We start from the raw sequence: 111275 nt of genomic DNA, 5'->3' as shown, positions 1-111275 counted from the left end.
AAACATGAGGCGTTAGAAATAATTAGAGCTATTCGGCGGCTCATCTGAGCCGACGAATGCTCTAGTAGAGATCAGACGTACAAAACCCTGGAAGGTTCGCCTTCCGGGGTTTTTTGTTATTGGCTTTGGTTTCACACAATTTTTGGCAAAACCTGCGTAGCATCTGACCGCATCGCCAACAAAAACGCCCTGACCAAACAGGGCAGGGCGTGTGTCAGGCGTATGAAAGAAAAAGCGAAATCAGGCCTCGATCACGCCTTTTTCGGCCAGAAGCGTTTTCAGCTCGCCGTTCTGGAAAAGCTCCCGTACGATGTCGGCGCCGCCGATGAACTCTTCTTTCACATAGAGCTGCGGGATGGTCGGCCAGTCGGAATAAACCTTGATGCCTTCGCGCAGATCGTTGTCCTGCAAGACGTCCACCCCGGCGAACTCAACACCCAGATGGTCCAGGACCTGCACCACCAGCGAAGAGAAGCCGCAGCGCGGCTGATCAGGCGTGCCCTTCATGAACAGGACGACGGGGTTGTTCTTGATGGTGCCATCAATGAACTGATGCACTTCGGTATGGATATCGGCGCTCACGGCGGGCACTCCGGCAAAGGGGATTTATGGGACCGATATAGGCACAGAGTGGCATAAAATCCAGTGGATCAGGCCTGTTTCTTGCGCCTCTTCGCCAGCTCATCGGCCTGAGCCGAAAAGCGGGCCATCTCGATCTGCGCCGGCACCGAGGTCGGCATGGCGCGTTCGACCACGGCGACCAGTGAGTCCAGGTGCTCCGGGTCGTCGGCGTTGACAAAAAGCGTCGAAAGATTGGGCTGGGTCAGGGCGTAGGACAGGCACAGTTCTTCGGCGGTCCAGTCGGGTGTCTGATGCAGGAAGGCGTAGGTGCCGCGTCCAGCCAAAGGGTCGATGGATTGACCACCGAACAGGCCGAGCCAACCCTTTTTCGGCACAACGGCTTCGGGTTTACGGTACTGCGCCGGGAAGAAGTCGTGTCCGAACACGGCCATACCCTGCGCCAGTGCGTAGTCGAGCAGGTGGCGTTTGTTCCACGAGGTGTCGATGTCGAACACGGTCTTGAGAATGTTGAAACGCCCGTCATCCACCGCGACCTTGATCAGGTCATCATTGGCCGTTGCCCCGGTAAATTTCAGCATCCCGGCTTCGCGTAAAGCGTTGATAAAGGTCCAGCTACGCTCGGGTATCCGGTCGAAGCCATTGGCATGAAAGACGAGGAGGTCGATCCATTGCAGACCTGACGATTTGATGACGCCGCGCAGACGCTCACGCAGGGGCTCAAGCCGGTATTCATCGGCGGGATCGCTGCCGCCCTCTTCTTCGGCGCTCAGCGAGATGAACAGAACGCGACGGTCCACAATCGCCAGCGTATCGGCCGCTGTGGCCAGCAGCTCCGGATGGGCCGAGGTCAGGTGAAACGTATTGATGCCGTTTTCCAGCGCCGTATTCAGCAGGCGCGCCACCGCGTGACGGCTGCGGCCCAGCTTTGCCCATGAGACATTAAGGCCCAGGGCGGAAAGGGCCTGACCGGAACGTCCGAAGGGGCGATAGCGCATCGGCGGGCCTGCCTTCAGGGGACGCGGGTTTCGAGGGCCAGCGCGTGCAACGGCCCGCTCATCAGGTCGGACAGCGCCGCATAGACCTTCTGATGTTGACGCACGCGCGGCATCCCGGCGAAACCGGCGTCGGTAATATAGGCTTTGTAGTGATCGCCGTCCCCGGCCAGATCTTCCACGACAATCTCGGCGTCGGGAAAGGCGGTTTTCAGACGGGCTTCGAGATCGGATTGCGCAATGGGCATGGGGAGGGCCTTGTGAACGACTCGATTAACAAACACAATGGGCTTGGAACTATCACAAAATGGGTTAACAAGTGGCAATCGTCCGCCTTTGCGGGCATGGCTTTACCTTATTTACGGACCGCCGCATGACCAATTTGACGGATATCCGCAACCCCAAGCCTAAGCTGTGGGTGCGCTGGGTGCAGGTGCTGGCCTTTGTGGTGCCGCTGGTCATTGCCGGGCTGTGGATGTGGCAGGAGAATGAGCGCTGGCGCGGCGTCAAAATCTACAAGACGGCTTTTGACTACGAGTTGGCCTATGCCGAAATCGGTGTGCTGAAGTCACAGGTCTATGTGGCACAGGCCTATGATAACGGCTTTCAGGTCGAGAAGGACCCGGTCAAGGCTGTGGAATGGTACAAAAAAGCGGCAGCCCAGAGCCATGCCGAGGCGCAGTATCAGTTAGGGCGCCACTATCTCAGCGGCGAGGGGATTGCAAAAGACGAAAAGGAGGCCTTTGTCTGGGTGCAGCGCTCGGCCTTCAAGGACTATCCGCAGGGGCTGCTGCTGACGGGGCAGATGCTGTGCGAGGGGCGGGGTGTCGAGGCGAACTGTACGCGTGGGATCGACCTGATCCGCAAGGCCGCCGAAGCTGGCTTGCCCGAAGCGCAGAGCGAATGGGCGCGGCGGCTGGAGGCAGGCGAGGGCGTGAGCAAAGACCTGACTGAGGCCTATGTTTTCTATGCACTGGCGCACGAAGGACGCACCTGGCAGCAAAACCCGCCACCGGTATCGGCTGATCTGCAACGATTGACGCCGTTGATGACCAAGGCACAGCTTTCCGAGGCGGAAACGCGCTTTACCGAACGCCGACCGGAGCGGGTGCGACCGGGGCAAAATCAGGTGAAGTTTTAATAAGTTCCCTCCCCCGACACCAAGGGAGGGACTTGTTCTTTACCCCATAAATTCCGGCAGCCAGCGCTCATTGGCGGTTTTCAGTTCGCTTAAGGACAGCGACATCGTACCGGTCAGGCTGAGGTCAGAGCCGCCCGCCACGCCGATGGCCAGGGCCGGGACACCCGCTTCCGCGGCCTTGGCCAGCACCAGATGCGCCGAGGCTTCGTCCACCGCGATCAGGTAGCGCGCCTGATCTTCGGCAAAGGCAAAGATGTGGTCTTCGAGATCGGTGGGGTTTTTCAGCTCGATGCCGACGCCTGAGGCTGAGGCCATGTCAAAGGCCGCGGGCAGCAGGCCGCCGTCCGACAGGTCGTGCACAGCCTTGGCGGTTTTGGAGCGGATCAGGTCGCGCACAAAGTCGCCATTGCGCTTTTCGACGCTCAGATCGACCTTCGGCGGCGCCCCGGCTTCGATGCCGTGCACTTCGCGCAGGTAGAGAGACGAGCCCAGTTCACCCACGGTCTCGCCGACGAGGACCAGCACCTGACCGGCCTTCAGGGTATTGAAACCGACTCGCTGATCGTAGTCGGTCAGCAGGCCCACCGCGCCCACGGTTGGGGTCGGCGGGATGGCGACGCCATTGGTTTCGTTATACAGCGACACATTCCCTGACACGACGGGGAAGTTCAGTTCGCGGCAGGCTTCGGCCATGCCGTCGATGGCGCGCACGATCTGCCCCATGATCTTGGGGCGTTCCGGATTGCCGAAGTTCAGATTGTCAGTGATGGCGATAGGGTCGGCCCCTACGGCGGTCAGGTTGCGCCAGGCTTCGGCCACGGCCTGCTTGCCACCCTCATAGGGGTTGGCCTTGACGTAGCGCGGCGTGCAGTCCGAGGTGACGGCCAGCGCCTTTTTGGTGCCGTGGACGCGGACCATGCCGGCGTCCGAACCGGTCGCCGAGTCGGCCAGAGTGTCGGCCATGACGTGGCGGTCGTACTGTTCCCACAGCCAGCGCTTGGAGGCCATGTCCGGCGAGGCCAGAATCGCCAGCAGGGCATCACCGACCGGGGCCGCCGGCACCGAGGCGAGCGGCGCTTCCATATCGGGTTCGACCCACGGGCGATCGTACAGCGGTGCGTCGTCGCTCAGCGGGCCCAGCGGCAGGTCGCAGACGACCTCGCCCTTGTGCTTCAGAACGATATGGCCCGAGGTGTTGGTTTCGCCGATGACGGCGGCATCGAGGCCCCACTTTTCGAAGATACGATAACCGTCGTTTTCGCGGCCCGGCTTGAGGATGGCCAGCATCCGCTCCTGCGACTCCGACAGCATCATCTCATAGGCCGACATGTTCTCTTCGCGCTGCGGCACCTTGTCGAGGTCGAGCGTGATGCCAAGCCCGCCCTTACCGGCCATTTCAACCGACGAGGAGGTCAGGCCCGCAGCCCCCATGTCCTGAATGGCGGCAACGGCACCCGAAGCCATCAGCTCCAGCGTCGCTTCGATCAGCAGCTTTTCGGCGAAGGGGTCGCCCACCTGCACCGTCGGGCGCTTTTCTTCGGAGTCTTCCGAGAACTCTGCCGAGGACATGGTCGCGCCGTGGATGCCGTCGCGGCCCGTCTTGGAGCCGAAATAGACGACCGGCAGGCCGGGTTCCGGCGCGGCGGAATAGAAGATCTTGTCGGCATCGGCCAGGCCCACGCACATGGCGTTGACAAGGCAGTTGCCATTATAGCCTGCGTGGAAGTTGGTTTCGCCGGCTACGGTCGGCACGCCGACGCAGTTGCCGTAACCGCCGATGCCCGCGACCACGCCTTCGACGATGCGTTTGGTTTTGGGGTGAGACGGCTCACCGAAGCGCAGAGCGTTGAGCAGCGCCACCGGGCGCGCGCCCATGGTGAAGACGTCGCGCATGATGCCGCCTACGCCCGTCGCCGCGCCCTGATAGGGTTCGATATAGGAGGGGTGGTTATGGCTTTCCATCTTGAAGATGCAGGCCTGACCGTCGCCAATGTCGATGACCCCGGCGTTTTCGCCCGGTCCGCAGATGACGCGCTCACCCGTCACCGGGAATTTGCGCAGGTGCATGCGCGAGGATTTGTACGAGCAGTGCTCCGACCACATCACCGAAAACACGCCCAGCTCAACATAGTTGGGTTCGCGCCCCAGCCGGTCGAGGATGACCTGATATTCGTCGGGCTTCAGTCCGAACTCCGACGCATAGTCGGCCATGGACTTCTGGGTTTGGGTGGGGGCGGAGGATGTCGTGCTCATGGGCGCGCGTTTAGCGGATTCAGGTGCGCTTGTCACGCGATTGCCGGGCAAAAAAGGAGGTTTCGTTATCCCCGTCGCATGTTAAACAAGAGGGGTATTTCCGGGGGATTAAAATGAAACGTTTAGCTGCTGTTTTAGCTATGATGTTGGCGAGTGGCGGGCTTAACGCATCGCTATCGCTGGCACAGGAGACGACACCTGTAGCGCCGACTGCCGATGTCGCGGCGTTGAGTAAGGTGCTTTTACCGTTTGTTCCGCCCATGATCACCTTGTTGCCGAAGGACGTGACCGTCCAGTTGGGCGACATCAAGGAAGATACTGACTGGATCGAAATTCCGTACACATATACGCGTCCGGTGACCCTGAAATCGCCTATAAAGGGCGAAATGCTGGGCATCGAGGTCATGCCCGCAGGCACTACGGGTTTTGCGGCCGCGTGGGCGGGTGATCGGGTCCGGTTCTCCTGTTATTTTATTCGTCCGAATTTCAACAAGATCGATTACAGTTCACCGCAATGCTTCGGTGCGCATCCGTTTCGACAGGACCGTGTTTCACGCATGAAGTCCATGTCAAACATTCCGCTGACCTTCACCTACTCGACGGCGGACGGTTCCATTTTTCGTCTGCCGGAGCATGAGCCGCTGACGACGCCGTTCGATCACAGCTTCAAACTGAGCCTTCGGATCGGTGGCTGGAATAAAAAAGCGGTACGTATGCAGTGGTTTTCAGACGGTTACATGATCTTTGGAAGCGACCTGCCGCTTGACGCAGAAGGACGGGCGGTTTTACCCGTCAAAGGAGGGCAGATACGCCTGTCACGCCACTCGGACAACGCTAAGCTCACCTCTGTTGAGTTTATCCCTGCTTCCTGAGCCTTTGCACTGGGATAGAACTGGGCATTGGGATAGAAGCGGCCTTTAGGCACCACGTCTATTTTTCGTAAATGAACGGAAATTTGGGGCGGTCGTCTTTCATGCACGAGGTGTTCACAGCGGGATTGGCGGTTTGCAGAAACTGCGCCATCATTTTTTGCGCGCAGGCGCTGCCCTGAATCGTGTGCATCCGGTTGACGAAGGTATAGTTGCGCCCGTGGCTGAGGCGCTTGACGGCCTCATCCGACAACTCCGCCGGACAACCCGCGTCGATATCCGCCGACAGCATCAAAGTCGGAATGTTACTGGTCAGGGGCTGGTTTTCCACCGCCTCGGCGCGGCCTGTGGCAAAGGCCGGGCAGACCTCAAAGAAGCGCCGCGCATCGCGGGCGACGGACAGGGCGATCGGGTCGTTACGGTCGGTGGCCTCAAGCGCCGCCGGGTCTTCAAAGGCAAATTCCTCACGGCACAGGGTGGTGAAGAACTGGCCCTCGGTATAGCCCGCCTGTACCTTTTTGAAGGCGTCCAACGCGGCAAAATCGCCCTTCAGCAGGCGATCCAAGGTCAGCGGCAGGCTTCGCGCGCCGTGATCGCTGTAGAGTTCATCGAGCAGGAAGGCCCCGACTTCATCCGCCGTATAGGTCTGGCCGTTATGGGTGACCGGCGCGTCCAGCCACTGTTTCAGGCGGGCATCGAAGCGCGCCTCCAGATCGGGGAAGCGCTGACGGCAGGTGGCATCGTCGCGGCAATAGGCCAGTACCTGACGCACTTCACGCGACACCAGACCGGGCAGGGGGGCGGTGGCATTGGCCTCCGGGGGCCAGGTCGAGGAAAGGATGACGCTGCGCAGGCCTTCGGGGTCGTGCTGCATGACGGCCATGGCCACGCGCGTGCCGTAGGAGCCACCGAACAGGTTATAGCTGGTGATGTGCAGGGCCTGACGCAGGTCGCGTAGGTCCTGAGCAATAACGGCGGAATGATATTGCGACGTGTTCACGCCCTTGGCGCGCCAGTGCAGGGCGCAGGCTTTCAGCACCTCGACGCCCGCCGCGCTGGTCACACCGGCGTCGGACAGGGGGGCTTCGCCGCAATCGAGCGAGGGGGTCGATTGCCCGGTGCCGCGATGATCGAACAGGATCACATCGCGGTCGAGCGCGGTCTTGTCACCCTTGGCGATATAGGGTGCCGCCGCGACAATATCGCCGCCGGGGCCGCCGTGCAGATAGATCAGCGGATCGTGTTTTTTGTCCGGCGTGGCGGCACGGGCAATGACCACGGGAAAGCGGATGCGGCGGCCATTGCCGCTACCGCGCGCTTCTTCGACGACCATGTCGCCGCATTCGATGGCGCGGGTTGTGACGATGGTCTTGTAGGCGGCGGGGCAGGTTTTCGCGTGATAGCCCAGTGGCAGGTCGCTGGTCGCCGGCGTGTCGGGGAAGGGACTGGCCGCGGCGCACCCTGCCGTCAAAGCCACAATCGCTGAGACCCAAAATCCATTCCGGATACGCATAAAAAACCCCTTACCTGTCCGTGTGCCGGACGGACAGGTAAGGGGTTGCATTTGCAATCGTTTGTGTCAATCGGCCTTTGCGTCAGGCGGCCTGAAGCACGCGCATCAGGCTGTGGAACAGCGGTGCGCCGTCGGCCGAGCCCAGCGCCGGTTCAAAGGCGCGGTCCGGGTGCGGCATCATGCCCAGCACATTACCTTCGGCATTCATGATCCCGGCGATGTTGTTGACCGAGCCATTGGGGTTTTCGACGTAGCGGAACACGACCTGATTATTGTCTTCGATGGCTTTCAGGGTTTCGGCATCGGCGAAGAAGTTGCCGTCGCCATTGCCTTGGGTCATCCACACGCTCGCCTTGTCGCCATAGGCCGAGGTAAAGCGCGTATTGCGATTTTCAATCGTCAGTTCAATGGGTTTGCAGACGTACTTAAGACCGGCATTACGCATCAGCGCGCCCGGCAGCAGACCGGCTTCGCACAGGATCTGGAAGCCGTTGCAGATGCCGACGACCGAAACGCCGCGCTGTGCCGCCTTGACCACCTCAGCCATGACCGGCGACAGCGACGCCATCGCGCCGCAGCGCAGATAGTCGCCATAGGAGAAGCCGCCCGGCACGACGATCAGGTCGAGGCCCGCAGGGAGGCTCGTGTCCTGATGCCACACCATGCTGACTTGGGCCCCGGTCGTCACCTCGACCGCCACCTTGCAGTCGCGGTCGCAATTGGAACCCGGAAAGACGAGGACGGCGGCTTTCATCTTACGCGACCTCGATGCGGTAGGATTCGATGACCGTATTGGCCAGCAGCTTTTCGCACATGGACTTCACCTCGGCTTCGGCGGCGGCCTTGTCCGGGCTGTTCAGGTCGAATTCCAGCACCTTGCCAACGCGGACATTGGCGACATCGCTCCAGCCGGAGGTGCCCGCCAGCCCGTTAAGCGCGCCTTCGACCGCCTTGCCCTGAACGTCGAGAACGCCCGCCTTGAGGAAGATATGAACCGTGGCTTTCATCTTTTCACTTCGTTTAAGAGAGTAAGCAAAAAAGTCCACCGTCACCGATGGACTTAAGGGAGGAGATTACTGCGCACCGCCCTCAATGACGCGGGGCATGTCCTTCATGATCCCAAGGCGCTTGGCGACCTCGGTATAGGACTCGATCACGTCGCCCAGATCGCGGCGGAAGCGGTCCTTGTCCAGCTTTTCGCCCGACTGCGTGTCCCACAGACGGCACGAATCGGGGCTGATCTCGTCGGCAAGGATGACGCGCGAGAACTCGCCCTCGAACAGGCGACCGAACTCGATCTTGAAATCGACCAGGGTGATGCCGACGGCGGCGAACATGCCGCACAGGAAGTCATTGACGCGCAGCGTCATGGCCAGAATATCGTCGATTTCCTGCGTCGTGGCCCAGTTGAAGGCCGTGATGTGCTCTTCCGTAATCATGGGATCGCCCATCTCATCGTTCTTGTAGTAGAACTCGATGATGGACCGCGGCAACTGCTGGCCTTCGGGCAGGTTGAAACGCTTGGCCATCGAACCGGCGACGACATTGCGGCAGACGACTTCCAACGGGATGATCTCGACTTCGCGGATCAGTTGTTCCCGCAGGTTCAGGCGCTTGATGAAGTGGTTTTGCACGCCGATCTGCGTCAGGCGGGTCATCACGAACTCGCTGATGCGGTTGTTGATGACGCCCTTGCCTTCGAGCTGGGCCTTCTTCTCGCCGTTGAAGGCGGTGGCGTCGTCCTTGAAGTATTGGACCAGCGTACCGGGCTCAGGGCCTTCGTACAGGATCTTGGCCTTGCCTTCGTAAATCTTCTTGCGGCGGGTGGTCATGGCGCCATCTCCAGAAAGGGCAGCGCATGTGCAGACGTCGGAATAGTCAAACCGTCCGGGCCAGCCGGTGAGGGGTGTCGGGGAGGGTTTGAAAAGGGCGTCTGACGCACGGCTGTGAAAGAGGCATCCCAAGGATGCGATTGGGTGCAGCCAATAATCAAAAACTTTTGTGATGTAAATGACGGTTTGTGTTGCGCGGGGTCATGGCGCGCATTAAAACCAGAAGGACAAGTGAGGTTTATCCCTATGACGACGTTTGATGACCGATCCAAAGGTTTCGAAGCGCAGTTCGCCCACAACGAAGAATTTGAATTCAAGGCTGTGGCGCGCCGTAACCGCATGATCGGCCTGTGGGCTGGCGAAAAAATGGGCCTGTCCGGCGACAATCTCGAAAACTACGCCAAGGCCGTGGTGCGCGCCGATTTCGAGCAACCGGGCGAGGAAGACGTGATTCGCAAGGTGCTGGGTGACCTGACCGCCTCCAACATCCCGGTGCGCGAGACAGAGGTGCGAACCAAGGTGGTCGAGTTTCTGGCTCAGGCCCGTGAAGCTCTCAAAAACGAGCAGTAGAATACGAACCCGGCTCACAAGGCCGGGTTTTTTAATGCTGGGGGTGGGGATGCTGAAATGGATTGGACGCGGCGTTTTTTATGCGGTCATCCTGATTAACGCAGGGTTGATGTTTTATTCGTTTTCCGTCGCGTCAAAGGTCACGGTGCGCAATATATCCTCCCCTCGCGCTGACTATACTATTCCCTACGAAACGCATGGGGGGACCGTATACATCAATGCGCAGGAGGACAGGATTGTGAATACGCTGTCTAAGGCCGTATTTGCAGTCAGTTTTGTAGTCATAGCTGTTGGGCTTGTGGTCAAAAGGGTGCGAGAGCTTCGTTAGCCTTTAACATCCGTTATTATGCGCTACCTGATGAATCGCCCGGTGACCGCAAACCGTGGCGCGCCGGCATAGGCGGCCAGAGAGGCCACCGAGCGCGGCTGATCCCCGGCATAAAGCGCCAGATCGTTGAGGCGTGGCATGATGCCGCCTTCGATATCGCCTGATGGTGAATGGAACAGGATCTGCCCGCCCCAGTCCGAGCGCCAGTCGTGCGTGAAGTTCCATTCAAAGGTCAGGGCTGCCTGTGCGTCCGTATGCATGGTGAAGAAGTCGCCGGGGCGGTAGCCGGTGGCGATCAGGCTTTGCAGTTTCAGCCCCGACAGCCCGGTCAGGTTTTCGCAGAAGGCCGCAAATTCCGCAGACCACAAAAGTTTAGCCAGTGCAAACAGCGGATGGTCTTCGCCGAGGTTTACCAACGCCTCTTTTGAGGTCAGGTCGTAGCCCAGATGCAGGAAGCTTAAGCCCGTCTGGGCGCGCTCGGCGGCGGCGGCGAGGCGGTCCTGAATCTCCGACGGATTGAGCGTCTCAAGCTCGGTGCGCGACAGGATGTCCGGTTGGCCTTCGCTATCGACCAGATGCAGTTCCCACAGGGTCTGCTGCTCCAGCGCGTGATGAACGGCGTGGGCGTCTTCGTGCGACAGGGCCCCTTCGAGCCGGATGCGGCCCTTGCGCGCAAAACGGTCGCGGTAGCCGGCAAAATCAAAGGCGTCGGTCAGAAGGGAAAGGGACATGGGGAACCTTTGGAATGCCAGTCACAGGTGAGGACCCCCACCACCGCATCTCACTTGCGGTTCGTGCGGTCCCCCTCCCCAGCAAGCTGGGGAGGTATGATTTAACTACGCCCCAAACACGCGGGCGAAGATCGTATCGACGTGCTTGGTGTGGTAGCCGAGGTCAAAGAAGGGCTCAAGCTCTTCGCGGGTGAAGAATTTCGACACGTCCTCGTCGGCGCTGAGGAAGTCGAGGAAGTTGCCTTCGCCACGCCAGACGCGCATGGCGTTGCGCTGAACTGCCGAATAGCTGTCTTCGCGCGACATGCCCTTTTGCGTCAGGGCCAGCAGCACGCGCTGCGAGTGGACGAGGCCGCCCAGTCGGTCGAGGTTCTTCTGCATGTTTTCCGGATAAACCATCAGGTTTTCCATGACGCCCGCCAGACGACGCAGGGCAAAGTCCAGATGCACACAGGCGTCCGGCGCGATGCCGCGCTCGACGGAGCTATGCGAGATATCGCGTTCGTGCCACAGGGCGACGTTTTCCATAGCCGGGACGACGGCCGAGCGCACCAGACGCGCCAGACCGGTCAGGTTTTCGGTCAGAACGGGGTTGCGCTTATGCGGCATGGCCGATGAGCCCTTTTGCCCCTTGGAGAAGAATTCTTCGGCCTCCAGCACTTCGGTGCGTTGCAGGTGGCGGATTTCCACAGCCAGACGCTCGATGGACGAGGCCACGACGCCCAGCGCCGCGAAGAAGGCGGCGTGACGGTCGCGCGGGATGACCTGGGTCGAGACGGGCTCGACGCTCAGGCCCATCTTTTCGGCCACATAGGCTTCGACTTCGGGCGAGACATTGGCGAAGGTGCCGACCGCGCCGGAAATGGCGCAGGTCGAGATTTCCTCACGCGCGACCTCAAGGCGCTTTTTGGCGCGAACGAATTCGGCGTAGTAGCCGGCCAGTTTCAGGCCAAAGGTCACCGGCTCGGCGTGGATGCCGTGCGAACGCCCCACCGTCGGCGTAAATTTATGCTCAAGGGCGCGCTTTTTCAGCGCCGCCAGCACCAGATCAACGCCTTCGATCAGCAGGTCGGCCGAACGCTGAAGCTGAACCGCGAAACAGGTATCAAGCACGTCCGAAGAGGTCATGCCCTGATGCAGGAAGCGCGCTTCGGGGCCGACGATTTCCGAGACGTGGGTCAGGAAGGCGATGACGTCGTGCTTCACCGTCCGTTCGATCTCGTCGATGCGATCCGAATCGAACTGCGCATCCTTACCTTTGGCCCACAGGGTTTCGGCGGCCTCGGTCGGGATGACCCCCAGTTCGGCCATCTTGGTCGCGGCGTGGGCCTCGATTTCGAACCAGATCTTGTACTTGGTCGAAGGGTCCCAGATGGCGGCGGCGTCCTGACGGGAATAACGGGGGATCATGGCAAGGTCCGGTCTGAGAGAGAAAAGCGGGATAAAATGGTCGCGGTTCTGTTGGGCGGATGCGTCCTCTGAGTCAAGATTTAAATGTACTTTTCGCGCCGGGCAGGGTTTGTTAGGACAACGCAGTGACAGCGCTGACATAGGCGCGGAGATTGAGGGAGAAACGGTATGAAACAAGCGCTTTTAGCGGGCGTTGTGATGACCTGCCTGGGGGGCGTGGCGATGGCTCAGCCGAGCTTGCCGCGGCCCTATCAGCACCACTATATGGAATTTCCGACGCTCAATCAGACCGGGTTTCAGCCGGATTCGCCCAAAATCGCCGTCTATGCCGTGCCCGAAGACGCGCCCGCTGGCAAGGCATGGCCCGCCATCGACTGGGTGGTGAAGGACGCGGCCAATACGGTCGTGCTGTCCGGACGCAGCGAACCGTTCGGTCTCAATGCCGGGTCGGGCAAGGTGGTGTACCAGATTGACTTTTCCGCTCTGAAGACACCCGGTAGCGGCTATGTGGTCGGGGTGAAAAACGGCGACACCTATAAGGTCAGCACGCCTTTCGACATTCGCGTGGACGTCTATCAATCATTGAAATATGACGCGCTGGCCTTCTTCTATCACCAGCGGGCCAGCGTACCTATCGAAGCGAAATACGTCGGTGAGCGCTTTGCCCGACCTGTGGCGCATGAAAAAGAGATCGTTACCTGCTGGGGGCCGAAGGATTATCGCGGCAATGACTGGGGCGGTTGCCCCTACACGCTGGATGTGTCCAAAGGCTGGTACGATGCCGGGGATCACGGCAAGTACGTGGTCAATGGCGGTATCGCCGTGTGGACGCTGATGAACGCCTATGAGGGGGTGCAGGCGCGCGGCGACCGCAGCTTTGACGATGGGCGAGTGAAGATTCCCGAAGCGGGTAACGGCAAAAATGACCTGCTGGATGAGGTGCGCTTTGAAATGGACTTCCTGCTGGCCATGCAGGTGCCGGACGGACAGACCCTGACTCTGCCCTTAGGAGATCAGCGCAAGTCTCTGGATAAGCTCACCTTTACCCGTGTCGATGCGTCAGGCATGGCGCATCACAAAATGCACGACGAGCACTGGACCGCCATACCCACGCCGCCGCATCTCGATAAGGAAAAGCGCGGCCTCAGCTATCCCTCGACGGCGGCGACGCTCAATCTGGCGGCGACGGCGGCGCAGTGCGCGCGGGTGTTCAAAGGCGTGGACGACGCCTATGCCGACCGCTGTCTGACGGCGGCCAAAAAGGCCTATGCCGCCGCGAAGCGCGTGCCCGATGCCTATGCCATCGACGTGCTGCGGGGCGGCGGCGGGGGCTATGGCGACGGCCACCTCAGCGACGAGTTCTACTGGGCGGCCGCGGAGCTTTATGCCACCACGGGTGAGGCGGCCTATGCGGAGGATGTGAAGGCCTCGCCGCACCATCTGACGGCTACGGATTTCAGTTGGGGCAAGACGGATACGCTGGGCACCCTGACACTGGCAACGGTGGACACGCCCCTGCGGTCGGCGGCGCGTCAGGCGGTTGTCGCCCGCGCGGCGTTGATGCGGACAGAAACGGGCGGGCAGGGCTATCATATCGCCTTCAACAAGCCCTATGTCTGGGGCTCTACGGCCGATTTTATGAACCGGGCCATGCTGTTCGCCTACGCGGCGGATGTCAGCGGCGACGCGGCCTATCGCGCCGAAGCCGTCAATTTGATGGATTATGTTCTGGGGCGTAACCCACTGAATTTCAGTTATGTTTCGGGGTATGGCGAGCGCGCCATGCAGCATCCGCATCATCGCTTCTGGGCCAATGATGGTACCTTGCCGCCCCCGCCGCCCGGCGTCATAGCGGGCGGACCCAATCAGAACTCGTCGGATACGGATGCCAGGGCCCGCCTGAAAGGCTGCGCCCCGCAGACCTGTTACGTTGACCATATCGGCAGCTATTCCACCAACGAAGTGGCCGTGAACTGGAACGCGCCGCTGTTCTGGGTGGCCGCGTGGCTGGATGGCACGCGCAATTGACAGGTTTTGAACAGGGTTAATTTACTCGAAAGACGCGAGTCAGGTTGGCGGGAGGGTTAATAAGGCGTTAAAGTCGCTCCAACTGATTTGTATGTGAGGGTGCTGAGATGAGGAACTGGACGCTGAACACCGGCGTGTCGCTGATGGCGCTGGCGGTCATGGCGTGTGGTACGGGCGCGTGGGCGGCTAAGCCCGCGGTTAAACCGGCGTCCCCGGTCCTGAAGGACACGCCCTCTGCCTATGGCGCATCGGGCGCGCAAGGCGTCTATATGGGCGAGGCCAAGGCCCCGGTTGTCAGCCCGGCGTCGGCGAAGGCGGACTGCCCCGATGGCGCTGTGGGTGGTGACCATCCGGACCTGCCGCCAGCGGTGGTCAAGGAGGCCCGTCCCAACCAGTGCTATACCCGTCTGATGAAGCCGCCAGTGCTGGAAACCTATGCCGAAAAGGTGCTGGTGGAGCCGGAGCGCGTCGAAACCCGCGCGGTGCCTGAGGAATGGCGCTGGGCGGAGCGTCAGGTGGTCGATCAGCCGCAACGCGTCGAGCGCAAGGTGATCCCCGCCGTGACGCGCAAGGTGATGGAAGAGCGCGTGGTGCAACCCGCCACGTGGCGCGAGGAACCCGTGCCGCCCGTTTTCGAAAAGCGCACGGAAAGCGTCATGGTGCGCCCGGCGCGTCAGGAATGGGTGCGCTCCGAAGGGATTGCTACGGGTGCGGCGCTGGTTACTCCCGGCGATCATCAGCCTGTGCGTTATCGCGCCGATGGTATGCTCACCTGGCCCGGCAAGGAGCCGGTGGCGATTCAGGGCAGCGCCGAAACGACCGAGTACCTGCAAAAGGGCTCGGCCCAGACGATCTGGTGCCTGAAAGAGGTGCCCGCTGAGTATAAGCAGGTCGAACGCATGGTCGAGGTGCAGCCGGCGACGGTGCGCCGTATCAAGGTCCCGGCCAGGGTCGAAAAGGTCGAGCGGGTCATTGTCGAGCGCGAGGAGCAGGTCATCGAAAAGGTGATCCCGGCCACCTATCGCACGGAAAAGTATAAGGAAGTCATCAAACCGGCACGCACCGAATCCTATACGGTCGCCCCCGTTTACAAGACGGTGGACAAGACGCGCGCGGTGAAGGCCCCTGAGCCTGTGTGGCGTGAAGTCCTGTGTGAACGCAATACCACCCCGGCCAAGATCAAGGCCCTTCAGGTGGCCCTGAAACAACGCGGCTACGATCCCGGCCCGGCCGATGGTACGCTGGGCACCAAGACCGTGGCGGCCATGCAGAAGTTTCAGGCCGATCAGGGCCTGCCACAGGGTCAGATTTCGGTCGAGGCCGCCGAAGCCCTGGGCGTGAAGATACATTAGGATGGGGAGGGCCGGTGCAGGGGGCACCGGCCTTTTTTGCATCTGGCGTGTCACCAAATGGCCGGTTTCTGCGTATAGTCATCTGTAATGCCAACGACCGAAGATGCTGATCGCATCCGGTCGTTGAAAGCTCGCGAATATCTCATCTGTATCAGCGACATGAGATATTCGCGAAACGCATACCAAGGGTCATTTTCAATGACCTTGGTATAACTCACGGAGACTGCCCATGTTGATCCGCCACGCCGCCGACCTGACTGAAAACGACGTCACCCCAAAGGATATCTATCTCCGGCGGCGCGAGATCATGGCGGCGGGGATCGGTTTCGGGCTGGGGCTGGCCGGAACGGCCGCGCAAGCCGCGCAGGTGACGGGCAAGCTGAGCGCCAAACGCACCTTCTGGACTAATGAGACGCCGACCGACCTCGAAGCCGTGACGGGCTACAACAACTTCTATGAGTTTGGCACCGACAAGCTGGAGCCGGTCAAATACGCCTCGGCCCTGACCACACGGCCGTGGACGGTGAAGCTCGACGGCGACTGCGCCAAACCCCAGACGATCGACATCGAAACCCTGCTCAAGGGCGCGCTGGAGGAACGGATTTACCGGCTGCGCTGTGTCGAAGGCTGGTCGATGGTCATTCCGTGGATCGGTATTCCGCTGGCCGAGGTCATCAAGCGCGCCGAACCTCTGTCGAAGGCCAAATATGTGGCCTTTGAAACGGCGCTGCGGCCCAAGGAGATGCGCGGTGTGTCCGACCGCATCCTGCAATGGCCCTATGTTGAGGGGTTGCGCATGGATGAGGCGATGAACCCGCTGGCCCTGCTGGCCGTCGGGCTCTATGGCGACCTGTTGCCTAATCAGAACGGGGCGCCGATCCGGTTAGTCGTGCCGTGGAAGTACGGGTTCAAATCCATCAAATCCATCGTGCGGATTTCCTTCACCACGCGCGAGCCGCCGACCTCGTGGAACCGTTATGCGCCGCGGGAATACGGCTTCTATTCCAATGTGAACCCGCAGGTGGATCATCCGCGCTGGTCGCAGGCGACCGAGCGCCGCATTGGCGAATTCAAGCGCCGCCCGACCCTAATGTTCAACGGCTATGCCGACAATGTCGCGCACCTCTATGCCGGCATGGATCTGAAAAAGTATTACTGATGAAGGCCAAGCGCGGGTTTACGCCGGATATCGCCCTGATCTGCGCCCTGTGCCTGTTGCCGGTGTTGTGGCTGCTGTGGCGGTTTTTCCAGAACGATCTGGGTGTTAATCCGGTCGAGACGGTGGTGCGGCAACTGGGGGTGTGGGGGTTGCGGTTGCTGGTGCTGGGCCTGGCCCTGACGCCTCTGGCGCGTTTGTTGCGGCAGGGGCGGCTGATCCGCTGGCGACGGCCCATCGGTCTGTTTGCCTTTGGCTATGTGACGCTGCACCTCATGAGCTATGTGGTCATCGACCAGTATTTCGACTGGGCGCAAATCTGGTCGGATATCCTCAAGCGGCCCTACATCACTTTTGGGATGGTAGCCTTTGTGCTGCTGATCCCGCTGGCGCTGACCTCGTTCAATGCGGCGATCCGGCGGCTGGGCGGGGTGGTGTGGCGGAATCTCCACCGGCTGATCTATGTGATCGTGCCGCTGGGGGCCTTGCACTACTTCCTGCTGGTCAAGGCCGACAAGACGATGCCGCTGGTCTATGCGGCGATTATCGCCATCCTGCTGGGCTGGCGCGTCTGGGAATGGGCGAGGAAGAAGGTTTAGCCACCAAAGAAAAGCACGAACGGCAGAGGCTTAACTGATACCAACGGCCGAAGATGCTGACCGCATCCGGCCGTTGTGAACTCGAGAATTTCTCATATGTATTAGAAACATGAGAAATTCTCGAACGGAATACCAAGAGTCATTTCCAATGACCCTTGGTATGACCCATTGGTGAAATGTGGCTTTACCTGTTTCAAAGCATTTTTCAAAGCGCTTCAATCGGGATGTCTGAAAACGCCTTTTTCGTGCTTTTTCGTGTTTTTCGTGGCCAGACGTTTAAATCGCGCCGACCTGTTTCATGCTCAGCACGCCTTCGCGGCCAACGATCAGGTGGTCATGGATAGCAATTTTCAGCGGTTTCCCGGCGGCGATAATGGCCTTGGTCATGTCGATATCGCCCTGCGACGGCATGGGGTCGCCGGACGGGTGGTTGTGGACCAGAATCACCGATGAGGCCGACAGCTCCAGTGCCCGGCGCATGATTTCGCGCGGATAGGCCGGGGCGTGATCGACCGTGCCGTAGTTCATGATCTCATCGGCGATGAGCTGGTTCTTCTTGTCGAGGAACAGCAGGCGAAACTGCTCGCGCGGTTCGTGCGCCAGCGTCACGCGCAGGTACGACAACAGCGCCTGCCAGCTTGAAATGACCGTTGAGCGTTTCAATGGCTCTGCCATCAGGCGGCGCGTCGCTTCGAACATCAGTTGCAGATCGAGCGCGATGTCCGGCGTCATCTTCAGCGACCGGCCCTTGTTGTCGAGCGCCGACACCTGAAGCATGTCCTCCAGTGGGGCCGACAGCACGGCGGACAGGCTGCCGAACCGGCTCAACAGCGCCTTGGCCAGCGGCTTGACGTCGCGTTGCGGGATGGAGCGAAACAGACACAGCTCCAGCACCTCGTAATCGGGCAGAACCGACGTCCCGCCGCGCCGCGCCCGGTCGCGCAGCCGCTGACGATGGCCCCCATGCTCAGGCAAGGCGGGGTCGGACAGTGTGGTTTCGCTTGTTGGTGGCTCCCCCTCAGCCATGTTCAGTGTCTCAGCTCAGCGGTTGGGGGCGGAACTTGTCCGAGGCCGTGAAGATTTCCAGCCCGTCCCTGGTCACGCCGATACTGTGTTCACACTGCGCCGTCAGCGACTTGTCGCGCGTCACGGCGGTCCAGCCGTCACTGAGCACCTTCACCTCCGGGCGGCCGAGGTTGATCATCGGCTCGACCGTGAAGAACATACCTTCTTCCAGCACCGGGCCAGTACCCGCGCGGCCAAAGTGCAGGACATTGGGGTTGTCGTGGAAGACCTGCCCCAGACCGTGTCCGCAGAAGTCGCGCACCACACTGCACCGCTGGGCTTCGGCGTATTTCTGGATGGCGTGGGCGATGTCGCCGAAGGTGTTGCCGGGCTTGATCTGCGCCAGACCCAGATGCAGCGACTCATAGGTCACATCGACCAGACGCCGGGCCTTGGCATTGACATTGCCGACCTCATACATGCGCGAGGTATCGCCATGCCAGCCGTCGATGATGGCGGTGACGTCAATATTGACGATATCGCCGTCTTTCAGCGTCTTGGCTTCGGACGGGATGCCGTGACAAACGACGTGGTTGGGCGAAATACACACGGTGTGCATATAGCCGCGATAGAAGACGCAGGCCGGCAGCGCGCCGTGGTCGAAGATAAACTCCCGCGCCAGATCATCGAGATAGGAGGTCTTCACGCCGGGCACCACATAGGGGATCAGCATGTCGAGGCAGTCGGCGGCGACCTTGCCGGCGCGGCGCATACCTTCGAAGCCTTCGGGCCCGTGGATTTTGATACGGTCGGTGCGTGTGATGTAATCGCTATCTGTGGTCATAGCGGCAATATAGTCCCTGTGTCCGCAAATGGCTAGGCTCCGTACACCGCTCTGTCCACGTTAAATCGTTAACCGATTATTGACCTTTGGCTGAGGCGTCTCAAATATGAAAGCGCCGGATCGGGTGCTGATTCGGGCTGTGGAGTAGGGTCATGTCGAACGCGCGTATTCTGGTTTTTGGCAACGAAAAGGGCGGGGCGGGGAAGTCCACCGTCGCCATGCACGTGGCGGCAGCCTTGCTGCATCAGGGCAAGCGCGTCGCCATTATTGACCTCGACCTGCGGCAGCGCTCGCTGGCGCACTTTTTCGAGAACCGTAAAAAGTGGGCGGCGGCCAATGAAAAGATCCTGCCGCATGCCGTCGAGCCGTTTCTGCACAAGAACCCGGCTGAGCTGGTCAAGGTGCCGGATGCCGAGGCCAAGGCCGCCTTTGATCGCGCGCTGAGCGAAGCGATCGATGTGGCCGACTATGTGATTATCGACACGCCGGGCGGTGACAGTTTTCTCTCGCGCCGTGCCCACGCGGTGGCGCACGTCATCATCACGCCGATGAACGACAGCTTTATCGACTTTGACCTGCTGGGGCAGGTCGATCCGGTGACGCTCGACGTCAAACGCCCGTCCATCTACGCCGAAACCGTGTGGAATTCGCGCAAGGTACGCGCCACCTGGGACGGCAAGACCATCGACTGGATCGTGCTGCGCAACCGCCTCGCCACCAATCAGGCACGCAATGCCAAACGTATCGACGACCGGCTTCAGGCGCTGGGCAAGCGGATCGGCTTCCGCGTTGCGGCGGGCTTGCGCGACCGCGTGCTGTACCGCGAACTGTTCCCATTTGGGTTAACGGTGCTCGACCTCAGCGAGGACATCAAGCCCGTGGCCGTGTCCATGGCACACGTGTCGGCGCGCGCCGAAATCCGCGCCGTCATGCTGGCGCTCGATCTCGAAAACGCGGCGGCGGTGTCGGAACAGTTGACGGAACTGGGGCCTCAGCTAGAAACGGACGAGGACGATTTCGAAGCGGCGGAGTAATTCCCCCGCCGTCCGGAAAGCGCGCCCGTGTATCTGATTATTGCCACCGCTGCCGCCTTTGCCCTGCTGGTCTGGGTCGGCCGCCAGTCGCGTCTGGGAAAGATCAAACCCGGACCGTGGATCAGGCAAAAGCGCGCCCTGATCGCCGTAGGGGCCGTGGCCGTGGCCATGGCGGGCGTGATTTGCGTGGCGCGAGGGCAATATATTCTGGCCAGCATTCTGGTGTCCATCGCCTTTGCCATGGCGGGCGGGGCGCGGTATCGCTCTGAGCCCAGACCGGCGGGGGCGTGGACACAGGCCGAGATCGAGGCCTATCGCACCTTGGGGCTGGAGGTCGGGGCCGATCGCCGCGCCATAGTGAAGGCTTGGAAACAGCGCATGAAGGCGGCACACCCGGATCAGGGCGGTTCGGACGCGCTGGCGGCGAAGCTCAACGCGGCGCGCGATACCTTATTGAAGCGCAGGTGAAATCATTCAAAGGCTTGGCGGAATAAGCGCATATTCCACACCACCGCATCTCGCCTTCGGCTTGCGTGGCCCGTCGCTCGCGGAAACTATTCTGTCTTTATGTTATACCCAGAAAGCTGGGGGCTATGGTTTTACGAGTTCACGCTATACTGCATTTTGTCAACTTCGGCAGAGACGCGACATAATAGTTCGGCCAGAGACATATCTATGTCTTCTATTTCTTTAGCAGCCTGAACCCCAATAATTATTTCTGATAATCTGCCTCTATCTGTAGTTTTTTTCGTGTCTAATTGGATTAAATATTCCAATTGATTGAATATAGATGTGAGCACCTTGAAGGTCCGGGTTCCTTTCCCTCAGGCTATTTGTTTCTGCCAGCGCAATTTCAAAAAGTGAAAGCCGATTTATGGTAGCCTCCTGTAGCCATTGAGCAGGTTGGCGTCGAAGACACCCAACGCCCTAACCTTACGACTTCACCACCATGCAATCGAGACGCTTGGCCTCGATGGCCTTGCAGGCCTTTTGCGCCTCGGCCTTGGTCATGTCGATAAAGCGCGTGCGATAGCGGCCGGCGTCGTTTTCCGACACGTCGGTTTCAAAACCTTTGAGGGACGGGAAGCGCTTCTTGATGTCCTTGGCCCAGTCGGCGGCCAGCGACTTCTGCTTGAAGGCCCCGACCTGCACCGCCCAGATGGCGTCCGGGTCTTTCTTCTTTTTCTTCGCCGCGGCCTTCTCCTCTGCGGCCTTTTCGGCCTTGCTAAGCGCGGCGACCACGGCCGGGGCCTTGGCGGTGCCGGACAGGCGCTGCACGGTGGTGCCATCCTCGTCGTCCTGCGCGTCAAGGGCGGCCAACAGGGCGTTGGAATCGCCCACCACCTGATATTTGGGGGCCATGGCGCTGCGGAATTCGTTCTGGGCCACGACGATCTGCTCACCCTTTTCACGGCGGGCAAAGACATCAAAGCCGGTATTCATCAGGGTGCTGACGTGTTCGCGGCGCTGTGCCTTGTTCGAGCCGCCCAGCATGACGGCGATCAGGCGGTGATTGCCCTTGCGCTGCGACGCGACAAGGTTGTAGCCGGCGGCATTGATAAAGCCGGTCTTCATGCCATCGACGCCGGGATAGGCCAGCAGCGGATTGTGGTTCGAATAGGTGCGGCCATTGAACTGCACCGACCGCACGTGGAAATATTCGTAATATTGCGGGAAGTCGCGCATGACCGCGCGCGCCAGAACCGCGAAGTCGCGCGCCGAAGACACCTGACGCGAATCGGGCAGGCCCGAGGCATTGACGAAGTTGGAGCGCGTCATGCCCAGCTCCTGCGCCTTGACGGTCATCAGGGCGGCAAAGCGCTGCTCCGAGCCGCCGATATGCTCACCGAGCGCGGCGGCCAGATCGTTGGCGGAGTAGGCGGCGATCAGGCGCATGGCCATATCAACCGTGATGGTGTCGCCGGCTTTCAGACCCGACTTGGTAGGCGGCATGGACGCGGCGTAAGCGGAGAGGGTGATGACGTCATCGGGCTTCAGGCGGCCCTGCGCCATCTCCTCAAATGCCATGTAGAGCGTCATGATCTTGGTCAGTGAGGCGGGGTAGCGCGGCGAATCGGCGCGCATGGCGTAAAAGACTTCACCGGATTGCGCATCGACCACGATGGCCGCATAGCGGTCGCTGTCGGCGGGGTCCTGAGCGCGGGCGGGCGATACGACCAGCACGCCAATCAGCGCCAGAGCCGTAGCGGTCGCCGCCAGCATGGCCCGCAGATTGACCGCTTTCGCCGCGACCCTGACCGGGTTCCGTATCGGGGCCGTGTGAGACATTTTTTGACGCATTCGCATATCCCGCTTTTACGCTGCTACTGACTGAACGGCGACAAAACGCCGCAAGGGGAGGTATTTTGGATGCCCGCGCCACCCGGCTAAAAGACAAGGCCTGCCCTAGTCGGGACGCGAAGGTGACATAAGACCATGGAAAACCAGGCCTGTCAGCCTCAATTCATTCATCCTTAATCAGAACGCCCGATTTCCTTACCAGTGTCTTACAAGAGCGCGCATTTTTGGCCAAAATGCGCCCGGATTCGTCCACAGGGTGAGGAAACCGCATCACAATCGCGTTAGGTTTTTGTGCGCTGCACAATATTTATTGACCTCATACTGCATATGCGTTATACACAGGGTCATTACGGGCAACGCCTCACCCGCGACGCGCATGGCCCGGTTTGCGGAAACCCCGCCTAACCCTGAGTGGAGAGACTGCCATGGTGGATACCGAAACCTACAAGGCGACCGTCGAAAAAGTGACCGCCGCTTCCAACCAAGCCTTCAAGGACGGCGTTGAAAAGACGCTCGGTGCCCTGAACGAAGTCAACACCCTGTCGAAGGCCAATGTTGAGGCCGTCGTCGAAAGCCTGACCGCCGCCACCAAGGGCGCGGAAACGGTCGGCGCGCAGGCCGCGGCCTACACCAAGAAGAGCTGGGAAGAGGCCGTTACGGCTGCCAAGACCCTGTCTTCGGCCAAGTCGGTGCAGGAAGTGATCGAGCTTCAGTCGTCCTACGCCAAGTCGGCGCTCGAAGCCTATGTGTCGGAAATGAACGCCCTGACCGAGACCCTGTCGGCCTCGTTCAAGGACACCTTCAAGCCGCTGAACGCGCGCATGACGGCGACCGTCGAAAAGTTCCAGTCCTACCGTTAAAGCGCTTTCCGAAAAGTGTGACGCACTTTTCGGATAAAAAAGCGCGTTAAACCAAAAAATTAGATCGTATTTCGATTCAATCTGAACGAAATACGATCTAATCGACGGTACGGTCTGAAAAAGATCAATCCCCGCAGGCAACTGCGGGGATTTTTTTGTTTTGGCCACGAGGGTAATTTGGCCACGAAAAACACGAAAAGCTGGAAAAGGCTGCGGGGCCAGATGCGCCGGGTCGGCGCTGTCAGTTTTCCGGCAACAGTATGTCGGGCGTTTCACGCAACGTATCTGTGGTCTGAGGTTCGTGCTTTTGGTGCTTTTAGTGGCTAAACCTCGTTGGCCGCCCAGCCCATGCCTTGCGCCGGGCCGTCGGTCGGGCGCAGAGGCTTGCTCATGAAGATCACGTCCAGCCAGCGGTCGAACTTATAGCCGGCCTTCGGCAGCTTGCCCGTGTGTTCAAAGCCTGCCTGTTCATGCAGGCGGATCGAGCCCGTATTTTCGGCGTCACCGATCACGGCGTACATGGCGTAGAAACCGGCCTCGGTTGAGGCCGCCATCAGGGCGCTGAGCAGGGCCTTGCCCACGCCCTTGCCCTTGTGCGCGGGGTGGACATAGATGCTGTCCTCGACCCCGTAGCGATAGGCGATACGCGCGCGAAACGGCGAGGCATAGGCATAGCCGATGACGCTATCGCCTTCGGTCGCCACCAGATAGGGCAGGTTCATGTCCCGCAATTCCTGCCAGCGCGCCCGCATGGCGTCCTCGCCCGGCGGTACGATATCGAAGGTGCCGGTGCCGTTCAGCACCCCGTCCTCATAGATTTCGGCTATGGCGGGAAAATCAGCGGCCTCGGCCGGGCGAATATCGGTCATGCTTAGGTCTCAAACAATCGCCTCCCCATGCCTGAGGCACAGGGAGGAGGGGAAAGGTTAGGCCGGTTTGGTCCAGCCCTTGTCCAGTGCCCAGATGGCGAAGGCGTAGTTGAGCGCGGTTTCCTTCAGGCGATCAAAACGCCCCGACGCCCCGCCGTGCCCGGCCTCCATATTGATCTTGAGCAGGATGGGCGACCCCGACGTGGTGTATTCGCGCAGCTTGGAGGCCCACTTCATCGGCTCCCAGTAGGTGACGCGCGGATCGGACAGGCCGCCCGTGGCCAGAACCGGCGGATAGGCCTTGGCCGTCACATTGTCATAGGGCGAATAGGAGGCGATATATTCGTAAGCCGCCTTGTCTTCCAGCGGGTTACCCCATTCCGGCCATTCGGGCGGCGTGAGCGGCAGGGAGGTGTCGCTCATGGTGTTGAGCACATCGACGAACGGCACCTGACCGATCACGCCGCCCCACAGGTCCGGACGCAGGTTGGCAATGGCCCCCATCAGCATACCGCCGGCCGAGCCGCCCTGCGCCACGATGCGGCCCTTAGCACCATAGCCATTAGCGATCAGATGCTCCGCCGCGGCAATAAAGTCGGTAAACGTGTTCTTTTTCTTGAACTTTCGACCGTCCAGGAACCAGTTATACCCCTTTTCCGTGCCGCCGCGGATATGCGCTATGGCGTAGATAAAGCCGCGATTGACGAGGCTGAGGGTCGAAACCGAGAAGGTCGGCTCCATCGAAATGCCGTAGGAGCCGTAGCCGTAGAGCAGCAGGGGCGCCGAGCCGTCCAGCTTGGTATCCTTTTTCATTAGCACCGTCACCGGCACCTCGGCCCCGTCCGACGCCTTGGCATAGAGACGCTTGGCGACATAGTCGGCGGGGTTATGGCCCGACGGCACGACCTGCGTCTTGCGCAGCACCCGTTCCTTGGTCGCCATGTCGTAATCATAGGTCTGGGCCGGGGTGGTCGGTGAGGTGTAGGTGTAGCGCATCACCGTCGTGTCGTATTCCATCGACCCGCCCAGACCCAGCGCATAGGCCTCTTCCTTCACCGCGATCTCGTGCTCGCTGAGGTCGGCCTTTTTGGTGATGACGATGCGCGAATTGGCGTTTTCGCGTTCGGTACGCACCATATGGTCCTTGAACAGGCCAAAACCGGTAACGTAGATGCCCGGACGGTGCGCAATCCACGGCTTCCATGTTGAGCGCGCCGGGACGGCAGCGGTTGAGGTCATGATCTGGAAATCGACCGCACCGTCGGCATTGGTCAGGATAACGAAGCGATCATCCCAGTGATCGACGCTGTATTGCACGCCCGTGTGACGCGCCTCAACGATCACGGGGGCAGCGGTCGGCGTTTTGGCCGGGATCAGGCGCGCCTCCGAGGTTTCGTGGTCATTGATGCTGATCAGGATGAATTGCTCATCCGAGGTCAGGCCAACGCCCATGAAGAAGCCGGGATCGGTTTCCTCATAGACCAGCACGTCTTCACCGCCCTTGGCCGGGCGGCGGTAGAGTTTGGATGGGCGACCATTATCGTCGCGGAAGGTCCAGAAGATATATTGCGAATCCGGCGTGAAGACGAAATCGCCCGTGGCGCTTTCGACCGGCTTGCCCAACACTTGCCCCGTGGCGAGGTCCTTGACGTAAATTTTATAGACCTCAGAGCCTTGCGTGTCCTCGGCCCAGGCGTAGAGCGTGTGATCAGGGCTGTGGGTGGTGGTGGCCGTTGAATAATATTCGTGGCCCTTGGCGGCGGCGTCTTCGTCCAGCAGGATTTGCTCATCGGCCGGGATTTTGGCGAAGGGCACGGTTTCGCTGCTGATCTTGTCCTTGCTGCGCGGCTTGCGGGCATTGATCGGGTGCTGACCGCCGATATTGTAGCGGACATAATATTCCCACTGGCCATCGGGCGCAGGCACCGACGAATCGTCTTCCTTGATGCGGCCCTTGATCTCTTCGAAAATGGTCGTCTGAAGCGCCTCGGTCGGCTTCAGCAGGGCGGCCGTATAGGCGTTTTCCTCAATCAGTTGCGCCTTGACGTCGGCCTTGATGGCGGCGGGATCACGCAGCACTGCCTGCCAGTTGTCATCCTTCATCCAGAAATAGTCGTCGGTGCGCTTGAAGCCCAGTTGCTCGATCGTATGCGGCGTCTTCAGGGGCTTGGGGGCGGGGGTTTTGGACATCAGACTCTCTGCGGCGAAGACGGAGGAAGGGGCAGCCAGCGCACCGGCACTCAGGGCCACGGTGGCCCCGGCGCTATAATTCAGGAAATTTCGGCGATTGAGGCCACGAACCGGCGGGTTTTTCATAGGGGCACCTTTGACAAATTGCATTCGGGACGCAAGGATGAATTGGGTGAGAGGTTGATACGATCCACCATCGGACGTCAACTTACGCCTTGTTTATTTGTGATGGTGCTTTGGGCATGGTTTTGGCCCATTTGGGGGGTAAGACATAGGACATGGATGCTGACCTGACCCTCGACCTGATCGAAGCCACCGTTCAGATTGACCAGCCGGTCAATGATCAGAAGCGCATGGTGGGGACAGGCTTCCTTGTGTCTGTTCCGCGCGAAGGGGCCGCCCCCGAAGTGGTTCTGGTCACCGCCGCCCACGTCTTTGAGCGTATGCCGCAGAACGAGGTACGTATCGGCTGGCGCGTCAAGGCCGCCAATGGCACCTGGCAATATAGCCCCACCCGCATCCCCATCCGTAATGAGGCAGGCCCGCTGTGGACGCAAAATCCCCGACAGGACATCGCCGTCATCGCCGTTCAGGTGCCACCCTCCTATAAGGACAAGGCGATCCCTTTGAGCTGGCTGGCCGATGAGCGCTCGTTCGATCAGTGGCACGTCTCGCCCGGCGACGAAATGATGACGCTCGGCTATCCGCACGGCTATTCGGCCAATACGATCGGCTTTCCCATCCTGCGCGCCGGTCGGCTGGCCTCATATCCGGTGGGGCCGGTATCGAGCTTTCCGACCTTTCTGATCGACCTGACGGCCATTCCGGGCAATTCCGGCGGCCCGGTGTTTATGACCGAACATACCGAGCGCGCCCCGGGGGCCGATGCGCCGAAGGCGACTCTGGTGTCCGGTATCCTGACCAAGCAGGTGGAGGTCAATGCCCAGCGCCTTGAACTGGGTCTCGTCACCCATGCCGTCTTTGTGCGCCAGACCATCGAGCAGTTGTTCGTCGCGCGGGGTCAGGCCCCCGGCGTCAAGGTCGGCGTCACCTCATCGGCTGCGCCGCCGCCGGTGGTGGTTGTGCCGAAAAAGCTCTCCCCCAGAGAGGCCGCCGGCGCGGCAGCGGCCGGACAATCCAAGAGCAAGCCCTGAGCCTCAGAGACCCTCGGACAGGGCCTCCAGCGAGGCCGCTCCGGCGGTGATGGCGGTGTGCAGGGCCTGCGCGTGCGACAGGATATGCGCGGCAAAGAGCTTCCACAGTTCGACCTTGGCCTTCAGCCATGCCTGATCGCCGTCATTGGCTTTGAGACGCGCCGTCGCTTCGACCGCGCCGCGCAACAGGACATAGCCGCCGACCACATCGCCGGTCAGTTTCAGATAGGCGGTCGCCCCGGCCTGTACGTCTGCCGGTCGGGCTTTCTTCTGCGCCACCAGCCACAGGCTGGCGGTTTCAAACGCCGTCAGGGCGGTTTCAAGCTGTGCGATCGACGCTTTAAGATCGTCACTTAAATCATTGTTTTGAATATAGGATTGGATATCCGCTTTAAGCTCCAGTGCCGAGGCGGCGTCGTCACCCAGCTTGCGCCCCACAAGGTCGCCGGCCTGAATGCCATTGGTCCCTTCGTAGATGGGGGCAATACGCGCGTCGCGGTAATGCTGGGCCGCGCCGGTCTCTTCGATAAAGCCCATGCCGCCGTGCACCTGCACCCCGGCCGAGGCCACTTCGACACCGATATCGGTCGCCCATGCCTTGGCGACGGGGACCAGAAAATCCTCACGGCGCTTCACGCGGGCGTCGGCGTTCAGGCGATAATCGTCGGCGGCCATGGCCGTCAGCAGGCAGATGCCGCGTGCCGCTTCGATCTTGGCCCTGGACAGGGCCAGCATCAGGCGCACATCCGGGTGGTCGAAGATCGGGGCCTTCTTTTCGCCGGTGAGGACCGAATTGCCCTGACGACGGTCACGCGCATAGGCCAGCGCCTGCTGATAGGCGCGTTCGGCAATGCCCACGCCCTGTACGCCGACGGCCAGACGCGCGGCGTTCATCATGGTGAACATGGCCATCAGCCCCTGATGCGGCTGCCCGACCAGTTCGGCCTTCGCGCCCTCAAACGCCATGACGCAGGTGGGCGAGGCGTGGATGCCCAGCTTGTGTTCCAACCCGACGGCGCGCAGGGCATTGCGTTCACCCAGAGAGCCGTCTTCGTTGACGAGGTATTTCGGGCATAAAAACAGAGAGATACCGCGCGTCCCTTCAGGTGCGCCGGGAAGTCGCGCCAGCACCAGATGCAGGATATTGTCGCGCGTTTCGTGATCGCCCCAGGTGATATAGATCTTCTGCCCGGTCAGGCGGTAGGCATCGCCATCCGGCACGGCCTGACTGGTCAGAAGCGCCAGATCGGAGCCCGCCTGCGGCTCGGTCAGGTTCATGGTGCCCGACCATTCCCCGCTGGTCAGATGCGGCAGATAGAGCGCCTTCTGACGCTCGGTGCCGTGGTGGTGCAAAGCCTCGATGGCCGCCTGAGACAGGGTGGGATAGAGGGCAAAGGCCATATTGGCGGCGTGGAACATCTCATAGGCCACCATTTCCAGCGCCTTGGGCATGGCCTGCCCGCCGTGTTCCACCGGGGCGCCCAGACCGGCCCAGCCACCTTCGGCAAAGGCGGAGACGGCTTCGGCAAAGCCAGGTGCCACGGTGACCTTATCGTTTTCGAGCTTCGCGCCGTGCGTATCGCCCACGCGGTTGAGCGGGGCCAGCACCTCTTCGGACAACTGCCCGGCGGCGTCGAGAATCGCATCCAGCAGATCGCCGTCGAAATCGGGATAGGCGGAACTCTGGTACAGGCGCTCAATGCCCGTTACCGCCGTCAGGCTGAATTTGAGATCCGCGAGCGGGGCACGGTAGGTCATGGGATTTCCTCAGCTTTTATTCTACTGATTTCCTGATGACGCATGACGTGGCGGCAGGGAAATTCACAGTTCCGTGAACTTCCCTTAGGACACAAGAGAAAAGACGCGCAAAACAGGGCAGGGCTTGATATGTAATTTTATTAGTTACATATAGCCGTTGATTTTGCACGCCGCATCGGCATAGTGTTCCGCAACGCACATCTGAGGAGTCGTTCCATGACGCCCGCCACCTATCACCGCGCCTCGCGCTACCTGCACTGGGCCATGGCCGCCCTGATCTTTTACATGGTCTTTCTGGGCTGGACGCTGGAGGACAAGGACGGGGGCCTGTTCTCGCGCTATCAGATGCACAAGTCGGTGGGCTTTCTGATCCTCTTGCTGACCTTTGTGCGCATCGGCCTGCGGGTGGCCTATAAGGCCCCGCCGGAGATTGAGGGGCCCAAATGGCAGATGGCGGCGGCGCGCGCCGTGCATATCGGATTTTATGTGCTGATGATCGGCCTGCCGCTGAGCGGCTGGGCACTGGTGTCAACGGCCAAGGTGCCGGTGCCGACCCTATGGTTCGGCGTCGTGCCGATCCCGCACCTGCCGCTGGGGCATGAGACGCATGAGGTGTTTGAGGCGCTGCATGGCCTGTTTGCCAAGCTGATCTTCTACGTCCTGATCCCGCTGCACGTTGGCGCGGCGCTTATGCACCATTTCATCCACAAGGATGACACGGTGACGCGCATGTTGCCGGGGCTGGAGCCCAAACCGACCCTCCTTCAAAGCGCGCTGAACGTCCGCTGGCTGGTGCCGGCCGTGGTGGTGGTTGGGGCCTTTGTGCTGGCCACCTTCATGATGCGCGGAGCCAGTGTGCCGGAACCGGCCCCCGTCGCCGCACCTGAAGTGGAAACGGTGGCCTCAGCGGAACCCGAAGCCGTAACCAGCGAATCGACATCGTCCACAGAATCGGCCTCATCATCCACAGAGGTGTCCGCAGCCGTGCCCGTATGGACGGTCAGCAAGGCGGCCTCATATATTCATTTCGCCACCACCTTTAACGGTGAGGCCATCAAGGGCGGTTTCGGCGGCTATACGGCGGATATCACCTTCGATCCGCAACGCCTCGATCAATCGAAGGCGACGGTGGTGATTGATCTGTCCTCGGTCAACAGCGGCGATTCCACCCGCGACGACACGCTGAAAAGCGACAGCTTCTTCAACACGGCCGCCACCCCCAAGGCAACCTTTAAGGCGACGACCTTCACCCAGACGGGGCCGGATAAGTATCTCGCTAAGGGCCGCCTGACCCTGCATGGGCAGACCAAACCGTTCGACCTGCCGTTTACGCTGAAAATCAACGGCAAACAGGCCGTGATGACCGCCACCGCCAAACTCAATCGTCTGGACTACGGGGTGGGTTCCGGCGAATGGACGGCCACGGACGCCGTGCCCAATGCCGTGTCGCTTGATCTCAAGGTCACGGCCACGACGAAATAGGGCTTACGCGCGCGCCGTGGTGTGATATGGCGCGCCATCCTTTTCTCCTCCCTGTCGCGTAGCGATGGGGAGGGGGACCCTCAAGCGCAGCGTAGAGGGTGGAGGGGGATAGCCCTTCTGTTTCAAGGGCTTCGGGCCTTCCGGCTCCCGAGTCACCCCCCTCCGTCGGCCTCGCTTCGTTCGCCGCCCCCTCCCCATGCCTGCGGCACAGGAAGGAGAGATAGAGTTATGTCAACTGTTACCGATGCCATTGCCGCGCTGGAACGCGGCGAACTGATCCACCTGCCGACCGAGACGGTCTATGGGCTGGGGGCGCGTGCCGATGATCCGTCAGCGGTGGCAAAAGTTTTTGAAGCCAAGGGGCGGCCGCGCTTCAATCCGCTGATCGTGCACGTGGCGTCGCTGGCGGCGGCCGAAGCCATAGGCGTGTTCGACGATCGCGCGCGGGCTCTGGCGCAGGCCTTCTGGCCCGGCCCCCTGACGCTGGTGGTGCCGGTGCGCGATACGCAAAAGGTCTGTGATCTGGCGCGTGCCGGGCTTGACAGCGTGGCGATCCGCGTGCCGTCGCATCCGTTGGCGCGCGCCCTTCTCGAAGGCTTTGCAGGCGGCGTGGTGGCCCCTTCGGCCAACCGATCAGGTCGCCCCAGTCCGACACGCTTTGCCGATGCGCTCAGCGAAACCGGGGCCTTTGTCGGGGCATCGGTCGATGGCGGTGATTGTCAGGTCGGGCTCGAATCTTCGGTGGTCAGCCTGCTGGGCGACGTGCGTTACCTGCGCCCCGGTGCCGTGACGCGGCGAGAGGTCGAGGCGATCGTCGGGCCTCTGGCCGATGACGCCGCCGAAGGGCACCGCTCACCGGGCCGTCTCAGCCTGCATTACGCGCCCGACGCACCTGTGGATATAGATGTGCAAAACCCGCCCGCCGACTGTGTGTATCTGGCCTTCGGCCCGGTGGATAAGGTTGTGGATTTTGCGGGGACACTCCTCAACCTCAGCCCTACGGGCAAGCTGTCGGAAGCCGCGGCCAACCTGTTCGCCTATCTGCGAGAGGCCGATGCGCATAAGCCCGCCCGTATCTGCGTCGCGCCGATCCCGTCGGAGGGGCTGGGCGAAGCGATCAATGACCGCCTCAAACGCGCTGCGGGGTTTGTGGGTTAAACGTCGGCGTGCTTGCGCGAAAAGGTCCACACCGTCTCTGACGAGTGTTCCGGCACAAAGCGATAGCCTTCGGAATCGAAGGCCTTGGCCGCTTGCGGATCGGTAATGCGGTGGTCGATGACGTAGCGCGCCATCAGGCCGCGCGCCTTCTTGGCAAAGAAGGAAATCATCGAGGTCTTGTCACCCTTGATCTCGAGAAATTTCACCTCAATGACCTTCAGCTTCAACGCCTTGGTCAGGGCGGCGCGGGCATATTCCTGACTGGCCAGATTGAGCACCGTGTCGCTGCCCGTGGCTTTCGCATCCGCCACGATCTCTTTGGCGATGCGGTCGCCCCAGAAGGCGTAGAGGGTACTGCCCTTGCCCGTTTCCAGACCGGTGCCCATTTCCAGCCGATAGGGCCGGATCAGGTCGAGCGGGCGCAGCAGACCATAAAGCCCCGACAATATCCGCACGTGATCCTGCGCGAAGGCCAGCCCCTCGGCATCAAGGTCCCGCGCCTTCAGACCCGTATAGACATCGCCATCGAACATCAGGGCGGCGGGTAGGGCGGCCTGATCGGCAAAGGCTTTGTAGCGCTGATGGTTGAGTTCCCCCAGCTTGGCCGAAATATCCATCAGCCGCTGCAGGTCAGCCGGTTTTTTGCCCTTCATCACCTTGAGCAGGCTCTGGGTCTCACGGGTAAAGCGCGGTTCGCTGGTCGGCAGAGGTGGCGAAACCGGCGTTTCGTCCAGGGATTTGGCAGGGGAAAGCAGCAGGATCATGCGGTTTGTTTAACGGCGAATCCCTGCGCTGCAAAGGGGGTTGCGGGCAGTGGTGTGTTCAATCCTGTGACATCGTATCTGTGGAGCCGGTGCGGAATGCCTGCTCGGGTATTTCTCAAATAAAGATTTGATAAGGATAAAGCAAAAATGCGCGTTTTTGGCGAGTTTTTAAGGGCTTTCATTGGGTAAAATGTTATATTTCTGAATTTTTAAGGAATTTAACTGCAAATTCTGAACCTTGTTCTGTGTTTGATTAGGCGTTGCGTACCTCACTGTGAGCTAAGGGGCAAAGATGAACGCGGAAAGAGGGCCTTCCGCAACTTACGGCAGCGTGCTTGTGCTTGATTCCGACCGGGATCAGGCGCGTGAAATGGCGCGTCAACTGAGCCGTCAGAACTGGACGTCTGTGCTGTGTTTCAATGAGGTCATGGCCACACGCACGCTACAGCATAACCGCTTTCAACTGCTGGTGATGGACGGCTATGTCGATGGCGTGGACATGCTGAAAAAGGTCGGCGGCCTCAAAAGCCTGATGCAGGACACGCCGATTGCCCTGATGTCCTTTGTCTGGAAGGGCGCGGGCGCCACTCAAAAGGTCCGCGAGCAGGCCTTGCAGGCCGGGGCGGATTTCATGCTGCCCAAACCCGTCGATCCGTCTGAACTGAAAATATTGCTGAGCGAGACGCTCAAGTTTCACCGCGCACGGCAGACGGACTTCCATGTGCTGGTCGTTGATCCGGACGTGCAACTGCGCACCTTTATCGGCATGACCCTGCAACAGGTGGGTTACAGGGTTAGTGTCGCCAACACGATGGAAGACGTGCTGTTTGACCACAATCTGGGTCTGGTCGATGCGGTGATAACCGCGGTGCTCATCCCCGGCATGGGCGGGGTCGAGGGTATCATGCAGTTACGCAAGGACTATCCGCACATCCGCACCCTGGCCATGTCCGAAGGCATCAATGACAAGATCGGCGCCATGCACGTGCTGGCGGCGGCCAAGGATGCCGGAGCGGATGAACTTTTGCCCAAACCGTTCGTCATACCCGAACTTATGACGGCTGTGGCGCGCATGGCCAAGCACCGCATTCAGGCGCGCAACGAAGAGGCCAAGGCCGCTCTGGACCCGACCAAGGTCGGCTGAGCCGATCCTGTTTTCGATTTAAAACAGAACGTGCGGGTTCATTATCCGTTTCGGATCGAGCGCCAGACGAATGGCGCGCATGGCTTCGACCGCTGCCGGGTCCTTGTACTGAAGCGCCTCCTGCGTCTTCATGCGCCCGAGACCGTGTTCGGCCGAGATCGAGCCTTCGTACTGATGCACCAGATCGTGCACCACCTTGGCCCCCTGATCGCGCAGGGCGTTAAATTCGGCGGCATCCATGCCTTCGGGGACGATGACATTAAAGTGCACATTGCCGTCACCGACGTGGCCAAAGGTGACCAGACGTGCGCCGGGCAGGAAGGCTTCGACCGCCGCCGCGCCCTTTTCGATATAGTCGGCCATCTGCGACAGGGGTACGGAGACGTCGTGCTTCCACGCCGCGCCCTCGACCTTTTCGGCGGCAGAGTGCTCTTCGCGCAGACGCCAGAAGGCCGCGGCCTGGGTTTCGTTCTGAGCAATGGCCGCATCGACGATCAGCTCTTCTTCAAACGCCGCCGTCAAAAGGCGCTCCATCGAGCCTTCCGCACCGTCCGGGTCGCCAGACGCCACCTCGATCAGGGCGTACCAGGGATACTCCCCTTCGAGCGGCTCGCGCGTGTCGGGGATGTTTTTCAGCACCAGCGACAGGCCATAGCGACCCATCAACTCAAAGGCTTCGACCTGACCGCCGGTTTCCTGCTTGGCGCGACCCAGAAGGTCGATGGCCTTCTGCGCGGTTTCAAAGCCAACAATGGCCACGCAGCGTGAATTCATTACCGGGAACAGTTTGAGCGAAGCGGCGGTGATGATGCCCAGCGTGCCTTCGGCGCCAATGAACATCTGCTTGAGGTCGTAGCCCGTATTGTCCTTGCGCAGGCGCTTCAGGCCATTGAAAACCTCCCCGTTGGGCAGGACGACCTCAAGGCCGGAGACCAGATCGCGCGTCACACCATACCGCAGGACCGCTGTGCCACCGGCATTGGTGCTGATCACGCCGCCGACCGTCGCCGTACCCTCAGCCGCCAGTGACAGGGGGAAGAAGCGATTGGCCTTTTCGGCGATTTCCTGCGCCTCAAGGAGGGTGATCCCGGCCTCCAGCACCATGGTGTCATCGGTGGGGGCCACGTCGCGGATGGCGCGCATACGCTCCAGCGATACAAGGATTTCGCCAAACGGAATCTGACCGCCCACAAGGCCCGTATTGCCACCTTGCGGGGTGATGGCGACGCCATGCGCGTTGCAGATTTTGACGACCTGCGACAGTTCTTCGGTGGTCTTCGGCAGGACCAGCAGCGGCGTGTGGCCTTTCCACTTGCCGCGCCATTCGGTCAGCTTGGCCGTCACGCGCAGTTCGTCATCGGACCAGCCGGCGTCACCGACCACGGCCTTGATCTCGGCGATCACTTCGGGCGCGACGGGGGGGCATTGGGCGAAATCACTGGCGGCGTCGGACATGCTGTATTACCTGCATAAAACGATGTGTGGTTCCGTTAGGTGAGAGGCTCTGGCAATGCAAGCCCCAAAAGTCTGTGTTGGCGTTGTTTGCGTCAGTTTCGATAAGGTGCTGCTGATCCGGCGGGGCCGTGAACCGCGCAAAGGTCATTGGTCCATTCCCGGCGGCAAGGTCGAGTGGGGCGAAAGCCTCAGAACGGCCGCTTTACGAGAATTGAAAGAAGAAACAGGGTGCAAGGCTGAACTTGGGCCCTTGATTGATGTCTATGAAATCATTGAGCCAGATTTTCATTATGCGCTGATTGACTATCTGGCGCATTGGACTGAGGGCGAACCGAAGGCAGCGGACGATGCCGATGAGGCCAGATTCGTTGGTTTCGGGGAGGCGCTGGTCTTGCTCGTCGATGAAGACCTGAGGGATGTCGTGCGTAAGGCACAGTACCTGATCAATAGCAAATAGGCTGAAAGCATGAACGAAAATCGGCGGCCTAACCTCCGGTTTTCGTAGCTATTCCTCCCGGTTGCGCTACACTGTGCACATAACCACTGAGGGGAGTCTCCATGTTCAGTATCTTCGCCGGCGTTCTGATCGTCGTGACCTTTTTCATCCTGTTTTCGGTCATCAAGATCGTCCCGCAGGGCCGGGAATTTACGGTCGAACGCTTTGGCCGCTATACCCGCACGCTCAAGCCCGGCATCTCCTTCCTGACGCCTTTCATCGAAACGGTGGGCAAGAAGGTCAATATGATGGAGCAGGTGTTCGACGTGCCGCAGCAGGACGTGATCACCAAGGACAATGCCATCGTCAAGGTGGACGGGATCGTCTTCACGCAGGTGATGGATGCCGCTGCGGCTGCGTATCGCGTCGATAATCTCAACAATGCCATCACGCAGCTCGCCATGACCAATCTGCGCACCGTGGTCGGTTCGATGGAGCTGGACGAAGTGTTGTCGCAGCGCGATTCGATCAATACGCGGCTCCTGACCGTTATCGACCACGCCACCTCGCCCTGGGGCATCAAGGTGACACGCATCGAGATCAAGGACCTGCGCCCGCCGCACGACATTACCGACGCCATGGCGCGTCAGATGAAGGCCGAGCGTGAGCGTCGCGCCCTGATCATCGAAGCCGACGGTGAGCGTCAGGCCGCTATTGCCCGCGCCGAAGGGGCCAAGCAGGCCGCTGTACTTGAAGCCGAAGGGCGCAAGGAAGCCGCCTTCCGCGACGCCGAAGCGCGCGAACGCGCCGCCGAAGCCGAAGCCAAGGCGACCCAGATGGTGTCGGACGCCATCGCTTCGGGCGACACCAAGGCCATCAACTACTTCGTGGCGCAAAAATATGTCGAAGCCTTTGCCGGTTTCGCCAATTCAGCCAATACCAAGACCCTGATTCTGCCAGCCGATCTGGCGTCTCTGTCGGGGTCCGTTGCCGGTGTGGCGGAGTTGTTGAAGACGGTGACGGATCAGGCTCCGGCCTCGCGGAGCAAGTAACGGAGGAGAGTATGCTGGAGTTTTTGCTGGCTGAGCCGCAGGGGCGGCAGCTTTTCTGGGCGTGGCTGATTATTGGCGGGTCGCTGCTGGCGTTTGAAATTGTCATCGGTACGCAGTGGCTTCTGTGGCCTGCGGCCGCCGCCGTGATCGTGGCGGTTGTTACCCTAACCGGGGCCCCGGCCAACCTGCTGGTGCAGATCGTTATTTTCTGCGTCCTGACGCTGATTATGACGCTTCTGTCGCGGCGTTTCCTCAAGCCCCCCTTGGCGGAAGGGGCCGATATCAATGACCCGCACCATCGACTGATCGGGCAGGAGGCGACGGTGATTGACGCCTTCGATGACCTCGAAGGTCAGCGCGTCAATGGCCGCGTCATCTTCGATGGCGTCGAATGGCCGGCCCAGAGCGAACGCACGGACGCGCCCATTGCCCTGTCCGAAAAGGTCCGCATTCTGGCGGTCAGCGAAGGTAAGCTGATCGTCACAAGGGTTTGATAGGACGTAGATAACTTCGAAAGTCGATGCAATCGGCTTGACTTACGGTACGTCAATCCCCTGTCATCGGCAAAACGATACAGGGAGACGACCTCATGACCTCTGAAACCGCCCCGGTTCATCCGCTGATCAGCCCCGCCGAATGGGCCATCCGTAAGGATCTGGCGGCGCTTTATCGTCTGGTGGCGATGTTTGGCTGGGACGATACCATCTTCACCCATATTTCGGCCCGCGTCCCGGCGAAGGACTCGCTTGTGGCCGGGCCGGATGGGCCGGTGGTGTCGCAGGTCGATCATTTCCTGATCAATCCCTACGGCACTTTTTTCGAGGAGATGACGGCCTCGGCGCTGGTCAAGGTCGATCTGGAGGGCCAGATTGTAGGCGCGGCCGACGCCTTTGTGAATCCGGCGGGCTTCACCATCCATAGCGCCCTGCACGCCGCCTGTCCGGATGCGCATGTGGTCATCCACCTGCATACGGACGCCATGACCGGCGTGTCGGCGCAAAAGGAGGGCCTGCTGCCCCTGACGCAGAACGCCCTGCTGCTGGGGCCGCATCTGGCCTATCACGCCTATGAGGGCGTGGCGCTTGATCACGATGAACGCCAGCGTATCGTCGCCGATCTGGGGCAAAAAAAGATCATGCTGTTGCGCAACCATGGTGCGCTGGCCTATGGTGGCTCGGCGGCCGAAGCCTTTACCCTGATCTATTTTCTGGAGCAGGCCTGTCGGCAGCAGATTGCCGCCCTGTCGGCCGGACGCGGCGGCGTATTGGAAGCGCCACAGGACGTGCAGGACAAGGTGGCGCCACTAGGGGCCGGTGTCGGTTTTGTATCCGGTCTGTTGTGGCCGGGGCTGATGCGGCGGCTGGAGCGTCAGTATCCCGGCTGGGATCGCTAAAAGGGGGTAGGTTTGCGCAAGCGGGGGCGGTGGATTTTGGCAGTGGTGCTGGCCCTGTCGCCAGCGACCGTTTGCGCCTCGGCCTGGGGGCCGGACAGTGGGGCGAGCGAAGTCATCGTCAAGGCCGAGGTGGTCACGGCCAGTAAGGGGTTCGACGCGTCCGGCACGGCCGCGATTGACCTGCCGCACTGGGAAGAAAAGCGCGTGACGGTCTTTGCCGAACGCGGGGTGCACGACCTGCTGAGTGTGTTCGCCAAGGCGAATATTCAGGATATTCAAACCTCTGTGGACAGTTTCTCAGGTTTGGGCTCTGTCGAGATCGGGCTGAAGACGCCGCTCTATCGCTCCGATCGCAGTGCGCTGAGCGCCAGTGTGTCGTTGGATGGCTTTGGCAAGGGGCGGCGTGACGAGTTTTCTGTGCCCGGTGATGAAGACCCGGATATCGAGGTGCGCCTTTATGGCGGCCATAGTTTCGAGGCGCGCAAGGTGCCGATGTTTGTCGATGCGCAGGTCGCTAGGCGGGCCCGCAGCGGGTCAAATGCCGATCAGTGGCGGGTGGATATGACCGTCGGGGCGCGGCCTTCGCCCAAATGGATCGTGATGGCTCAGGTGTTTGCGGGTAAGACGGATCGACTGAACGGTTTTGAGGCCAAATGGACGCACGTGGAAACCAGCGCCGTGCGCTTTTTCGATGCCAAACAGACGCTGGGCGTGCAGTTTGGCCTGCGTCAGACGGTCAGTGGCGAGAATGTGCCGAAGTCGAGTGCGGTGACCATCGGGCTTTGGAAACGGTTTTGAAGGGCGAGGGGCCTTCACCCGTAACTTGGAGCAGAACGCCCAGCCAGAGTTATTGCAGACAGTTATGGGGTTTGGGGCCAACTGGCCCCAAGACCTTAAAGCGCTTCTGCCAACCGCAAAAAGTCCGCCGGGCTGATATTTTCAGCGCGCAGGGTCGGATCAATCCCAACCTTGGCCAGCAGGGTCTCGCCGCCCAGCGCCTTTAACGAGGCCCGCAGCATCTTGCGACGCTGACCAAAGGCCGCGGCGGTGAGGGTTTCCAGATTGCGGATGACGCGCGCCTCGGGGCGTTCGGCCTTGGGGATCAGGCGCACTACGGCGCTATCGACCTTGGGCGGCGGGGTGAAGGCGCGCGCCGGCAGGTCCATCAGCTTTTCACAGTCGCACAGGACCTGAGAGATGACCCCCAGACGGCCGTAATCATCGTCCCCGACCGGCGCGACGACGCGCAGGGCGACCTCAAGCTGAAACATCAGGGTCAGGGATTTGGGCTGCCACGGCCCGGTCAGCCACTTGATCAGCAGGGGTGTCCCGACATTGTAGGGCAGGTTGGAGACCAGATGCGCCTGCGATGGCAGGCTACGTTCGGCCAGCAGGGCGGGCTCATCGACCTTCAGCGCATCGGCTTCGACCACGCTGAAACGGCCGGGATAGGCCGTATCCAGTTCCGTCAGCAAGTCGATAAACCGCGCGTCCTTTTCGACGGCCAGCACATAAGCGGCTTCGCTTTCCAGTGCGGCGCGCGTCAGACCGCCGGGACCGGGGCCGACCTCGATCACCACCTGACTGTCGAAGCTATTGCCGCCCTCCTGCCCCAGACGCACGATCTTGCGCGTCACATTGAGGTCGAGCAGGAAGTGCTGACCGAAGCTCTTTTTGGCCATCAGGCCGTGGGCTTCGAGGCTTTCGCGGAGGGAGGGCAGGGTCATTTACGTGGTTTTTTGGGCTCGGTTCAGGCTGATGTCGTGGGCGGCCCGGATGGCGTTGATCAGGCTGTCGGGGCGGGCTATGCCCTTGCCGGCAATGGCAAAACCGGTGCCGTGATCCGGAGACGTCCGTACAAGGGGCAGGCCGAGGGTTATATTGACCCCGCCCCAGAAGTCCAGCGTCTTAAGCGGAATCAAGCCTTGATCGTGATACAGGCACAGGGCGGCGTCATAGGTGCGACGCGCCTCCGCGTGGAAAAGCGTGTCGGCGGGCAGGGGACCTGAGATGTCCAGCCCTTCGGTGCGCAAGGCCACCACCAGAGGTTGTAACAGATCGACTTCCTCGCGCCCGATGGTGCCGTCTTCACCCGCATGAGGATTGAGTCCGGCCAGCACCAGCCGCGGTCTGGCCACGCCGAAGTCGCGGATCAGGGCTTCGTGGGTGACGTGGGCAAGGCTGCGAAGGGGCTCTGCCGACAGGTGCGCTTTCACCTCGGACAGCGGGATGTGGATGGTGGCCAGCACGACGCGCAGGGCGCTATCATTGGCGGCATCGGGTGCGGTCAGCATCATGACCGGGCCGCGCGTGCCGGGATAGGGGGTATCGGCGGTCAGGTCACCCAGATATTCCGTGTGGCCGGGAAAGGCGAAGCCGGTGGCGTAGAGCACCGACTTGGCGATGGGGGCGGTAACGAGGCCGCGCGCCTCACCGGACAGGCAAAGCGCGACGCCTTCGCGTATCCAGCCGGTAATGTGCGGCGCATGGACCGGATCGGGCTGACCGGGACGGGCGGGGGCGCTTAGCGGGCGGTCGAGAACCGGCAGGCCATCGGGAAAGGCGGCTATGGTTTCGGACAGGTCATGGATAGGCCGAACCGGCCCCAGAGACGCCAGCAGATCGGCATCGCCCAGTACCGCGAAAGCGTAGTCGGTCCGTGATCTGAGAGCCGCCCACGCCTTGTGAACCAGTTCCGGCCCTGTGCCGCAGGGATCACCCAGGCTGAGGATCAGCGGCGCCGTGATGGGCGGGCGCAACGCCCTTACCGGCTTTCGATGGTGGCACCGTCGCGGATGTCACGCAGATAGCGGCGGCCCAGCATGGCGACCTTTTGCTGCGTCAGGCGTTGTTCGACCTGTTCGCGCGAAGGAACATCATCACCGGCGGCGGTCTTGTCGCAGACATAGACCACATTGATATTCATGGCGTTTTTCATCGGCTCGGTGCTTTGGCCGACCTTGAGCGGTTGCAGCGCCGAGGCGTATTCCGGCTTTAAGTCGCTGAGGGTCGTAAAGCCGAGATCGGCGACGCTGACCTGACCATTGCCCTTTTCGTTATTGAGAGCGTCACAGGTCGGATACTTGGCGCGGAAGCTGGCCAGAGCTCGCATGGCCGAATCCCCCCCGGTCAGCGGTACGGCGGCCTGTTTCAGGCGCACCTTGGCGTCGGCCTTACCTTCCTTCTTTTCGCGCAGATAGTAGATATAGACGCCTTCGTCGGTGACGATCGGACGTGTCATCTGCCCCGGATTCATGCCCTTGAGCACGGTTTCAACCTTGGGGTCAATGGTACCAGAGACCAGCCAACCCGCGTCACCGCCATTGGCCGCCGACGGGGCGTTGGAAAACTGCCGTGCCACCGACTGAAACGGCGCGACGCCCTGCGCGATCTGATCGAACAGTTGCTGCGCCCCGGCCTCGGCCTCTTTCTGACCACCGGCGACTTCCGGATCGATCAGGATTTCGGCCACCAGATATTGCGGCTTCTGGCTATCTTCGGTCAGCTTGGTCATGAAGGCATCGACCTGATCCTTGCCGACGCGCGCCTTGGGGCGGAAACGGCCATTGACCAGTTGCCCCCAGGCGATTTCTGCCTTGATCTGATCGCGCAGGGTCTGCGCTTCGATGCCGGCGCGCTTCAGTTCGGCCAGAAGCTGATCCTTCGACAGGCCCGACTGCTGCGCCATATTGCCGATTTCCTCGTCGATTTCCTCATCGGAGACGGTCAGCTTGAAGTGGTCGGCTTCGGCCAGTTGTAAGTGCTCATCGATCAGCGCGCGCAGGGCCTGCTGCTGAAACGCCGCGTAGTTTTGCTGCGTGACCTGCACACCCGAGGTGATGATCAGCAACAGCATACGCTGCTTGAGATCGTAGGACGAGATCAGCTTGTCATTGACCAGCGCCACGACCCCTTCGCCCAGCGGGCGCGCCTGCGCCGCCGGTTGGGCGGTCGTCTGCGCGACGGCCGGAAGGCCCGACAGGGTGAGGCAGGTGCAAAGCAGCAGCGCGGAACGGCGGAAGGCAACGGAGGTCATGTCGTCGTTTTAATCTTTTCAACAAAGCGGCGCTGCGGCCGGGTCGGGCAATCTATAAACCATACGGCTCTTAGCGTACATTGACAAAATCATCGTCCGATGGCGCCAATGTGGCAAGACTTATCCGAACCGAAATAGACTCGCTGGCCTTGCCAGGGATCTCTTGCAGCAGGGCCGTTTCGTCGCGTTGATAGACCAGTTCAAAGCGCGCGCAGTCATCCTTGTAGATGACGGAGGCTTCGGAACGCAGCCAGCGTTCGCGCATCAGGTCACGGCTGACCTGCGCCGACACGCCCCAGTTGGTCGTGAAGAAATGCTGACCGAACAGTTGCAGGTCGTGGTACTTTTCGGTGGTACCGATGCGCCCGTCGTCAAGGAATACGGGGCCGGTCTTGTCGTATTGATGGCGAACCGTCAGTTGCGTGCGGCTGCTCATATAGCTGGCGCCGCTTTCACCGCGACGGATCGTGCCGTCATCGCCAATACGCTGGCGCGTATAAAGGCGCAGGCCCTTGCCCGTATCGACCTCGGCCTGCACAACCCAGTCCGATTTGGTATTGGCCAGACTGGAAGCATCGTATTTGTAGGTCCGGTTGCCGACCTTGTAGGTGCGGTAGAAGTTTTCTTCCGGATTTTGACGCAAGGCTCGCCCCAGAAGCGTGGAGATGCGCAGGCCCGAATCATAGCTGAACTGGGTCTTCAGCCCTACATTCAGGCGTTTGCCGCCCTCGTAAAGGTCGAAACCGGGGGAACGGTTGGCCTTGAACAGGGTGGTCGCATCGACTTCGAACGCATTGGAGTCTTCGTTGGTGAGGAAGGGTTCGACCTGCGAATCGGGCGACAGGGCCAGTTGCGCGATCGGCTCGACGATCACGGTCAGGCCGTTGAACTTGCGCAGCAGCGGGTAGGAGACGTCGAGGCCGACCGTGCCGAGGCTGCGTGACACCCGCCGCGTATCCTCTTCGCCGGGTTGCAGGGCATATCCGGTCTTGTAATAGTCGCGCAGATAGTATTCGTCGTGACGCGCGTCGAGGAAGGGCGCGACCTTGATGCCGCCGGGGGTGACCATGCCGCGCCGCCACGACAGACCGATATTGGCGCGCGCCGTATCAACGGACCCGCGATTATTCGGATCGGCGATGTCGGGGGCCAGAAAAATATCCGTCGAAGGCGTCGTTTTGCGAATGATGGACACGGCATTGGCCGACAGGGTCAGACGCCCGCCCAGTATCTCCTTATCCGGCGACCAGTAGGCGTCGATCATCGGCGCGACGGCAGGTTGTGTCCGGTCGCGTTCCGCCAGATAGAGAACCGGGCTAGACGCCAGATCGGAACTCAGGCGGTGCTGACCGGCAATCGCGAGGCTCTGGAACGAAAACAGCGAGACGCTGAAGAAGGCCGTATCGGTCTGACGCACCAGATTGATCTGACTGATCAGGCGGCGCGAATTGCTCGAAAAATCGCCGGCATAGGGGAAGCCCTCATCGACCTTATAGCGTTCGTAAAAGTTCGATATCGGCTGATTGACCGCGATAGGCTGTGAGGTGGGCGCGGTGTCTGGCCCCGACCACGACAGCAGACCGTTGCTTGTCTTGTCCCACACGCGTTGTGCGGTGAAATTCCAGCGCCAGTCTTCGTTGATATCGAACTTGCCATCGACCAGCATGAAGCCACGGGTGGCGCTGTCGCCCCATTTGCGGCCCTTGTTGTCGAAAAAGCGCTCATTGGTGACGCCAAAGCGGCTATGCAGATCACCGGAATAGAAGCGGCGGTTCAGTTCGAGATACAGAAGCGGATTGAGCTTGCTCGAAAATTCCGGGCTGATGATGATGTCCGTATAGGGCGATACCGCCCACAGGTACGGCAGTTCCAGGGTCGCCCCGCGACGCCCTGAAAAACCGGGCTTGGGCATGAGGAAGCCGGAGCTGCGCTTGGCCGTCACGTCGGCGTGCCACAGGACCGGCATGTAGAAGACCGGCACGCCCTTGGCCTTGATGACGGCGTTGCGGTAGATCACCACGCGGTGCTTCTTGTCCTGCGTGATCGAACTGGCCTGAATGTGCCAGGTCGGCTCCTGCGTCACATTGTCCTTCACGCACAGTTCGCAGGGTGTGAAAATGGCTTCGCTGAGACGGTTGGTCTGTTCGTCCAGACGTTCCACCTTGTTGGCGAACAGCTTCGACTGCTCGGTGTCGATATAGGCGATACGGTCGCCGGTACCGGAGGAATGCTCGTTATCGACCTCCAGCCGGTCGGCGTATTGCACCGAGCCATCGGGATTGATCGTCTGAACATTGCCAGTGGCCACCGTCTTGCCCGTCGTCTGATCGTAGCGGACTTCATCAGCGCGAATCAGGCGGCCTTCCCAGCGCATTTCCACCTTGCCACGGGCGACCATGATGTTCTCTTCGGGCGAAGTGACTTCATCGGCGGTGATAAAGGCCCCGTCTTCACCCAGTCCGTCGTCCGGCAGGGGCGGATCGGCGGGTTTGCTGTCGGCGGGATTGTCCTTGCCATTCAGGCGGTCGCGTTCGGCCTTGAGGAGCTGTTCGTCGCTCAGGCGCGCATTCATGACCATCGGCGAAGGCTGCGGCTGAGCCGGGGTGTCTGTCTGGGCCAGAGTGACGGCAGGCAAGGCCGCGCTTTCGGCGGCAGGCGCGCTGGAACGCCGGGGGCGGGTCACCTTGGGCGCTTCGGAAGGGCTGACTGCGACGGTTTCGGTCGTGCCGTGGGCGACGGAAACCGCCGGAGCCGCGTCTTTGGATGGTTCAGACCGGGGCGCGGGGAGAGGGGAGGACGTCGCTACCACGGGCGCGGGTGTTGCCACCGCTTCCACCGCCGGTGCGGTGAGCTCTGTCTCATCGGCGAAAAAGCGAACGCCTTTGAGGCGTAGGTCACCGTCCGCTTCGGCATCCGGGCGCGCAGCGGCCTGACCGCTGACGACGCCAGCGGCTACGAGGGTCAGGACTCCTACGCTCAGCTTGAGCGACGCTTTTCTCATAATCGGTGTACCTGATGGAAGGGAACGCGGAACAAACGCTTCGGCTGATTTGGCTAACAATAGGTTGTCAGACGGCGGGGGCGGCAACGAATTTTGACGTTTGGTTTCGGGCCTGTCGCCTGCGAGACGCAAACATCGAACACCGTGCCCTAACCGTCCTCAGTATAAACAAGCAATGTCATCGCCGTCAAAAAGGCGGCGAAGGGGGTGGCCCAGCCGGCGAGAAAGGCGGGGATAACCTCGGCCTTTCCCAGTGAGCCACAGAGCTGGTTGAGGAAAAACACCATAAAGCCCAACACGATACCCGACAGGGTCAGACGCGCAAGCCCGCCAATCCGCATCAGGCGCAGGCTGAAGGCGGCCCCCAGCGCGGTCATGGCCGCGAACATCAGTGGGGTGGCCAGCAATTGATTCAGGCGCAAAACGTATCCGGCGGCAGAGAATCCTGACGATTCGATCTGGGCGATGGTACCGGGCAGTTGCCAGAAATTGGTGGATTGCGGCGCCGCGAAGCGGTTGAACGCCCGCTCCGGGCTCAGGTTTGAACCAATGGACAGGGTGTTATAATAAAGGGTTGTCTCACCCGGCTTGCTGACCCGCGCGCTTTTGAGCTGCCAGGTGCCGGGCCGCAGCACCGCTTCCGACGCATCAATGCGTGTCAGAAAACGCGGAATTTCCGTTTCATCAAGCGAGAAGGTCCAGAAGCTGGCGTCGATCAGGCGCCCGTCTTCGCTCTGCTTACGGGCATGGATAACCGTCTGCTGCTTGCCGTCGCCTTGCCGCAGATAGATTTCACCCGACTTCGCACGGGTGTCCGATTGCGACTGCTGAGCGGCAAAGCGGTCATACTGATCCGCCAGCACTGTGGCGACGGGGTTAAGTACGGTAACGGTCAATGCGCCCAAAATCGCCGCCATCCCCGCAGCGGGCAGGACAAAGCGCCAGGCCGACATACCGGCGGCGCGCATGGCGATCAACTCGGAACGGCGGTTCAGCCCCACAAAGGCCGACAGGGTGCCGAACAGGAAGGCAAAGGGCAGCAGGACCAGAATGATATTGGGGGATTTGAGCATCAGCAGACCGACGATCTGAAAACTGCTCAGGTCGCCGCGCTGACCCAGCGACTTCGAAATTTCAACGTAGTCAATCAGGAAGATAATGCTGGAGACCACCACAAGCGCCGTGCCTATGGCCATCAGGCAGCGCGTGATGATGTAGGTCGTCAGGCGCTCACGACGCCACGGATTGACATAGGCCAGCAGGTTCAGAGCGGCGGTGACCGGGTTCATGCCTGACCTCCGATGGGCGTCAGTTCCGTCAGGTCTTGCGTACGCTTCGCCTTGCCGCGCACGCAGGTACGGTCGTTTTTATGGATGATGGACAGACAGACCCAGATCAGGGCCACCGGCACGACATATTGTAGGATGTTGAGTACCGGCGTGTTGGCGCATCCCGCTTCGATAGCGAAGCCGACGATGCGGATACCGGCGGCGATAAACGACACCGTGGCGATGCGTCGCCCATAACCCTGACGGCTGAACGCGCCGCCCAGGACGCCCACAACCGCCAGCAAACAGAAGCCCAGATTATACAGCGGGCCGGAAATGCGCGCGTGGCCTTCGGCCATCAGCTTGGTCCAGTTGCCGTTTTCCCACTCCATGGCGCGGTTGGGGAAGAAGAGTTCGTGCGGGAAGCGGTCGGAATCCTTGAAGTGCAGATAGTCTTCCGAGATCACGTACTGCGATATATCAAAGGAGTATTCGGCAAAGGTCAGGTGGTTCAGCACGCCTTCCGGCGACAATTGCTGGGTCGAGCCGTCGCGCAGGATCAGGACCTGTCCGCCCTTGGCCGGGGTGATGACGCGGCCTTCGCGCGCCGAATAGGTGCGGTCAAGGCCATGCGGGCCGGGTGTGCGGATAAAGATTTGCCGCAGCAGGCCGCTTTGATCAATCCGCTGCACGTAGATCGTCATGCCGGATGGCGTCGTCGAAAAATCGCCTTCGCGCACAGCGGCGGCAATGACGTCGGTCTTGATCTTGAACAGTTCTTCGCGCATGGCGCGTGAGGCGGCGGGCTGGATGAACAGGGTCATCAACAGGCCCATCAGGGTGATATAGACGCCAAAACGCACCACCGGTGAGGCGATGCGCCACAAGGACATGCCGTTGGCATAGCCGGCCACAATTTCATGGTCATTGTGCATACGGTTGAGCGCCACCAGCGTGCCGACAAAGATGGCCACCGGAAAGATCAGGCCGGACAACTGCGGCAGAGCCAGGAAGGTGATTTTCAGGAAGGTGCTCAGGCTCTGGCCGCGTTCAACGATGACGTCAAACTGGGTCAGGGATTGCGACAGGATGGCGATAGCCGTCAGGGCGGCAATCGCCCCCAGAATCGGCGTGCGCATCTGGCGCGAGATGTAACCTTCGATCGTACGCAATGGCCAGCCTGAAAAAGTTTAAAAGAAACAAAGATGGCACTTAGATATCGGCCTTGTCGAAATCATGGCCGCGCACCGCCTATACGATCTGTTTTGACCGCATACACAGGCAATAGCAAGCCATCTACCGCAGTGCAGTAGAAAAATCGGTTGTTTGTTTGCCCTGAGACAACTGTGACCGCCTTGCCACGGCCGGGCAAATGGTGCTTAAACGGGCGCGGATTGCGGGCCCCTGCCCTGAGACACAAAGGGGTGTGTGCGTGGCCCGCCGCATACGCAGATGGAGTTTCCATGCAGATCGAACTGTCCGCCGTCCTTCCCGCCGATACCGCCCTGGCCGTTGTGGTCGGTGAGGGACTGACCCTGAGCGCCGCCGCACAGGCGCTGGAAACCGCCACGGGCGGCTACTTCACCGGGGCGCTGAAAAAGTCAGGATTTACCGGTGCCAAGGGCAAGGTGCAGACCGTATCGGCTACGGCGGATCAGTCCTATACGGCTCTGGTGGCCCTGGGGGCCGGGCCTCTGGGCGACCTGAAGGGGCAGACGCTCGAATCGGTGGCCGGCAGCCTGTGGCACGGCCTGAAGGCGTCGGGCCTGACTTCGGTGGCGCTCGACCTGTCAGGCTTTGCGGCGCAAGAGGTGGCGACGGTGCGTTTCGCCCTGACGCTCGCCGCCTATCGCTTCGACAAATATTTCGGTCAGGCCAAGCTGGACAAGCTCCCGGCGCTGAAGACGATCACGCTGGTGACGGCGGATGTGGCCGCCGCCGAAGCGGCTTATCAACCGTTGAAAGCGGTCGCCGAGGGTATCATTCTGGCGCGCAATCTGGTGTCTGAGCCCCCGAACGTTCTCTATCCCGAATCCTACGCCGAAATCATCAAGGGCTACGAATCGCTGGGCCTTAAGGTCGAGGTGCTGGGCGAAGCCGAAATGAAGGCCTTGGGCATGAACGCGCTTCTGGGCGTGGGGCAGGGCTCGCGCAAGGAATCGAAGCTGGTCGTCATGCAGTGGAACGGCGCGGGCGATGCGCAGCCGGTGGCCTTTGTCGGCAAGGGCGTGACCTTTGACACCGGAGGCATCTCCATCAAGCCCGCTGAGGGCATGGAAGACATGAAATGGGACATGGGCGGTTCAGCCGCTGTAGTCGGGGCCATGGTGGCGCTGGCCGGGCGTAAGGCGAAGGTCAATGCCGTGGGTATCGTTGGCCTTGTCGAAAACATGCCGGATGGCAATGCCCAGCGTCCGGGCGATGTGGTGAAGGCCATGTCGGGTACGACGATCGAGGTCATCAATACCGACGCCGAAGGCCGCCTCGTTCTCGCCGATGCCCTGTGGTATTGCCAGGAACGCTTCAAGCCGCAGTTCATGATTGATCTGGCCACCCTGACCGGAGCCATGATCATTTCGCTGGGCATGGACTATGCCGGCGTCTTTTCCAACAATGACGATCTGGCGGACAAGCTGGTGAGCGCGTCGAAGTCGGTGTCGGAAAACACCTGGCGGATGCCGCTGCCGCCGCAATACGAAAAGCAGATCGACTCCAAAATCGCTGACATCCGCAATATTGGCGGCCGTCCGGCGGGTTCGATCACCGCAGCCCTGTTCCTTCAGCGCTTCGTCAATGACGTGCCGTGGGCGCATATCGACATCGCCCCGACGGCCTGGACCAATGAGCAGCGCCTGACCACAGTGCCAGAAGGCGGCACCGGTTTTGGCGTGCGCACGCTCAATGCGCTGGTTGAGGCCTATTACGAGCAGTAAGGCACGCCCCCTCTGACAAGAAGGGATACCATGACTCAGGTCTGGTTCTATCATCTCGAACGCACGCCGTTGAAGGCCGCTTTGCCGGACCTGCTGGAAAAGACCCTGCAAAAGGGCTGGAAGGCCTATGTGCTGGGGGCGGCGGGCGAGACGCTGGAGGGACTGGATCAGCACCTGTGGGCGTATCGCGATGAGGCCTTTCTGCCGCATGGACTGGAGAGCGAGCCTCAGGCGGCGCGCCAGCCGGTACTGCTGGGCGACAGCGGCGGCAATGCCAACGGTGCTGAGGTGCTGTTCTCGGTGTCCGCCATGAATTTGCCCGAACTGTCGCCGTATCAGAGGTGTCTGATCCTGTTTGAGGGCCACGATGAAACGCATCTGAACTGGGCGCGTGCCCAATGGAAGACGCTGAAGGCCCAAAATCTCGATCTGGCCTACTGGAAACAAAACGACGCCGGTCGTTGGGAGAAGGTCCAATGATGAAAAAACTGGCCGCTGGATCGGCCCTGCTTCTGCTGGCCGCCTGCTCGACGCCGGCCCCGCCGCCTGTTTCACCGCCGCCGCCGCCCGCTGTATCGCGCCCCACACCGCAAAAACCGCCGGAATTCAAGCCGGTCGATACCGACAAGTGCGAGGCCAAGAGCCTGCAATATCTGGTGGGTAAGCCGCGCACCCAGATCCCGGTGCCGCTGGAGCCTTCAAAGCGCCGTGTTCTGTGTTCGACCTGTGCGGCGACCATGGATTACCGCGCCGATCGTCAGACGATCATTTTCGATACGGATACGGGGATTATCAAGTCGGTCACCTGCGGCTAGAGCGCAATCCGATAAAGTGGACACCACTTTTCGGAAAAATTGCGCGACCAAACAAAAGCTTAGGGCCATTCGGCGGCTCAACTTAGCCGACGAATGCTCTAGCAAATCGCGGTCTTTGGGCGCCTAGTTCGTCGCCGTCGCTTGCAGGTACAACCATACCTGCGGCGTTAGGCTCCTGCTATTCGCCGCAAATCTCGCAATTTGCAGACCGCTCTCCTCCCTGCGCGAAGCGTGGGGAGGAGATTAAAGCCCCGCCTCGGTTTTGGCCGTCTCATAGATTTCGGCGGCCTCCATCCAGTCGCCTTCCATCTTCACCAGATCGTCTTCAAGCTTGGACTTTTCCTTGCCGAGCCTGACCGCCTCTGTTGGGGCCTTCACATAGATGTCCGGGTCCGAAAGTTTCAGGTCGATCATCTTGATCTTGTTACCCAAAGTCTCAATCTGACGCTCAAGGTCATCGGCCTTTTTCTTGAGCGGTGCGATGGCGTTGCGGGCAGCGGCGGCGGCCTTGCGCGCCTCCTTGGTATTGACGCTGGCCGGCTTGTCCTTGGCGGCGGCCTGCGCTTCCTCGCGCGTCGCTGTCTTGGCGCGTTCGACTACCAGCTTCGCGTAGTCGTCCATAGTGCCGGTATAGGTCTTCACCGTTCCGTCGTTGACCAGCCACAGCTTGTCCGCCACCAGTTCGACCAGAGAGCGGTCGTGGGTGATGATCAGCACCGCGCCTTCATAATCGTTCAGCGCATCGAGCAGGGCGCGGCGCGAGTCGATATCAAGGTGGTTCGTCGGCTCATCGAGGATCAGCAGGTGCGGGCCGTCCATGGCCACCATGTTGAGCAGCAGGCGCGCGCGCTCACCGCCCGACAGGTCCTTCACCTTGGTCTCGACCTTTTCCACCGTCATGCCAAAGCTGCCCAGACGCCCGCGGCGCTTGGATTCCGTCTCATCCGGACGAGCGCGGCGCATCATCTCCAGAGGCGTGTCTTCCGGGTCCATGGCCTCGATCTGGTGCTGATGGAACCAGGCGACCGTCATACGGCGGTCGCGCCACTGCGTGCCGTGCATTTCGGTCAGGGCTCCGGCCAGCAGCTTCGCAAAGGTCGATTTACCAGCCCCGTTGACCCCCAAAACCCCAATCCGATCATCGGGATCGAGCCGGATATTAATGTTCCGGAGAATAACTGTATCCCCATAGCCAACACTGGCATCGTCCAGACGCAGGATCGGCGGGGCCAGTTCCTTTTCGGGCGATGGCAGGCGGAAGGGCGCAACGCGGTCCTGAATATTGGCGGCAATTGGCGGCAGCTTTTCCAGCTTCTTCATGCGCGACTGCGCCTGTGAGGCCTTGGACGCCTTGGCCCTGAACCGATCGACAAAGGCCTGAAGGTGGGCGCGTTCGGCCTCCTGCTTGGCGGCATTGGCGGCGTTGAGGCGGGCCTTTTCGGCGCGCATCCGCTCGAAAGTGTCGTAATTGCCGCTGTAATAGTCGAGCCTTTGCCCCACCACGTGCACGATGGCATCGACCGACTCGTTGAGCAGGTCGCGGTCGTGCGAAATCATCAGGGCGGCGTTGGGGTAGCGTTTCAGCTTGGCTTCCAGCCACAGGGCCCCTTCGAGGTCGAGATAGTTGGTCGGCTCATCGAGCAGCAGCAGGTCGGGCTCGGCCAAAAGCGCCCCGGCCAGCGCCGCGCGCATCCGCCAGCCACCGGAAAAATCCGAGATGGGCCGCGTCAGGTCGGCATTGGAAAAGCCCAGACCACTGAGGATTTCGGCGGCACGCGACGGCGCACGGTCTGCGCCGATGGCATAGAGGTCGTGGTGGATTTCCGCCTGCTGCATCGGATCGGCGGTTTCGAGCGCCTTCAGAAGAGTGGCGCGGCGCGTGTCGATGGCCAGCACCGCGTCGATCAGATGCTGCGGTGAGGCGGCGATTTCCTGATCGACACTCGCCACGCGCCATCCTTTGGGCGTGGTGATTTCGCCGCCGCCCGGCTGCGACTTGCCCAAAATCAGGCCGAACAGGGTCGATTTGCCGACGCCATTCAGCCCCACCAGACCGGCCTTGGTTCCCGGCGTCAGGGTCAGGCTGGCGCCATCAAAGAAGCGACGGCCATAGGCGTCGTAGGTCAGGTTGGTGATCTGAAGCATGAGACTGTAAAAAACGTCGTAAAAAAGCGGTTGGCGTAAGCCGTCGGCCTCGCTATAAGCCGCCCCAACCTAAACGCAAGACAAAACGGATTTCCCATGTCCCGTACCTTCTCCATCCTGAAGCCCGACGCCACCCGCCGCAACCTCACCGGTGCCGTCAACGCCGTGATCGAGGCCGCCGGCCTGCGCATCGTCGCTCAAAAGCGCGTTCACTTCACCAAGGCTCAGGCCGAGCGCTTCTACGGCGTCCACAAGGAGCGCCCCTTCTTCGGCGAACTGGTTGAGCAAATGACCGCCGCGCCGGTCGTTGTTCAGGTTCTGGAAGGCGAAAACGCCGTCGCCAAGTACCGCGAAGTGCTGGGCGCCACCAACCCGGAACAGGCCGCCGAAGGCACCGTCCGCAAGCTGTTCGCCCTGTCGATCGGTGAAAACACCGCGCACGGTTCGGACTCGGACGAAAACGCCGCGATCGAAATCGCGCAGTTCTTCTCGGAAGCCGAAATCGTCGGCTAATCTGAGGTTTATTGCCGAAACTTAAAACCCCGCCGGTGCGCCCGGCGGGGTTTTTTATTAGAGCGATGTGCGGAAAAGTGTGAGCGGTTTTCCGTAAGAACATCGCGACAAAACAAAAATTTAGAGCGAAGTGGCGTTTCCACCTAAGTCATTTCGCTCTAGCCACGAAAAACACGAAAAGCACAAAAAGGCTGCCCCTTTTTGCCTGAAGGGCCTCCCGTCATTGCGACAGGCCTTCTTGCCCGGCGCTGCGCGCCAAATGTTGACCGCGTTGTTCGTGATTTTCGTGTTTTTCGTGGCTAAATTCTTCGGTCGCGACCCTAATCCAGTTCAACCACCTCGACGCGGGTGCCGTTGAGCACCAGCGCCAGTTCGCCTTTTTTCAGCTTGATGGCGTCGTCGCCGAACACCTTGCGCCGCCAGCCTTCGAGGGCCGGGACATTGGCCTTGTCATCGAGTGCGATCTTTTCCAGATCGGCCACAGAGGCGATCAGTTTCGGGGCCACGCCTTCGTCTTCGCAGCGCACGCGCAGCAGCACCTTCAGCAGTTCCACCACGCTTGCCGGGACCTGCACCGGCGGCGGGGCCTTATCGACCTTGGGCGCGTATTTTTCCGGCTCGGCCAGAGCCGTCTGGATCACCTCGCACAGTTCGATGCCGAATTTGGACGCCCCGAACCCCTTGGGCGTCGAACGCAGGCGGTCAAAGGCCGCCGCATCGGTGGGCAGTTGGGTGGCGATTTCGTCCACGCCCTCGTCCTTGAGGATGCGGCCGCGCGGCTGATCGCGCTCCTGTGCCACGCGCTCGCGCCACGCCGCGACCTCCTTGAACACCGCCATATATTTCAGCGAGGGCTTGCGCGGACGCAGCCGCCGCCAGGCGTCGTCGGGCGAGGTGTTGTAGAGCTTCGGATCGGTCAGGTCGGCCATTTCGGCGGCGACCCATTCGTAGCGGTTCTGGGCTTTCAGCTTTTCGACCAGCTTCGGATAGAGCTTGGCCAGATGCGTCACATCGCCCAGCGCGTATTGCAACTGCTGCTCAGACAGGGGCCGGCGTGACCAGTCGGTGAAGCGCGAGCCCTTGTCGATATCGACCTTGATGACCTGACGGACCAGCGAATCATAGGCCACCTGATCGCCGAAGCCCGCCGCCATGGCCGCGACCTGCGTATCGAAGACCGGGGCGGGCATGGCTCCCAGATTGTTGAAGATTTCCACGTCCTGACGGCAGGCGTGGAACACCTTGAGGATTGCCGGATCGGTCAGCAGGTCCAGAAACGGTTTCAGATCAAGGTCAGGGGACAGGGGGTCGATAATGCCCGCGTGCTCCTCGGACGCCGCCTGTATCAGGCACAGCTTGGGCCAGTAGGTGGTTTCGCGCATAAACTCCGTATCGACGGTGATGAACGGGGCGCTGGCGATTTTGGCGCAGAAATCGGTGAGGGCGGCGGTCGTGGTGATAGTGGGCATAAATACGACTTTGTGCGTGAAGCGCGACGGGGATGCCCGTCTTTTTCCACGGCGATGAAAAGAAAGGACCGCACGGCGGCTGCCCGGCGCACGATTTGACGATTTTGCGAATAGCTATAGCAAGTTTTTGCGGGACGAAAAGCGCCAAGCCCGCTATAGAGCGCGCAAATCACCCTCAAATCGCTTTCCGGCGCGTACACTTAAGGTTAGTTTTATGACCGAGCCCCAATCCAACGGCCTTACCTATGCCCAGTCCGGCGTCGATATCGACGCGGGCGAAGCGCTTGTGGACGCCATCAAACCGCTGGCCAAGGCCACGCGCCGCCCCGGTGCCGAGGCCAGCCTGGGCGGGTTTGGTGCCCTGTTTGACCTTAAGGCGGCGGGCTATGGCGACCCGCTGATCGTCACCACGACGGACGGCGTGGGCACCAAGCTGCGTATCGCCATCGAAACCAACCGTCACGACACGGTGGGCATCGATCTGGTGGCCATGTGCGTCAACGACCTGCTGGCGCAAGGCGCTGAGCCCCTGATGTTCCTCGACTACTACGCGACGTCGAAGCTGGACGTCGATACGGCGCGCCGCGTGGTGGCCGGGATTGCCGAAGGCTGCAAGCGCGCGGGCTGCGCGCTGGTCGGCGGGGAAACCGCCGAAATGCCGGGGATGTACGAGGGCGAAGACTACGATCTGGCCGGGTTCAGCGTCGGCGCGGTCAACCGCGACAAGGTGCTGCCGAAGCTGGAGGCACAGGCGGCGGGCGATCTGATCATCGCTCTGGGGTCGTCGGGGCCGCACTCCAACGGCTATTCGCTGATCCGCAAGGTGGTGGAGCGCTCGGGCCTGAGCTGGGCCGACGACGCACCGTTTGCCACCGAAAAGTCGCTGGCTCAGGCGCTGCTGGAGCCGACGCGCATCTATATTGCGTCGGTTCTGCCGCTGATGAAGGCGGGTCTGGTCACCGGCGGCGCGCACATCACCGGCGGCGGCCTGATCGAAAACCCCGGCCGCGCCATTGCCGAAGGGCTTAAGGCCGAGTTCGATTTCGACGGCTGGACCTTCCCACCGGTCTTCCAGTGGCTGATGCAGACGGGCAATATCGACAAACACGAGATGCTGCGCACCTTTAACTGCGGCGTTGGCTTCGTGCTCTATGTGAAGCCGCACAATGCCGACGCCGTGCTGGCGGCGCTGCTCATTGCGGGCGAAGACGCCTTTATCTGCGGCCAACTGGTCGCGGCGTAATCATCAACCCCCTCTCCCTGAGGGAGAGGGTTGGGGTGAGGGGGCTTTTGACGCCCCGGTTCCCCCTCATTCGGCGCTGGCGCGCCACCTTCTCCCTCAAGGGAGAAGGGAGGGTTTGAGACTATGAAAACCAAAACCGCCATCTTCATTTCCGGGCGGGGGTCCAATATGATGGCCCTTGTCGAAGCCGCCAAAGCCCCGGACTTTCCGGCCGAGTGCGTCGTGGTGGTGTCCAACGATCCTGCCGCCGCGGGGCTTGAGTGGGCTGCGTCGCAAGGCATCGAGGCGCTGGCCGTTGATCACAAGCCTTTCGGCAAGGATCGCGAAGCACATGAGCGCGCCATTGACGCTGAGTTGCGGGCGCGTGGCGTCGAATTCATCTGTCTGGCCGGCTATATGCGTATCCTGACGCCATGGCTGGTGACGCAGTGGGAAGGGCGGATGATCAATATTCACCCGTCCCTTCTGCCGAAATACAAGGGCCTGCACACCCACCAACGCGCAATTGAAGCGGGCGATGCTGAGGCCGGGTGCAGCATCCACTGGGTGTCCGCCGGGGTGGATGAGGGGGCTTTGATCGCTCAGGCCCGCGTGCCGATCCTTGAGGGCGATACGCCCGATACGCTGGCGGCGCGCGTGCTGACAGAGGAGCACCAGCTTTATCCGGCCGCCGTGCGCGACATTCTAACAAAAATGTAATCTGGCCGCCGTTAAGGTTTCTTGCGCAACAAAGGCGCTCATGTAAAGTCCGCAGCCTGTTATAAATTTACACAGGATGCGCTCGCATGTCGCTGAAATCCGTCCTCACCTATGGTGCCGCCTTTGCGCTGGCCGCCGTCATGGCTCCCGCCGCGCCGGGTACGGCTCTGGCCGACGAAGGCATGTGGACCTTCGACAACTTCCCCGCCGCCAAGGTCAAGGAGACCTACGGCGTTACGCTTGACAAGGCATGGATGGACAAGGTGCAGGCCGCAGCGGTGCGCCTGTCGGGCTGCTCGGCCTCGGTCGTGTCGCCGGACGGTCTGGTGCTGACCAATGCCCACTGCGTGATTGCCTGTGCGCAGGACCTGTCCACGCCGCAGACCGATTACGTCAATGACGGCTTCCTGACCAAGGCCCGAACCGAGGAAAAGACCTGCCCCGGTCAGACGGCGGAAATCCTGTTGTCGATCACCGACGTGACCAAGGACATCAATGCGGCGACCAAGGGCCTGACCGGCGCTGACTTCGTCAAGGCGCAGAACGTCAAGTCGGCCGAGCTGGAAAAGGCCGGGTGCGGCGACGATAAGACGATCCGCTGCCAGGTGATCAGCTTCTATCAGGGCGGTGAGTACAAGCTCTATAAGTATCGCCGCTATACCGATGTGCGTCTGGTCTTCTATCCGGAATATAAGGCGGGCTTCTTCGGCGGCGACCCCGACAATTTCAACTTCCCGCGCTACAATCTCGATTCTGGCTTCCTGCGCCTGTACGAGAACGGTCAGCCGGTGAAGACGCCGCAGCATCTCAAATTCGCCACGACGGCGCCGAAGGAGAACGAACTGGTTCTGGTGGCCGGCAACCCCGGCTCGACCAGCCGCCTGTTGACCGTCTCTCAGCTTGAAACCCTGCGCGATGTGACCATTCCGACCCAGCAACTGATGCGCTCGGAACTGCGCGGCCGCCTGATCCAGTTTGGGGCTGAATCCGAAGCTAACAAGAAGATCACCGTCGATACCCTGACCAGCCTCGAAAACGGCTTCAAGGTCTTCTATGGTCAGCAACTGGCACTTCAGGACCCGAAGGTCATGGAGGCCAAACGCGCCGAAGAAGTGGCCCTGAAGGCCGGTATGAGCGCAGAGGACAAGGCGCTCTATGGGGATCCGTGGGCCGATCTGGCGGCGGTTCAGGTGACGGCCAAGGACCTCTATCTGCCCTACTATTTCCTCGACTCGTCGCTCAATTCGTCGAGCCTCTTCTCCTATGCCCGCACCCTGGTGCGTGCCGCCAAGGAGCGCGCCAAGCCGTCGGCCGAGCGTTTGCCGGAATTTGCCGATACGCGCCTGCCGCTGGTCGAAAAGCGCCTGCTGGACAAGGCGAACATCATCCCGGCGCATGAGCGCATCTTCCTCGAATTCCGCCTTCTCAAGGCGCGTGAGTACCTGACCACGGACAACGCCATCACCAAGCTGATGCTGGGTAAGGAATCGCCCGAAGGTCTGTCGAAGCGCCTGATCGAAGGCACGAAGCTCGGTGATCCAGCGGTGCGTAAGGCCCTGTGGGAGGGCGGTCTGGCGGCCATTCAGGCCTCTGATGACCCGATGATCCAGTATGCGCTGAAAATCGACGATCAGGCGCTGGCGCTACGCAAGGACTACGAGGCCAAGGTTTCGGGCCCGACGCGCATCGCCGCCGAAAAGGTCGCCAAGATCCGCTTCAAGGCCTATGGCAACTCGACCTATCCGGACGCGACCTTCTCGCTGCGCCTGTCCTACGGTAAGGTGACGGGCTGGACCTATCGCGGTCAGGCCGTGCCGGCCTTTACGCAGTTTGCGGGCCTGTATGACCGTGCCACGGGCAACGACCCCTATGAGCTGTCGCCGAAGTTTGCCGCTGCCAAGGGCAAGATCGACCCGAAGATCGTCTATAACTTCTCCTCGACCAATGACATCATCGGCGGCAATTCCGGCTCGCCGGTGATCAATGCCAAGGCGGAGGTCGTGGGCGCGGCCTTTGACGGCAATATCCATAGCCTGGGCGGGGCCTATTACTACGACGGTACGATCAACCGCACCGTCACTGTGGCCTCGACCGCCATCCTTGAAGCGCTGGACAAGGTCTATGACCAGAAGGCGCTGGTGAAGGAACTGACCGGTAAGTAAGTCAAAATCTCCGCCCTGTGCTGAAGGCACAGGGCGGAGAAAGGGAGGTCTAGTAACTTCCCATTTTCAGGTTGAGTTTCAGCGCATTGGCCAGTGCCTTGGCGCGTTTGCGAGTCTGTTCGCCAAGGAGCAGGTCTTCCCAGCCGCTCTTGGCCTCCAGCACCAGATCGCGGCCCTGCTGCGTCAGGTGGGCGTGGCGGAGCAGGGCGCCCGACTTGGCCGACAGGTCGCAGCCCAGCCGCAGGGCCAGACCCAACCGCGTGGCGCGCTCAAGCCCGTCATCGCCCAGAATACGGCTGATCAGCACCGGCTCCTTGGTATAGGCGTCGCCGGAATAGCGGGTGAACAGGGTCGAGGCCAGGAAGACGCGCTCGGCATGGTTCTGTCCTGGAATAGGGGCGCGCAGCACCTGATCGCAGACGAGGTCGGCGCGGTGATCGGGGTGCAGGAGCGCGCCCATGTCGGCCAGCTTGGATGCCGCGCGGATCAGCCGCACATCGGGTATGTCGATGCCGGAGGTGGTGTCATAGAAATCACAGACCCACTGGGCCAGAGCCGGCCCCATATCGTTGCTGATGCCCTGACGCGCCCCCAGAGCGGCGCAACCTTCGATCAGCGGGTCGCGCTTTTGCACGTCCTTAGGCAGTTGTTCAAACAGAACGCCTTCGCGCAGGCCGTTGGCCGAAAAGTTGATGGTGTCGAAGCCGAAGGTTTCGATCAGGGCCTGAAGCACCAGAGCCGCATAGGCCAGATGCTCCATGCGCCGCTTGGTGACGCCGCGGATGCGCTCCAAAGAGGCGGGCGACTGGGTGGCGATCAGGCGGCAAATATTGAGGGCTTCGCGCGCGGGCAGCTCAAATTGCTGAACGATCTGAAGCGGATAGTTGGCCTTCTGCATCCAGATGATGGCGAGGTTGCGCCACGCACCGCCGACGGCATGAAAGGTTGCAAACTGAAAGCGATCCTTGTGCGGCGTCAGAACCTCACGGATGCGCGTCAGGGTCTTGTCGATATCGACCGCCGCCGGAGCCCCCAGCGCGAAGGGCCCCAGGGGCAGGGTGATGCCTTTGAAGGCATTTTCGCCTTGCAGATCAATCAGCTCAAGGCTCGATCCGCCAAGGTCGCCCACCACGCCGACCGCATCGTCATGTCCGCACAGCACGCCCAGCGCCGAGTAATAGGCCTCTTCGGCCCCGCTGAGGACGCGCACCTTGAAGCCCGTTTCGCTCTCAATACTATGCACCATGTCTGGGCCGTCCTCGGCCTCACGGATGGCGGCGGTCGCCACGGTGTGCACCTGCGACAGGGGGTAGGAATCGACGATGAAACGAAAGCGTTTCAGCGCGATCAGCGTGTCGCGGCAGCCCGAGGGGCTCAGACGGCCGCTGCTCATCAGTTCGCGCCCTAACCCCGCCAGCACCTTTTCGTTATGCACCGGCCAAATCGAGCGCCCTTCGACGCGATAGATGACCAGACGCACCGAGTTGGACCCGATGTCGATGACGGCCGTGTAGTAGGCGGCGGGCAGGGCCGTCGCGGCGGGAAGGGGGGCAAAGCTACTTTCGGGCACCGACATGATCAAACGCTTGGGGGAGATCCTTGACGCCGCGACCTCTACCGGACAGCGACGGGTTTGTCATGAAGTATTCGTGGGCCGAGAAGGGCGCATCGAGGCCGGTCGTATCAAAGCGCGTATAGGTGCCGTCTGACGACAGGTTCCACGACTGCGCCTCGTCATTGAGGTTGGCGACCATGATCTGATCCAGAACCTGACGGTGGACGGTGGGATTGTCCACCGGGATCAGGGTTTCGACGCGGCGGTCCAGATTGCGGCTCATCCAGTCGGCGGACGAGATGAAGACGCGCGCCTGGTCCGACGGCAGGGCGTGGCCGTTGGCGAAGCAGACAATGCGCGTGTGCTCCAGGAAGCGCCCGACGATCGACTTGACGCGGATATTGTCCGAATAGCCCGCCACGCCGGGACGCAGGCAGCAGATGCCGCGAATGACAAGGTCGATCTGCACCCCGGCCTGTGAGGCCTGATAGAGCTTGCGGATGATCACCGGATCGACCAGCGAATTCATCTTGGCCCAGATTTGCGCGGGCTTGCCGGCGCGGGCATTGGCGATTTCCTGCTCGATCAGATAGATCAGACCCTGTTTCAGCGTCACCGGCGAGAAGTAGAGCTTTTCCATCACGTCCGGGCGGGCATAGCCGGTGATGAAGTTGAAGACGCGCATGGCGTCGCGCCCCAGCGCCGGGTCGGCGGTAAACAGGCTTAGGTCCGTATAGACCTTGGCCGTTACCGGGTGATAATTGCCGGTGCCGAAGTGGCAATAGGTGCGCAAGGCCTCACCCTCGCGGCGCGCCACGACGCTCAGCTTGGCGTGGGTCTTGTACTCCACAAAGCCATAGACGACGTGCACGCCCGCGCGTTCCATGGCGCGGGCCCAGCGCAGATTGGCCTCTTCGTCAAAGCGCGCCTTGATTTCGACCAGAGCCGTGACGTTCTTGCCCTGCTCGGCGGCTTCAATGAGGGCCGCGACGATGGGCGAGTCCTTCGAGGTGCGGTAAAGCGTCTGTTTGATGGCGATGACGTTGGGGTCGCGCGCCGCCTGACGCAGGAACTGCACCACGGCGTCGAAGCTTTCGAACGGGTGGTGGACCAGAATGTCCTTTTCGCGGATGGCCGAGAAGATGTCTCCGGCATTGTCGCGGATGCGTTCCGGAAAGCGCGGCGTATAGGGCTTGAATTTCAGGTCGTTGCGATCGGGCGGGATAAGCTGCGACAACTCGGACATGCCCAGAATGCCATCGACAATGGTCACGTCCTGCGGCTGGGCGCGCAGTTGTTCGATGATGAATTCGCGCAGGTCTTCGGGCATGGAGGCGCCGAATTTGACGCGCACCACCGAGCCGAGGCGGCGCTGCTTCAGCAGGGCTTCGAACTCACGCACCAGGTCTTCGGCTTCTTCCTCGATTTCGATGTCCGAGTCGCGGATGATGCGGAAGACGCCCTTGCCCAGAATATCGAAGCCGGGGAAGATCTGCTGGGCGAACATGACCACCATGCCCTCCAGCGTGACGAATTTGCGCCGCGTGTTCTGACCGCGCGAATTGCCACCGATCTCCCAGAAGCGGCGCACGCCCGTGGGGATGGGCACAAGGGCGTACAGCGTCTTGGCATCGGCGCGGCGTTGCAGTTTCAGCGCGATGCAGAAGCCCAGATTGGGGATAAAGGGGAAGGGGTGCGCCGGGTCGATAGCGAGCGGCGTCAGCACGGGGAAAAGCTGCTCATGGAAGCGCTTTTCCAGCCACGCCGTGTCGGTCTTGGTGACTTCCTTGTGATCGAGCAGGATCAGGCCATTGGCCGACAGTTCGGCCTTCAGCTTGGACCAGATGGTCTGCTGCTTGTTCATCAGGGCCTGAGCGACCTTGTTGACGGCCTCAAGCTGCTCGGCCGGGGTGTGGCCGTCTTCGGACAGGATACGCACGCCTTCGCGCACCTGACCCTGAAGCCCGGCGACGCGCACCATGTAGAATTCATCGAGATTGTTGGCCGAAATCGACAGGAAGCGCAGCCGCTCCAGCAACGGATGGCGCGGATTTTCGGCCTCTTCGATCACCCGCTTGTTGAAGGCCAGCCACGACAGTTCGCGGTTGATATATAGCGCATCGCCCAGCGCCTCGTCCGAGGTCAGATCAATTTGAGCCTCTGGCTGAGGCTCAGCCGCCACCGACTCGGTCGTGCGGATAATGTCATTGACGGTTTCGGAGGCGGGCATAGCGGTTCAGAATCCTTATTTTCTTATGTTTTACTGACTAAATCTCATCCCAATCGTCGAACCAAGTCATATTTTCACTGGTCTCGATAAATTGACGCGCCAAAGACCGGGTAAAGGCGCGGCCATTGGCATATGCCTCAAGACCTGTGACAATTTTTTGGGCGTGCGCCACCGAGCGTTCCATGCGGCGGCTGAGATATTCCAGCACGTCGTCGGATGGTGTGATGACGCGCGCTTCAAACAGCTTTTTCAGCACGCTTTTCAGCAGGCTATCGTCCGGTTCCGGCATATCGACGACGCGCATGGCCTTCAGCCGCGACTCGAAATCGGGCACACGGATGGTCCATTGTGCCGGGTGCTGGCGTGACAGCAGCAGCAGGCGGCCATCCGACGCCGTGCGGTTATAGAGGTGGAACAGGACCTCCTGATCGAAGGTCTCAGCCTCATCGACCACGAACAGGGTGGCGGTGTCCGGCACGGGCGCGCCGGGGCTCAGCCAGTGCGCCCCGTGCGTTTCAGCAAAGACGTGGCCGGCGTGGGTCTTGCCGGAGCCGGCTGGTCCGGTCAGCACCAGATGCGGGTTCAGCCAGTCGGCGGGCAACCTCAGAAGGTCGAACAGGGCGCGGTTGGCGTCGGAGACGACAAAGTTCGCCGCCGCATAGGGGGCAGGCAGGGACAGGTCGAGCGGGTACTGATGCGCCATGCGCTTAACTTAGGAAGATGGGGCGCAGAAGGCAATCCGTGGACGCCCCATCCGATGGGGTTAGTTCGGTGGGCCGTTCTGGGGAAAAGAAACCCCGGATAGACACGGAGGGTCCGAGAAGGCTGAGGCGTGTGGGTCTGACTATCCGTGTGATCGCCGCAGGCGATCATCCGTGTGCTGGTTAACTTCCTGATGGTTGGCACAAGGCCATCGCTTTTGTTTCCCGCTTTTAAAGGCTAGGGTTGTTCCATGGAATTTGAATATCTGCACATTACGCCCGCAAAAGCGCTACCTGAGTTGGGTAACACGCCTTTCCGGGCTGTTATCATCGCCGACATGACGGTTGACAAGGTGTGGCGGGAGAAGGTGGCTATATGGCTTGTGAGCAGTGGGTGTCTTTACGCGCTGGCATGGGGCGCCGCGTGTGAAGCATGGCACGATGCCGTCGATTGGGCCAATATCTCGGTATTCGGTATCGCCCCAATTCCGGATGATCACCATGTCTTGACCACATGGCATCCCGATGAATCATTAGCAGAAGTCCTGTGGTTTGCTGGACATTGCGCCAGCCACCCTACCGTTGAATTGAAGGAAACCCGCCTGATACACGTCGCCGAGTCCGCGCGGCGGACGGAGATACTGAAAGCGTATCGCCTAAGCCAAGGTGCCGGGAGAGATTGATTGCGCTTTGCAAATTAACCATGCTGCGGATGATATCGGCAAGAAGAATGAACCACGGATAGACACGGATGCCCGCCCGCAAAGCGGGCAGGTCCACGGATGGTCCGAGAAGGTTGAGGCATATTGGTCTGAATATCCGTGAGATCGCCGCAGGCGATCATCCGTGTGCATCCGTGGTTAAACCCCAAGAGACAGCTCGCTTGCAAAATAAAATGAAATTCGGAGGCGGCTTTTTGCCGGGAGTCCGGACACAAGTCTTGACATTCCGCCCCTGTCATGTGCCCTAGCCCCCAACCGTTTTTTGAGCCGGATTCAGAGACTCACAATGCATAGTTACCGTACCCATACCTGCGGCGCGCTGCGCGCCACCGACGCCGGCGCCGAGGTGCGCGTGTCGGGCTGGATTCACCGCAAGCGCGATCACGGCGGCCTGTTGTTCATCGACCTGCGCGACCATTACGGCCTGACGCAACTGGTGTTCAATCCGGACAGCGCGGGCTTTGCCAAGGTCGAACGCTTGCGTGCTGAAAGCGTTATCCGCGTCGATGGCAAGGTGGTGGCGCGGGATGAGGCGACCGTCAATCCCAACCTGCCGACCGGGGCTATCGAAGTCGTGGTGTCGGATATCGAAGTGCTGTCCGAAGCTGCCGAACTGCCGCTGCCGGTGTTCGGTGAGCCCGAATATCCCGAAGACATCCGTCTGAAAAACCGCTTCCTCGACCTGCGTCGCGAAACCCTGCACAAGAACATCGTGCTGCGCTCGCGCGTCATTCAGTCGATCCGTAACCGTATGGTCGCGCAGGGTTTTCTGGAATACCAGACCCCCATCCTGACCGCCTCGTCGCCCGAAGGGGCGCGCGACTTCCTGGTGCCGTCGCGTCTGCACGCGGGCAAGTTCTATGCCCTGCCGCAAGCGCCGCAGCAGTTCAAGCAGTTGCTGATGGTGTCGGGTTTCGATCGCTATTTCCAGATCGCCCCGTGCTTCCGTGACGAAGACCTGCGCGCCGACCGTAGCTTGGAATTCTATCAGCTCGATATCGAGATGAGCTTTGTGACGCAGGAAGATGTGTTCGCGGCCATCGAGCCGGTGATGCACGGCCTGTTTACCGAGTTCGGCGAAGGCAAGCGCGTGTCTAGCTATCCGTTCCAGCGCATCCCCTACAAAGAGTCCATCGCCAAGTACGGCTCGGACAAGCCGGACCTGCGCAACCCGATCGAAATGCAGGACGTGTCTGAGCATTTCCGCGGCGGCGGCTTTGGCCTGTTTGCGCGTATTCTCGAAAACAGCGCTAACGCTGTGTGGGCCATTCCGGCCCCGAAGGGCGGCTCGCGCGCCTTCTGCGACCGTATGAATTCGTGGGCGCAGGGCGAAGGTCAGCCGGGCCTCGGCTACATCTTCTGGTCCGAGGATCAGGGCGCGTGGGGCGGCCCCATCGCCAAGAACCTCGGCAACGACGCCACTACGGCGCTGATGACCGCTCTGGGTCTGGCGCAGGGCGACGCGGCCTTCTTCGTCGCTGGCGATCCCAAGGTCTTCTACAAGTTTGCCGGTCTGGCGCGCACCAAGGTCGGCACCGATCTCAACCTGGTGGACGAGGATCAGTTCCGCTTCTGTTGGATCGTCGATTTCCCGATGTTCGAGTACAATGAGGACGAGAAGAAGGTCGATTTCTCGCACAACCCGTTCTCCATGCCGCAGGGCGAGATGGAGGCGCTCCTCACCAAGGACCCGCTCGACATTCTGGCCTATCAGTACGACATCGTCTGCAACGGCTATGAGCTGTGCTCTGGCGCGATCCGGAACCACAAGCAGGAGATCATGCTCAAGGCCTTTGAGATCGCGGGCTATGGGGCCGATGTGGTTGAAAGCCAGTTCGGCGGGATGCTCAACGCCTTCAAATACGGCGCGCCGCCGCACGGCGGTCTGGCCCCTGGTATCGACCGCATTGTGATGCTGCTGGCTGGTCAGACGGCGATCCGCGAAGTCATCGCTTTCCCGCTGAATCAGCAGGGGCAGGACGTGATGATGAGTGCCCCGTCGGAGGTGACGGAGAAGCAGTTGAAGGAACTGCATATCCGGACGCAACTGCCGATCAAGGTGAGCTGATATGCATGGGGTGTGGGGTCCGTGACCCCACAAACCTTTTTACTTTCAAAAGAAAAGCCTGCCGAAAACCGGCAGGCTTTTCTTTTGAATATATGAAGACTTGGGGCCGCAGGCCCCAAACCCCATAACGTATCAGCACACCGGAACGCGGATACCCTTCGGAGCCACGGTCGTCTTATCGCCGCAGGCCTGATCCATCATGCGCTGGGTGATGCCGCGCGCCGACGCCATCTCGGCCCCGGAAAAGTTGACGCCGCTCAGATTGGCGCCCGCAAAATTGGCCCCTTCGAGATAGGCCCCGACGAAATTGGCGTTGGTCAGATTGGTGCGCGAGAAATTGGCATGGCCGAACAAGGAGCCAAACCCGTTAAGGTCACGCAGGTCTCCGCCCGCAAAGCTCGTGCCGTTGAAAACGCCGCTCGACAGGTCCGCCTGACGCAGGCGCGCCCCGGCGAAGTTCTTGCCTTTCAGCGTCTTACCGGAAAAATCGGCCTGAAACAGGTTGCAGCCGGGGCAGGACGCGCCCGAACCGGCGCGGCTGATCTGGACAGGGTTTTGCGCCGAAGCGGGAAGGGCAAACAGCGAAAGCGCGGCTACGGCCAGAGCGATGCGTTTCATGATGGGACACCTCTTGTGGTTTAGCTTTTCTTAAGCAAGATCGGGGCCTGCGCGCTCCCCTCCGTAAACCGGAGAGGTATAAGAGCGGTTTACAAAACCCCTCATTCCCGGTAAAGGCGCTTTCATGTTCCAGACGACCACCACCAAAGCCACTACCAAGCCGACCCGCTTCGCGGGGCCGGTCCGGTCGTGCTGACGGTGTAAGCCAAGGCATCTGGACGAAGCCCCGCGGAACGCGCGGGGCCGGTTTCACAGAAAACCCAACACCTCGCGCCTCCCGCCAAACCTTTTTGACGCAGGAGACGTAACCTATGAACGATCAATCCCATTCCTCGCAGTTCCCCAATGTCGGCATAGTGGGTGCCACCGGCCTGGTGGGTGGCATGATGCTGTCCATACTGGCCGAACGCCGCTTCCCTCTGAACAAGCTGCGCCTGTTTGCCTCGGCCCGTTCGGCCGGCAGCCGTGTACGCTTTGGGGAGCGTGAAATCGTGGTGGAGGACGCCTCCGCCGCCGACTATAGCGGCCTTGATATCGTCTTCTTCTCGGCGGGCGGTTCGACCTCAAAGGCGCTGGCCGAAAAGGTGGCCGCCGCCGGGGCCATCGTCATCGACAATTCCTCGGCCTGGCGCAGCGATCCTGAGGTGCCGCTGGTGGTGGCTGAGGTCAATCCGCACGCGCTGCGCAACGTCCCCAAGGGCATTATCGCCAATCCGAACTGCACGACCATGGCCGCCATGCCGGTCCTGAAGCCGCTGCACGCGGCGGCGGGGCTGAAGCGCCTGATCGCCAGCACCTATCAGGCCGTGTCCGGCGGTGGCATGGAAGGCGTTGAAATCCTGCGCGATCAGATCGTGGCAGGGGCGGACGCCTGTGCCGCCTTGGCGCAGGACGGGGCAGCGGTGGATTTGGGAACGGTGCGCAAATGGGCCGTGCCGATCGCCTATAATGTCGTGCCGCTCAACTACGTGCTGGGTGAGGACGGCTATACGGAAGAAGAGCTTAAGCTGCGCGACGAAAGCCGTAAAATCCTTGAAATACCTGAGTTGCAGGTCGCGGCGACCTGCGTGCGCGTGCCGGTCTTTACGGGCCACTCCCTGTCGATCAATGCCGAATTCGAGCGCCCGATAACCCCTGAGGCGGCGCTGGCCCTGCTGGCCGATGCCCCCGGCGTCGAAGTGACCGACGTGCCCAATCCACTGGCCGTCACCGGACGCGACCCGGTGCAGGTGGGCCGTATCCGCCGCGATCCGACCGTGGCGCACGGCCTGACTTTGTTCGTCAGCGGCGACAACCTGCGCAAGGGTGCCGCGCTCAATGCCGTGCAGATCGCGGAAGAATGGCTGAAGCAAAAGGCGTGGGCCTGATCTCCTCCCCCGTTCGCGCCGCTCACAGGGGAGGAGGCTGGACTATTCCCCCTGCGCTTCGGGGGGCAGGGACTGATCGTCGGATTTCGAAGGTTTGCGTCCAAAGGGCACGACGACCAGATTGTCCGGCTGTCCGCGCATAAACCCCTTCGAAATCAGGTGCGAGGCGGCGATGCCTTCATTGCCGTCATCGGCCAGTTTCGACAGGCCATGCCCCTGACCCAGGCCGTCGGCGTTCAGTTCATCCGGGTCGGCGTTCGACAGGTCTTCGCGGTTGAGATAGGAAATCGCCAGTTCCCGGAAGATATAGTCGAGGATGGAGGTCGCCGAGCGGATCGAATCGTTACCACTGACCGGACCGGCCGGTTCAAAGCGCGTAAAGACGAAGGCATCGACAAATTCGTCCAGCGGCACGCCGTATTGCAGGCCGATCGACACGGCGATGGCGAAATTATTCATCAGTGAACGGAAGGCCGCGCCTTCCTTGTGCATATCGATGAAGATTTCGCCCACGGAACCGTCTTCGTATTCGCCCGTGTGCAGATAGACCTTATGGCCGCCGACGCTGGCCTTCTGGATATAGCCCTTGCGGCGGTCGGGCAGTTTCTGGCGTTCGCGGTCGCGTTCGATGATCTTTTCGATGACCGTCTGGGCCGGAGTTTCGCGCACGGGTTCCGGAGCCGGGCGGCGGGCCTCCTCAAATTCCGGAATATCGAGCGTCAGGGACGGCGGGGCCGGCTGACGGCGCAGGCCGATGGCGCGCAGACCGCTATCGGCCGCTTGGGCCAGGGCCTTGAGCGCGTCGGGCACCCCCTGATCCCATTCAAGCACCAGAGCCGAGGCCGCCGGCGCCGAGGCAAAGCTTTCGAGTTTTTGCCGCAGGGCCAGTCGCGCCTTCAAGCCGGGGGGGCTCAGGCGCTGACGCAGGGCGTCAGGCAGCCCCTCCGTGGTGTCATGGCCGAAGATAAAGGCCTGCGCCTCAGCGATTTCGTCCGCCGTAAAGCCCATCAAACGCGGCAGACTAAAGCCCGGCGCGTGCAGGTCTTCGTCGCTGATGCCCCAGATATCCTTGATAAAATCGGCACCCAGCACCGCCGAGGACACCACCTCATCAAGGCTGTGGGCTGTGATCAGGGATTCTTCGAGGGCCGCGATCTCAAAATCGCTCAGTCCCTTGGCTTTCAGTGTCTGGGCGTGGATATGCGGCGCGCCGTCCAGCGTGCGATGCCCCAGCAGATGCGTGCGCACGGCGTCGCGTTCATCTCCCTTCAGACCTTGCCAGACGGCGGGGTGCAGGCCGCGCACAAAGACACCGTCGGCGCCTTCCATAGCGACGGTCAGGGCGGTCAGTGGCGCATCCCCCAGCGTCACGCCCAGCCGCAGCGACAATTCCGGATCGTCAAACAGGGTGGTCGTCTGGACGTGGCGCAGACCCGTGGGCTTGGCCAGTTTCAGCGCCGTTTGCAGGCGCGTCAGGGCGTGCGCCTTAAGGTCAGCATTTTTGAGGCCCGACAGGCGATAGAGTTTCTGGCTCAGCGCCGATACCCGGTCATCGCGTTCGGCGGCGAACCCGGCATAGGGCGTCAGGTGACGCGACAGCACGGCGGAGGCGTGCACGCTTTCGGCATCCAGCACGGCCATCAAGGCGGCGGCAAAATCCTGCCCCGCTTCGGTTTGCGCGCTCAGGCCCAGCGCCATAAGGGTTTCACTGAGGCCGGCCACAGTGAGGGCGAGGGGACGATGCTGGGCCAGACGCTGTGCCGCTTCGGGTGTGGCGGCAAAGGTCAGGTGGCTTTCGATATCGAGCGCCACGGTCCACAGGGCGGCGCAGGCGGCAAAGCCTTCGACATCGAAGCCGGTTTGTTTAAGGAAACCATAGGCGTTGAGCGCGGCGCGCGGTGCGATCAGGGCGTCGTCCAGCGCTTCGGCGGCGTCCGGATCGAAGGCGATCCACAGACGACCGCTTTCCAGCGCCGCCTGCGCCGCCAGACGCGCCGACGGATCACCGGCGGCGATCAGGTCGCGGCGCGCCGTCACGATAACCGCCGGGGCGGGTCGGTCGGCCTCGACATTTTGCAAAGACCAGTCGGGCAGGGCGCTGTCACCGGTCAAACCGTCCGTGGACTGAATAACCGACTGGATGAGGGCGTCCGAGGCCCCCAGACGCCGGGCCTTGAGCGCCGCGCGGGCCAGAGCCGGATTGTGTTGTAAGCTGGCGCGCTGTTCGCCCTCGGCGCGGGCAATGGCGGCGGTAATGCCGGACAGGGCGGCGTGCAACTGATCGCGGGTGGCGCGGGCGACCGCTTCGGAGCGCGCCCCGACCAGAAGGTCGCGCAGCTCACGCACACAGGCATGGTCTTCGATATCGGCGTAGCGGGCCTCGGTCTGGCCGAGTTTGCGGCCGTCCAGCAAGGGCACGCGGTGCCCGGTCCGCAGGCCCGTTGCGGGGGCGGCCAGCCCCAGCCGCAGGGTGGCGGCCAGTTCGGCCGCAAAGGCCTGCGCCTCATCTTCGCGCACTATGCCGTACACTCGGCCCCACGCCGCCAGACGATGGGCATAGAGGTCGAACGCCCCATCCAGCCCTTCGGCCACGGGTGGAAACGCCCCTTCGGGCAGGTCGCGCGGCAGGGCTTCGACCCAGTCGTGCCAGGCTTCGCTTTGCGCCGTCGTCCAGTCGCGCGGACACAGGACGCTGAAACTGTCGGGGCCGCGTTCGATTTCGCGCCATTCCAGCACCGGGCGGGCCTGTTCGGCGCGGGCCGCAAAGGACAGATAGGGCAGGACAGAATCGCCGGACATTATCTTTGCCATTGGCTTCCCCGGATTGGCGAACACAGTTGGGGATAAAGCCTAGACCGATTTTAACCTTTCAGCAATAAATGTGGGGCCAGAGGGCTGATCCATCCACAATATGTTGCGTAGCTCCCGCTTGGGGGATAATTCGCCGGTTGTGGCCTTTGAAGCGCTTTACGCAGATGCAGCGGCGCTTTATAAGTCAGGGGACGCATAACCGGCGGAGTCTCCCTCTTCGCCATTTAGTGAAATAGGGTAAGACCTTGCTGGATAAAGCCTTCTTGTGGTGGAGCGGTGCGACGCTCGGTACGCTGTTCACCATCGGCCGCACGTCGAAGCTCGTCGGGACCGACGAATTCGGCAACAAATATTATCAGGCCCGCAACACCAAGGAAAGCTACGGCGACAAGCCGCGCCGCTACGTGATCTATAACGGCTATGCCGATGCCTCGAAGATCCCGCCCGACTGGCACGGTTGGATGCACTATATGTACGATGAGCCGCCGACGGTGGCGCCGCTGCCGCGCAAGGCATGGGAAAAGCCGCACCTGCCCAACCTGTCGGGGACGCCGTTCGCGCAGTTCCCCAAGGGGTCGCTGAACGCCGAAGGCGAGCGTCAGGCGTCGAAGTCGGGCGATTACGAGGCGTGGAAGCCCTGATGAGAAAGACCGGCGCGATGGTTCGGGCGGTGCTGCTGATGGCCGGCGTGGCCGCCATCGCCTTGCCGCTCTATGCCCAGAACATCCCGCCCGACGAAGAAGCGCCGCGACGCGGAGACCGCCGCGATGCGCGCGACAATGCCGACTATGACCCGGAACCCTACTATATCGACGGCGTAGAGTATAAGCCCTACGACCCGACCGGGAATAAACGCAATACCCCTCAGCGCGCCGCCAATACGCAAACCGTGAACCGCCCTACCGCACCGGTGGCCAGCCAGCCGCAGGCCGTGGGGACGGGTACGCCCGCCGCCGTTCCGCCAACCGCTGCCGCTCCGTCGTCGGCGGGCACGCCCTATGTCGATTCCGCCGGTCAGGTGGTGGGCAATGCGCCGGTGGCCAGCAGCAGCGCGTCTCAGTCATCGGCCCCTGTGGTCGTGGTGCCGCCCGAAAAGCGCCTGCGCTACAGTGCGGCCATCCTGACCGTGCTCGACAAGGTGACGGGCGAAGCCATCCGCTTTGAGGCGCCGGTGGGCAAGCCCAAGCGTTATCGCGGCATGGTCTATACGGTAAAGGCCTGCGAAACCTCGGCGCAGGACGAGGCGATGAGCGACACCATGACCTATCTGGAGGTGCGTACCTCGCCGCAACCGGCGGCCAATGGCACGGTGCCGAAGCCCAAGGACGTGTTCAAGGGCTGGACCTACGCCTCGACGCCGGGCGTCAACGGCATGGAACACCCGGTCTATGACGTCTGGGTGGTCAGTTGCAGGACGCCCTTGCCGGTCACGGCGGTCGCCAGCCGGTAGAAGTCGCCTTCGACCGAGAGTGCGTCTTTCAGGCGCGCCTTGTAGTCCTCACGCGGAATTTCGATGACGCCGAACTGTCGCAGATGGTCGGTGAGGAACTGACAATCGAGCAGGCGATAGCCACCGGCACGCAGCCGCGCCACCAGATGCACCAGCGCGATCTTTGAGGCATCCGTGGCGCGCGACACCATGCTTTCGCCGAAAAAGGCCCCGTTGATGGCCACGCCATAAAGTCCGCCGACCAGCCGAGTCCCGTCCCACACCTCGACGCTGTGGGCCAGGCCACGCGCGAACAGGGCTTCGTAAAGCGATTGAATGGAATGGGAAATCCACGTGCTTTCGCGGTCGGCGGCGCTTTCGGCGCACAGTTCGATGACCTGCCGGAAGGCCGTGTCGATCTTCACGGTGAAGGGGGTGTTGCGCACGGTGCGCGCCAGCCGCGACGGCACATGGACTCCCTCCAGCGGCAATATGCCCCGCAGCGGCGGATCGACCAGAAACAGGGTCTCATCGTCACGCGCATCCGACATCGGAAAAATGCCGGTGCGGTAGCATTGGACCAGATCGTCGAGGGTGAATTCCTGCAAGATGTTCAGCTCTCGGTCACGTCATTAGCTACCGTCGAGGCATAAGCCCTTTACAGCCGCATCATGATCGCTACGCAGAAATTGAAATGGACCGAAGCCAGAATAGTCCCGACTTGAGCGATGCGGCTGACGAAACTCCGACCATACAACCCAATCATCTTTTTGAGATAAGGTTGCTTTTAGAGGCCAACAGCCCGTTTCACCGCACTCGCACGCCAGAAGATTTATCGTCTGCCGAGAGAAATCTAAATCGGTACATCTGATCGGACCATATCCACCTGCGGGGTCGGTGTAGCCGTTTTCCCGCTCGTAGGCTTCGATCAGCTCGGTAAGTGGCAGGTCATCGATAACAGGCAACACCCACGAATTGTATTCGTCAGCGGTAACCAGAAATGACAACCTGCTCACCATAGCTCGATCAGCTTGCTACCTTCGCCTCTTCCTGCGCCTTGATCCACTTTTCCAGCCAGTGGATATTGTAATCCCCTTTCTGGATATCGGCTTCGTTCAGCAGGTCGAGGAACAGCGGAATCGTGGTATCGATACCGGCCACCACGGTTTCCTGAAGGGCGCGCTTGAGGCGGGCTAGGGCTTCGGGACGGTCGCGCCCATAGACGATTAGCTTGCCGATCATCGAGTCGTAATAGGGCGGGATGGTGTAGCCGTTATAGACCGCCGAATCCATGCGTACGCCCAGACCACCGGGGGTGTGGAAATCGGTGACCGTACCGGGCGACGGCACGAAGGTGCGGGCGTTTTCAGCATTGATCCGCACTTCGATAGAGTGGCCTTTCAGGTCAATATCGGCCTGGGTGAAGGACAGGGGCAGGCCCGCCGCAATGCGGATCTGTTCGCGGACCAGATCGACGCCCGTGACAAATTCGGTGACCGGGTGTTCGACCTGAAGGCGGGTGTTCATCTCGATGAAGAAGAACTCGCCATCCTCGTACAGGAACTCGATGGTGCCGACGCCCAGATAACCGATCTTGCGGATGGCCTCGACGACGATCATGCCGATCTTGTCGCGCGCCGCCGCGTCGATGACGGGCGAGGGGGCTTCTTCCAGCACCTTCTGGTGGCGGCGTTGCAGCGAGCAGTCACGTTCGCCGAGGTGCACGACATTGCCGTGGCTGTCGGCGATGACCTGAATCTCGATGTGGCGTGGCTTCTGGAGGTAACGCTCCATATAGACCGTGCCATCGCCAAAGGCCGCGGCGGCCTCGGTCTGGGCGCTCATCACCTGTTCGGCCAGCACGTCGGCATTGGCCGCGACCTTCATGCCGCGACCGCCGCCGCCGGCAGCGGCCTTGATGATCAGCGGGAAGCCGATGGATTTCGACGCTTCGATGGCGTCTTCGACCGTGGCCACGCCACCGTCAGAGCCCGGAACGACGGGGATGCCGGAGTCCTTGGCGGCCTGCTTGGCGGTGATCTTGTCGCCCATCAGCCGGATATGGTCCGGCTGCGGCCCGATAAAGGTCATGCCGTGCGCGCCGACGATTTCGGCGAAGCGGGCGTTTTCCGACAGGAAGCCATAGCCGGGGTGGATCGCCTGAGCGCCGGTGATTTCGGCGGCGGCGATGATCGACGGAATGTTGAGATACGACTTGGCGGCAGCGGGCGGCCCGATGCAGACGCTTTCGTCCGCCAGGTGCACGTGCATGGCGTTGGCGTCGGCGGTCGAATGCACCGCAACGGTGGCAATCCCCATCTCCTTACAGGCGCGGATGACGCGCAGGGCGATTTCGCCACGGTTGGCGATGAGGATCTTGTCGAACAGTTTGGGGGTGTCGGACATGGCGTTAGTCGATTACCACGAGGCCTTCGCCGAATTCGACGGGCTGGGCGTCGGAAACGAGGATTTCCGACACCGTGCCGTCCTTGGGCGCCGGGATCGGGTTCATGGTCTTCATGGCTTCGATGATCAGCAGGGTCTGACCGGCCTTCACCTTGTCGCCGACCTTCACGAAGGTGGCAGCGCCCGGCTGCGGCGACAGATAGACGGTGCCGACCATGGGCGATTTCAGCGCGTCCTTGGCGGCTTTCGGCGCTTCGGCGGCGGCAGGGGCCGCAACGGGAGCCGCCGCTGCGGGCGCGGCCACAGGGGCGGGGGCGGCGACCTGAGCGGCGTAGGTCGTCAGGGGGGCTGCGACCGGCGCGGCGGTGAGGGTGCGCGCGACGCGGATCTTCAGTTCACCCTGCTCGACCTCGATTTCGGTCAGCTCGGTTTCCTTCAGGATGTCCGCCAGCTTGCGAATGAGGCGGGGGTCGATCGGGTCAACCGGTTTTTGCGATGACATGCGCTTACCTTGGTTAGGGGGTGGGGCCGTGCGTAGGAACGGGCCGGTGGGCTATTGTTCGATGAGGCGTAGGGCCGCCTCGATAGCCAGTTCATAGCCAATCGCCCCCATACCGGCAATAACCGCCTTGGCCGCCAGAGACACATAGGAGTGATGGCGGAACGGTTCGCGGGCGTGAGGGTTCGACAGGTGGCATTCGATGATCGGCTGGTTGAGGGCCTTCAGCGCGTCGAGCAACGCGACCGAGGTGTGGCCATAGCCTGCCGGGTTGAGAATCAGGACCGAAGCGTGTTCGCGCGCCTCCTGCACCCAGTCGATCAGTTCGCCTTCGTGATTCGTCTGGCGAAAGACGACGGGCACATGACGGGCCGCAGCCAGCTCGGTGCACCGGGCCTCGATGTCCGAAAGGCGTGTATATCCATAAATTTCCGGCTCACGCACCCCCAGAAGGTTGAGGTTTGGGCCGTTAAGGACATATATGGGTTTCGACATGCAAAGCCTGATCCTGTGGGATGCGGTCTTGTATCCCCTGTTGCGCTTGCTCACAAGAAAAAGCGGGCTTTTTCGCCCGAAAACGATCCGAAAATGACGAAAATTCTGTTGAATGGCGAAGAAACTGAGGTTTTGGCCGCCAATGTGATGGCGCTGATCGAACAGATCGGCATTGATCCGCGCAAGGTGGCGGTAGAGCGCAATCTCGAAATCGTGCCTAAATCGGCCTATGTCGCCACACCGATCGAGGACGGTGATCGCTTTGAGATCGTCCACTTTGTTGGCGGCGGCGATTGAGATGAAAGCGCTGGCGACCGGATTGATTTTGTCCGCTTTGCTGGCCTTGCCAGTTAAGGCGCAGGATGAGGTTTACGACACCGGTGTGCGCCCGATCGGCGATGAGTGCCTCAAACCCGGCGCTTCTGAGGCGGTGGAGCTGGCCCAACTTCTGAAAGACCCGACAGCTCACAAAGGACGCTGCGTCATCGTCGAAGGGTATGTTCATGCGTGGGCGCTTTTCCTTTCTAAGGGCGACACGAAGATTAAATACGCGGCTTCTGCCAAGGTGTTAGATGGTCGGCGCTTGGGGCTCTATGGCCGCGATGACCTCATGGAAGGGCTGCATGGCTTGCCCAAGGGCCGTTACGTCCGTCTGACAGGTAAGGTCTGGGATTGCCAGTCCATGAGAACAAGCACCACTCTTTTTTTCATGGGTTACTGCCACTACACAAGTGGCCCTACCCTCAGTGTTGTGGCTTACGAAACGGCCCAGCCGCCGCGTTAGTTAAGGACTACCACGGATAGACACGGATGCCGCCTACGGCGGCGACACGGATAGATGAGGCCATCTCTGAATATCCGTGTTTAGGCCTTAATCGCGTCGCTTCATCCGAACACAACTTATTTCATGGCGCGATTGCCGCGCGTGAAGGGGTGGTTTTGCCAGCAGAAAGTCTTATAGAGACGCAAAGCGTTTCATACGGGACCGATACTCATGACCGAACCGACCGCCGCCCTTTCACCGGATACCTGGACCGTAGCTGGGCGCACCTTTTCCTCGCGCCTGATCGTCGGCACCGGCAAGTATAAGGACTACGCCCAGAACGCTGCGGCGGCGCGGGCGTCGGGCGCTGAGATCGTCACCGTAGCCGTGCGGCGCGTCAATCTGACCGATCCGAACCAGCCCATGCTGATGGACTATGTCAAACAGGACGAATTCACCTACCTGCCCAATACGGCGGGCTGTTTCACCGGCGAAGACGCGGTGCGGACGCTTCGTCTGGCGCGTGAGGCCGGCGGCTGGAACCTCGTCAAGCTGGAGGTCCTGTCTGACCCCAAGACCCTCTATCCCGACATGGAAGAGACGCTGCGGTCGCTGAAGCTGCTGGTCAAGGACGGCTTCGACGTCATGGTCTATTGTTCGGACGATCCGGTCTATGCCAAAAAGCTGGAAGAGGCTGGGGCGTGCGCCATTATGCCTTTGGGCGCGCCTATTGGTTCGGGTCTCGGTATCCAGAATCGCGTGACGCTGCGCATCATTATCGAGAACGCGAAGGTGCCGGTGCTGGTCGATGCGGGCGTCGGCACGGCGTCGGATGCGGCGGTGGGTATGGAGCTGGGCTGCGACGCTATCCTGATGAACACGGCCATTGCCGAAGCCAAGGACCCGATCCGTATGGCTGTCGCCATGAAGCACGCGGTGATCGCCGGACGCGAAGCCTATCTGGCCGGGCGGATGGCGAAGAAGCTCTATGCCGATCCGTCCTCGCCTCTGGCCGGTTTGATTTAAGCCCGACAGTTTTGTCTAGATCTAGTCTCGACAGGGCGGTTATCCGGTTCATCCCCGCGTGGGCGGGGAGCAGGACATCGCCGCGGCCGTCGGTCAGCCACGCGCGCTCCGGCTCGTGTCCGAGACGCGCGGCCAGTTCCGGCACCTTGCACTGAAAGTTTTCGGCAAACTTTCCGATGTCGTGTAGCTCCGCCACCATTATGAGTTGCTGACGTGTCTCATCTCTTTCCAGTCCGCAATGCCGCGATACGGCTTCAAGCAGTGCAGGTCGCCGTTCAAGCAAGGCCAGCATAGCCGCAGCGACATCCAGACTATGATAGGCCAGCGGGTGCCAATCCGTTTGCGAACCTTCCACGGGGCGCGCCTTGCCCCAATAGTTTTTGATGTAATCCATGCGCGCTCAATCCACGGCTGAAGTTGGAGAATGGCTTGAATGGTTGGGTCAGTCCAGTCCTGTGTCGCGATCAGGCGATGAATTCCAAATGACTGCATTGATTTCATTGATTGCGCCGTGCTATTTTAACGCAATAGGAGACAGGTCATGGCAAGCATCACCATCCGCAACATTGATGACGCGCTGAAGGAACGCCTGCGTATCAGGGCGGCGACGCATGGGCATTCGATGGAGGAAGAGGCGCGTTTGATCCTGAAACAGGCGGTGGGCGGGATTTCCGGCCCGGGCCTTCTGGCCTTGTCAAAAGAGCTGTTTGGCGGCGACAAGGGCGTTGAACTGGACCTCCCGTCGCGAGATTCCGACCGGGACGTGCCCGATTTCAGGGCATAGGTGGGTTGAGAGCCATGGTCATTCTCGACACCAATGTCGTATCCGAGTTGATGAAAGCACAGCCCCATCCCTCTGTGGTGGACTGGCTGAACCGCATAGGTGATATAAGGATCGCGACGACCGCCATCACTGTTGCCGAGATCACCTACGGGTTGGAGCGTCTGCCGGACGGTGCGCGCAAAGCGGAGTTGAAAAGGGCCTTTCTGACCTTGCTTGAGGTTCTTGGGGCTGTCCCGCTTGATGAAAGTGCAGCATACAAAGCGGGTCAGTTTCGGGCTTTGCGAGACGCCACTGGGCGCCCCTCAACGGCGTCTGATATGATGATAGCGGGGATCGCGGCTGTAGCTGGCGCGCAACTTGCGACGCGCAACACCAAAGACTTTGACCGTTTGCCTCTAACTATTACCGACCCCTGGGCCGCTAACTGAATATGACGGGGAGGGCGACCGCAGGACGGCTTGCCCGATGCGTAGATGCTTCTTCAAACGCATGTCCGTGCCTTTCCCCCCGGTTCAGCTCATCGTTCCTTGGTCCGGCCGCATCCGGTGATGTCCGCTGGCGTGCACGCCTGATGCGGTGAAGTATCTGCACCCTTGAGAGGAACATCAGGGCCAGCCACATGTGCCCGGTATTGGCTTCCCCGCGCAGGGTGGCCGACAGATCGAACAGTTCCACAAGCTGCCGGTCTGTTAGGGTGGGCGGGCACCTGAAAGGGTTCACTCATCCGATGCCCCGAAATCTGCCCATAAACCGCACGGGCACCCGGCGGATATTGGTGGAAATGCGTGGACGTACACGGATGATCGTCTCCGCATAGTAGCATGAATCTAAAGGAAAAAACAGACTAAGCGTCTGAAAAATAACAATGTTATGGTGCCGGTTGCAGGATTCGAACCCGCGACCTGATGTTTACAAAACAACTGCTCTACCAACTGAGCTAAACCGGCACGCTGCGAGTCATGGGGGTTGTCGCAGACAGGGCCGTCCTTATGCCGGGAGCCATCGCAGAACGCAACGGATTTGCCGCCTTCGCCACAGATTTTTTCGTGCTTTGGCCATCAAACCTGTGTGCAGAGCGGCAAAATGGTCTAAAGGACAAGCCGATTTCCTGAGTTTTAGACGGTCTGAGCATGTCCCGCATTCTGATCACTTCCGCGCTGCCCTATATCAACGGCATCAAGCACCTCGGCAATCTGGCCGGGTCCATGCTGCCGGCCGATGTCTATGCCCGGTTCATGCGGGCGCGCGGTCATGAGGTGCTGTATATCTGCGCGACCGACGAACACGGCACGCCGGCTGAGCTGGCCGCCGCCAAGGCCGGGCAGGACGTGAAGACCTATTGCGACGAGCAGCACCTGATCCAGAAGACCGCCGGTGAGGCCTTCGGGCTCAGCTATGACTGGTTCGGCCGGTCAAGCTCGGCTGAAAACCGCCAACTGACTCAGGCCTTTTGCGAGGCGCTGGATCGTAACGGCCTGATCGAGGAGCGCACGGACAAGATGGTCTATTCCATCGACGACGGGCGTTTCCTGCCGGATCGCTATGTCGAAGGCACCTGTCCGCATTGTAAGTTCGAAAAGGCGCGCGGGGATCAATGCGACAATTGCGGGCGGTTGCTCGATCCGACGGACCTGATCAATCCCTATTCGGCGGTGTCGGGGTCGCGGAACCTTGAGGTGCGCGACACCAAACACCTCTATCTGCTGCAAACAAAGGTCGAGCCGCAGTTGCGGGCGTGGATCGAGTCGAAGACGCAGTGGCCGCAACTGGCCAAATCCATCGCCATGAAGCACCTCGAAGAAGGGCTGATTGACCGAGGCATTACGCGCGACCTTAAATGGGGCGTGCCGGTAACCAAGGACGGAAAGCCCAGAGAAGGCTTTGAAAACAAGGTCTTCTACGTGTGGTTTGATGCGCCGGTGGAGTATATCGGCGCCACGCAGGAATATTTCAATGCGAAAGGAAATGCCGACGGCTGGCAAGGCTGGTGGCGTCTCGATCAGGGGGCGGACGACGTCACCTATGTGCAGTTCATGGGCAAGGACAATGTCGCCTTCCACACGGTGAGCTTCCCGGCGACCCTTATCGGGTCGGGTGAACCGTGGAAGAGGGTCGATACGCTGAAGGCGTTCAACTGGCTGAACTGGTACGGCGGCAAGTTTTCGACTTCGATGAATCGCGGCGTGTTCATGGATCAGGCGCTGGAACTGCTGCCTGCCGACTACTGGCGCTGGTATCTGATTTCGCAGTCGCCGGAAGGCTCGGATTCGTCGTTTACCTGGGAGCAGTTCCAGAGCGCGGTGAACAAGGATCTGGCCGACGTGCTGGGCAATTTCGCCAACCGCATCCTCAAATTCACCGAGTCGAAGTTCGGCGGTGTGGTGCCGGAAGGCGGCGAGGCGGGCCCGCTGGAAGAGAAGCTCTATGCCGATCTGTCGGCCTTGCTGGCGGAGGCGACCGAGGCCTTTGAGGCCATGGAGATGCGCAAGGCGGCGCAGGCCGTTCGGCGTATCTGGGTGCTCGGGAACGAGTATCTTCAGGAGGCCGCCCCGTGGACGGCCTTCAAGACCGATGTCGAGCGCGCGGGCGTGATTGTGCGTCACGGCCTCAATCTGGTGCGCCTCTATGCGGTGCTCGCTCAGCCGCTGATGCCGTTTGCGGCGCAGTCGATTGCCGACTGTGTGGGTGTCGAGCTGCCGCTCGACTGGCCGACGACGGACGCTCAGGTCGAATTGTCCAAACTGCCGGCGGGTGCGGCGGTCCGATCCGGCGAGGTCCTGTTCAAAAAGATCGACGACGACATGGTCGCCGACTGGGCTGCGCGCTTTGGCGGCAGCGACGCCGCCTGAACAATAATTCATTAGCGAACAAAGGCGTTCGGACGTATCCATTCACAACGGAGGAGTCCCGTTATGGATATATCTAACGCCTTTTTCAGCTATCGCGGACGCTTTCGCCGCCGGGATTTCTGGCTCTATAGCGTGTTTTTGTGGCTGATCAGCTCGGCCTTTGTGGCCCTGTTCGGCGGAGACGATCACGGGATCAATTTGCTGCGGCCCTATCGCTTTGACGGGGTGGGGCTGATCGGCTTTGTCGCCTGGCTGGGCGTGCTCTATGCCACCTTCGCTGTACAGGTCAAACGCTGGCACGATCGCAACAAGTCGGGGTGGTGGGCGTTAATCACGCTGGTGCCGCTGATCGGCTGGCTATGGGTGCTGATCGAGTGCGGCTTTTTGGAAGGCACAAGCGGCGACAACCGCTACGGGCCGGCGACCAAACTCTGAGGTTTTAGGGAAGATTTTGGAGCGGGTAGACGGGATCGAACCGACATCCTCAGCTTGGAAGGCTGCTGCACTACCATTGTGCTATACCCGCCCTTGAGGCAGGGCCGTGGCCGAACAGCGTTTCAAGGGCGCGCGGTGGTGGGGGAAGCAGGACTCGAACCTGCGAAGCTTACGCAGCGGATTTACAGTCCGCCCCCTTTGCCGCTCGGGACATTCCCCCAAGCGCGCCCGTTGAAACGAGGTGGTCCTTAAACTCAATCTTTGAACAAAGAACAAGTCCAAAAACAAAAAAACTTTTTGGTTTCTGTGGATGCCCGCATTAAACAGACCGCCAATCTCGCCAAAAAGCCTTATCGGCCTCATATCGGAGCGCGTCTTATAGTGTCAAGCCAACGCGAACGCAACGACCCTAAATCGCGGAAAGGGGCCAATAGCCCTAAAAAATCGGGGTCGAAGACCGCTTTTTCGGGACAATCCAAACCTTTTACCAAGGATAAGTCGCGCGACAAGGGCGGCAACGCCCCGGCTCAGTCGGCGCGCGCCCAAACGCAGGCCCACTCTCAGACACGGGCCAAGCCGTCGGCGCGGGTATCCGAAGACGGCTGGATATGGGGCCTGCACGCGGTGGAGGCGGCGCTGAAAAATCCGTCCCGCCACGGACCGATTCGCCTCTATGTCACGCCAGAGCGTCAAAAGGCGCTGGAGCAGGTGGCCCCCAAGCGCGGTGATCTGCACGTGCGCCTGACCGAGATGGCGGAATTTTCCGGCTTCCTGCCGCAAGGCGCGGTGCATCAGGGCGTGGCGTTGAACGGGCCACCGCTGGAAGGCGACGACCTGAGCGGCCTGATGGAAGGGGCGCTGAGGCAGGCGCACCCGGTGCTGGTCATGCTGGATCAGGTGACCGACCCGCAAAATATCGGGGCCATCCTGCGCACCTGCGCTGCCTTTGGCGCGGCCGGGCTGATCATGCAGGACCGCCATTCGCCGGTCATGCAGGGCGTGCTGGCCAAGACGGCGGCGGGGGCGATGGATAGAGTGCCCTTCGCGCGGGTGACCAACCTGTCGCGGGCGCTGGAGTCCCTGACGGAAAACGGCTTTGTCAGTCTGGGCATGGCGGGGGAGGCTGAACACAGCCTTCAGGCCGTTCTGGAACAGCAGGGCTGGCGTCAGGCCGGCAGCCCGCGGGCGCTGGTCATCGTCATGGGCTCAGAAGGCGAGGGGCTGCGGCGGCTGGTGGCCGAACATTGCGACCATCTGGTCAAAATCCCTATGCCGGGCGGCTTTGAGAGCCTGAACGTCAGCCATGCGACGTCGATTGCGCTGTATGAGGCTTTGGGGCGCGCGGTTTGAACGCCCCCTAATTACCGAAAGCCCGCGTAAGGCCATAAGGTAGAGTCCAACCACGGATACACACGGATGGCGGGCCTTGCCCGCCGACACGGATATCCGTTCAGATGTACGAAGTTCGTCATCCGTGTCTATCCATGTTGGAAAAAGAGTCCCGAACTTGACAATCATGCCGCCCGCGCAAGGGCGAACCGCCGGTTTCTCCAGCCTGTCATGCGTTCTGCCTCTGGACAAGGTGGGACGTGAAAACTAGGAGGGTGTGCAAACCTTTTTATTTACGGGCCCGTCATGGACTTTTTCAGCCATCCTGAGTTCGCGTCTCAGGTCTCTGCCTTTTTTCAGGTCGTCTTTATCGACATCGTCATGGCCGGTGATAATGCCGTGGCGGTCGGTCTGGCGGCGGCAGGTCTGGCAGCCAGTGATCGCAAAAAGGCCATCCTTTATGGCCTGATCGCCGCGGTCATTATGCGCATCGGCTTTGTGCTGGTGACGGCGCAGCTTCTGACGGTTGTCGGTCTGCTGCTGGCGGGCGGGCTGCTTCTGCTGTGGGTGGCGTGGAAGATGTGGCGCGAACTGCGCGAGCCCGATACCCATGCGCAGGAACACGCCGAAGCGGCGCTCGAAGACGCCACCGGGGCCGATATCAACGGCAATCCCACCACGGGCGGGGCGACGGCTCCGGCACCCAAACGCAAGAGCTTCAAGGCGGCTGTGATTCAGATCCTGATCGCCGACCTGTCGATGTCGCTCGACAATGTGCTGGCCGTGGCCGGGGCGTCACACGCCCATCCCGAAATCATGGTCTTCGGCCTGATTCTGGCCATCGCCCTGATGGGGGTCGCCTCGCACTTTATCGCCAAGGTCCTGCACAAGTACCGCTGGATCGGCTTCTTCGGTCTGGCCGTCGTACTCTACGTGGCGCTGAACATGATCTGGGAAGGCCACCGCGACATCGTGGTCGATACGGGTAAGGTCTCGGAATATAACCAGATTGTGCCGGACTTTATGGATATCACCGAAAAAGACATCAAACACTTCGGCCCGAAACCGGCGCATTAAGTTTGACTGCACAAATTGTCCGATAAGGGTGGCACTTCATCGGATTGCGTTCTGAAAGCGGTTCCTAATCCTCAGGAGCCGCTTTTTTCTGGGTGATGTCCGAAGGATGGGCGGGGTTCGGGCGTAGAAACCTCAGACTGGAGGGCTATATGGACAAACCCGTTGTTACACAGGCGATGATCGACGCCTATGATGAATTCACCCATACGTCATTGGATCGCCGCGCCTTTATGAGCCGCCTGACGGCCTTGACCGGATCGGCGGCCGCCGCCGCAGCGGTCCTGCCGCTTCTGAGTGCCGGATCGGCGGCGGCAGAAGTTGTATCGGCCGATGACAGCCGTCTGGTGACCGAAGAGGTGATGATTGAGGGGCTGAAAGCCTATCTGGCGCGGCCCAAAGCTGTGTCGCGCAGGCTGCCGAGCGTGCTGGTCATCCATGAAAATCGCGGCCTGACGCCGCATATCCGCGATGTCACCCGAAAGCTGGCGCTGGAAGGCTTTGTGGCGCTGGGTGCGGATTTCCTGTCACCTGTGGGCGGCACCCCGGCCAATGAGGACGAGGCGCGCACCCTGATCGGCAAGCTGGACGGCACGCAGACCGTGGCCAATGCTGAAACCTATCTGAATTGGCTGAGCGGTTATACAAAAGGCAACGGCAAGACCGGGGCGATAGGCTTTTGCTGGGGCGGCGGTCTGGTCAACCGTATCGCCACGCGGTCGAAGGCACTGGATGCTGGCGTTGCCTATTATGGCTCACAGGCGCCTCTCGCCGACGTGCCCGGCATTCAGGCCCCGCTGATGCTGCACTATGCCAGTCTGGATGAACGTATCAATGCCGGGATCGAAGCCTACCGGGCAGCCTTGACCTCAGCAGGCAAGCGTTTCGAGATTCACATGTACGAAGGCGTCAATCACGCCTTCAATAATGATACCTCACCAGCCCGATACAACAAGGCGGCCGCCGATCTGGCATGGCAGCGAACGGTTGGTTTCTTCAAGGCAAATCTCGCGTGAAGTCAAAGCTTTCAGGGCATGTCTTCGGGCATGTCCTCAAGGCGATAGGCATTGAGCATCGGGCGGTGGCCTTCGGGTGAGGGACCAAAGCGGTTGCCGCCCCTTTGCCCGGCCAGAAAGCCACATTCAATCAGGGTCCAGAGCTGCCCCAGCACCGGTACGAGGCCGACCATCAGCCACCATCCGGACTTGCCCCGATCATGCCAACGTTTGACGCTCAGGCAGAAGCCGATCCACAGGAGCGGCAGCCCCAGAACCAGCCACATCGGGTCCAGCCCCTCGGCCGGGCTCAGGCCCATTGCGGTGCCATAATGGGTCCGTAGCCACCACAGGGTTGCGCAGACGAGGGCTATGCCCAGGCTCCAGCCCCAGAAGCCGATGCGCGACAGCCGACCGTTGGGGCTGAGCAGGGTATTGATGATAGTCATGGTTTCCTCCCGGCCGCATGAAGGCGACTCTCTTATCGGATGAATTTACCATAACGCAGTTCGGGGCAGCAGGGGCGTGGCGGTAAACTTATCGGGAGCGGCGAAACCGCGCAGCCGCACAAGAACGGTGGACGCGGCGGAAATTCGGTCTATGGTTTGAGAATGAGAGTGGTTCTGAACCTGCTTGGCCTGTGTTTCGTGGCGCTTGGCGTCATCGGCATGTTTGTGCCGGTTCTGCCGACGACGGTGTTTCTGATCATTGCCGCCGTCATCTTTGCCCGCTCCAATCCGGAATGGGAGCGGCGCATCATGGCGCACCCGAAGTTCGGCCCACCCATCCGCGCCTTCCGTGAACGCGGTGTCATCGGCCCGACGGCCAAGATCGCGGCAGTCAGCGGCATGGCCGTGTCGTCGGTGATCGGCTTCGTCACCCTGCGCGGCGTGTGGGCCTTTGTGCCCGCGGGGGTGTGCCTGTTGTGCGCCCTTTACGTGCTGTCGCGGCCGTCGCAGTGATAGTTACCCGTGTGACCGCTTGACCCTTTGCGGAGGAAGGGGCTAGCTTCCGGCAGTGATTTCCGGAGCGCCCCATGTCGTCCAAGCTGACTATTGCCGTCTCTGCCGTTGCCCTCATGGGTGCGGCGGTTGTCTCCCCCGTCTTTGCGCAGGCCACGCTGACCCCTGAGCGGGTGTTTGCCAATCCGGACCTGTCCGGGCCGAAGGCGGTAGGCGCGCGCCTGTCGCCGGACGGTACGCTTCTGACCTTCCTGAAGCCCAAGCTGACCAATGCCACGGTGCAGGACCTGTGGGCCGTCGATGTCAAGGGCGGTGAGCCCTATGTGCTGGTCGATGCCGACACCCTGTCGTCCGAAGGCAAGGAACTGTCCGAGGCCGAAAAGGCGCGGCGTGAGCGGATGCGCGTGTCGGCGCGCGGCGTCGTGGCCTATGACTGGGACCCGTCGTCCAAAACCCTGCTGGTGCCGCTGGATGGCGACATCTATCTGGTCGATCGGGCGACCAAAAAGATCAGCCGCGCCACCGAAACGCCGGGCGATGAGGTCGATGCCAAGCTGAACCCCAAAGGCGGGCAGGTGGCCTATGTCCGCGATCAAACGCTTTATGTGCGCGACCTCGCGACCGGCAGCGAGCGCGCCATTACGCCGAAGGGCGAGGGTGTCATCTCCTATGGCGTGGCCGAGTTTATCGCGCAGGAAGAACTGAACCGCTACACCGGCTACTGGTGGTCGCCGGACGGCACGAAGATCGTCTATGCCAAGGTCGATGAAAGCCCGGTCGATATCGTCGAACGCTTCGAGATCAGCGGCACGGGGACGCGCACGGTCGATCAGCGCTACCCCAAGGCCGGGCGTCCCAATGCCATCGTCACCCTGTTTGTGCACGACCTGAAAACCGGTACGGATGTGCCGCTCGATCTGGGGGCCAACAGCGACATCTATCTGGCGCGCGTCAACTGGAGCCCGGACGGGCAGTCCGTCTTTGTGCAGCGCCTCAGCCGCGATCAGAAGACGCTGGACCTGCTGCAATATCCGCTGACTGGCGGGGCACCGCGCACCGTCCTGACCGAGACCTCCGACACCTGGGTCGAGTTGAATAACGACCTGCGTTTCCTGAAGGACGGGCGTTTCTTGTGGGCCTCGGAACGCGACGGCAATAACCACCTCTACCTCTATGACAAGGATGGCAAGCTGATCCGTCAGGTGACCAAAGGCGACTTCCCGGTGGCCAGGGTCGCGGCGGTCGATGAGGCGAAGGGCGAGGTATGGTTTGAGTCGTCCTATAAGACCGTGGTCGAGATGGGGCTATACAAAACCTCCTACCTCAAGCCGTCCGAACCTGTCGCCGTGACCAAGGCCGGCGGCTGGTGGTCCACCGACGTGTCGCCCAATGCCAAGGCCTTTATCGGTACCTATGCCGACCCGCAAACCCCGGCCCAGACCGGGCTTTATGACGCGACAGGCAAGCGCGTGCGCTGGATTGAGGAAAACGCGCTGGACGCCAAACACCCGTATTTCACCTATAAAGACACCTATAGCGCACCGGAATTTGGTACACTGAAGGCCGTGGATGGCGAAGATCTGCACTGGCTGATGCTCAAGCCGCGCGGCTTCGACCCGGCGAAAAAGTACCCGGTCATCGTCTCCATCTATGGCGGCCCGGCGCGTCAGGACGTGCGACGCGGATGGGTGTCGCCCGCCAACCGCCTGTTCCAGGAGGCCGGATACATCGTCTTTACGCTGGACAATCGCGGCACGCCCAACCGCTCGGTAAAGTTCCAGCGCGCGATCTATAAGCAGTTCGGCGGCCCGGATATCGACGATCAGATCATGGGCGCGAAGTGGCTGCAAAGCCTGCCCTATGTCGATCCGGCGAAGATCGGCATTATGGGCTGGTCGCAGGGCGGCTTTGTCACCCTGATGGCCCTGACGGCCAAGGACACGCCGTTTGTCGCCGGAGCGGCCGGCGCGCCACCGACCGAGTGGGGGCTTTATGACACCGCCTATACCGAACGCTACATGTCCACGCCGCAGGCCAATGCCGAGAACTACGCCAAATATGATGTGGTCAACCGCCTCGATAATCTCAAGCCGGGCAGCCTGTTGCTGATGCACGGCATGGCCGACGACAACGTCATCCTGCAAAACACCACGCGCGTCGTCGATGCCCTGCAAAAGAAGTCGATCCCGTTTGAGCTGATGCTCTTTCCGGGCGACCGCCACGGCATCCGCAGCAATGAGAAAAACCTGTTCCGCTACCGGTTGTATCTCGACTTCTTCGACCGCAAGCTGAAGAAATAAGGCCCCAAAACCCCGTTATATTACAATTGCTTCATGACACGTAATTAAGTTGTTCTGAACGCCCGCCTTCTTCATGCTTGGCCTATTGAAACCAGTCAGGGGTTGAACAATGGGCACGGGCATCAAGGCGGGCGTTTTCGTCGCCATAGCCACTATGGCTGCCGCGGCAGGCGCGCAGGCCGCCACGCAGGTCGAACTGAAGAATATGGCGGCGCGCGTCATCGTCACGCCGGAAAACCGCGCAGACGTGAAACTCACCGTCACCTATGGCAAGGCCGATCTGCCGAAAATCATGGTCAGCACCAAGGGCGACAAGCTGGTGGCCTCGGGTCAGTTGCGCAAGCGTAGCTATGGCTGCGCGGGCAATCAGACGGTCCGCATCGATGGTAAGGGGCAGATCGCTGTGGCCGATCTTCCCGTCGTCTATCTGCGCGTGCCGATGGATGCCAAGGTGGCCTCGGAAGGCGCCGTCTCTGGTCGCATCGGGGCATCCAAATCGCTGGAGTTCGCGCTGGGCGGCTGTGGCGACTGGACGGTGGACACGGTGCAGGGCAAGGCCGAACTGAATATCGGCGGGTCGGGCAGCATTCGCGCCGCCAATGTCGGCGATGCCGAAGTCGCCGTCGGCGGCTCTGGCGATATCTATCTGGGTCGCATCAAGTCCCTGTCGGGTGCCATCGGCGGGTCGGGCTCGATCAATGTCGCCGAAGTGGCCGGGCCCGTGGAAATCGCCATTGGCGGTTCCGGTGATGTGCGCATCGACAAGGGCACGGCCCCCAAGGTGGACGTCTCCATCGCCGGTTCAGGCAATGTGCGCTTCGGCGGTGAGGCGGTCGATGTCGATGTCTCTATCGTCGGTGCGGGCGATGTTTCGGTACGTAAGGTCACCGGTCACGTCTCACGGTCCGTCATGGGCTCCGGCAAGGTGCGCATCGGCGAAGGCAGCCGCTGACAGAAACAGGTATGTGTCGGGTTATAGTCTGACCCGATCACGAAATCTCCGCCTGCGCTTTCCGGGGCAGGTGGCGATCAGGAGACGGGCCTGATCCTTTCGGTCTGGCACTCTCTGGTTCTCCATAAACTCAGACGCGGCGGCCCTGGTGACCGTCGCGTTTTTTTTTGTCATCGTACCGTCTTTTGACAACCGGCCCCGACTGCGTTAACCCTTTAGGCTGGATTTGGGGGGAGGGGTGTCATGCAGACCCTGCTGGACGGCCTGTCGGCGCTTGGCGGATGGCGCATCAATTTTATGCAGGTCGCGACGATCGCCGTCATCCTGCTTGTCTTCGTCATTCAGGGCTTCCGCATCAATCAGGAATACCAGCGCGCCGTCGTCTATCGGCTGGGGCGCTTCGTCAATGTGCGCGGGCCGGGTCTGTTCTGGATCATCCCGTTCATCGAATGGAGCACCAAGGTCGATGTGCGTATCCTTTCGGTTAATCTCCAGACGCAGGAAACCCTGAGCCGCGACGGCGTGGCGGTGAAGGTGAACGCCGTGGTCTGGTACTGCATCAACGACCCGGCCAAGGCGGTCAACAGCGTGCTCGACCCGCATACGGCGGTGCTTCAGGCCGCCGAAACTTCGCTGCGGGACGTCATTGGTCAGCACGATCTGGATGCCATCCTTAAAGGTCGTGAGCAGATCAACGCCCTCCTGATGACCCAGCTTGATCGTGCGGCGAACAAGTGGGGCGTCGATATTGACGCTGTGGAAATGCGCGATCTCGACATTCCGGTGCAGATGCAGCGCGCCCTGGCTCAGGAAGCCGAAGCCACCCGCGAAGCCAAGGCCCGTCTGATCAAGGCGCAGGGCGAGCAGGCGGCGTCCGAAACCCTGCGCGCCGCCGCCATGGCCATTGCCGAGGCACCGGGCGCGATGGAACTGCGCCGCCTTCAGACTCTGCAAGAGATCGGCACCGAGCAGAATTCGACCATCATCCTTGGCTTCCCGCAGGAACTGCTGCACGCGGCGAAGAAGCTTTCCGGCGAATAACAAGTTTTTGGTGGATTTTGCGTAGCGGTGGCTTGCCCTTTGCGCCAACCGCTGATACACGCGACTTCCTCTGAAACCGCCTGTCACAACAGGTCGGCTTCACACAGGGGTATAGCTCAGCTGGTAGAGCGCCGGTCTCCAAAACCGGAAGTCGTGGGTTCGAGTCCCTCTGCCCCTGCCATTTCATCGCAAATGAGGCTTGAAATCGCGATTTCGAGCCTCATTTGTGCTGGAAGCGCCTGTTACGCGCATCCCTTGAGAAAGCTGGACGAGAAACCTATGGCTAAAAAGCCCCCTTCGACCCCGACGGTAGAAAGCGCGCGCAAAGTCGCGGTCGCCCCCGTAGCTGCCGCCAAGGCCGCCGGCTGCGAAGCCGTCACCCCGAAGAAGCGCACCAGCCCGGCCAAATTCTTCTCCGAAGTCCGTCAGGAAGCGCGCAAGATCACCTGGACCTCGCGCAAGGAGACCTGGATCACCACGGTAATGGTATTCATCATGGTCGTTGTCGCCTGTGCGTTCTTCTATATCGTTGACGGCGGACTGGGATTCGCGGTCAACTCGCTCATCAATATCGGACGTTAAGGGCTCACAACACATGGCCGAAACCCTGGAAGCGACGCTCGCACCGAACCCCAAGCACAAGTGGTACATCGTCCACGCCTATTCCAACTTTGAAAAGAAGGTGGCCGAATCCCTGCGCGAGCAGGCCAAGGCGCAGGGCCTTGAGGACAAGTTCTCCGAAATCCTCGTCCCCACCGAAGAAGTCGTCGAAGTCCGTCGCGGCCGCAAGTTCAACTCCGAACGCAAATTCTTCCCCGGCTACGTGCTGGTGAAGATGGAACTGACCGACGAAGCTTTCCACCTCGTCAAGAACACCCCCAAGGTCACCGGCTTCCTCGGCTCGGGCTCAAAGCCCATGCCGGTCTCGGAAAAGGAAGTTCAGCGCATCGTCGGTAACGTCGAAGTCGCGGCCGAAAAGCCCAAGACCGTCCTGTCCTTCGACATCGGCGAAAAGATCAAGGTCATCGACGGCCCGTTCGCCTCGTTCGATGGCGTGGTCGAAAGCGTCGATCAGGAACATGCCCGCCTCAAGGTCTCGGTGTCGATCTTTGGTCGCGCCACCCCGGTCGATCTGGAATTCGGTCAGGTCGAAAAGACCGTCTGATCGTCTTCGTAAATCCGCTGACGCAAACCCCATGTAGCCCGGCTATGTGGGGTTTGTTTTTTGCGCGTTTGGGTTCTGAGCAAGGGTAATGTCTCCGGGGTCAGTTGACCCCGGACCCCGAATGTGAGGCTAAGAAGGTTTAGCCACGAAAAACACAAAAAGCACGAACGGGAGCCTGTGGCACAGGTCTGCGTCTAACTTGTCAAATGCAGCGCTGTGCCACGCGAGATTTTAGGAACCACAGATTACACAGATTTTACAGATTATCCGTGTCTGCGTCACGCAGGGGCGCGCAGCGCCTATCTGTGAAATCTGTGTAATCTGTGGTTCAAATCCCTTCGGCGCGCAGCGCCCCTCACTCGTGCAGGCCGCACAAAGGTAAGGGCCCTGCGGGCCGGGCGCTTTAACGGCTAATTTCGTGTCTTTTGGCTTCGCCGAACTACGTTTCGTGGCTAAATCTTCAGTGGCTAACCCCTTCACCCCGTATCCAGCGGGAACAGATCGGGCCACAACAGGTTGAGGTCTTCGCGGCTATAGGCTTTGAGCGCTTTCAGCAGCGTGTCGCGCGTTTCGCCCATTTCATAAAGGCGAGGCAGCCGGTCACCGTGCAGGATTTCCACATCCTCGTCGCGGATCAGGCCGTAATCGTGCTCCGTTAACGGCGTATCCTGCGGCCGGGGGATGGCGACCGTGTTCAGCACGCGCTCCCGCAGAGCCATTTCCTGTGGCGTCAGGGGCCGCGACGGGGCCGCAGGTTCAGATTTCGGCTTGGGCTGGGGTGTAACCGCGACCGGCGCGACCGGCGCGGGTGCAGGCTGTGGCTGTGGCTTGGGTTGCGAAGCGGCCTTGATCTGGTCGATCCTGGCCTTGAGTTCGCCGACGTAATCGCGCGGCGGGCATGGCCACTGCATCCCTTTGAGTGCCTCGGGTTTGAGCGTGATGAAGGGCACATCCGGCGCCTTGTCGAGCCAGTTTCCGGACCATTCGAGTTTGTTTTTCAGCTTTACCTGATCCTCGATGGCGGCGATGGCGTGCTTGTGCGCCTGTGCCTGAGAGGCGTCGCAGCGGGCATAGAGGCGCTCGATCATCAGCGCCGTGCGGATGCCCTTGGTGACCGCGTCCGGCGTTTCAGGCGCGTCCATCGCGCTTAAGGCCAGCAGCATCCGATCCGCATAGGCGCGCAAGTGTTCGCGCCGCTGTTCGGGGGTTAGAGAGCCAGCCATGTCCGTCGTCTCGGTCATGCCCCAAAGGGTAACCGCGCTTTTTTTGGCGGGGATAGATTTCGCGCCCCTAAACCGGGTGCAGGGGCCGTGCCCCTGCTCGCTGGAAGCCTTGGTTTGCCACGAAACCGCATAATCGCCCTTGCGGTGACGGGGCTTTTCGTCTAAGGCACCCGCTCTTCGTCTTCGGACGGAGCTAAATCCGTGGAAGGGGCGACCCGCACCACGGCTCACAACGTCCCAAAAGATCGGGACTTTATGGAGATATCCAATGGCTAAGAAAATCCTGGGCTACATCAAGCTCCAGGTGAAGGCTGGCTCTGCCACGCCTTCGCCCCCCATCGGCCCGGCTCTGGGTCAGCGCGGCGTCAACATCATGGGTTTCTGTAAGGAATTCAACGCCCGCACTGAAAACGTCGAAAAAGGCACGCCGCTCCCGACCATCATCACGGTGTATCAGGATAAGTCGTTCACCTTCGTCACCAAGACGCCGCCGGCAACCTTCTTCATCAAGCAGGCGCTGAACCTGAAGTCGGGTTCGTCGAAGCCGGGTCGTGACTCGGCCGGCCAGATCACGCAGGCGCAACTGCGTGAAATTGCCGAAAAGAAGATGAAGGACCTTTCGGCTCACGACATCGACGCCGCCGCCAAGATCATCGAGGGCTCGGCCCGTTCGATGGGTCTGAAGATCGTCGATTAAGGGGAATTCTGATGACCAAGATTGCAAAGCGCATTCAGGCCTGGAACGTCGAGGCCGACAAGCTGCACAACCTGACCGACGCTCTGGGCGTCGTGAAGGCCAATGCCAAGGCCAAGTTCGACGAGTCGGTCGAGATCGCCGTCAACCTGGGCGTTGACCCGCGCCACGCCGACCAGCAGGTCCGTGGCGTTGTTCAACTGCCGTCGGGCACGGGTAAGGACGTCCGCGTCGCCGTGTTCGCCAAGGACAAGAAGGCCGAGGAAGCTCTGGCCGCCGGTGCCGAAGTCGTCGGTGCCGAAGACCTGGTCGAAAAGATTCAGGGCGGCTTCATGGACTTTGACCGTGTTATCGCGTCTCCGGACATGATGGCTCTGGTCGGTCGCCTTGGTAAGGTGCTGGGCCCGCGCGGCCTGATGCCGAACCCGAAGGTCGGCACCGTGACCCCGAACGTCGCTCAGGCCGTCAAGGACGCCAAGTCGGGCGCCGTCGAATTCCGCGTCGAAAAGGCCGGGATCGTGCACGCCGGCATCGGCAAGACCTCGTTCACCGTCGAGCAGCTCGAAGCCAATGCCAAGGCTCTGGTGGACGCCCTCGTGAAGGCCCGTCCGTCGGGTGCCAAGGGTCTCTATGTGAAGAAGATTTCGCTGTCTTCGACCATGGGGCCGGGCGTGAAGGTCGATACCTCCTCCGCGCTCTAAATCGCGTTGACGGGCTGCAAACCCTCATCTGCTTGCGATACAGTGCTCACGTACTGAAGTACGCTGGGCTCCGTTCCTCATCAGCTAACGGTTTTCGCTACGCCATCCCGATTTAACGATTTTAAAAAGCCGCTCCGGCAACGGGGCGGCTTTTTTGCGTCTGACTTGCGGTCTGCCGGGGTGAGGTTTATTATTTCATAATGGAGGTGCCCCATGTCCGGCAGCGTCAATCTGGGTCCGCATCTGGAAGAGGTGGTCAGCCATTTGATTGCCTCTGGTCGTTACGGCTCGCGCAGCGAAATCCTGCGTGAGGGCGTGCGGATGCTGGAGGCCCGTGAAAACGAGAGCCTCCGATTGAACGATGCCCTGACGCGCGGCGTGTCTGACGTTGAAGCCGGGCGCGTTACCGACATCGAAGAGGTGCGGGCGCGTCTGTTGTCCAAATACGCTTCTGACACATGAAGGTCGTTGTTTCGGCGGCGGCTGAGTCAGACCTTGAGGCCATAGCCGACTATATAGCGCTGGACAGCCGGGCGCGCGCCATCAGCTTCGTCAATGAAATCGTGGAGGCGGCTCTGGCGCTGGCCGATATGCCCTTGGCCTATCCTCTGGTGTCAGGATTTGAAGCCTCCGGCATCCGGCGCAAGCCGTTCAGGCGCTATCTGATCTTTTATCGCGTTGAAGCGGCCCGGATCGTGATTATCCAAGTCCTGAACGCGGCGCAGGACCATCCATCCTTACTGGCCAAAGAAGCGTAATGTCTGTCACGCCGCCACCAGCGCCGGTAAGCCGCTGTGGAAGCGGAATTCCGGGTCGGGATCGTGGATCAGGGCCTGTTCGACCGGGCGGATGGCGTCGATGCGCGCCGCGACGTCATCGGCGTCGCCATAGAGATGCGCCAGTTTGAGGTAGTTGCGGAAATGGCGGCCCTCGCTGTCGAGCAGGCCCTTGTAGAACTTGCCCAATTCGTCATCCAGATGCGGGTAGAGGGCCGCGAAGCGTTCACACGAACGCGCCTCGATAAAGGCCGAGATGACCAGAATATCGGTCATCATGCCGGGCTCGCTGCGCCGGACCATTGTGCGCAGTCCGGAGGCGTAGCGCGCCGCCGACAGAGGGCGCAGGGCAATGCCGCGCTTTTTGATCAGCTTCATCACCTGTTCGTGGTGGACCAGTTCCTCGCGCGCCAGTCGGCTCATGGCGTCCACCAGCTCGGCATGGGTCTGATACTTGGCCATCAGGTTGATGGCGTTGGAAGCCGCCTTGTACTCGCACGCCTTGTGATCGAGCAGGAGTATGTCCTGATGGGCCAGGGCGGCTTCAATCCATTCGGGCGGCGTCGCAGAACCCAGAAAGGTCAGTATGTCGTCAAGATCGGTACGCATAGCCTGCCTCTGCCAAATCCGGCGACGGGGCGCAAGTCGCCGCAGGCGGTAAACGCTGAAAGGTCTGGCGGTAGGCCGTGGGCGTGGTCGAAAGCTGTTCGCGGAAGTGGTGGCGGAAGTTGGCGGCGCTGCCGAAACCGCAGGTGTGGGCGATGAGGTCGATACTGTCCGTCGTCGCCTCCAGAAGGTCGCGCGCGATTTGCAAGCGAACCTGCATCAGCCATTTGGCGGGGGTCGTGCCGGTGGCTTCTTCGAAGCGGCGCAGGAAGGTGCGCTCACTCATACCGGCGCGGCGGGCCAGTTGCGCCACCGTGTGCGGCTGATCCAGGCATTCGCGCATATAGTCGAGCAGGGGCCCCAGCCGGTTGCGCTCATATTCGATGGGCACGGACTTCTGGATATACTGCGCCTGACCGCCATCTCGGTGCGGTGGCACGACCAGACGGCGCGCGACCTTGTTGGCGGCTTCGGGGCCGAAATCGCGGCGGATGACGTGCAGGCACAGGTCGATCCCGGCGGCACTCCCGGCCGAGGTCAGGATCTGCCCTTCGTCGATATACAGCACGTCCGGCACCAGCTCGACCTCCGGCCAGTGGCATTTGACGTGCTCAACATATTTCCAGTGGGTCGTGGCGCGCCGCCCTTTCAGCAACCCGGCGGCGGCCAGCACAAAGGCCCCGGAGCAGATGGTGACGATGCGGGCCCCGCGCGCATAGGCGCGCTGGATCAGCGCCACCAAACCGTCAGGAATAGGCTTGTCCAGCGGCCAGCCGGGGATGATCAGCGTGCCCGCGGTCTCCAGCCACTCGCGCGGCCCTGTGGCCGTGAGTGAGAGGCCCGCTGTCGTGCGGCAGGTGCCATCTTCGACATTGACCACCTGAAAGCGATACCAGTCCGGTCCCATTTCCGGGCGTTCCAGCCCGAACAGCTCAACGGCGATCGAAAACTCAAACAAGGGCATCCCGTCGAAGGCGAGGGCGCAGACATCGTGATTGAGCAGGGTCTTTGGCATGATTTTGCCTTTCGGGCCAATATCTGCCAAAAGCCATAGCGCTGAACCGCGGCCAACGCAATAAATGTCAGGGGCCTCTTGCTTTTGTGGCGACTTACGGGTAAGGGAGCCGCCTCGGTGTGGGAATTTCGGTTTCCCTCCGTTCTGTCCGAGACCTTCGTGGGAGCAGGGGCCGCCTGTTCCATAAGTTTCCGGTAGCCGCCGGAACCCGAATATAGACGGGACGCGAAACGCCTCTAGGATTTCATGTCTGCCTTAAGGGCAGCGTGGTCCGGTTGCCTTTGCCTCTCATCATGGACAGTGACTTTGCCGTTCCGGGTAACCGGGACGTTTAAGTCGTTTCACCTTTGCGGGATTGTCCCGCAAAGCAATCCTCAATTGGAGGCCACAATGGACCGCGCTAAAAAAGCCGAATCGATTGAAGAGCTTAAGAGCGTCTTCGCCGAATCCGGCTCCGTGGTTGTTGCCCAGTATTCGGGCATGACCTTTGTGGAAATGGCTGATCTGCGTCTGCGTCTTCGTAAGGAAGGCGCGGTTCTCAGAGTGTTCAAGAACCGTCTGGCTCAGAAGGCTCTGGCTGGCGCTGCGGGTGAACAAGGCGATGCCCTGTTCAAGTTCCCGACCGTGCTCGCCTACGCCAATGATCCGGTGACGGCCGCGAAAATCGCCGCCCAGTACGCCAAAGAGAATGACAAGTTCAAGATCGTTGGCGGCATCATGGAAGGGACGACCGTCCTCGACGCCAATGGCGTCAAGGCTCTGGCCACCCTGCCGTCGCTGGACGAACTGCGTGGCAAGCTCATCGGTCTGCTTCAGGCCCCGGCGACCAAGGTTGCTGGCGTGCTTCAGGCGCCTGCCGGCCAACTGGCTCGCGTTTTCAACGCTTACGCGACCAAAGAAAACGCCTAACAGCTCATTCCCAACCCATCTCATCCTTAAGGAAATACCATGTCCAAACTCGAACAACTGGTCGCCGACCTGTCCGCCCTGACCGTTCTGGAAGCTGCTGAACTGTCGAAGCTCCTCGAAGACAAGTGGGGCGTCTCGGCCGCCGCTCCGGTCGCCGTCGCTGCCGTCGCCGGTGGCGCTGCTGCCGCTCCGGCGGAAGCCGTCGAAGAGCAAACCGAATTCACCGTCGTCCTGGTTGACGGCGGCGACAAGAAGATCAACGTGATCAAGGAAATCCGTGGCATCCGTTCGGAGCTCGGCCTGAAGGAAGCCAAGGACCTCGTCGAAGGCGCTCCGCAGACCGTCAAGGAAAACGTTTCGAAGCAAGAAGCGGCGGACATCAAGAAGAAGCTGGAAGACGCCGGCGCCAAGGTCGAAGTTAAGTAATTTCGCCTTTCTTCGGAAAGTCAAAACAGCGCATTCCGAAAAGTGTGTAGCGGTTTTCGGACGCAAATGCGCGACAAACGAAATAGAAAGCCCGGATCGCAAGATCCGGGCTTTTTACATTTCCGGGGCAGCCTTGCGTTTGCGTCGCGGTTGGATGGCCTTACCCAGGTGGCGGCTATAGACCTGCGTGAACTCCGCGCCGAAAAAGAAGATCTGCGTCGAATAGTAGATCCACACCAGAAGCACGATCAGCGACCCGGCCGCTCCATAGGCCGAGGACAGGGCGCTTTGCCCCAGATAGAGGCCGATCAGTTGCTTGCCGAAGCTGAACAACACGGCGGTAATGGCCGCCCCGACCCACACATCGCTCCATTCGATGCGCGCATCGGGCAGGATTTTGAAGGTCATGGCAAACAGGAAGGTCACCACGCCGAACGACAGGATCAGATTGATCAGGGCCATGACGGGCGCAGGGATATAGGGCGAAATGAACGCGCTGAAGGCCGCCAGCCCCGCCGACACCACCAGCGAGATCAGCAGCAGAAAGCCGATCCCGACCACCAGCGCAAACGACAGAAGCCGTTTCTGGATAAAGACTTTCCAGTGCAGGCGCGGCGGTTCGACGTTCCAGATGTCGTTCATCGCCTCCTGAAGCTGGGCAAAGAAGCCGGTCGCCGAAATGATCAGGGTCACAAAGCCGATGACCGTGGCCACCAACCCCTGTTGCGGGTTAAATGCGCCGCTGAGCATGGTCTGCACGGCACCGGCCCCCTGATTGCCGATCAGGGCGCTCAGTTCGGCCATCATATAGCCATTGACCGCCTCACGCCCGAAGGCAATGCCCGCTATGCCGGTGACGATCAGCAGCAGCGGCCCGATGGACAGGATGCTGTAGAAGGCCAGCGCTGCCCCCAGCCGCGGGGCCTTGTCTTCATTCCATTCGTGCAGGGCTTCCAGCAGCATACGCCCCAGCAGGCTGAGGCTCAGGGGCGGACGGGCATGTGGGGGTGTATGGGTCATAGGGGTATCAAACGCAAAGACGCCGGAAAAAGATTAATCCTTTTCCGGCGTCTTATCCCAAACTTTCGATCAGACCTTATACCAACGGCCGAAGATGCTCAACGCATCCGGCCGTTGAAGACACGAGACTGACTCATGTGTATCAGCGACATGAGACAGTCTCGAAAGGAATACCGAGAGTCATTGAAAATGACTCTTGGTATTATTTCAGGTCCGACAGCGCGTTGAAATCATAGCTGTTCATCGCCGTGGCGTCGCCGCTGGTATAGCTGGCCGGGGCGGTCTGAACCACCGGGGCAGGGGCGGGCTGAGCCGGGCGGCTTTGCAGGCAGCGACCCTGGAAAAAGGCCCCGATGTCGATCGACAGGGTTTCGTGCGTGATGTCGCCTTCGACATAGGCCGAGGAATAGAGCTTGACGGCCTTACCCGAAATGCTGCCGACGACGCGACCGCGCACTTCGATGGTTTCGGCTTCGACATCGCCTTCGATATTGCCGGCTTCACCGACGATCAGGTGGGCGACCTTTACATTGCCGCGTACATTGCCATCGACCTGAAGATCCGCCGTGCCGTTGATATTGCCTTCGATGCGCAGATGCGCGGCCAGAAGCGACGGGGCACCGCGCGACACGGTGGGGGCCGCCGGTGCCGGGGCCGGAGCGGGTGCGCCGGACGTCTTCATATTGACCGTGGACATGTCCAGCGGCGGCGGGGTGTTGGCCTTGACCGGCGCGCGACTGGCGTCGGACTGAGGACGGACGGGTTTGCTAGTTTTGTTGAACATAGTCTCCAGCCTTTACGAAGCGCGCAGGGTTTTGAGGACGGCCATTGAGCCAGACCTCATAATGAAGGTGAACACCGGTGGAGCGGCCCGTTGAGCCCATCGCGCCCACCCGCTGACCAACGCCAACACGCTGACCGGCGCGCACGGCAAAGGACTGCATATGGGCGTAACGGGTCTTGAAGCCGTTACCGTGGTCGATTTCGACGCAGTTGCCATAGCCACTGCGCACCCCGGCAAAGGAGACAATGCCGGGCGCCGTGGCATGGATCGGCGTCAGGAAGGGTCCAGCAAAATCCAGGCCAGCATGCGTTTTGGGCCGGCGCGTAAAGGGATCGAAGCGCACGCCGAAGCCAGAGGTCATGCGCGTATTGACCGTCGGGCGGGCAAAAGGCAGGACGCGCGACGACTTTTCGAGGCCGCGCATGTCCGACAGATTGAGCGCTGCGCTGCGGATGCGTTCGGCAAAGCCTTGATCGACATCGAGAAATGTCGCCAACTCCTTGGCGTCGCGCGTTTCCAAAAGCGCACTTGAGCCCGCACCGGCATAGCTTTGCGGATTGAGCCCGGCCAGACGGAAGGCCAGGCGCAGACGCTCGGCGCGCGACTTGGCGAATGTCTCAGCCTTGGACACCATGCGTTCCTGTTCGGCACGCACCGCATAGATGCGTTCCACCGGCGGCATGGATGGGTCGATGCGCGCCGGGGCCAGAGCCGGAGCCGCACCGGGAACGCCTTTGAAATCCTGAAGAATCTGGACCAGCGCACCGTGGCGCTTTTCGACCGTCTGCGCCAGTTGCTCCAGCGAACCGGAGGAGGCTTCGCTCTGCTTCATCAGCACATCCAGACGCGCCTGACGGTCAGCGACGAGGCGCTCGGACTGGGCTCGCGCCATCATGATCTGCTTTTCGGCGCCGTTACCACCGGAAATGGCCATGAAAAAGACCGCCCCGGTGCTCATGGCCAGCCAGGTCAGACCGATGGTGGCCAGTACCGCAAAGCCGAATTGTTTGCCTGTGCTGAGAATGTAACCGTGGGTTTCGTCGCCACTGCGGATGTAAAGATGCCGCTCCGGAAAGGTTTGTTCCAGAGCGCTCCTGAGGCGATGAAAGCTTCTCTTAGGCATAACACCCGCGCCCTTCCACTTGATTTTAATTATGACTTAACCAAATGCGCTTTGGCAAGCCTTAATCGAATCGCCGGATGATGCGCCGCACACCGAACCTGCAAGCTGTTTTAAAACAGAAGGTTAAGGTGGGGGTTTTCAGGCGATATGTCCCGTTTTGGTAGGGACAAAATCGCCTGTTTCAAGAAAAGTGCCGCGTAACGCGGTTATTGTGAAAATAGAATGTCAATAGGAAATTTCGCCGCTTACGCGATTTTTGCCCGCAGAGTGTCGAGCACGGCCTCAACGTGGCCCTTGATGCGCACCTTGCGCCACGCGGCCTGCACCACGCCTTGCGGATCAACCAGCCAGGTGGAGCGGTCGGTACCCATATAGGTTTTGCCGTACATCGACTTTTCAACCCAAGCCCCCAGCGCCTCGATCAGCCCCGGCGTGGTGTCCGAAAGCAGGACAGGTGTCAGGGCGTGTTTCGTTTTGAAGCGGGCGTGGCTATTGAGATCGTCCTTCGACAGGCCGATGACCTGCGCGCCAAGGGCTTCGAACTGCGGCATGGCGGCGGTAAAGTCGATGGCTTCCTGCGTGCAGGTGGGGGTGTTGTCGGCGGGGTAGAGGAACAGCACGGTCCAGCGACCCTTGAGGCTGTCTGGCGTCCAGTTTTGGCCATCATCGCCGGGCAGGGTGAAGTCGGGCAGAGGGAAGGGCGCGAATGCGTCGGCTGCGGACTCGCCATCTGACTTTTTCGACAAATTTTTTGCCATGACAATGCCTTCGGTTAATCTTATGAGAAAAAGAACGCCGCACACTGGCGGTCTTATTGGTTTCGTTTTGTGGTACGCCCGGCGCGTGCGTTCGGATCTTCGTGAATAGCCTGATCACCCTGCTCAGACAACACTGGAGGCTTAGCCTGAGCGGCGTCATTTTGTTGATGGCGCTGGTGTTTGTCGGGTGCCTGTCGCAGGGGCCCATTCGCATTGACGGGCTACGCTTCCTGATCGTATCTCGGCTGGAGCGCACCATTCCGGGGGCCGAGGCCAGCCTGAAACACCTCGACCTCGTGTGGTTCCATGATTCCAACGCGCTGGGTCTGCGGTTTGACGACCTGCTGCTGAAGGACAAGGCCGGGCGCACAGTGGCCTCCGCCGATCAGATGGAGGCGGCGCTGGCGCTCGACAGCCTGATCTGGTGGCATCTGGCCCCGGCACGGCTGACGGCGGACCGGTTTTTTGTGGCGCTGTCGGCGTCGCCCAATGGCCGCATCGAACTGGGCTATGAGGCGAGAGGCAATCCGGAAGCCTTCGCGGTTGAGCGCCTCTTCTACGACCTGACCGGCAAGGAGACGCTGGGCCGCCCGCTGAGCTATACCCGTGAGGTCCATCTGACCAATGGCACCCTGGCCTTCCGGCAGGTGGGGACGCCGCTCGACTGGCGCGCCCGCGTGACGCAGATCGACTTTTCCAAGCGCAACAGGCTGATCCGCTCAAAAATTGGTCTGGACGTCGAAACGCAGGGGCGCAAGGCCTCACTCATGTTGGACGCGCGGGCGCAGACGGACCTGCGCACCGCCGAGGTTCAGGCGGAAATCCGTGACCTTATCCCGTCGCAGATATTCCCGTCAGCAGGGTCGCTGAAAGGGCTGTCGCATTTTCGTGCAGCGATTAATGGGCGCGGCAATCTGAAATACGCGGCGCGCACCGGCATCGAGAGCGCCTTTCTCGATATTTCCGCCGGCAAGGGCAGCTATGATTTCGGCAAGTCGGCACAGGATTTTGACGCCTTGAGCCTCAAGGCCGACTACGTCCCCAAAACGCGCACCGTGCGCTTCACCACCTTCCGGCTCGACTCGCGCTACATTGATACCGACCTGTCGGGTCGTGTGTTCATGACGCCCGAAGACCCCAAACGCGACCGCAAGATGGCGGTGCATTTTGACTTCGCCGGGCCGCGCGTCACCGGGCAACTGGCCGACGACTTCCCGGCCCAGACCCTGACCGAGGTGCATTTCAAGGGCACCTATACGCCTGACCTGCGGCAGCTCGACATCGAGTCGGGCAAGGCGCTGCTGGTGGATGCGCCGCTGACGACGAAGGGGCGGCTCTACACGGATGACAAGGGCCAGTTGGGGGCCGATCTGACGGCACGCATCGACGGCGATTTCCGCAAGGAGGTGGTGTTCGCCTTCTGGCCGGAAAACCTGACGCCGATCACCCGCGGCGACCTGATCCGCCGCATCAAGGGCGGCACCTATTCCAATGCCGATTTCGTGCTGAAAGCCCCGCCGGGTCATTTCCGTGACGGGCAACTGGAAAAGGAGGACCTGCGCCTGACCTTTGGCTTCCGCGACATGGGCCTCAGCGTCGATAGCCGCCTGCAGGACGCCACCGGGCTATACGGGACGGGCCTGTTGCAGGGGACCAGCTTCGACCTCAGCCTGCGCGGCGGCCATCTGGTCGAGGTGCCGCTGACCGGCGGCGGCGTCTCCGTGCCGCAGTTCCATAAACGCCGCGCGCCCAGGGCCGAAACCCATATCTGGCTGACGGCGCAAAGCGGGGCGGCGCAACTGATCGAAGCCATTGACCCGCTGACCGGCGGGCATCTGCAAAAGGAAGGGCTGACGCGCGATCGTCTGAGCGGTGACGCCGAAACGCGGCTCGATATTCGCTTTCCGACCTTTGACAATCTGACGCTCAAAAACCTCGACCTGACCTTTTCGGGCAAGATCCGCAATGCCGGCCTCAAACAGGCGGCGCTGGGCTGGGACATTCTCGAAGGCGACCTGACGGTGACGGGCGACTATCTGGCCAACCGTCTTGAGGTGCGCGGTCCGGCCAAACTGGGCCCCTATGCCGGTGAGATCGGCTATCGGACGCAGTTCGAGCCGACCATGCAATATATCGACTTCACAGGCAGCTTTAATGCGCGGCAGTTTGGCGGCTCGCCCACCAAGCGCGTCGCCATTCGCGGGCAACTGGAGCTGTTCAACAATATCGGCAAGGGCCGGATCGAGTCCGATATCTTCAACGGCACGGTCAACTGGGATGGCCCGGAACCGCGCCCGACGCAGGTCGTCCTGTCCGGCAATACGCTGAGCGATGGCATGAAGGGGCAGGGCCTGCCCATCTTCGGGCGCTTCCGTCCCGAAATTCCCACCGACATCCGTCTGCGCCGGTCGGGTGACGTGTGGACGGGTGAGGTGGCGGCCGAAGGCTTTTCCGGCGATCTGGCCTATATCGACAGCCAGCATCCGCGACTGGTCTATAAGGCCAATATCTCCCCTGAACGCGCCCGGTTGCTGGGTCTGGGGGCCTTGCCCTATTTCAGCGAGACGCGGCCCCTGACGGTCAATATCGGGCTTGATGCTGAGTCGCGCGAAGCCCGCATCCGCGTAGGCGACATCAACTCCGTCCTCGACTGGACCGATGAAGGCGACAAACCGCCCAAACGCACCCTGACCACGCGCCTGACGCCGGAGCAGATGTACGCGCTCGGCCTGCCGCGCGCCTGGTTCAATCCACAGGAAACCCTGCCCGTGTTTGCACGCTGGGAACAGGACCTTCGCGGCATAGACGGCGATGTGTTTATCGGCGATCAATTGTTGACGTTTGACCTGCCCGACAGCGATGGGGCCAGCTTCCTGTTCGGCCCGCCCAAGGCGTGGGCGCGCATCGGGGGGATGGTGGACCGCGCGTTTCTGGGGCGGCTCGGCTATGTCAGCCATAGCCTTGAACTGGACGGTAAGGTCGGGTTTGAACTCAACCTCTATCAGACGGAAAACCGCGCGTTGGGGGCCCTGTCTCCGGCGCAGATTTCGGCGGCGGTGCTGGACATCGACGCCACGCCGACGCGGCTGCAACTGGCACGCAGCGACTGGGTCAAGCCGGTGGGCGAGGCGGCCCGACTGTCGATCAGCTTCGATGAACGCAGCGGCGGCGGCCTCGATATGCCGCGTATCCGGGCCACGGGTGAGCGTATTGAGGTCGAGGGGAAGGTGTCCGTAAAAGAGTCGGGCGAAGTCGATTATGTCGATTTTTCAAAACTTTATCTCAAAGACTTCGCAGATTTAACCGCGCGCCTGTCGCCCGCTGACGCCTCAGGGGTGCAGACCCTGACCTTGCGTGGAAAACGCCTTGATGTGCGGCCGTGGTTCAATCCGCCGCGCACCCAGCCGACCGTCACCGACGCCCGCCCGGTCACCGCGGCTGAGCTGCCGCGCGCCCCCGCAGCAACGGTTGACACGGCACCGCACCTTGACCGGCCCGTGCGCTTGCTGGTGGATATCAGCGCGGTGCGTACCTCTCAGGACGGCGTGTTCAGCGAGGTCGAACTGAAGGCCGGTTGGGACGGACGCAATGTGGTTGCCGGCGAAGGCTCGGCCCTGACTCGTCTGGGCTCGCTGGTGACGCTCGATTTCAAGCCGCAAAACGACTACACGGCCTTCACCTTCGAAGCCGACGATCTCGGTGACCTCGTGGCGACCGCCTTGGGTGACAAGCGTCTGTCGGGCGGCGATGCCGTGATTGAGGGCGTCTATCGCAATGGTCAGATCGACGCCACGCTCAAAGGCGAAGACATCCGCGTCAAGCAGATACCGGCTCTGGGGCAGGTATTGACCCTGGCCTCGCTGCGCGGCCTGTCCGACACCCTGTCCGGGGCCGGTATCAAGTTCGACGACTATGAATTCCCCATCCGCTACCGCGACAACTACCTGTTTATCCGCAATGGCTGGGCCAAGGGCGACGCCCTGCGCATCAATGTCTGGGGCGCGCAGGATTTCAGCCAACAGACCATGGACTATCACGGCACCCTGATCCCGGCCTATGGCGTCAACGCCGCCTTTGCTGGCATTCCACTGGTTGGCGACGCCCTGACCTCCAATCGAGGCGAAGGCGTGCTGGGTCTCAAATACCGCCTCAAGGGCCGCTTCGGCACGCCGCAGGCCGAGATCAACCCGTTCTCGCTGGTCCTGCCGGGCTTCCTGCGGCGCATTCTGGATGAAAAACACGAAGACCCGTTGCCGCCGGTCGATGTGACCTCGCCGAGGAAGAGTTAAGAGTCGTGGGGCCGCGGGCCCCACACCCCGTCAACGGGAGCCAAAAGGAAAGGCCGGAGTTCAAGCTCCGGCCTTTCCTTTTGTGGGTTATGGGGTTTGGGGCCTGCGGCCCCAAGACCTTGCGACTTGTCGCTTAAACCGGCTTGACCAGCACGATCTTCTTCTTGCCCTGAGCAACCTTGATCACGCCGTCGGCATTGAGATCGCCCAGAGTCACGGCCTGATTGCCGTCGGCGATGGCCGTGTCATTGACGCGCAGGCCACCGCCCTGAGCCAGACGACGGGCTTCGCCGTTGGACGCCGTGAGGCCGATCCGGGTGGTCAGGGCCGCCAGCATGATCCCGGCCTCAAGCTCGGCGCGCGCCACCTCGACCGTCGGCAGATCGGCGGAAAGCACACCCTGTTCAAAGGCCTTTTGCGCCGTGTCGCGGGCCGTGGCGGCCGCCGCTTCGCCGTGCACCAGGCGCGTGGCCGCGTCTGCGAGGATCTTCTTGGCCTCATTGATTTCCGCCCCTTGCAGGGCTTCGAGGCGGCGGATTTCGTCCATGGGCAGGTCGGTAAACAGGCGCATGAACTTGCCGACATCGGCGTCTTCGGTGTTGCGCCAGTATTGCCAGTAGTCATAGGGCGAAAGCGCGTCGGCATTGAGCCACACGGCACCGCCCACCGTCTTGCCCATCTTGGCGCCCGACGCGGTGGTCAGAAGCGGCGTGGTCAGGCCAAAGGCGGCTTTCTGGTTCAGGCGGCGCGTCAGTTCGACGCCATTGACGATATTGCCCCACTGATCTGAACCGCCCATTTGCAGGACGCAGTTATAGGTGCTGTTCAGTTCGCGGAAATCGACCGCCTGCATCAGCATGTAGTTGAATTCGAGGAAGGTCATCGGTTGCTCACGCTCAAGGCGCAGCTTGACCGAGTCGAAGGTCAGCATACGGTTGATGGTGAAGTGCGTGCCGAATGTGCGCAGAAATTCGATATAGCCAAAACCCGACAGCCAGTCGTCATTATTGACCATGATGGCGTCGGTCGCGCCGTCTCCAAATGTCAGGAAGCTGTTGAAGACCGACTTGATGCCGTTCATGTTCGAATGGATCTGCTCGTCGGTCAGCAATGGACGCTGGGTATCCTTGAAGGTCGGGTCGCCGACCTTGGTCGTGCCGCCGCCCATCAGAACGATCGGCTTGTTGCCCGTCTTTTGCAGCCAGTAGAGCAGCATGATCTGCACCAGATGCCCGGCGTGCAACGACGAAGCCGTGGCATCATAGCCGATATAACCCGTGATCGGTCCGGCAGAAGCCAGCGTATCGAGGGCTTCCGCGTCCGTGCACTGGTGGATGAAACCGCGCTCCGAGAGGACGTTGAGGAAATCGGATTTGAAGGAGGTCATGTCTCTAACGATGTTGCTGTCACGCGGGTTTGCGTGCAAGTTGCGTCTAACACGTAGCCCCCGCTTTTCCATAGGCTTTTCGCATGAAAATCATCGGCTTTATGACCGGCACCTCGCTCGATGGCATCGACATGGCGGTGTTGGAAACTGACGGTGAGGCTAAGCTGAGCTTCGGGCCCTTTGCTGAAAAGCCCATGCCGGCTGAGGTGCGCGCCGTTCTGGAGGCCGCCACAAAGGACGCGCTCCGATGGCCGCGCGGTGCGGCGGAACCGGACAGTTTCGCCACGGCGCGGCGCGTGATCGCCGATTATCATCTTCAGTCTTTAGATCAGTTTTTAAGCGAAAACGGTCTGAATGTGCAGGATTTTGACGCCCTGGGGGTGCATGGGCAGACCGTGCTGCACGAACGGCCAAAGGACAGCGTGCCGGGACGGACGGTGCAGTTGTTTGATGGGGCCTATCTGGCGGATAAAACCGGCCTGACCGTCGTCTGCGACTTCCGCCGTGCCGATATCGAAGCGGGCGGTGAGGCGGCCCCGCTGGCGCCCGTCTATCACCGCGCGCTGGCGCACAAGGCGCGGCTGGCATTGCCCGTAGTCGTCGTCAATCTGGGGGGCGTGGCCAATATCACCGTGATTAGCGGGGACAGCCTGACGGCGCTCGATACCGGCCCGGCCAGCGGCCTGATGGATCAGTGGATGCGGCAACACACCGGCCAATGGTTCGATGAAGGTGGCGCGGTGGCCGCACAAGGCCGGGCGGATATGGCCATTGTAGCCGATTATCTGAGCCACCCCTATTTCGCAGCGCCTGCGCCCAAGTCATTGGACCGATACGACTTTACGCTGGAGCGTGTGCGTCACCTCAGCCACGCAGACGGCATGGCGACCCTGATGGCCTTTACCGTCGAAAGCCTGCGCCATGAGATCGTGCGCGCGGGCGTGACCCCTTCGGCTATCGTTCTGTGCGGCGGCGGCCGTAATAACCGCCACCTCGTCAAGGTGCTGCGTGAGCGTCTGGCCAACATTGCGCCCGTGCGTATTGCCGAAGACCTCGGCTGGCGCGGCGGTGCGATCGAGGCCGAGGCCTTTGCCTATATGGCCGCACGGTCGCTGAAAGGGCTGCCGATTTCCTTCCCCGGCACCACGGGAGTGAAGACGCCGCTTACCGGTGGGGTCATCTATCGCCCCGAAAGCGCACGCCGCAGCGCTTAAGAATTGGCCACGAAAAACACGAAAAATTGGAAAAAAGCTTTTGATCCTGCCGTAGCCCGCAGGGCCGCGTTAGTCCGCAGGCACTACCAGATCGGCGCTACACGCTGAAAAAATTCACACAGCCGCTTTTCCAGCTTTTCGTGTTTTTCGTGGCTAAACTCCATTCGCGGCCATAAAAAAGGACGCCGAAGCGTCCTTTAACCCCTATTCCAGTTCACCGGCCAGACGGCGATCGAGATAACCGCCGACGCGGCCTTCGATTTCCGGCAGGTGCTCGGTCCAGAAGTGGCCCGCGCCGTCTACGACTTCGTGGGCGATGGTGATGCCCTTTTGCGTGCGCAGCTTGGCCACGACGCGCTCGACCTCGGTCGGCGGCACCACCGAATCGGCCGAGCCGTTGATGAACAGGCCTGAGGCCGGGCAGGGGGCCAGGAAGCTGAAATCATAGGCATTGGCCGGCGGCGATACCGAGATGAAGCCGTCGGTTTCCGGACGGCGCATCAGCAATTGCATACCGATATAGGCCCCGAAATTATAGCCCGCGACCCAGAATTGCGAGGCTGTCGGGTTCTTGGCCTGAAGCCAGTCGAGCGCGGTCGCCGCATCGGCCAGTTCGCCGATACCCGAATCGAATTCGCCCTGCGACTTGCCGACGCCGCGGAAGTTGAAGCGCAGCACCGAGAAACCGCGCGTCATAAACAGGTGGAACAACTGCGCCGTCACCGGGTTGTTCATGTGCCCGCCGGCCTTGGGGTGGGGGTGAAGGATCAGGGCAATGGGCGCGTTGTCCGTCTTTCCGGCGGTGTATCGGGCCTCAATTCGACCGGCGGCGCCGGCGAGGATCACTTCAGGCATATAGAACCCTTGTTTCGTAATAAAATGTGTCATGGTGCGGCGCATAATTCTTGACTATAATAGTCAGGATTACTATGTCCCGCGCAGGGAAGACGGCGCCCCCTTATCAGGCAAGCCGTTTAGCACACTCTTTTCGGCTTTGGGCAGGTTTTTCATCGACCTGTTGCGATTTAGCCGAGGGCAGCCACAGGACTGACGGCATGAGATTATCGACCAAGGGACGTTACGCCGTCATGGCCATGACGGATCTGGCGCTCAATGCGCAGGGCAAGCCCATCTCCCTGTCCGAAATTTCAGAGCGTCAGCAGATTTCCCTGTCCTATCTGGAGCAGCTCTTTGCCCGCCTGCGCAAGGCCGGGCTGGTCAAAAGCGCGCGCGGTCCCGGCGGCGGCTACACGCTGGCGCGGACGGCGGATGCCCTGTTCGTGAGTGAGATCGTACTGGCCGTCGATGAGCCGATCAAGGCGACGCGCTGCGCTTTAACGTCCAACAAGCTGGGGGCCAATAAACGTCTGTCTAAGGAACATGCGGCGCGCGAAATCGGCTGTATGCCGGGCGGTCAGCGCTGCCTGACGCATAATCTGTGGGAAGATCTGGGCTTTGCCATCCACGATTACCTTTCGACCGTATCGCTGAACGACGTGGTGCATAAGCGCACGCGCAAGCGGGTGACGATCGAAAACCGTTTCCCGGTCGATGCCCAAAGGGAACTGGCCTGATGGCAGACGCGCCCCTCTATCTGGACCATGCCGCCACCTCGCCGATCCGGCCGCAGGTGCGCGAGGCCATGCTCCGGGCGTGGGAAATCGGGGCCAATGCCTCGTCCGTGCACGCCCTGGGGCGTAAGGCCAAGCTGTGGCTCGAAGAGGCGCGCAACGCCGTTTTGGCGTTCGTCAACGGCGTCGGTCCGGCGCGTCTGGTCTTCACATCGGGCGGCACGGAGGCCAATCAACTGGCGCTTAGCCAGTCGCGCGGCTTTGATCGCCTGATTGTCAGCGCCGGGGAACACGACAGCGTCTATAAGGCTGCCGAAAGCTACGGTTTGCCCGTGGCTTATGCGCCATTGCTAAGGTCAGGCGTGGTCGATCTTCAGGCGCTCTCTCAACTGTTGAACGCAGGCGGCAAGCCCTTCGTGGCCATCATGTGGGTCAATAACGAAACCGGCGTGATCAACCCCATCCGTGAGATTGCCGATCAGGTCCACGCCGCCGGTGGCTGGCTGCACGTCGATGCGGTGCAGGCGGCGGGCAAGGTCGAGATCGACTTTGATGCGTTGGGGGCCGATAGCCTGTCGCTGGCGGCGCACAAGATCGGCGGGCCGCAGGGCGTGGGCGCGCTGATCTACAGCGCGGACCGCGACATCCGCGCCGCCATTACCGGCGGCGGGCAGGAGTTCGGCCATCGCGCGGGCACGGAAAACATCGCCGGGATCGCCGGTTTTGCCGAAGCCACCCGCCACGCGCGTCCGATGACCGATGCCGCTCAGGCCGAGGCCGAGGCGGCCCTGAAGGCGCTCGGTGCGACCATTGTCGGCGAAGAGGCCCCGCGCGCGCCGGGGATTACCTGTTTCACCGTCCCCGACTGGACAGCGCAGCTTCAGCTTATCCACATGGATATGGCGGGCGTCTGCGTCTCGTCAGGGTCGGCCTGTTCGTCGGGCAAGGTCAAATCGAGCCGCGTTCTGGAGGCCATGGGCCTTACGGACGTCGCCGACAAGGCCTTGCGCGTCTCGTCCGGATGGACGACAAGCGCCGCCGACTGGCAACAATTCATAGAGGTTTGGTCCACGGGCTATGCGAAGCATCACGCCCGACAAGCAGGTAGAGTAAAGGAAAGCGCCTGATGGCAGCGGTCAAGGAAACCATTGAAACGGTTCAAAAGCTTGAAACCTATGCGCACGGTTTCGTCACCGATATTGAGACGGAATACGCGCCCAAGGGACTCAATGCCGACATCGTGCGCTTCATTTCGGCCAAGAAGAACGAGCCGCAATGGATGCTCGACTACCGTCTGGCGGCCTTTGAGCGCTGGCAGTCGATGGACGAACCCGACTGGGCCAAGGTCCATTATCAGAAGGTCGATTATCAGGACCTTTATTACTACGCCGCGCCCAAGCCCAAGCCCAAACTAAACAGTCTGGACGAGGTCGATCCGGAACTGCTTGCCGTCTATGCCAAGCTGGGCATACCCCTGAAAGAGCAGGAAGTGCTGGCCGGTGTCGCCACGGCGCCGAAATACGCCGTCGATGCGGTGTTCGATTCGGTGTCGGTCGTCACCACCTTCAAGGACGAGCTGAAGAAGTCGGGTGTCATTTTCTGCTCTATTTCCGAAGCCTTACGCGAATATCCTGAACTGGTGAAAGAATATCTCGGTTCGGTCG

General features: G+C 61.1%; 106 protein-coding genes, 4 tRNA genes and 1 pseudogene (1 of these 111 cut by a window edge). 60 read left to right on the top strand and 51 right to left on the bottom strand.

Annotated elements, in window-relative coordinates:
- Positions 1 to 240: 240 nt before the first annotated feature.
- The 3 genes from grxD to EM6_RS15330 form a co-directional block, all read right to left on the bottom strand.
- Positions 241 to 582 (bottom strand): Grx4 family monothiol glutaredoxin, encoded by a 342-nt coding sequence (grxD, locus tag EM6_RS15340; RefSeq protein ID WP_126423994.1) that lies wholly within the window; start codon positions 580 to 582, stop codon positions 241 to 243.
- A gap of 68 nt (positions 583 to 650) precedes the next feature.
- Positions 651 to 1577, bottom strand: coding sequence for an aldo/keto reductase (locus EM6_RS15335; protein ID WP_126423993.1), 927 nt, complete (start codon positions 1575 to 1577; stop codon positions 651 to 653).
- Between the two features lie 14 nt (positions 1578 to 1591).
- The gene (locus EM6_RS15330; protein ID WP_126423992.1) at positions 1592 to 1822 is read right to left on the bottom strand and encodes a BolA/IbaG family iron-sulfur metabolism protein; all 231 of its coding nucleotides are present in this window, start codon (positions 1820 to 1822) and stop codon (positions 1592 to 1594) included.
- Positions 1823 to 1947: 125 nt separating this feature from the next.
- Between EM6_RS15330 and EM6_RS15325 the strand changes: the two genes are divergently transcribed.
- A complete protein-coding gene (locus tag EM6_RS15325) occupies positions 1948 to 2715 on the top strand; it encodes a tetratricopeptide repeat protein (RefSeq protein WP_126423991.1) in 768 nt (255 codons plus the stop codon).
- Between the two features lie 39 nt (positions 2716 to 2754).
- Here the strand turns inward: EM6_RS15325 and purL are convergent, their stop codons facing one another.
- Positions 2755 to 4968, bottom strand: a complete 2214-nt coding sequence (purL, locus tag EM6_RS15320) for a phosphoribosylformylglycinamidine synthase subunit PurL (protein ID WP_126423990.1) — start codon at positions 4966 to 4968, stop codon at positions 2755 to 2757.
- 113 nt (positions 4969 to 5081) lie between these two features.
- Here purL and EM6_RS15315 point away from each other — a divergent pair, with 113 nt between their 5' ends.
- The gene (locus EM6_RS15315) at positions 5082 to 5840 is read left to right on the top strand and encodes a hypothetical protein (protein WP_126423989.1); all 759 of its coding nucleotides are present in this window, start codon (positions 5082 to 5084) and stop codon (positions 5838 to 5840) included.
- Positions 5841 to 5898: 58 nt separating this feature from the next.
- On the opposite strand, the gene EM6_RS15310 is transcribed toward EM6_RS15315, so the two are convergent.
- The 4 genes from EM6_RS15310 to purC all read right to left on the bottom strand — a co-directional run bounded on the left by EM6_RS15310 (position 5899) and on the right by purC (position 9182).
- Entirely contained in the window at positions 5899 to 7350 is a 1452-nt protein-coding gene (locus tag EM6_RS15310; protein ID WP_126423988.1) for an alpha/beta fold hydrolase, read from the bottom strand.
- An 82-nt stretch (positions 7351 to 7432) separates the two neighbouring features.
- Entirely contained in the window at positions 7433 to 8104 is a 672-nt protein-coding gene (gene purQ, locus EM6_RS15305) for a phosphoribosylformylglycinamidine synthase subunit PurQ (protein ID WP_126423987.1), read from the bottom strand.
- A 1-nt stretch (position 8105) separates the two neighbouring features.
- On the bottom strand, positions 8106 to 8357 hold the full coding sequence (purS, locus tag EM6_RS15300; RefSeq protein ID WP_126423986.1) for a phosphoribosylformylglycinamidine synthase subunit PurS: 252 nt from the start codon (positions 8355 to 8357) through the stop codon (positions 8106 to 8108).
- A gap of 66 nt (positions 8358 to 8423) precedes the next feature.
- A complete protein-coding gene (purC, locus tag EM6_RS15295) occupies positions 8424 to 9182 on the bottom strand; it encodes a phosphoribosylaminoimidazolesuccinocarboxamide synthase (protein ID WP_126423985.1) in 759 nt (252 codons plus the stop codon).
- Positions 9183 to 9428: 246 nt separating this feature from the next.
- On the opposite strand from purC, the gene EM6_RS15290 reads away from it, so the two are divergent.
- Positions 9429 to 9752 carry a DUF1476 domain-containing protein gene (locus EM6_RS15290; RefSeq protein WP_013480523.1) on the top strand — a complete coding sequence of 108 codons (324 nt, stop codon included), beginning with the start codon at positions 9429 to 9431 and terminating at the stop codon, positions 9750 to 9752.
- 49 nt (positions 9753 to 9801) lie between these two features.
- A complete protein-coding gene (locus EM6_RS15285) occupies positions 9802 to 10080 on the top strand; it encodes a hypothetical protein (protein WP_126423984.1) in 279 nt (92 codons plus the stop codon).
- Positions 10081 to 10103: 23 nt separating this feature from the next.
- On the opposite strand, the gene EM6_RS15280 is transcribed toward EM6_RS15285, so the two are convergent.
- The gene (locus EM6_RS15280; protein ID WP_126423983.1) at positions 10104 to 10811 is read right to left on the bottom strand and encodes a 2OG-Fe(II) oxygenase family protein; all 708 of its coding nucleotides are present in this window, start codon (positions 10809 to 10811) and stop codon (positions 10104 to 10106) included.
- A gap of 105 nt (positions 10812 to 10916) precedes the next feature.
- Positions 10917 to 12221: an adenylosuccinate lyase gene (purB, locus tag EM6_RS15275; RefSeq protein WP_126423982.1), complete on the bottom strand. Its 1305-nt coding sequence runs from the start codon at positions 12219 to 12221 to the stop codon at positions 10917 to 10919.
- Between the two features lie 168 nt (positions 12222 to 12389).
- On the opposite strand from purB, the gene EM6_RS15270 reads away from it, so the two are divergent.
- The 4 genes from EM6_RS15270 (at position 12390) to EM6_RS15255 (ending at position 17356) form a co-directional block, all read left to right on the top strand.
- On the top strand, positions 12390 to 14249 hold the full coding sequence (locus tag EM6_RS15270; protein WP_126423981.1) for a glycoside hydrolase family 9 protein: 1860 nt from the start codon (positions 12390 to 12392) through the stop codon (positions 14247 to 14249).
- A 107-nt stretch (positions 14250 to 14356) separates the two neighbouring features.
- Entirely contained in the window at positions 14357 to 15601 is a 1245-nt protein-coding gene (locus tag EM6_RS15265; protein WP_126423980.1) for a peptidoglycan-binding domain-containing protein, read from the top strand.
- Positions 15602 to 15830: 229 nt separating this feature from the next.
- Positions 15831 to 16760, top strand: a complete 930-nt coding sequence (gene msrP / locus EM6_RS15260) for a protein-methionine-sulfoxide reductase catalytic subunit MsrP (protein ID WP_126423979.1) — start codon at positions 15831 to 15833, stop codon at positions 16758 to 16760.
- Positions 16760 to 17356: a sulfite oxidase heme-binding subunit YedZ gene (locus EM6_RS15255; RefSeq protein ID WP_126423978.1), complete on the top strand. Its 597-nt coding sequence runs from the start codon at positions 16760 to 16762 to the stop codon at positions 17354 to 17356. Before msrP ends, EM6_RS15255 begins: the two co-directional genes overlap by 1 nt.
- 276 nt (positions 17357 to 17632) lie before the next feature.
- Here EM6_RS15255 and radC read toward each other — a convergent pair whose 3' ends face one another.
- Both radC and map read right to left on the bottom strand, forming a co-directional pair.
- Positions 17633 to 18382, bottom strand: a complete 750-nt coding sequence (gene radC / locus EM6_RS15250; protein ID WP_126423977.1) for a RadC family protein — start codon at positions 18380 to 18382, stop codon at positions 17633 to 17635.
- Between the two features lie 10 nt (positions 18383 to 18392).
- Complete coding sequence (gene map, locus EM6_RS15245) at positions 18393 to 19205, bottom strand: type I methionyl aminopeptidase (RefSeq protein WP_126423976.1); 813 nt, start codon at positions 19203 to 19205, stop codon at positions 18393 to 18395.
- 152 nt (positions 19206 to 19357) lie between these two features.
- On the opposite strand from map, the gene EM6_RS15240 reads away from it, so the two are divergent.
- Entirely contained in the window at positions 19358 to 20239 is an 882-nt protein-coding gene (locus tag EM6_RS15240) for a division plane positioning ATPase MipZ (protein ID WP_126423975.1), read from the top strand.
- Positions 20240 to 20266: 27 nt separating this feature from the next.
- Entirely contained in the window at positions 20267 to 20707 is a 441-nt protein-coding gene (locus EM6_RS15235) for a molecular chaperone DnaJ (protein WP_232037144.1), read from the top strand.
- A 131-nt stretch (positions 20708 to 20838) separates the two neighbouring features.
- Here the strand turns inward: EM6_RS15235 and EM6_RS17780 are convergent, their stop codons facing one another.
- Both EM6_RS17780 and EM6_RS15230 read right to left on the bottom strand, forming a co-directional pair.
- Positions 20839 to 21039, bottom strand: coding sequence for an immunity protein Tsi6 family protein (locus EM6_RS17780; protein WP_172961276.1), 201 nt, complete (start codon positions 21037 to 21039; stop codon positions 20839 to 20841).
- A 133-nt stretch (positions 21040 to 21172) separates the two neighbouring features.
- The gene (locus EM6_RS15230) at positions 21173 to 22528 is read right to left on the bottom strand and encodes a D-alanyl-D-alanine carboxypeptidase (protein WP_232037143.1); all 1356 of its coding nucleotides are present in this window, start codon (positions 22526 to 22528) and stop codon (positions 21173 to 21175) included.
- 437 nt (positions 22529 to 22965) lie between these two features.
- Here EM6_RS15230 and EM6_RS15225 point away from each other — a divergent pair, with 437 nt between their 5' ends.
- Positions 22966 to 23400 (top strand): phasin family protein, encoded by a 435-nt coding sequence (locus EM6_RS15225; protein ID WP_126423973.1) that lies wholly within the window; start codon positions 22966 to 22968, stop codon positions 23398 to 23400.
- Positions 23401 to 23723: 323 nt separating this feature from the next.
- Here EM6_RS15225 and EM6_RS15220 read toward each other — a convergent pair whose 3' ends face one another.
- Together EM6_RS15220 and EM6_RS15215 are read right to left on the bottom strand one after the other, a co-directional pair.
- Entirely contained in the window at positions 23724 to 24269 is a 546-nt protein-coding gene (locus EM6_RS15220; protein ID WP_126423972.1) for a GNAT family N-acetyltransferase, read from the bottom strand.
- Positions 24270 to 24326: 57 nt separating this feature from the next.
- On the bottom strand, positions 24327 to 26585 hold the full coding sequence (locus tag EM6_RS15215; RefSeq protein WP_126423971.1) for a S9 family peptidase: 2259 nt from the start codon (positions 26583 to 26585) through the stop codon (positions 24327 to 24329).
- 152 nt (positions 26586 to 26737) lie between these two features.
- On the opposite strand from EM6_RS15215, the gene EM6_RS15210 reads away from it, so the two are divergent.
- A complete protein-coding gene (locus tag EM6_RS15210; RefSeq protein WP_126423970.1) occupies positions 26738 to 27613 on the top strand; it encodes a trypsin-like serine peptidase in 876 nt (291 codons plus the stop codon).
- Between the two features lie 3 nt (positions 27614 to 27616).
- Here EM6_RS15210 and EM6_RS15205 read toward each other — a convergent pair whose 3' ends face one another.
- Positions 27617 to 29371, bottom strand: a complete 1755-nt coding sequence (locus EM6_RS15205) for an acyl-CoA dehydrogenase (protein WP_126423969.1) — start codon at positions 29369 to 29371, stop codon at positions 27617 to 27619.
- Between the two features lie 216 nt (positions 29372 to 29587).
- Between EM6_RS15205 and EM6_RS15200 the strand changes: the two genes are divergently transcribed.
- Together EM6_RS15200 and EM6_RS15195 are read left to right on the top strand one after the other, a co-directional pair.
- Positions 29588 to 30853, top strand: a complete 1266-nt coding sequence (locus EM6_RS15200; protein WP_126423968.1) for a YceI family protein — start codon at positions 29588 to 29590, stop codon at positions 30851 to 30853.
- 228 nt (positions 30854 to 31081) lie between these two features.
- A complete protein-coding gene (locus EM6_RS15195) occupies positions 31082 to 32011 on the top strand; it encodes an L-threonylcarbamoyladenylate synthase (protein ID WP_126423967.1) in 930 nt (309 codons plus the stop codon).
- Here EM6_RS15195 and yaaA read toward each other — a convergent pair.
- A complete protein-coding gene (yaaA, locus tag EM6_RS15190; protein ID WP_126423966.1) occupies positions 32008 to 32775 on the bottom strand; it encodes a peroxide stress protein YaaA in 768 nt (255 codons plus the stop codon). The two genes, EM6_RS15195 and yaaA, sit on opposite strands and share 4 nt — an antisense overlap.
- 292 nt (positions 32776 to 33067) lie before the next feature.
- Between yaaA and EM6_RS15185 the strand changes: the two genes are divergently transcribed.
- Positions 33068 to 33919, top strand: coding sequence for a response regulator (locus EM6_RS15185; RefSeq protein ID WP_126423965.1), 852 nt, complete (start codon positions 33068 to 33070; stop codon positions 33917 to 33919).
- Positions 33920 to 33937: 18 nt separating this feature from the next.
- Here the strand turns inward: EM6_RS15185 and EM6_RS15180 are convergent, their stop codons facing one another.
- Positions 33938 to 35374, bottom strand: coding sequence for an FAD-binding oxidoreductase (locus EM6_RS15180; protein ID WP_126423964.1), 1437 nt, complete (start codon positions 35372 to 35374; stop codon positions 33938 to 33940).
- Between the two features lie 55 nt (positions 35375 to 35429).
- On the opposite strand from EM6_RS15180, the gene EM6_RS15175 reads away from it, so the two are divergent.
- The 5 genes from EM6_RS15175 (at position 35430) to EM6_RS15155 (ending at position 39053) form a co-directional block, all read left to right on the top strand.
- A complete protein-coding gene (locus EM6_RS15175) occupies positions 35430 to 35831 on the top strand; it encodes an NUDIX hydrolase (RefSeq protein WP_126423963.1) in 402 nt (133 codons plus the stop codon).
- Between the two features lie 101 nt (positions 35832 to 35932).
- The gene (locus EM6_RS15170; RefSeq protein WP_126423962.1) at positions 35933 to 36862 is read left to right on the top strand and encodes an SPFH domain-containing protein; all 930 of its coding nucleotides are present in this window, start codon (positions 35933 to 35935) and stop codon (positions 36860 to 36862) included.
- Between the two features lie 11 nt (positions 36863 to 36873).
- Positions 36874 to 37356: an NfeD family protein gene (locus EM6_RS15165; protein ID WP_126423961.1), complete on the top strand. Its 483-nt coding sequence runs from the start codon at positions 36874 to 36876 to the stop codon at positions 37354 to 37356.
- 95 nt (positions 37357 to 37451) lie between these two features.
- Positions 37452 to 38255 (top strand): class II aldolase/adducin family protein, encoded by an 804-nt coding sequence (locus EM6_RS15160; RefSeq protein ID WP_126423960.1) that lies wholly within the window; start codon positions 37452 to 37454, stop codon positions 38253 to 38255.
- Positions 38256 to 38291: 36 nt separating this feature from the next.
- On the top strand, positions 38292 to 39053 hold the full coding sequence (locus tag EM6_RS15155) for a hypothetical protein (RefSeq protein ID WP_126423959.1): 762 nt from the start codon (positions 38292 to 38294) through the stop codon (positions 39051 to 39053).
- A 95-nt stretch (positions 39054 to 39148) separates the two neighbouring features.
- Here the strand turns inward: EM6_RS15155 and rsmA are convergent, their stop codons facing one another.
- The 6 genes from rsmA to EM6_RS15125 form a co-directional block, all read right to left on the bottom strand.
- Entirely contained in the window at positions 39149 to 39982 is an 834-nt protein-coding gene (rsmA, locus tag EM6_RS15150; protein ID WP_126423958.1) for a 16S rRNA (adenine(1518)-N(6)/adenine(1519)-N(6))-dimethyltransferase RsmA, read from the bottom strand.
- Complete coding sequence (pdxA, locus tag EM6_RS15145) at positions 39983 to 41014, bottom strand: 4-hydroxythreonine-4-phosphate dehydrogenase PdxA (RefSeq protein WP_126423957.1); 1032 nt, start codon at positions 41012 to 41014, stop codon at positions 39983 to 39985.
- A 5-nt stretch (positions 41015 to 41019) separates the two neighbouring features.
- Positions 41020 to 42291: a peptidylprolyl isomerase gene (locus EM6_RS15140; protein ID WP_126423956.1), complete on the bottom strand. Its 1272-nt coding sequence runs from the start codon at positions 42289 to 42291 to the stop codon at positions 41020 to 41022.
- A gap of 70 nt (positions 42292 to 42361) precedes the next feature.
- Positions 42362 to 45292, bottom strand: a complete 2931-nt coding sequence (gene lptD / locus EM6_RS15135; protein WP_126423955.1) for an LPS assembly protein LptD — start codon at positions 45290 to 45292, stop codon at positions 42362 to 42364.
- 149 nt (positions 45293 to 45441) lie between these two features.
- Positions 45442 to 46581, bottom strand: a complete 1140-nt coding sequence (locus EM6_RS15130; RefSeq protein ID WP_126423954.1) for an LptF/LptG family permease — start codon at positions 46579 to 46581, stop codon at positions 45442 to 45444.
- Positions 46578 to 47732: an LptF/LptG family permease gene (locus EM6_RS15125; RefSeq protein ID WP_126423953.1), complete on the bottom strand. Its 1155-nt coding sequence runs from the start codon at positions 47730 to 47732 to the stop codon at positions 46578 to 46580. The genes EM6_RS15130 and EM6_RS15125 overlap by 4 nt, the downstream gene beginning before the upstream one ends.
- Positions 47733 to 48023: 291 nt before the next feature.
- On the opposite strand from EM6_RS15125, the gene EM6_RS15120 reads away from it, so the two are divergent.
- Genes EM6_RS15120 through EM6_RS15110 form a run of 3 tightly spaced genes read left to right on the top strand, consistent with a single transcriptional unit; the run spans position 48024 to position 50308 of the window.
- The gene (locus EM6_RS15120; protein WP_126423952.1) at positions 48024 to 49493 is read left to right on the top strand and encodes a leucyl aminopeptidase; all 1470 of its coding nucleotides are present in this window, start codon (positions 48024 to 48026) and stop codon (positions 49491 to 49493) included.
- Positions 49494 to 49523: 30 nt separating this feature from the next.
- A complete protein-coding gene (locus EM6_RS15115; RefSeq protein ID WP_126423951.1) occupies positions 49524 to 49973 on the top strand; it encodes a DNA polymerase III subunit chi in 450 nt (149 codons plus the stop codon).
- Complete coding sequence (locus EM6_RS15110) at positions 49970 to 50308, top strand: proteinase inhibitor i78 (protein ID WP_126423950.1); 339 nt, start codon at positions 49970 to 49972, stop codon at positions 50306 to 50308. The genes EM6_RS15115 and EM6_RS15110 overlap by 4 nt, the downstream gene beginning before the upstream one ends.
- Before the next feature lie 243 nt (positions 50309 to 50551).
- Here the strand turns inward: EM6_RS15110 and EM6_RS15105 are convergent, their stop codons facing one another.
- The gene (locus EM6_RS15105) at positions 50552 to 52453 is read right to left on the bottom strand and encodes an ABC-F family ATP-binding cassette domain-containing protein (RefSeq protein ID WP_126423949.1); all 1902 of its coding nucleotides are present in this window, start codon (positions 52451 to 52453) and stop codon (positions 50552 to 50554) included.
- Positions 52454 to 52549: 96 nt separating this feature from the next.
- Here EM6_RS15105 and ndk point away from each other — a divergent pair, with 96 nt between their 5' ends.
- A complete protein-coding gene (ndk, locus tag EM6_RS15100) occupies positions 52550 to 52966 on the top strand; it encodes a nucleoside-diphosphate kinase (protein ID WP_126423948.1) in 417 nt (138 codons plus the stop codon).
- Positions 52967 to 53286: 320 nt separating this feature from the next.
- Here the strand turns inward: ndk and rnd are convergent, their stop codons facing one another.
- On the bottom strand, positions 53287 to 54435 hold the full coding sequence (rnd, locus tag EM6_RS15095; RefSeq protein WP_126423947.1) for a ribonuclease D: 1149 nt from the start codon (positions 54433 to 54435) through the stop codon (positions 53287 to 53289).
- Positions 54436 to 54649: 214 nt separating this feature from the next.
- Between rnd and purM the strand changes: the two genes are divergently transcribed.
- The 3 genes from purM (at position 54650) to EM6_RS15080 (ending at position 58539) form a co-directional block, all read left to right on the top strand.
- Positions 54650 to 55678: a phosphoribosylformylglycinamidine cyclo-ligase gene (purM, locus tag EM6_RS15090; protein WP_126423946.1), complete on the top strand. Its 1029-nt coding sequence runs from the start codon at positions 54650 to 54652 to the stop codon at positions 55676 to 55678.
- Positions 55679 to 55801: 123 nt separating this feature from the next.
- Positions 55802 to 56377 carry a phosphoribosylglycinamide formyltransferase gene (gene purN / locus EM6_RS15085; RefSeq protein ID WP_126423945.1) on the top strand — a complete coding sequence of 192 codons (576 nt, stop codon included), beginning with the start codon at positions 55802 to 55804 and terminating at the stop codon, positions 56375 to 56377.
- A gap of 86 nt (positions 56378 to 56463) precedes the next feature.
- The gene (locus EM6_RS15080; protein WP_126423944.1) at positions 56464 to 58539 is read left to right on the top strand and encodes a S46 family peptidase; all 2076 of its coding nucleotides are present in this window, start codon (positions 56464 to 56466) and stop codon (positions 58537 to 58539) included.
- Positions 58540 to 58588: 49 nt separating this feature from the next.
- On the opposite strand, the gene EM6_RS15075 is transcribed toward EM6_RS15080, so the two are convergent.
- From EM6_RS15075 to EM6_RS15065, 3 genes are read right to left on the bottom strand one after another with little or no spacing between them, the layout of a single operon-like run.
- Positions 58589 to 60115, bottom strand: coding sequence for a Ppx/GppA family phosphatase (locus EM6_RS15075; protein ID WP_126423943.1), 1527 nt, complete (start codon positions 60113 to 60115; stop codon positions 58589 to 58591).
- Entirely contained in the window at positions 60096 to 62324 is a 2229-nt protein-coding gene (locus EM6_RS15070) for an RNA degradosome polyphosphate kinase (RefSeq protein WP_126423942.1), read from the bottom strand. Before EM6_RS15070 ends, EM6_RS15075 begins: the two co-directional genes overlap by 20 nt.
- A 37-nt stretch (positions 62325 to 62361) precedes the next feature.
- Positions 62362 to 63027: a DnaA ATPase domain-containing protein gene (locus EM6_RS15065; RefSeq protein WP_126423941.1), complete on the bottom strand. Its 666-nt coding sequence runs from the start codon at positions 63025 to 63027 to the stop codon at positions 62362 to 62364.
- A 249-nt stretch (positions 63028 to 63276) separates the two neighbouring features.
- Here EM6_RS15065 and EM6_RS15060 point away from each other — a divergent pair, with 249 nt between their 5' ends.
- Together EM6_RS15060 and aspS are read left to right on the top strand one after the other, a co-directional pair.
- The gene (locus tag EM6_RS15060; RefSeq protein WP_126423940.1) at positions 63277 to 63708 is read left to right on the top strand and encodes a DUF7684 family protein; all 432 of its coding nucleotides are present in this window, start codon (positions 63277 to 63279) and stop codon (positions 63706 to 63708) included.
- A gap of 325 nt (positions 63709 to 64033) precedes the next feature.
- Positions 64034 to 65815, top strand: coding sequence for an aspartate--tRNA ligase (aspS, locus tag EM6_RS15055; protein ID WP_126423939.1), 1782 nt, complete (start codon positions 64034 to 64036; stop codon positions 65813 to 65815).
- Positions 65816 to 65947: 132 nt separating this feature from the next.
- On the opposite strand, the gene EM6_RS15050 is transcribed toward aspS, so the two are convergent.
- Entirely contained in the window at positions 65948 to 66433 is a 486-nt protein-coding gene (locus EM6_RS15050) for a pentapeptide repeat-containing protein (RefSeq protein ID WP_126423938.1), read from the bottom strand.
- 311 nt (positions 66434 to 66744) lie between these two features.
- Here EM6_RS15050 and EM6_RS15045 point away from each other — a divergent pair, with 311 nt between their 5' ends.
- The gene (locus EM6_RS15045; RefSeq protein ID WP_126423937.1) at positions 66745 to 67800 is read left to right on the top strand and encodes an aspartate-semialdehyde dehydrogenase; all 1056 of its coding nucleotides are present in this window, start codon (positions 66745 to 66747) and stop codon (positions 67798 to 67800) included.
- 42 nt (positions 67801 to 67842) lie between these two features.
- Here the strand turns inward: EM6_RS15045 and EM6_RS15040 are convergent, their stop codons facing one another.
- A complete protein-coding gene (locus EM6_RS15040) occupies positions 67843 to 70611 on the bottom strand; it encodes a ribonucleoside-diphosphate reductase (protein ID WP_232037141.1) in 2769 nt (922 codons plus the stop codon).
- A 245-nt stretch (positions 70612 to 70856) separates the two neighbouring features.
- On the opposite strand from EM6_RS15040, the gene EM6_RS15035 reads away from it, so the two are divergent.
- On the top strand, positions 70857 to 71252 hold the full coding sequence (locus tag EM6_RS15035) for an NADH:ubiquinone oxidoreductase subunit NDUFA12 (protein WP_126423936.1): 396 nt from the start codon (positions 70857 to 70859) through the stop codon (positions 71250 to 71252).
- On the top strand, positions 71252 to 72061 hold the full coding sequence (locus EM6_RS15030; protein ID WP_232037140.1) for a DUF2155 domain-containing protein: 810 nt from the start codon (positions 71252 to 71254) through the stop codon (positions 72059 to 72061). The genes EM6_RS15035 and EM6_RS15030 overlap by 1 nt, the downstream gene beginning before the upstream one ends.
- Here the strand turns inward: EM6_RS15030 and aat are convergent.
- The 5 genes from aat to aroQ are packed head-to-tail and all read right to left on the bottom strand — an operon-like array spanning position 71998 to position 75440.
- Positions 71998 to 72648, bottom strand: a complete 651-nt coding sequence (gene aat, locus EM6_RS15025; protein WP_126423935.1) for a leucyl/phenylalanyl-tRNA--protein transferase — start codon at positions 72646 to 72648, stop codon at positions 71998 to 72000. The two genes, EM6_RS15030 and aat, sit on opposite strands and share 64 nt — an antisense overlap.
- Before the next feature lie 24 nt (positions 72649 to 72672).
- Positions 72673 to 73047, bottom strand: coding sequence for a hypothetical protein (locus tag EM6_RS15020; protein ID WP_197723638.1), 375 nt, complete (start codon positions 73045 to 73047; stop codon positions 72673 to 72675).
- A gap of 19 nt (positions 73048 to 73066) precedes the next feature.
- Positions 73067 to 74428 carry an acetyl-CoA carboxylase biotin carboxylase subunit gene (accC, locus tag EM6_RS15015; protein ID WP_126424163.1) on the bottom strand — a complete coding sequence of 454 codons (1362 nt, stop codon included), beginning with the start codon at positions 74426 to 74428 and terminating at the stop codon, positions 73067 to 73069.
- A 22-nt stretch (positions 74429 to 74450) separates the two neighbouring features.
- Positions 74451 to 74948 (bottom strand): acetyl-CoA carboxylase biotin carboxyl carrier protein, encoded by a 498-nt coding sequence (gene accB / locus EM6_RS15010; protein WP_126423933.1) that lies wholly within the window; start codon positions 74946 to 74948, stop codon positions 74451 to 74453.
- A 51-nt stretch (positions 74949 to 74999) separates the two neighbouring features.
- A complete protein-coding gene (aroQ, locus tag EM6_RS15005) occupies positions 75000 to 75440 on the bottom strand; it encodes a type II 3-dehydroquinate dehydratase (protein WP_126423932.1) in 441 nt (146 codons plus the stop codon).
- 93 nt (positions 75441 to 75533) lie between these two features.
- Here aroQ and thiS point away from each other — a divergent pair, with 93 nt between their 5' ends.
- From thiS to EM6_RS14990, 3 genes are all read left to right on the top strand, one after another.
- Entirely contained in the window at positions 75534 to 75737 is a 204-nt protein-coding gene (gene thiS, locus EM6_RS15000; RefSeq protein ID WP_126423931.1) for a sulfur carrier protein ThiS, read from the top strand.
- Position 75738: 1 nt separating this feature from the next.
- Positions 75739 to 76224: a hypothetical protein gene (locus EM6_RS14995; protein WP_126423930.1), complete on the top strand. Its 486-nt coding sequence runs from the start codon at positions 75739 to 75741 to the stop codon at positions 76222 to 76224.
- A gap of 210 nt (positions 76225 to 76434) precedes the next feature.
- The gene (locus EM6_RS14990) at positions 76435 to 77229 is read left to right on the top strand and encodes a thiazole synthase (protein ID WP_126423929.1); all 795 of its coding nucleotides are present in this window, start codon (positions 76435 to 76437) and stop codon (positions 77227 to 77229) included.
- A gap of 172 nt (positions 77230 to 77401) precedes the next feature.
- Here the strand turns inward: EM6_RS14990 and EM6_RS17775 are convergent.
- Positions 77402 to 77623, bottom strand: a pseudogene (locus EM6_RS17775) (HD domain-containing protein); the annotation flags it as partial.
- Positions 77624 to 77770: 147 nt separating this feature from the next.
- On the opposite strand from EM6_RS17775, the gene EM6_RS14985 reads away from it, so the two are divergent.
- Both EM6_RS14985 and EM6_RS14980 read left to right on the top strand, forming a co-directional pair.
- On the top strand, positions 77771 to 78013 hold the full coding sequence (locus EM6_RS14985) for a FitA-like ribbon-helix-helix domain-containing protein (protein WP_126423928.1): 243 nt from the start codon (positions 77771 to 77773) through the stop codon (positions 78011 to 78013).
- A 14-nt stretch (positions 78014 to 78027) separates the two neighbouring features.
- A complete protein-coding gene (locus EM6_RS14980; RefSeq protein ID WP_126423927.1) occupies positions 78028 to 78441 on the top strand; it encodes a PIN domain-containing protein in 414 nt (137 codons plus the stop codon).
- Positions 78442 to 78884: 443 nt separating this feature from the next.
- Here EM6_RS14980 and EM6_RS14975 read toward each other — a convergent pair.
- Positions 78885 to 78960, bottom strand: a tRNA-Thr gene (locus EM6_RS14975).
- A 183-nt stretch (positions 78961 to 79143) separates the two neighbouring features.
- On the opposite strand from EM6_RS14975, the gene metG reads away from it, so the two are divergent.
- Positions 79144 to 80862, top strand: coding sequence for a methionine--tRNA ligase (gene metG, locus EM6_RS14970; RefSeq protein WP_126423926.1), 1719 nt, complete (start codon positions 79144 to 79146; stop codon positions 80860 to 80862).
- A 63-nt stretch (positions 80863 to 80925) separates the two neighbouring features.
- Positions 80926 to 81297 (top strand): DUF805 domain-containing protein, encoded by a 372-nt coding sequence (locus EM6_RS14965; RefSeq protein ID WP_126423925.1) that lies wholly within the window; start codon positions 80926 to 80928, stop codon positions 81295 to 81297.
- 17 nt (positions 81298 to 81314) lie between these two features.
- On the opposite strand, the gene EM6_RS14960 is transcribed toward EM6_RS14965, so the two are convergent.
- Both EM6_RS14960 and EM6_RS14955 read right to left on the bottom strand, forming a co-directional pair.
- Positions 81315 to 81388 (bottom strand) — tRNA-Gly (locus EM6_RS14960).
- A 45-nt stretch (positions 81389 to 81433) separates the two neighbouring features.
- Positions 81434 to 81517 (bottom strand) — tRNA-Tyr (locus tag EM6_RS14955).
- Between the two features lie 161 nt (positions 81518 to 81678).
- Here EM6_RS14955 and rlmB point away from each other — a divergent pair.
- The 3 genes from rlmB (at position 81679) to EM6_RS14940 (ending at position 84716) form a co-directional block, all read left to right on the top strand.
- Positions 81679 to 82647 (top strand): 23S rRNA (guanosine(2251)-2'-O)-methyltransferase RlmB, encoded by a 969-nt coding sequence (gene rlmB / locus EM6_RS14950; protein ID WP_126423924.1) that lies wholly within the window; start codon positions 81679 to 81681, stop codon positions 82645 to 82647.
- Between the two features lie 285 nt (positions 82648 to 82932).
- Positions 82933 to 83703 carry a YjbE family putative metal transport protein gene (locus EM6_RS14945; protein ID WP_126423923.1) on the top strand — a complete coding sequence of 257 codons (771 nt, stop codon included), beginning with the start codon at positions 82933 to 82935 and terminating at the stop codon, positions 83701 to 83703.
- 149 nt (positions 83704 to 83852) lie between these two features.
- Positions 83853 to 84716 (top strand): dienelactone hydrolase family protein, encoded by an 864-nt coding sequence (locus EM6_RS14940; protein ID WP_126423922.1) that lies wholly within the window; start codon positions 83853 to 83855, stop codon positions 84714 to 84716.
- An 11-nt stretch (positions 84717 to 84727) separates the two neighbouring features.
- On the opposite strand, the gene EM6_RS14935 is transcribed toward EM6_RS14940, so the two are convergent.
- The gene (locus EM6_RS14935; RefSeq protein ID WP_126423921.1) at positions 84728 to 85144 is read right to left on the bottom strand and encodes a DUF805 domain-containing protein; all 417 of its coding nucleotides are present in this window, start codon (positions 85142 to 85144) and stop codon (positions 84728 to 84730) included.
- 162 nt (positions 85145 to 85306) lie between these two features.
- On the opposite strand from EM6_RS14935, the gene EM6_RS14930 reads away from it, so the two are divergent.
- The 7 genes from EM6_RS14930 to nusG all read left to right on the top strand — a co-directional run bounded on the left by EM6_RS14930 (position 85307) and on the right by nusG (position 91115).
- Positions 85307 to 85657 (top strand): YbaN family protein, encoded by a 351-nt coding sequence (locus EM6_RS14930; protein ID WP_126423920.1) that lies wholly within the window; start codon positions 85307 to 85309, stop codon positions 85655 to 85657.
- Positions 85658 to 85731: 74 nt separating this feature from the next.
- On the top strand, positions 85732 to 87957 hold the full coding sequence (locus EM6_RS14925) for a S9 family peptidase (protein WP_126423919.1): 2226 nt from the start codon (positions 85732 to 85734) through the stop codon (positions 87955 to 87957).
- 109 nt (positions 87958 to 88066) lie between these two features.
- Positions 88067 to 88909: a GIN domain-containing protein gene (locus tag EM6_RS14920; RefSeq protein ID WP_126423918.1), complete on the top strand. Its 843-nt coding sequence runs from the start codon at positions 88067 to 88069 to the stop codon at positions 88907 to 88909.
- 243 nt (positions 88910 to 89152) lie between these two features.
- Positions 89153 to 89950, top strand: a complete 798-nt coding sequence (locus tag EM6_RS14915; protein WP_126423917.1) for an SPFH domain-containing protein — start codon at positions 89153 to 89155, stop codon at positions 89948 to 89950.
- A gap of 105 nt (positions 89951 to 90055) precedes the next feature.
- Positions 90056 to 90131, top strand: a tRNA-Trp gene (locus EM6_RS14910).
- Positions 90132 to 90229: 98 nt separating this feature from the next.
- Complete coding sequence (secE, locus tag EM6_RS14905) at positions 90230 to 90532, top strand: preprotein translocase subunit SecE (protein WP_172961275.1); 303 nt, start codon at positions 90230 to 90232, stop codon at positions 90530 to 90532.
- A gap of 13 nt (positions 90533 to 90545) precedes the next feature.
- Positions 90546 to 91115: a transcription termination/antitermination protein NusG gene (gene nusG / locus EM6_RS14900; protein ID WP_126423915.1), complete on the top strand. Its 570-nt coding sequence runs from the start codon at positions 90546 to 90548 to the stop codon at positions 91113 to 91115.
- 476 nt (positions 91116 to 91591) lie between these two features.
- On the opposite strand, the gene EM6_RS14895 is transcribed toward nusG, so the two are convergent.
- On the bottom strand, positions 91592 to 92356 hold the full coding sequence (locus EM6_RS14895; RefSeq protein ID WP_126423914.1) for a hypothetical protein: 765 nt from the start codon (positions 92354 to 92356) through the stop codon (positions 91592 to 91594).
- Between the two features lie 250 nt (positions 92357 to 92606).
- Between EM6_RS14895 and rplK the strand changes: the two genes are divergently transcribed.
- From rplK to EM6_RS14875, 4 genes are all read left to right on the top strand, one after another.
- On the top strand, positions 92607 to 93035 hold the full coding sequence (rplK, locus tag EM6_RS14890) for a 50S ribosomal protein L11 (protein WP_126423913.1): 429 nt from the start codon (positions 92607 to 92609) through the stop codon (positions 93033 to 93035).
- Between the two features lie 11 nt (positions 93036 to 93046).
- The gene (rplA, locus tag EM6_RS14885; RefSeq protein WP_126423912.1) at positions 93047 to 93733 is read left to right on the top strand and encodes a 50S ribosomal protein L1; all 687 of its coding nucleotides are present in this window, start codon (positions 93047 to 93049) and stop codon (positions 93731 to 93733) included.
- 213 nt (positions 93734 to 93946) lie between these two features.
- The gene (locus EM6_RS14880; protein WP_126423911.1) at positions 93947 to 94195 is read left to right on the top strand and encodes a type II toxin-antitoxin system ParD family antitoxin; all 249 of its coding nucleotides are present in this window, start codon (positions 93947 to 93949) and stop codon (positions 94193 to 94195) included.
- Complete coding sequence (locus EM6_RS14875) at positions 94192 to 94491, top strand: type II toxin-antitoxin system RelE/ParE family toxin (protein ID WP_126423910.1); 300 nt, start codon at positions 94192 to 94194, stop codon at positions 94489 to 94491. The genes EM6_RS14880 and EM6_RS14875 overlap by 4 nt, the downstream gene beginning before the upstream one ends.
- 6 nt (positions 94492 to 94497) lie before the next feature.
- On the opposite strand, the gene EM6_RS14870 is transcribed toward EM6_RS14875, so the two are convergent.
- Positions 94498 to 95118 carry a tRNA-(ms[2]io[6]A)-hydroxylase gene (locus EM6_RS14870; RefSeq protein ID WP_126423909.1) on the bottom strand — a complete coding sequence of 207 codons (621 nt, stop codon included), beginning with the start codon at positions 95116 to 95118 and terminating at the stop codon, positions 94498 to 94500.
- Positions 95102 to 96130 (bottom strand): transcriptional regulator FtrA, encoded by a 1029-nt coding sequence (ftrA, locus tag EM6_RS14865; protein ID WP_126423908.1) that lies wholly within the window; start codon positions 96128 to 96130, stop codon positions 95102 to 95104. The genes EM6_RS14870 and ftrA overlap by 17 nt, the downstream gene beginning before the upstream one ends.
- A 390-nt stretch (positions 96131 to 96520) precedes the next feature.
- On the opposite strand from ftrA, the gene rplJ reads away from it, so the two are divergent.
- Both rplJ and rplL read left to right on the top strand, forming a co-directional pair.
- The gene (gene rplJ, locus EM6_RS14860) at positions 96521 to 97039 is read left to right on the top strand and encodes a 50S ribosomal protein L10 (RefSeq protein ID WP_013480212.1); all 519 of its coding nucleotides are present in this window, start codon (positions 96521 to 96523) and stop codon (positions 97037 to 97039) included.
- Between the two features lie 39 nt (positions 97040 to 97078).
- Positions 97079 to 97465 (top strand): 50S ribosomal protein L7/L12, encoded by a 387-nt coding sequence (gene rplL, locus EM6_RS14855; RefSeq protein ID WP_013480213.1) that lies wholly within the window; start codon positions 97079 to 97081, stop codon positions 97463 to 97465.
- Between the two features lie 114 nt (positions 97466 to 97579).
- On the opposite strand, the gene EM6_RS14850 is transcribed toward rplL, so the two are convergent.
- The 4 genes from EM6_RS14850 to EM6_RS14835 form a co-directional block, all read right to left on the bottom strand.
- A complete protein-coding gene (locus tag EM6_RS14850) occupies positions 97580 to 98485 on the bottom strand; it encodes a YihY/virulence factor BrkB family protein (RefSeq protein WP_126423907.1) in 906 nt (301 codons plus the stop codon).
- A gap of 202 nt (positions 98486 to 98687) precedes the next feature.
- Positions 98688 to 99269, bottom strand: coding sequence for a bactofilin family protein (locus EM6_RS14845; RefSeq protein WP_126423906.1), 582 nt, complete (start codon positions 99267 to 99269; stop codon positions 98688 to 98690).
- On the bottom strand, positions 99253 to 100392 hold the full coding sequence (locus EM6_RS14840) for a peptidoglycan DD-metalloendopeptidase family protein (protein WP_013480216.1): 1140 nt from the start codon (positions 100390 to 100392) through the stop codon (positions 99253 to 99255). The genes EM6_RS14845 and EM6_RS14840 overlap by 17 nt, the downstream gene beginning before the upstream one ends.
- Before the next feature lie 245 nt (positions 100393 to 100637).
- Positions 100638 to 101150 carry a peroxiredoxin gene (locus tag EM6_RS14835; RefSeq protein WP_126423905.1) on the bottom strand — a complete coding sequence of 171 codons (513 nt, stop codon included), beginning with the start codon at positions 101148 to 101150 and terminating at the stop codon, positions 100638 to 100640.
- Between the two features lie 101 nt (positions 101151 to 101251).
- On the opposite strand from EM6_RS14835, the gene EM6_RS14830 reads away from it, so the two are divergent.
- The gene (locus EM6_RS14830) at positions 101252 to 105439 is read left to right on the top strand and encodes a DUF3971 domain-containing protein (protein ID WP_126423904.1); all 4188 of its coding nucleotides are present in this window, start codon (positions 101252 to 101254) and stop codon (positions 105437 to 105439) included.
- Between the two features lie 133 nt (positions 105440 to 105572).
- On the opposite strand, the gene tyrS is transcribed toward EM6_RS14830, so the two are convergent.
- A complete protein-coding gene (gene tyrS / locus EM6_RS14825) occupies positions 105573 to 106826 on the bottom strand; it encodes a tyrosine--tRNA ligase (protein ID WP_172961274.1) in 1254 nt (417 codons plus the stop codon).
- Positions 106827 to 106909: 83 nt separating this feature from the next.
- Here tyrS and EM6_RS14820 point away from each other — a divergent pair, with 83 nt between their 5' ends.
- Positions 106910 to 108040, top strand: coding sequence for an anhydro-N-acetylmuramic acid kinase (locus EM6_RS14820; protein ID WP_126423902.1), 1131 nt, complete (start codon positions 106910 to 106912; stop codon positions 108038 to 108040).
- A gap of 204 nt (positions 108041 to 108244) precedes the next feature.
- Here the strand turns inward: EM6_RS14820 and EM6_RS14815 are convergent, their stop codons facing one another.
- On the bottom strand, positions 108245 to 108895 hold the full coding sequence (locus tag EM6_RS14815) for an alpha/beta hydrolase (protein WP_126423901.1): 651 nt from the start codon (positions 108893 to 108895) through the stop codon (positions 108245 to 108247).
- A gap of 200 nt (positions 108896 to 109095) precedes the next feature.
- Here EM6_RS14815 and EM6_RS14810 point away from each other — a divergent pair, with 200 nt between their 5' ends.
- The 3 genes in view from EM6_RS14810 to sufB are tightly spaced (each overlapping or abutting the next) and all read left to right on the top strand, a layout consistent with a single transcriptional unit that may run on beyond the window.
- Positions 109096 to 109614: an Rrf2 family transcriptional regulator gene (locus EM6_RS14810; protein WP_126423900.1), complete on the top strand. Its 519-nt coding sequence runs from the start codon at positions 109096 to 109098 to the stop codon at positions 109612 to 109614.
- Positions 109614 to 110738: a cysteine desulfurase family protein gene (locus tag EM6_RS14805; protein ID WP_126423899.1), complete on the top strand. Its 1125-nt coding sequence runs from the start codon at positions 109614 to 109616 to the stop codon at positions 110736 to 110738. Before EM6_RS14810 ends, EM6_RS14805 begins: the two co-directional genes overlap by 1 nt.
- Positions 110738 to 111275 carry the start of a Fe-S cluster assembly protein SufB gene (gene sufB / locus EM6_RS14800; protein WP_126423898.1) on the top strand. 929 nt of this gene lie beyond the right edge of the window, so the window shows 538 of its 1467 coding nt (coding positions 1–538); its start codon is at positions 110738 to 110740; its stop codon lies beyond the right edge, outside the window. Before EM6_RS14805 ends, sufB begins: the two co-directional genes overlap by 1 nt.

Source organism: Asticcacaulis excentricus (genome assembly GCF_003966695.1).
GTDB lineage: Bacteria > Pseudomonadota > Alphaproteobacteria > Caulobacterales > Caulobacteraceae > Asticcacaulis > Asticcacaulis excentricus_A.
Note: the sequence above shows the minus strand (reverse complement) of the source record. Positions and strands in the feature narration are given on the sequence as shown.

What these genes read in the sequence shown, in the direction of transcription:
- lptD (WP_126423955.1), bottom strand. Translation starts at nt 45,292, where the DNA reads ATGAGAAAAGCGTCGCTCAAGCTGAGCGTAGGAGTCCTGACCCTCGTA.
- EM6_RS15075 (WP_126423943.1), bottom strand. Translation starts at nt 60,115, where the DNA reads ATGTCGGTGCCCGAAAGTAGCTTTGCCCCCCTTCCCGCCGCGACGGCC.
- ftrA (WP_126423908.1), bottom strand. Translation starts at nt 96,130, where the DNA reads ATGCCAAAGACCCTGCTCAATCACGATGTCTGCGCCCTCGCCTTCGAC.
- rsmA (WP_126423958.1), bottom strand. Translation starts at nt 39,982, where the DNA reads ATGACCCTGCCCTCCCTCCGCGAAAGCCTCGAAGCCCACGGCCTGATG.
- EM6_RS15030 (WP_232037140.1), top strand. Translation starts at nt 71,252, where the DNA reads ATGAGAAAGACCGGCGCGATGGTTCGGGCGGTGCTGCTGATGGCCGGC.
- accB (WP_126423933.1), bottom strand. Translation starts at nt 74,948, where the DNA reads ATGTCATCGCAAAAACCGGTTGACCCGATCGACCCCCGCCTCATTCGC.
- EM6_RS15265 (WP_126423980.1), top strand. Translation starts at nt 14,357, where the DNA reads ATGAGGAACTGGACGCTGAACACCGGCGTGTCGCTGATGGCGCTGGCG.
- EM6_RS15285 (WP_126423984.1), top strand. Translation starts at nt 9,802, where the DNA reads ATGCTGAAATGGATTGGACGCGGCGTTTTTTATGCGGTCATCCTGATT.
- nusG (WP_126423915.1), top strand. Translation starts at nt 90,546, where the DNA reads ATGGCCGAAACCCTGGAAGCGACGCTCGCACCGAACCCCAAGCACAAG.
- EM6_RS15110 (WP_126423950.1), top strand. Translation starts at nt 49,970, where the DNA reads ATGATGAAAAAACTGGCCGCTGGATCGGCCCTGCTTCTGCTGGCCGCC.
- rplJ (WP_013480212.1), top strand. Translation starts at nt 96,521, where the DNA reads ATGGACCGCGCTAAAAAAGCCGAATCGATTGAAGAGCTTAAGAGCGTC.
- purQ (WP_126423987.1), bottom strand. Translation starts at nt 8,104, where the DNA reads ATGAAAGCCGCCGTCCTCGTCTTTCCGGGTTCCAATTGCGACCGCGAC.
- purN (WP_126423945.1), top strand. Translation starts at nt 55,802, where the DNA reads ATGAAAACCAAAACCGCCATCTTCATTTCCGGGCGGGGGTCCAATATG.
- EM6_RS15335 (WP_126423993.1), bottom strand. Translation starts at nt 1,577, where the DNA reads ATGCGCTATCGCCCCTTCGGACGTTCCGGTCAGGCCCTTTCCGCCCTG.
- EM6_RS15200 (WP_126423968.1), top strand. Translation starts at nt 29,588, where the DNA reads ATGACGCCCGCCACCTATCACCGCGCCTCGCGCTACCTGCACTGGGCC.
- map (WP_126423976.1), bottom strand. Translation starts at nt 19,205, where the DNA reads ATGACCACAGATAGCGATTACATCACACGCACCGACCGTATCAAAATC.
- EM6_RS14920 (WP_126423918.1), top strand. Translation starts at nt 88,067, where the DNA reads ATGGGCACGGGCATCAAGGCGGGCGTTTTCGTCGCCATAGCCACTATG.
- radC (WP_126423977.1), bottom strand. Translation starts at nt 18,382, where the DNA reads ATGGCTGAGGGGGAGCCACCAACAAGCGAAACCACACTGTCCGACCCC.
- purC (WP_126423985.1), bottom strand. Translation starts at nt 9,182, where the DNA reads ATGACCACCCGCCGCAAGAAGATTTACGAAGGCAAGGCCAAGATCCTG.
- EM6_RS14995 (WP_126423930.1), top strand. Translation starts at nt 75,739, where the DNA reads ATGAAAGCGCTGGCGACCGGATTGATTTTGTCCGCTTTGCTGGCCTTG.
- EM6_RS15230 (WP_232037143.1), bottom strand. Translation starts at nt 22,528, where the DNA reads ATGTCTCACACGGCCCCGATACGGAACCCGGTCAGGGTCGCGGCGAAA.
- rplA (WP_126423912.1), top strand. Translation starts at nt 93,047, where the DNA reads ATGACCAAGATTGCAAAGCGCATTCAGGCCTGGAACGTCGAGGCCGAC.
- EM6_RS15065 (WP_126423941.1), bottom strand. Translation starts at nt 63,027, where the DNA reads ATGGCGCATCAGTACCCGCTCGACCTGTCCCTGCCTGCCCCCTATGCG.
- EM6_RS15180 (WP_126423964.1), bottom strand. Translation starts at nt 35,374, where the DNA reads ATGTCCGACGCCGCCAGTGATTTCGCCCAATGCCCCCCCGTCGCGCCC.
- EM6_RS15280 (WP_126423983.1), bottom strand. Translation starts at nt 10,811, where the DNA reads ATGTCCCTTTCCCTTCTGACCGACGCCTTTGATTTTGCCGGCTACCGC.
- purS (WP_126423986.1), bottom strand. Translation starts at nt 8,357, where the DNA reads ATGAAAGCCACGGTTCATATCTTCCTCAAGGCGGGCGTTCTCGACGTT.
- EM6_RS15210 (WP_126423970.1), top strand. Translation starts at nt 26,738, where the DNA reads ATGGATGCTGACCTGACCCTCGACCTGATCGAAGCCACCGTTCAGATT.
- EM6_RS15140 (WP_126423956.1), bottom strand. Translation starts at nt 42,291, where the DNA reads ATGACCTCCGTTGCCTTCCGCCGTTCCGCGCTGCTGCTTTGCACCTGC.
- EM6_RS14840 (WP_013480216.1), bottom strand. Translation starts at nt 100,392, where the DNA reads ATGCCTAAGAGAAGCTTTCATCGCCTCAGGAGCGCTCTGGAACAAACC.
- EM6_RS15185 (WP_126423965.1), top strand. Translation starts at nt 33,068, where the DNA reads ATGAACGCGGAAAGAGGGCCTTCCGCAACTTACGGCAGCGTGCTTGTG.
- rplK (WP_126423913.1), top strand. Translation starts at nt 92,607, where the DNA reads ATGGCTAAGAAAATCCTGGGCTACATCAAGCTCCAGGTGAAGGCTGGC.
- rplL (WP_013480213.1), top strand. Translation starts at nt 97,079, where the DNA reads ATGTCCAAACTCGAACAACTGGTCGCCGACCTGTCCGCCCTGACCGTT.
- EM6_RS14915 (WP_126423917.1), top strand. Translation starts at nt 89,153, where the DNA reads ATGCAGACCCTGCTGGACGGCCTGTCGGCGCTTGGCGGATGGCGCATC.
- ndk (WP_126423948.1), top strand. Translation starts at nt 52,550, where the DNA reads ATGTCCCGTACCTTCTCCATCCTGAAGCCCGACGCCACCCGCCGCAAC.
- EM6_RS14805 (WP_126423899.1), top strand. Translation starts at nt 109,614, where the DNA reads ATGGCAGACGCGCCCCTCTATCTGGACCATGCCGCCACCTCGCCGATC.
- EM6_RS14820 (WP_126423902.1), top strand. Translation starts at nt 106,910, where the DNA reads ATGAAAATCATCGGCTTTATGACCGGCACCTCGCTCGATGGCATCGAC.
- EM6_RS15050 (WP_126423938.1), bottom strand. Translation starts at nt 66,433, where the DNA reads ATGAAACGCATCGCTCTGGCCGTAGCCGCGCTTTCGCTGTTTGCCCTT.
- EM6_RS14925 (WP_126423919.1), top strand. Translation starts at nt 85,732, where the DNA reads ATGTCGTCCAAGCTGACTATTGCCGTCTCTGCCGTTGCCCTCATGGGT.
- EM6_RS15330 (WP_126423992.1), bottom strand. Translation starts at nt 1,822, where the DNA reads ATGCCCATTGCGCAATCCGATCTCGAAGCCCGTCTGAAAACCGCCTTT.
- EM6_RS14940 (WP_126423922.1), top strand. Translation starts at nt 83,853, where the DNA reads ATGGACAAACCCGTTGTTACACAGGCGATGATCGACGCCTATGATGAA.
- EM6_RS14880 (WP_126423911.1), top strand. Translation starts at nt 93,947, where the DNA reads ATGTCCGGCAGCGTCAATCTGGGTCCGCATCTGGAAGAGGTGGTCAGC.
- EM6_RS15225 (WP_126423973.1), top strand. Translation starts at nt 22,966, where the DNA reads ATGGTGGATACCGAAACCTACAAGGCGACCGTCGAAAAAGTGACCGCC.
- EM6_RS15195 (WP_126423967.1), top strand. Translation starts at nt 31,082, where the DNA reads ATGTCAACTGTTACCGATGCCATTGCCGCGCTGGAACGCGGCGAACTG.
- EM6_RS14810 (WP_126423900.1), top strand. Translation starts at nt 109,096, where the DNA reads ATGAGATTATCGACCAAGGGACGTTACGCCGTCATGGCCATGACGGAT.
- EM6_RS15315 (WP_126423989.1), top strand. Translation starts at nt 5,082, where the DNA reads ATGAAACGTTTAGCTGCTGTTTTAGCTATGATGTTGGCGAGTGGCGGG.
- EM6_RS15220 (WP_126423972.1), bottom strand. Translation starts at nt 24,269, where the DNA reads ATGACCGATATTCGCCCGGCCGAGGCCGCTGATTTTCCCGCCATAGCC.
- EM6_RS15045 (WP_126423937.1), top strand. Translation starts at nt 66,745, where the DNA reads ATGAACGATCAATCCCATTCCTCGCAGTTCCCCAATGTCGGCATAGTG.
- EM6_RS15115 (WP_126423951.1), top strand. Translation starts at nt 49,524, where the DNA reads ATGACTCAGGTCTGGTTCTATCATCTCGAACGCACGCCGTTGAAGGCC.
- rnd (WP_126423947.1), bottom strand. Translation starts at nt 54,435, where the DNA reads ATGCCCACTATCACCACGACCGCCGCCCTCACCGATTTCTGCGCCAAA.
- EM6_RS15175 (WP_126423963.1), top strand. Translation starts at nt 35,430, where the DNA reads ATGCAAGCCCCAAAAGTCTGTGTTGGCGTTGTTTGCGTCAGTTTCGAT.
- EM6_RS15255 (WP_126423978.1), top strand. Translation starts at nt 16,760, where the DNA reads ATGAAGGCCAAGCGCGGGTTTACGCCGGATATCGCCCTGATCTGCGCC.
- secE (WP_172961275.1), top strand. Translation starts at nt 90,230, where the DNA reads ATGGCTAAAAAGCCCCCTTCGACCCCGACGGTAGAAAGCGCGCGCAAA.
- EM6_RS14850 (WP_126423907.1), bottom strand. Translation starts at nt 98,485, where the DNA reads ATGACCCATACACCCCCACATGCCCGTCCGCCCCTGAGCCTCAGCCTG.
- EM6_RS14980 (WP_126423927.1), top strand. Translation starts at nt 78,028, where the DNA reads ATGGTCATTCTCGACACCAATGTCGTATCCGAGTTGATGAAAGCACAG.
- EM6_RS15060 (WP_126423940.1), top strand. Translation starts at nt 63,277, where the DNA reads ATGGAATTTGAATATCTGCACATTACGCCCGCAAAAGCGCTACCTGAG.
- aspS (WP_126423939.1), top strand. Translation starts at nt 64,034, where the DNA reads ATGCATAGTTACCGTACCCATACCTGCGGCGCGCTGCGCGCCACCGAC.
- EM6_RS14935 (WP_126423921.1), bottom strand. Translation starts at nt 85,144, where the DNA reads ATGACTATCATCAATACCCTGCTCAGCCCCAACGGTCGGCTGTCGCGC.
- EM6_RS14870 (WP_126423909.1), bottom strand. Translation starts at nt 95,118, where the DNA reads ATGCGTACCGATCTTGACGACATACTGACCTTTCTGGGTTCTGCGACG.
- EM6_RS14845 (WP_126423906.1), bottom strand. Translation starts at nt 99,269, where the DNA reads ATGTTCAACAAAACTAGCAAACCCGTCCGTCCTCAGTCCGACGCCAGT.
- EM6_RS15325 (WP_126423991.1), top strand. Translation starts at nt 1,948, where the DNA reads ATGACCAATTTGACGGATATCCGCAACCCCAAGCCTAAGCTGTGGGTG.
- msrP (WP_126423979.1), top strand. Translation starts at nt 15,831, where the DNA reads ATGTTGATCCGCCACGCCGCCGACCTGACTGAAAACGACGTCACCCCA.
- yaaA (WP_126423966.1), bottom strand. Translation starts at nt 32,775, where the DNA reads ATGATCCTGCTGCTTTCCCCTGCCAAATCCCTGGACGAAACGCCGGTT.
- EM6_RS15310 (WP_126423988.1), bottom strand. Translation starts at nt 7,350, where the DNA reads ATGCGTATCCGGAATGGATTTTGGGTCTCAGCGATTGTGGCTTTGACG.
- EM6_RS15215 (WP_126423971.1), bottom strand. Translation starts at nt 26,585, where the DNA reads ATGAAAAACCCGCCGGTTCGTGGCCTCAATCGCCGAAATTTCCTGAAT.
- EM6_RS15160 (WP_126423960.1), top strand. Translation starts at nt 37,452, where the DNA reads ATGACCTCTGAAACCGCCCCGGTTCATCCGCTGATCAGCCCCGCCGAA.
- EM6_RS14985 (WP_126423928.1), top strand. Translation starts at nt 77,771, where the DNA reads ATGGCAAGCATCACCATCCGCAACATTGATGACGCGCTGAAGGAACGC.
- EM6_RS15170 (WP_126423962.1), top strand. Translation starts at nt 35,933, where the DNA reads ATGTTCAGTATCTTCGCCGGCGTTCTGATCGTCGTGACCTTTTTCATC.
- EM6_RS15105 (WP_126423949.1), bottom strand. Translation starts at nt 52,453, where the DNA reads ATGCTTCAGATCACCAACCTGACCTACGACGCCTATGGCCGTCGCTTC.
- EM6_RS15080 (WP_126423944.1), top strand. Translation starts at nt 56,464, where the DNA reads ATGTCGCTGAAATCCGTCCTCACCTATGGTGCCGCCTTTGCGCTGGCC.
- EM6_RS15130 (WP_126423954.1), bottom strand. Translation starts at nt 46,581, where the DNA reads ATGAACCCGGTCACCGCCGCTCTGAACCTGCTGGCCTATGTCAATCCG.
- EM6_RS15290 (WP_013480523.1), top strand. Translation starts at nt 9,429, where the DNA reads ATGACGACGTTTGATGACCGATCCAAAGGTTTCGAAGCGCAGTTCGCC.
- EM6_RS14930 (WP_126423920.1), top strand. Translation starts at nt 85,307, where the DNA reads ATGAGAGTGGTTCTGAACCTGCTTGGCCTGTGTTTCGTGGCGCTTGGC.
- EM6_RS15165 (WP_126423961.1), top strand. Translation starts at nt 36,874, where the DNA reads ATGCTGGAGTTTTTGCTGGCTGAGCCGCAGGGGCGGCAGCTTTTCTGG.
- EM6_RS14965 (WP_126423925.1), top strand. Translation starts at nt 80,926, where the DNA reads ATGGATATATCTAACGCCTTTTTCAGCTATCGCGGACGCTTTCGCCGC.
- EM6_RS15040 (WP_232037141.1), bottom strand. Translation starts at nt 70,611, where the DNA reads ATGGCAAAGATAATGTCCGGCGATTCTGTCCTGCCCTATCTGTCCTTT.
- purM (WP_126423946.1), top strand. Translation starts at nt 54,650, where the DNA reads ATGACCGAGCCCCAATCCAACGGCCTTACCTATGCCCAGTCCGGCGTC.
- purB (WP_126423982.1), bottom strand. Translation starts at nt 12,221, where the DNA reads ATGATCCCCCGTTATTCCCGTCAGGACGCCGCCGCCATCTGGGACCCT.
- EM6_RS14815 (WP_126423901.1), bottom strand. Translation starts at nt 108,895, where the DNA reads ATGCCTGAAGTGATCCTCGCCGGCGCCGCCGGTCGAATTGAGGCCCGA.
- metG (WP_126423926.1), top strand. Translation starts at nt 79,144, where the DNA reads ATGTCCCGCATTCTGATCACTTCCGCGCTGCCCTATATCAACGGCATC.
- EM6_RS15205 (WP_126423969.1), bottom strand. Translation starts at nt 29,371, where the DNA reads ATGACCTACCGTGCCCCGCTCGCGGATCTCAAATTCAGCCTGACGGCG.
- EM6_RS14875 (WP_126423910.1), top strand. Translation starts at nt 94,192, where the DNA reads ATGAAGGTCGTTGTTTCGGCGGCGGCTGAGTCAGACCTTGAGGCCATA.
- thiS (WP_126423931.1), top strand. Translation starts at nt 75,534, where the DNA reads ATGACGAAAATTCTGTTGAATGGCGAAGAAACTGAGGTTTTGGCCGCC.
- EM6_RS15070 (WP_126423942.1), bottom strand. Translation starts at nt 62,324, where the DNA reads ATGCCCGCCTCCGAAACCGTCAATGACATTATCCGCACGACCGAGTCG.
- EM6_RS15270 (WP_126423981.1), top strand. Translation starts at nt 12,390, where the DNA reads ATGAAACAAGCGCTTTTAGCGGGCGTTGTGATGACCTGCCTGGGGGGC.
- purL (WP_126423990.1), bottom strand. Translation starts at nt 4,968, where the DNA reads ATGAGCACGACATCCTCCGCCCCCACCCAAACCCAGAAGTCCATGGCC.
- EM6_RS14895 (WP_126423914.1), bottom strand. Translation starts at nt 92,356, where the DNA reads ATGACCGAGACGACGGACATGGCTGGCTCTCTAACCCCCGAACAGCGG.
- aroQ (WP_126423932.1), bottom strand. Translation starts at nt 75,440, where the DNA reads ATGTCGAAACCCATATATGTCCTTAACGGCCCAAACCTCAACCTTCTG.
- EM6_RS14835 (WP_126423905.1), bottom strand. Translation starts at nt 101,150, where the DNA reads ATGGCAAAAAATTTGTCGAAAAAGTCAGATGGCGAGTCCGCAGCCGAC.
- EM6_RS15240 (WP_126423975.1), top strand. Translation starts at nt 19,358, where the DNA reads ATGTCGAACGCGCGTATTCTGGTTTTTGGCAACGAAAAGGGCGGGGCG.
- tyrS (WP_172961274.1), bottom strand. Translation starts at nt 106,826, where the DNA reads ATGACCTCCTTCAAATCCGATTTCCTCAACGTCCTCTCGGAGCGCGGT.
- EM6_RS14990 (WP_126423929.1), top strand. Translation starts at nt 76,435, where the DNA reads ATGACCGAACCGACCGCCGCCCTTTCACCGGATACCTGGACCGTAGCT.
- EM6_RS15120 (WP_126423952.1), top strand. Translation starts at nt 48,024, where the DNA reads ATGCAGATCGAACTGTCCGCCGTCCTTCCCGCCGATACCGCCCTGGCC.
- EM6_RS14945 (WP_126423923.1), top strand. Translation starts at nt 82,933, where the DNA reads ATGGACTTTTTCAGCCATCCTGAGTTCGCGTCTCAGGTCTCTGCCTTT.